The 112,920-nt window shown below is 67.4% G+C and carries 103 protein-coding genes and 1 tRNA gene (2 of these 104 running past the window's edge); 54 read left to right on the top strand and 50 right to left on the bottom strand.

From position 1 onward, the window contains the following. Together SOM47_RS07320 and grxC are read right to left on the bottom strand one after the other, a co-directional pair. Positions 1-199: the 5' portion of a carboxymuconolactone decarboxylase family protein gene (locus SOM47_RS07320; protein ID WP_042614805.1), read on the bottom strand. It extends 191 nt beyond the left edge of the window; the window shows 199 of its 390 coding nt (coding positions 1-199); its start codon is at positions 197-199; its stop codon lies off the left edge, out of view. After that, complete coding sequence (gene grxC / locus SOM47_RS07315; protein ID WP_101098858.1) at positions 196-492, bottom strand: glutaredoxin 3; 297 nt, start codon at positions 490-492, stop codon at positions 196-198. The genes SOM47_RS07320 and grxC overlap by 4 nt, the downstream gene beginning before the upstream one ends. Positions 493-633: 141 nt before the next feature. On the opposite strand from grxC, the gene SOM47_RS07310 reads away from it, so the two are divergent. From SOM47_RS07310 to lpxH, 8 genes are all read left to right on the top strand, one after another. Then, positions 634-2,274 (top strand): M48 family metalloprotease, encoded by a 1,641-nt coding sequence (locus tag SOM47_RS07310; protein ID WP_320505210.1) that lies wholly within the window; start codon positions 634-636, stop codon positions 2,272-2,274. Between the two features lie 123 nt (positions 2,275-2,397). Further along, positions 2,398-3,087 carry a phosphate regulon transcriptional regulator PhoB gene (gene phoB / locus SOM47_RS07305; RefSeq protein WP_042614802.1) on the top strand — a complete coding sequence of 230 codons (690 nt, stop codon included), beginning with the start codon at positions 2,398-2,400 and terminating at the stop codon, positions 3,085-3,087. Between the two features lie 14 nt (positions 3,088-3,101). Continuing rightward, the gene (phoR, locus tag SOM47_RS07300; RefSeq protein WP_192084545.1) at positions 3,102-4,430 is read left to right on the top strand and encodes a phosphate regulon sensor histidine kinase PhoR; all 1,329 of its coding nucleotides are present in this window, start codon (positions 3,102-3,104) and stop codon (positions 4,428-4,430) included. Positions 4,431-4,434: 4 nt separating this feature from the next. After that, positions 4,435-6,522 carry a polyphosphate kinase 1 gene (gene ppk1, locus SOM47_RS07295; RefSeq protein WP_042614800.1) on the top strand — a complete coding sequence of 696 codons (2,088 nt, stop codon included), beginning with the start codon at positions 4,435-4,437 and terminating at the stop codon, positions 6,520-6,522. A gap of 70 nt (positions 6,523-6,592) precedes the next feature. Further along, positions 6,593-8,116: an exopolyphosphatase gene (gene ppx / locus SOM47_RS07290; protein WP_042614799.1), complete on the top strand. Its 1,524-nt coding sequence runs from the start codon at positions 6,593-6,595 to the stop codon at positions 8,114-8,116. Positions 8,117-8,725: 609 nt separating this feature from the next. Then, positions 8,726-9,871 carry a glycosyltransferase family 4 protein gene (locus tag SOM47_RS07285; RefSeq protein ID WP_320505209.1) on the top strand — a complete coding sequence of 382 codons (1,146 nt, stop codon included), beginning with the start codon at positions 8,726-8,728 and terminating at the stop codon, positions 9,869-9,871. Beyond that, on the top strand, positions 9,852-10,391 hold the full coding sequence (locus SOM47_RS07280; RefSeq protein ID WP_320505208.1) for a phosphatase PAP2 family protein: 540 nt from the start codon (positions 9,852-9,854) through the stop codon (positions 10,389-10,391). The genes SOM47_RS07285 and SOM47_RS07280 overlap by 20 nt, the downstream gene beginning before the upstream one ends. A gap of 44 nt (positions 10,392-10,435) precedes the next feature. Beyond that, positions 10,436-11,173 carry a UDP-2,3-diacylglucosamine diphosphatase gene (gene lpxH / locus SOM47_RS07275; RefSeq protein ID WP_320505207.1) on the top strand — a complete coding sequence of 246 codons (738 nt, stop codon included), beginning with the start codon at positions 10,436-10,438 and terminating at the stop codon, positions 11,171-11,173. Positions 11,174-11,182: 9 nt separating this feature from the next. On the opposite strand, the gene SOM47_RS07270 is transcribed toward lpxH, so the two are convergent. After that, positions 11,183-12,295 carry a M12 family metallo-peptidase gene (locus tag SOM47_RS07270; protein ID WP_320505206.1) on the bottom strand — a complete coding sequence of 371 codons (1,113 nt, stop codon included), beginning with the start codon at positions 12,293-12,295 and terminating at the stop codon, positions 11,183-11,185. Between the two features lie 226 nt (positions 12,296-12,521). Next, a complete protein-coding gene (locus SOM47_RS07265) occupies positions 12,522-13,757 on the bottom strand; it encodes a M12 family metallo-peptidase (protein ID WP_320505205.1) in 1,236 nt (411 codons plus the stop codon). Positions 13,758-14,049: 292 nt separating this feature from the next. On the opposite strand from SOM47_RS07265, the gene SOM47_RS07260 reads away from it, so the two are divergent. Next, positions 14,050-15,531 carry a T6SS phospholipase effector Tle1-like catalytic domain-containing protein gene (locus SOM47_RS07260; protein WP_320505204.1) on the top strand — a complete coding sequence of 494 codons (1,482 nt, stop codon included), beginning with the start codon at positions 14,050-14,052 and terminating at the stop codon, positions 15,529-15,531. A 6-nt stretch (positions 15,532-15,537) separates the two neighbouring features. Here SOM47_RS07260 and SOM47_RS07255 read toward each other — a convergent pair whose 3' ends face one another. From SOM47_RS07255 to SOM47_RS07225, 7 genes are all read right to left on the bottom strand, one after another. Further along, positions 15,538-16,392, bottom strand: a complete 855-nt coding sequence (locus SOM47_RS07255) for a ferritin-like domain-containing protein (RefSeq protein ID WP_320505203.1) — start codon at positions 16,390-16,392, stop codon at positions 15,538-15,540. A 2-nt stretch (positions 16,393-16,394) separates the two neighbouring features. Further along, positions 16,395-17,861 carry an amidophosphoribosyltransferase gene (gene purF, locus SOM47_RS07250; RefSeq protein ID WP_042615489.1) on the bottom strand — a complete coding sequence of 489 codons (1,467 nt, stop codon included), beginning with the start codon at positions 17,859-17,861 and terminating at the stop codon, positions 16,395-16,397. Between the two features lie 69 nt (positions 17,862-17,930). After that, complete coding sequence (locus SOM47_RS07245; protein ID WP_320505202.1) at positions 17,931-18,692, bottom strand: CvpA family protein; 762 nt, start codon at positions 18,690-18,692, stop codon at positions 17,931-17,933. A gap of 40 nt (positions 18,693-18,732) precedes the next feature. Continuing rightward, positions 18,733-19,752 (bottom strand): SPOR domain-containing protein, encoded by a 1,020-nt coding sequence (locus SOM47_RS07240; RefSeq protein ID WP_042615491.1) that lies wholly within the window; start codon positions 19,750-19,752, stop codon positions 18,733-18,735. Between the two features lie 80 nt (positions 19,753-19,832). After that, positions 19,833-21,116 (bottom strand): bifunctional tetrahydrofolate synthase/dihydrofolate synthase, encoded by a 1,284-nt coding sequence (gene folC, locus SOM47_RS07235; protein ID WP_042615492.1) that lies wholly within the window; start codon positions 21,114-21,116, stop codon positions 19,833-19,835. 23 nt (positions 21,117-21,139) lie between these two features. Next, complete coding sequence (locus SOM47_RS07230; RefSeq protein WP_042615493.1) at positions 21,140-21,781, bottom strand: histidine phosphatase family protein; 642 nt, start codon at positions 21,779-21,781, stop codon at positions 21,140-21,142. Positions 21,782-21,927: 146 nt separating this feature from the next. Beyond that, positions 21,928-24,090 carry a S46 family peptidase gene (locus SOM47_RS07225; RefSeq protein WP_320505201.1) on the bottom strand — a complete coding sequence of 721 codons (2,163 nt, stop codon included), beginning with the start codon at positions 24,088-24,090 and terminating at the stop codon, positions 21,928-21,930. 688 nt (positions 24,091-24,778) lie between these two features. On the opposite strand from SOM47_RS07225, the gene SOM47_RS07220 reads away from it, so the two are divergent. Then, on the top strand, positions 24,779-25,045 hold the full coding sequence (locus tag SOM47_RS07220) for a DksA/TraR family C4-type zinc finger protein (RefSeq protein ID WP_320505200.1): 267 nt from the start codon (positions 24,779-24,781) through the stop codon (positions 25,043-25,045). Between the two features lie 343 nt (positions 25,046-25,388). On the opposite strand, the gene SOM47_RS07215 is transcribed toward SOM47_RS07220, so the two are convergent. After that, positions 25,389-25,970 carry a mechanosensitive ion channel family protein gene (locus tag SOM47_RS07215; RefSeq protein ID WP_042615092.1) on the bottom strand — a complete coding sequence of 194 codons (582 nt, stop codon included), beginning with the start codon at positions 25,968-25,970 and terminating at the stop codon, positions 25,389-25,391. Between the two features lie 36 nt (positions 25,971-26,006). Then, the gene (locus SOM47_RS07210; protein ID WP_320505199.1) at positions 26,007-26,195 is read right to left on the bottom strand and encodes a hypothetical protein; all 189 of its coding nucleotides are present in this window, start codon (positions 26,193-26,195) and stop codon (positions 26,007-26,009) included. 127 nt (positions 26,196-26,322) lie between these two features. Here SOM47_RS07210 and SOM47_RS07205 point away from each other — a divergent pair, with 127 nt between their 5' ends. Genes SOM47_RS07205 through SOM47_RS07195 form a run of 3 tightly spaced genes read left to right on the top strand, consistent with a single transcriptional unit; the run spans position 26,323 to position 28,369 of the window. Beyond that, positions 26,323-26,898 (top strand): RNA polymerase sigma factor, encoded by a 576-nt coding sequence (locus SOM47_RS07205; protein WP_320505198.1) that lies wholly within the window; start codon positions 26,323-26,325, stop codon positions 26,896-26,898. Continuing rightward, the gene (locus SOM47_RS07200; protein ID WP_414715775.1) at positions 26,895-27,452 is read left to right on the top strand and encodes a hypothetical protein; all 558 of its coding nucleotides are present in this window, start codon (positions 26,895-26,897) and stop codon (positions 27,450-27,452) included. Before SOM47_RS07205 ends, SOM47_RS07200 begins: the two co-directional genes overlap by 4 nt. 26 nt (positions 27,453-27,478) lie before the next feature. Further along, positions 27,479-28,369, top strand: a complete 891-nt coding sequence (locus SOM47_RS07195; RefSeq protein ID WP_320505197.1) for a DUF4097 family beta strand repeat-containing protein — start codon at positions 27,479-27,481, stop codon at positions 28,367-28,369. A 63-nt stretch (positions 28,370-28,432) separates the two neighbouring features. Here the strand turns inward: SOM47_RS07195 and SOM47_RS07190 are convergent, their stop codons facing one another. The 3 genes from SOM47_RS07190 to SOM47_RS07180 form a co-directional block, all read right to left on the bottom strand. Continuing rightward, positions 28,433-28,612: a hypothetical protein gene (locus SOM47_RS07190; protein WP_042615088.1), complete on the bottom strand. Its 180-nt coding sequence runs from the start codon at positions 28,610-28,612 to the stop codon at positions 28,433-28,435. A gap of 11 nt (positions 28,613-28,623) precedes the next feature. Beyond that, a complete protein-coding gene (locus SOM47_RS07185) occupies positions 28,624-28,917 on the bottom strand; it encodes a YkgJ family cysteine cluster protein (RefSeq protein WP_080335250.1) in 294 nt (97 codons plus the stop codon). A gap of 242 nt (positions 28,918-29,159) precedes the next feature. Further along, positions 29,160-30,521, bottom strand: a complete 1,362-nt coding sequence (locus tag SOM47_RS07180) for an Hsp70 family protein (RefSeq protein WP_320505196.1) — start codon at positions 30,519-30,521, stop codon at positions 29,160-29,162. Between the two features lie 123 nt (positions 30,522-30,644). Here SOM47_RS07180 and SOM47_RS07175 point away from each other — a divergent pair, with 123 nt between their 5' ends. Continuing rightward, positions 30,645-30,980, top strand: a complete 336-nt coding sequence (locus SOM47_RS07175; protein ID WP_042615086.1) for a zinc ribbon domain-containing protein YjdM — start codon at positions 30,645-30,647, stop codon at positions 30,978-30,980. A gap of 4 nt (positions 30,981-30,984) precedes the next feature. Here the strand turns inward: SOM47_RS07175 and SOM47_RS07170 are convergent, their stop codons facing one another. Further along, on the bottom strand, positions 30,985-32,142 hold the full coding sequence (locus SOM47_RS07170) for a tetratricopeptide repeat protein (RefSeq protein WP_320505195.1): 1,158 nt from the start codon (positions 32,140-32,142) through the stop codon (positions 30,985-30,987). A gap of 231 nt (positions 32,143-32,373) precedes the next feature. Between SOM47_RS07170 and SOM47_RS07165 the strand changes: the two genes are divergently transcribed. The 4 genes from SOM47_RS07165 (at position 32,374) to SOM47_RS07150 (ending at position 35,210) form a co-directional block, all read left to right on the top strand. Beyond that, positions 32,374-32,976 carry an HD domain-containing protein gene (locus SOM47_RS07165; RefSeq protein WP_320505318.1) on the top strand — a complete coding sequence of 201 codons (603 nt, stop codon included), beginning with the start codon at positions 32,374-32,376 and terminating at the stop codon, positions 32,974-32,976. A 43-nt stretch (positions 32,977-33,019) separates the two neighbouring features. Beyond that, positions 33,020-33,190 (top strand): oxidoreductase-like domain-containing protein, encoded by a 171-nt coding sequence (locus SOM47_RS07160; protein ID WP_192083205.1) that lies wholly within the window; start codon positions 33,020-33,022, stop codon positions 33,188-33,190. Next, the gene (locus tag SOM47_RS07155; protein WP_320505194.1) at positions 33,187-33,804 is read left to right on the top strand and encodes a DUF998 domain-containing protein; all 618 of its coding nucleotides are present in this window, start codon (positions 33,187-33,189) and stop codon (positions 33,802-33,804) included. Before SOM47_RS07160 ends, SOM47_RS07155 begins: the two co-directional genes overlap by 4 nt. An 80-nt stretch (positions 33,805-33,884) precedes the next feature. Next, positions 33,885-35,210, top strand: a complete 1,326-nt coding sequence (locus tag SOM47_RS07150; RefSeq protein ID WP_414715774.1) for a virulence factor family protein — start codon at positions 33,885-33,887, stop codon at positions 35,208-35,210. On the opposite strand, the gene mprF is transcribed toward SOM47_RS07150, so the two are convergent. Continuing rightward, complete coding sequence (gene mprF, locus SOM47_RS07145) at positions 35,207-37,765, bottom strand: bifunctional lysylphosphatidylglycerol flippase/synthetase MprF (protein ID WP_320505193.1); 2,559 nt, start codon at positions 37,763-37,765, stop codon at positions 35,207-35,209. The two genes, SOM47_RS07150 and mprF, sit on opposite strands and share 4 nt — an antisense overlap. Positions 37,766-37,948: 183 nt before the next feature. On the opposite strand from mprF, the gene SOM47_RS07140 reads away from it, so the two are divergent. After that, positions 37,949-38,296, top strand: coding sequence for a RidA family protein (locus SOM47_RS07140; protein ID WP_042615079.1), 348 nt, complete (start codon positions 37,949-37,951; stop codon positions 38,294-38,296). 551 nt (positions 38,297-38,847) lie between these two features. Here the strand turns inward: SOM47_RS07140 and rnfB are convergent. The 5 genes from rnfB to gloA2 all read right to left on the bottom strand — a co-directional run bounded on the left by rnfB (position 38,848) and on the right by gloA2 (position 43,106). Then, on the bottom strand, positions 38,848-39,291 hold the full coding sequence (gene rnfB / locus SOM47_RS07135; protein ID WP_320505192.1) for an Rnf electron transport complex subunit RnfB: 444 nt from the start codon (positions 39,289-39,291) through the stop codon (positions 38,848-38,850). Between the two features lie 25 nt (positions 39,292-39,316). Continuing rightward, complete coding sequence (locus SOM47_RS07130; RefSeq protein ID WP_320505191.1) at positions 39,317-39,910, bottom strand: HAD family hydrolase; 594 nt, start codon at positions 39,908-39,910, stop codon at positions 39,317-39,319. A gap of 28 nt (positions 39,911-39,938) precedes the next feature. Beyond that, positions 39,939-42,023: a methionine--tRNA ligase gene (gene metG, locus SOM47_RS07125; RefSeq protein WP_320505190.1), complete on the bottom strand. Its 2,085-nt coding sequence runs from the start codon at positions 42,021-42,023 to the stop codon at positions 39,939-39,941. Positions 42,024-42,120: 97 nt separating this feature from the next. Next, a complete protein-coding gene (locus tag SOM47_RS07120; protein ID WP_042612224.1) occupies positions 42,121-42,564 on the bottom strand; it encodes a DUF2147 domain-containing protein in 444 nt (147 codons plus the stop codon). Between the two features lie 146 nt (positions 42,565-42,710). Further along, a complete protein-coding gene (gene gloA2, locus SOM47_RS07115) occupies positions 42,711-43,106 on the bottom strand; it encodes an SMU1112c/YaeR family gloxylase I-like metalloprotein (RefSeq protein WP_320505189.1) in 396 nt (131 codons plus the stop codon). 146 nt (positions 43,107-43,252) lie between these two features. Between gloA2 and SOM47_RS07110 the strand changes: the two genes are divergently transcribed. Further along, positions 43,253-44,836, top strand: coding sequence for a hypothetical protein (locus SOM47_RS07110; RefSeq protein ID WP_320505188.1), 1,584 nt, complete (start codon positions 43,253-43,255; stop codon positions 44,834-44,836). A gap of 51 nt (positions 44,837-44,887) precedes the next feature. Here the strand turns inward: SOM47_RS07110 and SOM47_RS07105 are convergent, their stop codons facing one another. From SOM47_RS07105 to SOM47_RS07095, 3 genes are all read right to left on the bottom strand, one after another. Further along, the gene (locus tag SOM47_RS07105) at positions 44,888-46,783 is read right to left on the bottom strand and encodes a DUF885 domain-containing protein (RefSeq protein WP_320505187.1); all 1,896 of its coding nucleotides are present in this window, start codon (positions 46,781-46,783) and stop codon (positions 44,888-44,890) included. 95 nt (positions 46,784-46,878) lie between these two features. Further along, positions 46,879-47,652: a queuosine precursor transporter gene (locus tag SOM47_RS07100; protein WP_320505186.1), complete on the bottom strand. Its 774-nt coding sequence runs from the start codon at positions 47,650-47,652 to the stop codon at positions 46,879-46,881. After that, positions 47,652-48,332: a DUF502 domain-containing protein gene (locus tag SOM47_RS07095; RefSeq protein ID WP_042612229.1), complete on the bottom strand. Its 681-nt coding sequence runs from the start codon at positions 48,330-48,332 to the stop codon at positions 47,652-47,654. The genes SOM47_RS07100 and SOM47_RS07095 overlap by 1 nt, the downstream gene beginning before the upstream one ends. A gap of 87 nt (positions 48,333-48,419) precedes the next feature. On the opposite strand from SOM47_RS07095, the gene SOM47_RS07090 reads away from it, so the two are divergent. Beyond that, positions 48,420-49,733 (top strand): hypothetical protein, encoded by a 1,314-nt coding sequence (locus SOM47_RS07090; protein ID WP_320505185.1) that lies wholly within the window; start codon positions 48,420-48,422, stop codon positions 49,731-49,733. A 19-nt stretch (positions 49,734-49,752) separates the two neighbouring features. Here SOM47_RS07090 and SOM47_RS07085 read toward each other — a convergent pair whose 3' ends face one another. From SOM47_RS07085 to trxA, 4 genes are all read right to left on the bottom strand, one after another. Continuing rightward, a complete protein-coding gene (locus SOM47_RS07085; RefSeq protein ID WP_320505184.1) occupies positions 49,753-50,412 on the bottom strand; it encodes a dioxygenase family protein in 660 nt (219 codons plus the stop codon). A gap of 125 nt (positions 50,413-50,537) precedes the next feature. Next, positions 50,538-51,008, bottom strand: a complete 471-nt coding sequence (locus SOM47_RS07080) for a DUF4442 domain-containing protein (RefSeq protein ID WP_320505183.1) — start codon at positions 51,006-51,008, stop codon at positions 50,538-50,540. A 79-nt stretch (positions 51,009-51,087) separates the two neighbouring features. After that, positions 51,088-52,722, bottom strand: coding sequence for a CHASE2 domain-containing protein (locus SOM47_RS07075; protein ID WP_320505182.1), 1,635 nt, complete (start codon positions 52,720-52,722; stop codon positions 51,088-51,090). Positions 52,723-52,890: 168 nt separating this feature from the next. Continuing rightward, positions 52,891-53,742, bottom strand: coding sequence for a thioredoxin (trxA, locus tag SOM47_RS07070; RefSeq protein ID WP_320505181.1), 852 nt, complete (start codon positions 53,740-53,742; stop codon positions 52,891-52,893). Between the two features lie 116 nt (positions 53,743-53,858). Here trxA and SOM47_RS07065 point away from each other — a divergent pair, with 116 nt between their 5' ends. The 12 genes from SOM47_RS07065 (at position 53,859) to SOM47_RS07010 (ending at position 62,888) form a co-directional block, all read left to right on the top strand. Beyond that, complete coding sequence (locus tag SOM47_RS07065; RefSeq protein ID WP_320505180.1) at positions 53,859-54,473, top strand: DUF998 domain-containing protein; 615 nt, start codon at positions 53,859-53,861, stop codon at positions 54,471-54,473. A 99-nt stretch (positions 54,474-54,572) separates the two neighbouring features. Then, positions 54,573-57,212, top strand: coding sequence for a leucine--tRNA ligase (gene leuS, locus SOM47_RS07060; protein ID WP_042612234.1), 2,640 nt, complete (start codon positions 54,573-54,575; stop codon positions 57,210-57,212). 167 nt (positions 57,213-57,379) lie between these two features. Next, positions 57,380-58,030 (top strand): LPS-assembly lipoprotein LptE, encoded by a 651-nt coding sequence (locus tag SOM47_RS07055; RefSeq protein WP_320505179.1) that lies wholly within the window; start codon positions 57,380-57,382, stop codon positions 58,028-58,030. A 12-nt stretch (positions 58,031-58,042) separates the two neighbouring features. Beyond that, positions 58,043-59,083, top strand: coding sequence for a DNA polymerase III subunit delta (holA, locus tag SOM47_RS07050; RefSeq protein WP_320505178.1), 1,041 nt, complete (start codon positions 58,043-58,045; stop codon positions 59,081-59,083). 9 nt (positions 59,084-59,092) lie between these two features. Next, a complete protein-coding gene (gene nadD, locus SOM47_RS07045) occupies positions 59,093-59,749 on the top strand; it encodes a nicotinate-nucleotide adenylyltransferase (protein ID WP_320505177.1) in 657 nt (218 codons plus the stop codon). A 67-nt stretch (positions 59,750-59,816) separates the two neighbouring features. After that, positions 59,817-60,242 (top strand): ribosome silencing factor, encoded by a 426-nt coding sequence (rsfS, locus tag SOM47_RS07040; RefSeq protein ID WP_042612238.1) that lies wholly within the window; start codon positions 59,817-59,819, stop codon positions 60,240-60,242. A 72-nt stretch (positions 60,243-60,314) separates the two neighbouring features. Continuing rightward, the gene (gene rlmH, locus SOM47_RS07035; RefSeq protein ID WP_057508755.1) at positions 60,315-60,785 is read left to right on the top strand and encodes a 23S rRNA (pseudouridine(1915)-N(3))-methyltransferase RlmH; all 471 of its coding nucleotides are present in this window, start codon (positions 60,315-60,317) and stop codon (positions 60,783-60,785) included. A 22-nt stretch (positions 60,786-60,807) separates the two neighbouring features. Then, positions 60,808-60,884, top strand: a tRNA-Asn gene (locus tag SOM47_RS07030). A gap of 231 nt (positions 60,885-61,115) precedes the next feature. Further along, positions 61,116-61,397, top strand: a complete 282-nt coding sequence (locus SOM47_RS07025) for a type II toxin-antitoxin system RelE/ParE family toxin (RefSeq protein WP_320505176.1) — start codon at positions 61,116-61,118, stop codon at positions 61,395-61,397. Between the two features lie 13 nt (positions 61,398-61,410). Next, positions 61,411-61,707, top strand: a complete 297-nt coding sequence (locus SOM47_RS07020) for a HigA family addiction module antitoxin (RefSeq protein WP_320505175.1) — start codon at positions 61,411-61,413, stop codon at positions 61,705-61,707. A 60-nt stretch (positions 61,708-61,767) separates the two neighbouring features. Then, positions 61,768-62,523 carry a bestrophin-like domain gene (locus SOM47_RS07015; protein ID WP_320505174.1) on the top strand — a complete coding sequence of 252 codons (756 nt, stop codon included), beginning with the start codon at positions 61,768-61,770 and terminating at the stop codon, positions 62,521-62,523. 92 nt (positions 62,524-62,615) lie between these two features. Continuing rightward, positions 62,616-62,888, top strand: a complete 273-nt coding sequence (locus SOM47_RS07010) for a hypothetical protein (protein WP_320505173.1) — start codon at positions 62,616-62,618, stop codon at positions 62,886-62,888. Between the two features lie 82 nt (positions 62,889-62,970). Here the strand turns inward: SOM47_RS07010 and SOM47_RS07005 are convergent, their stop codons facing one another. The 3 genes from SOM47_RS07005 to SOM47_RS06995 form a co-directional block, all read right to left on the bottom strand. After that, positions 62,971-65,784 carry a TonB-dependent receptor domain-containing protein gene (locus tag SOM47_RS07005; RefSeq protein ID WP_192083225.1) on the bottom strand — a complete coding sequence of 938 codons (2,814 nt, stop codon included), beginning with the start codon at positions 65,782-65,784 and terminating at the stop codon, positions 62,971-62,973. Between the two features lie 183 nt (positions 65,785-65,967). Beyond that, positions 65,968-66,627 carry an energy transducer TonB gene (locus SOM47_RS07000; RefSeq protein ID WP_320505172.1) on the bottom strand — a complete coding sequence of 220 codons (660 nt, stop codon included), beginning with the start codon at positions 66,625-66,627 and terminating at the stop codon, positions 65,968-65,970. Between the two features lie 234 nt (positions 66,628-66,861). Next, positions 66,862-67,599, bottom strand: coding sequence for an SIMPL domain-containing protein (locus SOM47_RS06995; RefSeq protein WP_320505171.1), 738 nt, complete (start codon positions 67,597-67,599; stop codon positions 66,862-66,864). Between the two features lie 129 nt (positions 67,600-67,728). Between SOM47_RS06995 and SOM47_RS06990 the strand changes: the two genes are divergently transcribed. From SOM47_RS06990 to tldD, 4 genes are all read left to right on the top strand, one after another. Beyond that, positions 67,729-68,337 (top strand): Maf-like protein, encoded by a 609-nt coding sequence (locus tag SOM47_RS06990; RefSeq protein ID WP_192083227.1) that lies wholly within the window; start codon positions 67,729-67,731, stop codon positions 68,335-68,337. Beyond that, complete coding sequence (rng, locus tag SOM47_RS06985; RefSeq protein WP_320505170.1) at positions 68,330-69,817, top strand: ribonuclease G; 1,488 nt, start codon at positions 68,330-68,332, stop codon at positions 69,815-69,817. Before SOM47_RS06990 ends, rng begins: the two co-directional genes overlap by 8 nt. 30 nt (positions 69,818-69,847) lie before the next feature. Continuing rightward, entirely contained in the window at positions 69,848-73,741 is a 3,894-nt protein-coding gene (locus SOM47_RS06980) for a YhdP family protein (protein ID WP_320505169.1), read from the top strand. A gap of 68 nt (positions 73,742-73,809) precedes the next feature. Next, positions 73,810-75,255: a metalloprotease TldD gene (gene tldD / locus SOM47_RS06975; RefSeq protein WP_320505168.1), complete on the top strand. Its 1,446-nt coding sequence runs from the start codon at positions 73,810-73,812 to the stop codon at positions 75,253-75,255. 146 nt (positions 75,256-75,401) lie between these two features. Here tldD and yjgA read toward each other — a convergent pair whose 3' ends face one another. Beyond that, a complete protein-coding gene (gene yjgA / locus SOM47_RS06970) occupies positions 75,402-75,998 on the bottom strand; it encodes a ribosome biogenesis factor YjgA (protein WP_042612247.1) in 597 nt (198 codons plus the stop codon). A 68-nt stretch (positions 75,999-76,066) separates the two neighbouring features. Here yjgA and pmbA point away from each other — a divergent pair, with 68 nt between their 5' ends. Both pmbA and SOM47_RS06960 read left to right on the top strand, forming a co-directional pair. Further along, positions 76,067-77,440 (top strand): metalloprotease PmbA, encoded by a 1,374-nt coding sequence (gene pmbA / locus SOM47_RS06965; protein ID WP_042612248.1) that lies wholly within the window; start codon positions 76,067-76,069, stop codon positions 77,438-77,440. Between the two features lie 85 nt (positions 77,441-77,525). After that, positions 77,526-77,909 carry a DUF4870 domain-containing protein gene (locus SOM47_RS06960; protein WP_042612249.1) on the top strand — a complete coding sequence of 128 codons (384 nt, stop codon included), beginning with the start codon at positions 77,526-77,528 and terminating at the stop codon, positions 77,907-77,909. Between the two features lie 140 nt (positions 77,910-78,049). On the opposite strand, the gene SOM47_RS06955 is transcribed toward SOM47_RS06960, so the two are convergent. After that, a complete protein-coding gene (locus tag SOM47_RS06955) occupies positions 78,050-78,703 on the bottom strand; it encodes an isochorismatase family protein (protein ID WP_320505167.1) in 654 nt (217 codons plus the stop codon). Between the two features lie 159 nt (positions 78,704-78,862). Here SOM47_RS06955 and SOM47_RS06950 point away from each other — a divergent pair, with 159 nt between their 5' ends. Beyond that, entirely contained in the window at positions 78,863-79,756 is an 894-nt protein-coding gene (locus SOM47_RS06950) for a LysR family transcriptional regulator (protein ID WP_042612283.1), read from the top strand. On the opposite strand, the gene SOM47_RS06945 is transcribed toward SOM47_RS06950, so the two are convergent. The 3 genes from SOM47_RS06945 to SOM47_RS06935 all read right to left on the bottom strand — a co-directional run bounded on the left by SOM47_RS06945 (position 79,753) and on the right by SOM47_RS06935 (position 83,767). Then, on the bottom strand, positions 79,753-81,177 hold the full coding sequence (locus SOM47_RS06945; protein ID WP_320505166.1) for a PepSY-associated TM helix domain-containing protein: 1,425 nt from the start codon (positions 81,175-81,177) through the stop codon (positions 79,753-79,755). The genes SOM47_RS06950 and SOM47_RS06945 overlap by 4 nt on opposite strands. Position 81,178: 1 nt before the next feature. Next, positions 81,179-83,218 carry a TonB-dependent receptor gene (locus tag SOM47_RS06940; protein ID WP_320505165.1) on the bottom strand — a complete coding sequence of 680 codons (2,040 nt, stop codon included), beginning with the start codon at positions 83,216-83,218 and terminating at the stop codon, positions 81,179-81,181. A gap of 138 nt (positions 83,219-83,356) precedes the next feature. Further along, the gene (locus tag SOM47_RS06935; protein ID WP_192083232.1) at positions 83,357-83,767 is read right to left on the bottom strand and encodes a hypothetical protein; all 411 of its coding nucleotides are present in this window, start codon (positions 83,765-83,767) and stop codon (positions 83,357-83,359) included. 275 nt (positions 83,768-84,042) lie between these two features. On the opposite strand from SOM47_RS06935, the gene SOM47_RS06930 reads away from it, so the two are divergent. Then, on the top strand, positions 84,043-84,384 hold the full coding sequence (locus tag SOM47_RS06930) for a hypothetical protein (RefSeq protein ID WP_320505164.1): 342 nt from the start codon (positions 84,043-84,045) through the stop codon (positions 84,382-84,384). A 26-nt stretch (positions 84,385-84,410) separates the two neighbouring features. On the opposite strand, the gene SOM47_RS06925 is transcribed toward SOM47_RS06930, so the two are convergent. Genes SOM47_RS06925 through SOM47_RS06915 form a run of 3 tightly spaced genes read right to left on the bottom strand, consistent with a single transcriptional unit; the run spans position 84,411 to position 87,297 of the window. Next, positions 84,411-85,769, bottom strand: a complete 1,359-nt coding sequence (locus SOM47_RS06925; protein ID WP_052811747.1) for an ATP-binding protein — start codon at positions 85,767-85,769, stop codon at positions 84,411-84,413. Continuing rightward, positions 85,756-86,469, bottom strand: a complete 714-nt coding sequence (locus SOM47_RS06920; protein ID WP_042612255.1) for a response regulator transcription factor — start codon at positions 86,467-86,469, stop codon at positions 85,756-85,758. The genes SOM47_RS06925 and SOM47_RS06920 overlap by 14 nt, the downstream gene beginning before the upstream one ends. Before the next feature lie 27 nt (positions 86,470-86,496). Further along, positions 86,497-87,297 carry a MipA/OmpV family protein gene (locus SOM47_RS06915; protein ID WP_042612256.1) on the bottom strand — a complete coding sequence of 267 codons (801 nt, stop codon included), beginning with the start codon at positions 87,295-87,297 and terminating at the stop codon, positions 86,497-86,499. Positions 87,298-87,543: 246 nt separating this feature from the next. Here SOM47_RS06915 and SOM47_RS06910 point away from each other — a divergent pair, with 246 nt between their 5' ends. From SOM47_RS06910 to SOM47_RS06900, 3 genes are read left to right on the top strand one after another with little or no spacing between them, the layout of a single operon-like run. Next, positions 87,544-88,176 (top strand): TetR/AcrR family transcriptional regulator C-terminal domain-containing protein, encoded by a 633-nt coding sequence (locus SOM47_RS06910; protein ID WP_042612257.1) that lies wholly within the window; start codon positions 87,544-87,546, stop codon positions 88,174-88,176. Between the two features lie 47 nt (positions 88,177-88,223). Continuing rightward, positions 88,224-89,321, top strand: a complete 1,098-nt coding sequence (locus SOM47_RS06905; protein WP_042612258.1) for an efflux RND transporter periplasmic adaptor subunit — start codon at positions 88,224-88,226, stop codon at positions 89,319-89,321. Continuing rightward, positions 89,318-92,383, top strand: a complete 3,066-nt coding sequence (locus SOM47_RS06900; RefSeq protein WP_192083234.1) for an efflux RND transporter permease subunit — start codon at positions 89,318-89,320, stop codon at positions 92,381-92,383. Before SOM47_RS06905 ends, SOM47_RS06900 begins: the two co-directional genes overlap by 4 nt. A gap of 106 nt (positions 92,384-92,489) precedes the next feature. Here SOM47_RS06900 and SOM47_RS06895 read toward each other — a convergent pair whose 3' ends face one another. Continuing rightward, on the bottom strand, positions 92,490-93,548 hold the full coding sequence (locus SOM47_RS06895; protein ID WP_320505163.1) for a LacI family DNA-binding transcriptional regulator: 1,059 nt from the start codon (positions 93,546-93,548) through the stop codon (positions 92,490-92,492). 195 nt (positions 93,549-93,743) lie between these two features. Here SOM47_RS06895 and SOM47_RS06890 point away from each other — a divergent pair, with 195 nt between their 5' ends. Beyond that, positions 93,744-96,164 carry a membrane-bound PQQ-dependent dehydrogenase, glucose/quinate/shikimate family gene (locus SOM47_RS06890; protein WP_320505162.1) on the top strand — a complete coding sequence of 807 codons (2,421 nt, stop codon included), beginning with the start codon at positions 93,744-93,746 and terminating at the stop codon, positions 96,162-96,164. Positions 96,165-96,349: 185 nt separating this feature from the next. Here SOM47_RS06890 and SOM47_RS06885 read toward each other — a convergent pair whose 3' ends face one another. Next, on the bottom strand, positions 96,350-97,246 hold the full coding sequence (locus SOM47_RS06885) for an NAD(P)/FAD-dependent oxidoreductase (protein ID WP_320505161.1): 897 nt from the start codon (positions 97,244-97,246) through the stop codon (positions 96,350-96,352). Then, positions 97,243-97,689, bottom strand: a complete 447-nt coding sequence (locus SOM47_RS06880; protein ID WP_042612263.1) for an Rrf2 family transcriptional regulator — start codon at positions 97,687-97,689, stop codon at positions 97,243-97,245. The genes SOM47_RS06885 and SOM47_RS06880 overlap by 4 nt, the downstream gene beginning before the upstream one ends. 53 nt (positions 97,690-97,742) lie before the next feature. Here SOM47_RS06880 and SOM47_RS06875 point away from each other — a divergent pair, with 53 nt between their 5' ends. Next, positions 97,743-98,408, top strand: coding sequence for a class I SAM-dependent methyltransferase (locus SOM47_RS06875; RefSeq protein ID WP_042612264.1), 666 nt, complete (start codon positions 97,743-97,745; stop codon positions 98,406-98,408). Between the two features lie 17 nt (positions 98,409-98,425). Here the strand turns inward: SOM47_RS06875 and SOM47_RS06870 are convergent, their stop codons facing one another. After that, positions 98,426-98,815 carry an OsmC family protein gene (locus SOM47_RS06870; protein WP_192083245.1) on the bottom strand — a complete coding sequence of 130 codons (390 nt, stop codon included), beginning with the start codon at positions 98,813-98,815 and terminating at the stop codon, positions 98,426-98,428. 156 nt (positions 98,816-98,971) lie between these two features. Here SOM47_RS06870 and SOM47_RS06865 point away from each other — a divergent pair, with 156 nt between their 5' ends. Beyond that, entirely contained in the window at positions 98,972-101,017 is a 2,046-nt protein-coding gene (locus SOM47_RS06865) for a TonB-dependent receptor (protein ID WP_320505160.1), read from the top strand. Between the two features lie 143 nt (positions 101,018-101,160). On the opposite strand, the gene SOM47_RS06860 is transcribed toward SOM47_RS06865, so the two are convergent. The 4 genes from SOM47_RS06860 to SOM47_RS06845 form a co-directional block, all read right to left on the bottom strand. Beyond that, positions 101,161-102,039, bottom strand: a complete 879-nt coding sequence (locus tag SOM47_RS06860; RefSeq protein ID WP_320505159.1) for a polyprenyl synthetase family protein — start codon at positions 102,037-102,039, stop codon at positions 101,161-101,163. Then, positions 102,029-102,289, bottom strand: a complete 261-nt coding sequence (locus SOM47_RS06855; RefSeq protein WP_042612267.1) for an exodeoxyribonuclease VII small subunit — start codon at positions 102,287-102,289, stop codon at positions 102,029-102,031. The genes SOM47_RS06860 and SOM47_RS06855 overlap by 11 nt, the downstream gene beginning before the upstream one ends. A gap of 36 nt (positions 102,290-102,325) precedes the next feature. Beyond that, complete coding sequence (tilS, locus tag SOM47_RS06850; protein WP_320505158.1) at positions 102,326-103,612, bottom strand: tRNA lysidine(34) synthetase TilS; 1,287 nt, start codon at positions 103,610-103,612, stop codon at positions 102,326-102,328. Positions 103,613-103,681: 69 nt separating this feature from the next. After that, positions 103,682-105,388, bottom strand: coding sequence for an alkaline phosphatase (locus tag SOM47_RS06845; protein WP_320505157.1), 1,707 nt, complete (start codon positions 105,386-105,388; stop codon positions 103,682-103,684). A 151-nt stretch (positions 105,389-105,539) separates the two neighbouring features. Between SOM47_RS06845 and SOM47_RS06840 the strand changes: the two genes are divergently transcribed. From SOM47_RS06840 to SOM47_RS06810, 7 genes are all read left to right on the top strand, one after another. Further along, a complete protein-coding gene (locus tag SOM47_RS06840; RefSeq protein WP_192083250.1) occupies positions 105,540-106,871 on the top strand; it encodes a dicarboxylate/amino acid:cation symporter in 1,332 nt (443 codons plus the stop codon). A gap of 294 nt (positions 106,872-107,165) precedes the next feature. Continuing rightward, the gene (locus SOM47_RS06835) at positions 107,166-107,693 is read left to right on the top strand and encodes a FapA family amyloid fibril periplasmic chaperone (protein WP_052811751.1); all 528 of its coding nucleotides are present in this window, start codon (positions 107,166-107,168) and stop codon (positions 107,691-107,693) included. Beyond that, positions 107,690-108,310 carry a FapB/FapC family functional amyloid domain-containing protein gene (locus SOM47_RS06830; protein ID WP_320505156.1) on the top strand — a complete coding sequence of 207 codons (621 nt, stop codon included), beginning with the start codon at positions 107,690-107,692 and terminating at the stop codon, positions 108,308-108,310. The genes SOM47_RS06835 and SOM47_RS06830 overlap by 4 nt, the downstream gene beginning before the upstream one ends. Before the next feature lie 42 nt (positions 108,311-108,352). Next, positions 108,353-109,864, top strand: a complete 1,512-nt coding sequence (locus SOM47_RS06825; protein ID WP_191770359.1) for a FapB/FapC family functional amyloid domain-containing protein — start codon at positions 108,353-108,355, stop codon at positions 109,862-109,864. A 141-nt stretch (positions 109,865-110,005) separates the two neighbouring features. Next, positions 110,006-110,710, top strand: a complete 705-nt coding sequence (locus tag SOM47_RS06820) for a C39 family peptidase (RefSeq protein ID WP_320505155.1) — start codon at positions 110,006-110,008, stop codon at positions 110,708-110,710. A gap of 12 nt (positions 110,711-110,722) precedes the next feature. Beyond that, positions 110,723-111,496 (top strand): hypothetical protein, encoded by a 774-nt coding sequence (locus SOM47_RS06815; RefSeq protein WP_320505154.1) that lies wholly within the window; start codon positions 110,723-110,725, stop codon positions 111,494-111,496. A 42-nt stretch (positions 111,497-111,538) separates the two neighbouring features. Next, positions 111,539-112,861, top strand: a complete 1,323-nt coding sequence (locus tag SOM47_RS06810; protein ID WP_320505153.1) for a transporter — start codon at positions 111,539-111,541, stop codon at positions 112,859-112,861. A gap of 40 nt (positions 112,862-112,901) precedes the next feature. Here SOM47_RS06810 and SOM47_RS06805 read toward each other — a convergent pair whose 3' ends face one another. Continuing rightward, positions 112,902-112,920 carry the 3' portion of a sigma-54 interaction domain-containing protein gene (locus tag SOM47_RS06805; RefSeq protein WP_320505152.1) on the bottom strand. Its footprint extends 1,319 nt past the window's final position, so only the last 19 of its 1,338 coding nucleotides appear in the window; the start codon falls outside the window, past its right edge — the gene reads right to left on this strand; it ends in the stop codon at positions 112,902-112,904.

Here is a 112,920-nt window from a genome sequence, read left to right as displayed (position 1 = left end):
AGCGCAGCACGAGAGAGGCCACCAGACCCAGCAACTCCTTGGTCTTCACATCCAGCGCGCCGGCCTGGTAGGTCTGCGTGTCCAGCGCGAAGAAACGGCGCACAACCTGGTTCGGTTCAGCCAGGATGCGCTCGTTCATCTTCTTGCGGTACGCATTGAACTCGGCCAGGCGGTCACCGCCCTCGTCCGCTGCGCTCATGCTGCGCCCTGCCCGGCCAGCAGCGGCTCCAGCTTGCCTTCACGGTGCAGGGCCATCATGTCATCGTAGCCGCCAACGTGAACGTCACCGACGAAGATCTGCGGCACGCTGGTGCGGCGGGTCTTGGCCATCATCTTCTCGCGCTCGGCGGCATCCAGGTCGATACGCACCTCGGTCCACTGCTGGCCCTTGCTCTTGAGGAAATTCTTGGCTGCCACGCAGTACGGGCAGACAGCGGTGGAATAAATGGTGATGGCGGGGGCGCCACCAGCAGGCTGTTCAAGTTGGCTCACGGGAAACTCCACGACGGTTCGACTGTCTGTATATGGTAGCGGCCTGATGGAAAATCCACGCCATGGCCGCAACACTGTGGATTAACGATAGGTTTCCCCCTGGCCTGCCACGCTGGGGGACGCTGCCCGAGGACCGACCGCTTGCGACCGCTGCTGCTCTCCGCTGCCCTGACCCTCGCGTTGGCCGTGCCGCTGGCCCAGGCCCAGGATTCGCTGCCCGACATCGGATCGTCGGCCGGTGAACTGCTGACCCCTGCCCGCCAGGCCGAGTACGGCGGCATGATGCTGCGCGAACTGCGCAACTACGGCTACCTGCTGGATGACCCGCTCACCACCGAGTGGCTGCAGACCATGGGCACCCGGCTGGGTTCCAACAGTGCGCAGCCGCGCCAGCAGTACACCTTCTTCATGATGAAGGACCGGCAGATCAATGCCTTCGCCACGCTGGGCGGCTACATCGGCGTCAATGCCGGGCTGGTGCTCACTGCCGAACGCGAAGACGAAGTGGCCGCGGTGCTGTCCCATGAAATCGCCCACGTCACCCAGCAGCATGTGCTGCGCGGCGTGGAACGCGCCCAGCGCGACCAGATCCCGATCCTGCTGGGCATGCTGGCGGCGGTCATCGCTTCCCAGCAGGCCGGGGGCAACTCGGCCGGCAATGCGACCATGGCCAGCATCGCCTCGGGCATGGGGCTGATGCAGCAGCGGCAGATCGATTACACCCGCTCCAATGAATCCGAAGCCGACCGCCTGGGCATCCGCACGCTGGCCCGCAGCGGCTACGACGTGGACGCCATGGCCGGCTTCTTCGAGCGCATGAGCGCCTCGATGCGCGGCAACGACGGCGGTTACAACGTGCCGGACTTCCTGCGCACCCATCCGGTGAACACCACCCGCATCAGCGAGGCCAAGCTGCGCGCCGAGCAGATGAAAAAGGACACGGTGGTGTTGACCACCGAGGTGCCCGGTGGCGTGCGCACCGAACGGGTGAACCCAAGCGATCCCGGCCTGTCCGATCCGATCACCCGCCGCAACAACCTGCTGCTGCCGCCGGGCATGCAGGTGTCGGTGGGCCAGCTCAGCCGCGGTTCCAGCGGTGATTTCGACTGGGCCCGCGAGCGCCTGCGGGTGCTCAGTGCGGTGACCCCGTCCGAGTTGACCCGCGAATACCAGGGCCTGGCCCGGCAGAAGGGCGGGCTGACCCCGGCCCAGCGCTACGGCCAGGCGCTGGCCCAGCTGACCACCGGTACCGGCGGTGCGGCCGGCGCCGCGCGCGCCCTGGCCGAGCTGAACGACGCTGATCCCGGCAACCTGTGGGTGGCACTGGCACTGGGCGAGGCCGAATCGCGTTCCGGCCAGGCCGCCAAGGCCAACGAACGCTTCGAGGCGCTGCTGCGCCAGCACCCGGGCAGCCGTCCGGTGGCGCTGACCTTCGCGCAGATCCTCAACGAACAAGGCGGCCAGGCCGCCGGCCAGCGCGCGCAGGCCATGCTGCGGCCGCTGCTGTCACAAAGCGGCAACGATCCGGTCTTCCAGCAGCGCTTTGCCCGCGCCAGTGAACTGGCCGGCGATGCGCACCGTGCCAGCGAAGCCTACGCCGAAGCGGCCTACCTCAACGGCCGTCCGGAACAGTCGCTGATGCAGCTGCAGGCGCTGAAGCGCCAGCCCAACCTGGATTACGTTACCCGCGCGCGGGTCGATGCGCGCATCGAGACCATCACCCCCACCGTGCTGGAAATGCGCCGCCAGGGGGTCAACGACCCGGAACTGGAGCGCCGCTGACGGTTGCAATGCGGGGGCCGCCGACCGCTGGTCGTTACAGCAGGGCCGGTGGCGTCACAAACATGTCATCAAATCGTAGTCTACTGACGTCACTCCCGATCTGATGAGCAACTTGGTGGCCTCGTGCAGAAACGCATCCTGATCGTCGACGACGAACCCGCGATCCGCGAAATGGTGGCCTTTGCCCTGCGCAAGGGCGACTACGAGCCGATCCACGCCGGCGACGCACGCGAAGCACAGACGGCCATCGCCGATCGCGTGCCCGACCTGATCCTGCTGGACTGGATGCTGCCGGGCACCAGTGGCCTGGACCTGGCCCGCCGTTGGCGCAAAGAGGCGCTGACCCGCGAAGTGCCGATCATCATGCTGACCGCGCGCGGCGAGGAAAACGACCGCGTCGGCGGGCTGGAAGCCGGCGTGGACGATTACGTGGTCAAGCCGTTCTCCGCCCGCGAGCTGCTTGCACGCATCCGCGCGGTGATGCGCCGGGCCCGCGACGACGACGAAGATGGCAGCGTGGCGGTCGGTTCGGTGCGCATCGACGGCGCCGCCCACCGCGTGTTCGCCAACGACCAGCCGGTGCCGATCGGCCCGACAGAATACCGCCTGCTGCACTTCTTCATGACCCACCCCGAGCGCGTGTACACGCGGGCGCAGTTGCTGGATCACGTCTGGGGCGGCAGTGTGTACGTGGAAGAGCGCACCATCGACGTGCACATCCGCCGACTGCGCAAGACGCTGGAACCGTTCGCCGCCGAAAACATGGTGCAGACCGTGCGCGGTGCCGGCTACCGCTTCTCCACTTCCACCTGATCACTGGTACCGCAATGCCGCGTCACATCCGTTCTGCCTGGTTCAAGACCCTGGCCACCCTGACCACGGTGCTGTTGTTGTCCGGGCTGGCGGGTTGGGCGCTCGGTGATGCGTGGATGGGACTGGCGATCGCCGCCATCGGCGCGCTGGCTTGGCACTACTGGCGGCTGCGCCGGGTACTCGGCCGGCTGACCGCGCGCCAGCGCTGGGAGATCGCCGACGGCGCCGGCGTCTGGAACGAACTGGACCGCGTGGTATCGCGCAACCAGCACGAGATGCGCGTGCGCAAGCGCCGCCTGCTGGACATGCTGCGCAGCTACCGTGCCGCAGCCGCCGCGCTGCCCGATGCGGTGGTGGTGCTGGATCGCAACAGCCAGCGCGTGCAGTGGTTCAACGAAGCTGCCACCACACTGCTCGGCCTGCACCATCCCGGTGACCTGGGCCAGGCGCTGGTGCAGCGCCTGCAGCCGATGCCGCTGGCCCACTGGCTGGCCGGTGGACGCAACGCCGAACCGATCCTGGACGTGCCCTCGCCGGTCGATCCGGCGATCCGCCTCAACCTGCGCCTGATCCCCTATTCGGCTGATCACTGGCTGCTGATCGCGCGTGATGTCAGCAAGCTGCTGCGGCTGGAACAGGTGCGCCGCGACTTCGTGGCCAACGTATCGCACGAACTGCGCACGCCGCTGACCGTGGTGCACGGTTACCTGGACATGATGGACCCGGAGGACTTCCCCGGCACCGGCCCGATGCTGGAGGAAATGCGCAAGCAGAGCCAGCGCATGGCCCAGCTGGTGGAAGACCTGTTGACCCTGTCGCGGCTGGAATCGCAGGAAGCCGGCGATGCCGAAGTGGTCGCCATGCTGCCGATGCTGGCCACGTTGCGCCGCGAAGCCGAAGCCCACAGCCAGGGCCGCCACCAGATCACCGTGGAAGACCACGCCGGGGTGGACCTGCTGGGGTCGATCAAGGAACTGCACAGCGCATTTTCCAACCTGGTCACCAACGCGGTGCGCTACACCCCGGCCGACGGCCAGGTGCGGGTGACCTTCAGCCGCGAAGGCGACGGCGTGGTTCTGGCCGTGCGCGATACCGGCTATGGCATCCCGGCCAACCACCTGCCGCGACTGACCGAACGCTTCTACCGCGTGTCCAGCAGCCGCTCGCGCGAGAGCGGTGGCACCGGCCTGGGCCTGTCCATCGTCAAGCACATCCTTGGCCTGCACCACGCCCGCCTGGAGATCCAGAGCGAGGTCGGCAAGGGCTCCACGTTCTCCTGCCATTTCGATGCGTCGCATGTCCGCGCGCGCGATATGGCCGCCTCCCTCCATGCCGAAGATTGACGCCATGAGCAGCCCAGGATCCCTCCCCGTCGTGCCGCAGCCGGACTCCGATTCACTGCGGGATCCGGCGCTGTACATCAACCGCGAACTCTCCCAGCTGGATTTCAACTTCCGCGTTCTGGCGCAGGCGCTGGACCCGCAGGTACCGCTGCTGGAGCGCCTGCGCTTCATGTGCATTTCCTGCACCAACCTGGACGAGTTCTTCGAAATCCGCGCCGCGGCGGTGCGCCACGCGCAGGAGTTCGGGCTGCCGCCGGCGCCGGACGGCATGAGCCCGCAGGCGATCCTGACCGCCATCCATGACCGTGCCGCAGAATTGGTGGACCAGCAGTACCGCTGCTGGAACGAAGTGCTGCGCCCGGCACTGCAGGACGCCGGCATCGGCGTGCTCGGCCGCCATTCCTGGAACCACCGCCAGAAGCGCTGGCTGCGCGCTTACTTCCGCAACGAGATCATGCCGGTGCTGTCGCCGCTTGGGCTGGACCCGGTGCATCCGTTCCCGAAGATCCTCAACAAATCACTGAACATCGTGGTGGTGCTGAAGGGCGTGGATGCGTTCGGCCGCAGTGGCCACCTGGCGATCGTGCGCGCACCGCGCTCACTGCCGCGCATCATCGAACTGCCCGAATCGCTGGGTGAAGGCCGCAACTTCGTGTTCCTGTCCTCGATGCTGTCGGCGTTCGTCGACGAGCTGTTCCCGGGCATGGAAGTGGAAGGCGCCTACCAGTTCCGCGTCACCCGCAATTCCGAACTGGTGGTGGACGAGGAAGAAGTCGAGAACCTCGCGCTGGCGCTGCGCGACGAGCTGGTGGACCGTGGTTACCGGCCGGCGGTGCGGCTGGAGATCGCCCAGGACACCCCGCGCGACATCGTGCGCACGCTGCTGCAGAACTTCGGCCTGACCGAAAACGCGGTGTATTACATCGATGGACCGGTCAACCTCAACCGCGTCATCCAGTTGTACGACGTGGTGCCGCGGCCGGACCTGAAGTACCCGCCGATGACCCCGCGCACGCTACGCGATGGCGACGGCATCTTCGAAACGGTGGCCCGCCAGGACGTGCTGCTGCACCACCCCTTCGATGCCTTCACCGCGGTGCTGGATGTCATCAAGCAGGCGGCGATCGATCCGAACGTACTGGCGATCAAGCAGACCCTGTACCGCACCGGCAAGGATTCGCTGATCGTGGAGGCGCTGATCCAGGCCGCCCGCAACGGCAAGGACGTGACCGTGGTGGTGGAGCTGCGTGCGCGCTTCGATGAAGAGGCCAACCTGGGCCTGGCCGACCGCCTGCAGGAGGCCGGCGTGCAGGTGGTGTACGGCGTGGTGGGCTTCAAGACCCACGCCAAGATGCTGCTGATCGTGCGCCGCGAAGGCCGCAAGCTGCGCCGCTACGTGCATTTGGGCACCGGCAATTACCACAGCGGCACCGCGCGCGCGTACACCGACATCAGCCTGATCACCGCCGATGCGGACATCGGCAACGACGTGCACCTGCTGTTCCAGCAGCTGTCCGGTCTGGCATCCAAGGCCAAGCTGAAGCACCTGCTGCAATCCCCGTTCACGCTGCACACCGGGGTGCTCAAGCGCATCGAGCGCGAGAAGGCGATCGCCGAATCCGGACGGCCGGCGCGCATCATCGCCAAGATGAACGCGCTCAACGAACCGCAGGTGGTGCGCGCGTTGTATGCCGCCTCGCAGGCCGGGGTGCAGATCGACCTGATCGTGCGCGGCGCCTGCACGCTGCGCCCCGGTGTGCCGGGCGTGTCGGACAACATCCGCGTGCGCTCCATCGTCGGCCGCTTCCTGGAACACAGCCGGGTCTACTGGTTCGGCAACGCCGGTGCACCGGAACTGTACTGCGCCAGCGCGGACTGGCTGGAACGCAACCTGCTGCGGCGCGTGGAGACGGCCTTCCCGATCCTCGACCCGGCGCTGGCACGACGGGTGTACCGCGAGGTGCTGCAGAACTATCTGGATGACAACCTCAACGCCTGGGAACTGCAGGCCGACGGCCGCTACGTGAAGCTGGCACCGGCGCACGACGAAGCTCCGCATTCGGCGCAGATGGGCCTGATGCAGGGCCTGTGAGCGCCGCTGGTCCGGCAACGTGAAGAAGGCGCGGTGACGAGCGGCACCCGCCTTCGGCTACCATTCGAACATGCCGCACACATCGACTTCCCCGACCCTGCAAGATGGCGACCTGCTGGCCGCCATCGACATCGGCTCCAACAGTTTCCACATGGTCATCGCCCGCTACACGCTGGGGCAGCTGCGGGTGGTCGACCGCCTGCGCGAGACCGTGCGCATGGCCGACGGCCTGGATGGCAAAGGCGGCCTATCCAGCGAGGCGCGACAGCGCGCGCTGGAATGCCTGGCCCGCTTCGGCCAGCGCATCCGCGATGTGCCCTCGCACCGCGTGCGCGCCCTGGCTACCAACACTGTCCGCCAGCTGCGCTCGCCGCAGGCGTTCCTGATGCCGGCCGAAACCGCGCTGGGGCATGCCATCGAAGTGGTCAGCGGCCGCGAAGAGGCGCGCCTGATCTACCTGGGCGTGGCGCACGCGCAGCCGCCCAAGGCCGACCAGCGCCGGCTGGTGATCGACATCGGCGGTGGCTCCACCGAGTTCATCATCGGCTCGGGCATGCAGACCCTGGAACGCGAAAGCCTGCAGGCCGGTTGCATCGCCAGCACGCGGCGGTTCTTCCCGGGCGGCAAGCTCAGCCGCAAGCGTTGGAAGGATGCGCTGGCTGAAATCGGCCGCGAATTCCAGCCATTCGCCAGCAAGTACCGGGCGCTCGGCTGGGACGAGGCGCTGGGGTCTTCGGGCACCCACAAGGCGATCAGCGAGATCTGCGCGGCGATGAAGCTGAGCAAGGGCGCGATTACCGCCGAGGCGCTGCCGCAGCTGCGCGATGAACTGCTGAAGGCCAAGAAGATCGATGACATCGTGCTGCCCGGACTGGGCAGCGACCGCCGGCCGATCATCGCCGGTGGCGTACTGGTGCTGGAAGCCGCCTTCCAGGCGCTGGGCCTGCAGAAGCTGCTGGTCAGCAAGGCGGCCATGCGCGAAGGCATCCTGTATGACATCGTCGGCCGCGCCGGCGAGAATGATCCACGCGATGTGTCGGTGCATACGTTGACAGTGCGCTATGACATCGACGTGGCGCAGGCTGATCGCGTGCAGAGCACGGCCCTTTCGCTGTTCGACCAGGTCCGGGACAGCTGGAAGCTTGAGGCCGATGATGCCCGCATGCTGTCCTGGGCCGCGCGCCTGCATGAGATGGGCCTGATGATCGCGCACAGCGGTTACCACACCCACGGCAGCTACCTGCTGGAAAACTCGGACATCGCCGGGTTCTCCCGGCAGGAACAGCAGATGCTGGCCGCGCTGGTTCGCACGCACCGCCGCAACGTGCCCAAGAGCGCATTCGAGGCGCTCCCCGAGCGCCTGGTAGTGCCGGCGCGCCGGTTGGCCGCGTTGCTTCGCCTGGCCGTGCTGGTCAACCGCGCGCACGAATCCACGCCGCTGCCGGTACTGGAAATCACCGCGGAGGACGACCGGCTATCGTTGATCGTGCCGCAGAGTTTCATCGATCCACGGCCGCTGCTGCGTGCCGACCTGATCGGCGAAGTGGACGGCATGACCGGCCTGGGGCTGCAGTTCAAACCGTTCGTGGCCTGAGCCAGGAGCGCGGGCAACGGCAATGGCAACAGCTGCAGGGCTGCTTGCTGGTGGGGCGGGGTGGCTGTGCAGGACACGCCGTGAATCCGTCCATGGAGGCTCGCTTTTCGCATCCATGCGAAAAGACGGTCCTGCACAGCCACCCCGCCCCGCCCTCGACAGGTCCATGGCGGCCATGGAACCTTCGGTAGCGCCGACCCATGGTCGGCGGAATGTTCCCGCCAACGGCCCGCTGCGCTCGCCGACCATGGGTCGGCGCTACCGATGACAGTAGCCCATCTGGGGGAGGAAGCCCCTGAGTCAGGGGCGGCCGCGAAGCGGCGGGGTGTGGGTGCTGGTGAGACGGGGCCTGCGGTTTGCGAAGCAAAGCGTGGGAGCGGCAGCGCGAATGCGATGACGCGGACCCGCGCCATGGATGGCGCGAAACGAGGCCCGCAGGAGCGGCTTTTGCCGTCCCCCGCACAGTCCCACCGCCCGGCCCGCCCCAGATGCAGCTCCAAAGCCACCCGCGAGGGGGTCCCACCCGTTCGCCCGGTAACGCGACGGTCGCAATCCGGTCATGCCCGGGACATGCCCAACGACGAGCATGCGCACAAACGGGAGAGCCCCATGCGCTACGCGATCGTCACCGAGACCTATCCTCCGGAAGTGAACGGCGTGGCCCTGACCGTGCAGGGGTTGGAGATGGGCCTGCGCAACGCCGGGCACGAGGTCGACCTGGTGCGACCGCGCCAGCACGCCGACTGCGACGCCGAGCTGCTCGACGGCACGCTGCTGGTTCCCGGTGCCGCCCTGCCGCGTTATCCCGGCCTGCGCTTCGGCCTGCCCGCGCCTGTCCGGCTCGGCCGCCAGTGGCAGGCCCGACGTCCCGATGCGGTCTACATCGCAACCGAAGGCCCGCTGGGCTGGTCCGCCCTGCGCTGCGCGCGCCGGCTCGGCATCCCGGTCGCCACCGGCTTCCATACCCGCTTCGACGAATACCTGCCTGACTACGGCGTTGCATGGCTGCAGGCCGCCGCGCTGCGCTGGATGCGCCGCTTCCACAACCAGGCCGATGCCACCCTGGTGCCCACCCGGGAACTGCAGGATTTCCTCGCCGGCGAAGGCTTCGAACGGGTCCGCCTGCTGGCCCGCGCGGTGGACAGCCAACAGTTCGATCCGGCCAAGCGCGATCCGGCGCTGCGCGAAGAATGGGGTATCGAGGGGAATGGTTTTGCCGCGATCTACGTCGGGCGCATCGCCGCGGAAAAGAACCTGGGTCTTGCGGTGAAAGCCTTCCGCCGGCTGCAGCAGCAGCGCCCCAAAGCCCGCTTCGTGCTGGTCGGCGATGGACCGGCCCGCGAAAAACTGGCCCACGACAATCCTGATTTCCTGTTCTGCGGCGTGCAGCGCGGCGAAGCGCTGTCGCGCCATTTCGCCAGTGGCGACCTGTTCCTGTTTCCCAGCCGCAGCGAGACGTTCGGCAACGTGACCCTTGAAGCCATGGCCAGTGGACTGGCCACGGTGGCCTTCGATTACGGCGCCGCGCGCGAATACCTGCGCGATGGCGAGAATGGCGCGGCGGTGGATACCGACGACCAGTTCGTCGAAGCCGCGCTGCGCTTTGCCGGCGATGACACACTGCGCGCCAGCCTTGGCCAGCAGGCGGCGCGGGACATGAAGCGCCTGCATCCGCAGCAGGTGGTGGCCGAATTCGATGCCCTGCTGTCCGAACTTGCCCACGCCCGGAGGCTGCATGCGCACCACGCCGCTTGACCTGTTGATCGGCCGCGAAACCCGCTGGTGCCGCCGTGCCAACCTGTACTGCCGCCGCCGTCGCATGCGCTCGCTGTTCGCGGTGATCAGCCGGCTGGGTGATGGCGTGTTCTGGTACGTGCTGATGGGGGCGCTGGTGTTGCTGGATGGCATGGAAGGGCTGCGCGCCAGTACCCACATGGCCGCCACCGGCTTGGCCGCGCTGTTGCTGTACAAGGGGCTCAAGCGCTGGACCCGGCGCCCGCGGCCCTACAAGGCCGATCTGCGCATCCGCGCCTGGGTGGCCCCGCTGGACGAGTTCAGCTTCCCCTCCGGCCACACCCTGCATGCGGTCTCGTTCACTGCTGTCGCCCTGTTCTATTACCCGTGGCTGGCGCCGCTGCTGGTGCCGTTCACGCTGGGCGTGGCGGCATCGCGCGTGGTGCTGGGCCTGCATTACCCCAGCGATGTACTGGCCGCCACCGGTATCGCGCTGCTGCTGGCGTGGGCCAGCCTGGGATGGCTGCCGTTGGGCGCGTGATCCCCATCCCCACACGCATCGGAGGTCTTGCCTACAATAGGCGCATGACCACGCTGTTCATTTCCGATCTGCACCTGGACGCGAGCCGTCCGGCCATCACCGATCTCTTCCTTGCCTTCCTGCGCAGCGAAGCGCTTGAGGCGGACGCGCTGTACATCCTGGGCGATCTGTTCGAAGCCTGGATCGGTGACGACACGCCTTCACCGGCGGCCGATGCGGTGGCAGCGGCGCTGAAGGAGGTGTCCGATGCCGGCGTGCCGGTGTACTTCATCCGCGGCAACCGCGACTTCCTGCTGGGCGAGCAGTATGCCGCCCGCGCCAGCATGCGCATCCTGCCCGACCCCAGTGTGATCGACCTGTATGGCACGCCGGTGCTGCTGCAGCATGGCGACCTGCTGTGTACCGATGACCTGCCTTACCAGCAGTTCCGCGCGCAGACCCGCGACCCGGCGTTCCAGGCCCAGTTCCTGGCCCAGCCGCTGGCCGCGCGCATCGCGTTCGCGCAGAAGGCACGCGATGCCAGCCAGAGCCGCCAGTCGGAAATGAAGCAGGGAGATCGTGCACAGTTCGAAACTGTCACCGATGTGGCACCGGCCGAGGTGGATGCGACCTTTGTCCGCTTCGGCGTGGACACGATGATCCACGGCCATACCCATCGCCCCGCTGTGCATTCGCTGATGGCAGGCGACCAGACACGCACCCGGATCGTGCTGGGCGACTGGTATGAGCAGGGTTCGGTGCTGCGGGTCACCCCCGAGGGGATGTCGCTGCAGGCACTATGATGCCTCTGCTCAGCGGAAACCGGCGATCTTCGCGCGGGTGAGTTCCAGCACACGGCGGTTATCCGCTTCATGGCGGTTACCGGTGGCTTGGCCTTCGTACGACAGGTCCGGGCTGGACCAGTACGGAATGCGCCGGCAGCCGGTCGGGCAGTCGTAGGACATCACCGTCCGCCACCCGAGCGCACGCGGCGGCTGGTACCAGTACCCATGGCCGAAGGCGAACGGGACCCCCGCCGGATCGCGCTTGATGTCGTGCCGGGCGCCTGCCAGGTGGCCGATTTCATGGGCAAGGACATAGCCTCCCGTGGCGCACTGCTCCAGCACGGCAATGAACGCGTGGTCGGCGTCGGCCCCGATCTGATCGGCGAGTCCGCAGGCAAACGCACGGTTCATCAGCAGCACCACGACATCGGCCGCGTGCTGGTCGCGCAGCGCGTGCACCTCGTCCATGTAGCCGTCGCCAGGCGAGCGCAGGCGCCTCACGTCCTGCTCCATGTTGCCGCTCTCCACATAGGGCGTGACCACATACCCCGCCAGCTCCACGTCCATGTCCACGCCGCTGCGCTGGTAGGTGAGGTTGGATTCGGCGATGGACAGTTCGGCCAGTGCCCGCAGGTCGCCGGGGTAGCCGGCCACCGCCTCGGCCGTGGCTACCACGAGCAGCCGGATCCTGCTGGTCGGCGCAGTGCCTGCCGGGGCGGCGGCGGCTGCCTTCTGCGGCCCCACCGGGATGTCACCCGGAGGATGCATCGGCAGTTGGCGGGTGGCCAGCGGCAGGGTCTGGTGCCGGCCACCGCCGACCGGAACGATGCGCCACAGGTCTTCGCCCAAATGCACGACCGCGGTGATTCCAGCAGGGGATCGCACCAGGCTGAGCTCGCCCGCGGCAGCCTGTCCGGTGGCGTCCCAGCTGCCGCTCCATGCCACATCGCCGGTAGGCAGCGCGCGGGACTGTTCGCGTCGCACGGCGACCGGCCGCCCCTCGATCTGGAGCGTCAGCGCCGGTGTCCCGGCATGCAGCGCGGAAGCCTCGACGTCCTGCAGTTCCAGCATCGGGGGAGCGGCAGAGGCCGAGGAGCCACCGGCCAGCAGCAGTCCGGACAAAAGAAGGTAGTGGACCATGATGATCTCCAGGAAGCATTCCGACGATCCAGCGCCCCACACCAGGCGCTGCAGACGTCGGCTTGCGTGGAAGCATTACGCGTCGATGAAGGCGCCGCTTCCATCAGGAAACGTCTTCCTTGGACCCTCTGTGGAACCGAACCGAATGTCATCCGGGCGCTGCTGCGCGCCACGCCCGGAGGCGTGACGCTGGGATACCCCGCCCTGCACCGAAGTCAACGCACGCTCAACGGAAGCCGGCGACCACGTACTTGCGCTGCGCCAGCACCCGCTGGTTGTCCGCCGTGGCCGCATCACCGGTGCGGGCGCCGCCGTAGGTGATGTTCGGGTTGGACCAGGTATTGATGCGCGTACAGCCACCTGGGCAGTCGTAGGACATGATGGTGCGGAAACGCTCGCCGCTGCCCAGGCTGAACTGGTAGCCGTGTCCGTAGGGATACGGCGAGCCGGAGGCGTTGGCACGGTCATGGTTGGCGCCCAGCACGTGGCCGACTTCGTGGGCGAAGGAATAATTGCCGGTGGCGCAGCGCCAGCCGACAACGGCGAAGGCATGCGAGGCCGGCGCGTTGAGATAGCCCACGCCACATGCATCCTTGCCGTCGGTCAGCATCACTACGACATCGGCCCGGGCAGCATCGCGCAGGGCGTGCACTTCATCCAGCTGGCCGTCGCCCGGGTTCTGCAGCCGCCCCAGGTCCTCCCCCATGCGCCCATCAGGGAAGCCGGTCGTGCGGTAGTCGGCAAGCTCCATGCGGATGTTGGTCCAGCCATTCCTGAACCCCTCGTTGGATTCGGCCACGGCCAGTTCGGCCTTCGCCCTCATGTTGCCGCCGTAGGCGTTGATGGCCCCCTGGGTGGCAATGACCAGCACCCGGATCGTCGCCCAGCCGCCCGGATCTCCGCCACGGACCTGCGCGTCCGGCGCGTCCGGCGGCGGCGCCGGCAGCGACGGCATTCCCAGCGGATGCAGCGGCGGCAACCCGCGCTCGTCCACCTTGACCAGCGCGTGTCCCCCGTCACCCACCGGACGCACGTCATAGCGCTGCTGGCGGTGTCGGATGGTCCCGGTAACGCTGCCGTCGACCGCGCGCACCAGGATCACCGATGCAGGCGCCGCAGCCCCTTGCGCAGACACGGCGAGCGGCGCGGCAGCATCCTCCTCGGCGCCATACCAGACCACGCTGCCATCGGCCGTCGCTTCTTCGCGGAGGCGGCGAACCTGCAGCACCCGCTCGCCCAGCGGCAGCTCCAGCCGATCACCGGACAGTGCGGCAACGTTCATGCGCAGCGCCTGCACGACATCCGTGCTGGGATCGGCCTGCAGGCGGGCCCACTCGGCGTCTGTGCCGGCATGTAGGGCAGGCCCTGCAGCAGGTTCGAACAAGGGCGATGCAGCGGCACCTCCGCTCACCAGCAGGGCCAGCGCGGTCGCGAGCGGCGTGTAATTCGAATAACGGGACATGGTCTGTTCTCCAAAGCGGATTCCCCTGTAACCGACGCCTCATCAATGGGCCGCAGATCGACATGGCGCCAGATGCGTAGCCGTCACGGCCGAGCCGGTGTACCGATTCCATGGCAACGGCGAACCGTGATGTCCGTGGCGGCATTCCACGTGGGCAGGCAACCGAACCGATGTCCGCCAGCAACGTGACCGGTGTGGCAATACAGACGTGTCCCCGTGGTCGGCACCACCGGCCTGCCCGGGTTCCCTTGCACCCGGCCCCGCGCTACTGTCCGTGCACGGGAGGGTGGTCATGAGCACAGTGCGAGGGGACGGCAGCGCACGCGATAGCGGCCTGCTACGGGTTGGCCTGTTCTTCGACGGCACGCGCAACAACGCACTGAACCTGGCGCGCGGGCGCGGTCCCGGCGGCGGCCGCCCCGCTACGCCGCAGGCGTTGGCGCCGGTATGGCAGGCCGACGACGCCTCGCCCTACCACAGCCGCATCACCAGCAGCTTCAACAATGGGCTGACCAACGTAGCGCGGCTGCATGCGCTGTACCCCGACGGTCGCGTGGCAGGCACGGCCACGCCATCGGTGGCGATCTATACCGAAGGCACCGGCACCCGCGAAGGCCAGGCTGATGACCTGATCGGACTGGCCTTCGGCGTGGGCGCCAGCGGTGTCCGCGCGAAGATCAACCGCGCCCTGCAGGCCCAGCTTCCCGCTGCGCTGGCACAGCTGGCACGGCACTGGCAGCAGCCGCTGCGGGCCATCCGGGTGGACCTTTTCGGGTTCTCGCGCGGTGCCGCGGCGGCACGTGATGTCGCCAACCAGATCGCGGCCTGGGATTCAACGCATTGGCAGGGACTGTTGCGCGAAGCCGGCCTGCGCGTGGATCCGGCATTCGCGCTGCCCCGCCCGGTGATCGGCTTCATCGGCCTGTTCGATACCGTAGTGGCGATCAGGGGCGGCCGTGCCGATGAAGCGCCACGCCTGCATCTGCCTGCGGAGATTGCCGGCAAGGTGCTGCAGCTGAGCGCGCGCGACGAACATCGCGAGCACTTCGCCCTGACCACGGTGGCGCCGGACCACGAAGAAATCAGGCTGCCCGGCGTACACGCCAACATCGGTGGCGGCTACGACCAGACGGAAGAAGGGCCCAAGCTGCTCACCCGCCCACGCAGCCAGCAGGTGCGGCGGCACGGGCTGGATGACTTCGCCCTTCCCCCTGCAGACTGGCTGCATCGCACCGAAAGCCACCAGCGCGCGCTGGCCGAAGCCGTCCGCTGGCAGCAGCAGCTGGGGCTGGGCGCCGATGCGGTATGGGTGGACACGTGGCATCAGTGGGTACGTCAACGCCAGGCAGGCAGCCGCAGCGCGCTGCCCGCGCCGACCTTGTTCGTGTATTCGGCGGTGGTACTGAAGCGCCCGATCGACTGGCGTTACCAGCTGATCGCGCTGCGCCTGATGCATGCGCGTGCCGCGGCGGCGGGCGTGCGCTGGACGGACGCACCCGATGCCTCCATCGACAGCGCATTGCCGACAGACCTGCGCGACATCGCTACGGCATTGATGGCCGGCACGGCGCTGGAGCCGGCGCAGGAACGACTGTTGAAACAGCGTTACCTGATGCAGTCGGCACACTGGAATTTCGACGCGCTGGGTGACACCGCACTCACCTACGCCGCCGATGCCGGGGTCAGCGAGCTGCCGTATCGACCCGGCCCCGGACTGTTCTACATCAACCGCCCCACCGCCGATGGCCAGCGCGTCGTACTGCGCAACGCCTGAGGCCCGCTATCCGGCGCGCTCGGCCTGTTCCATCAGTTCGGCCAGTTCGTCGGCATCGAAACCGGCCAGCAGGCGCGCTTCGATGTTGAACGGACCGTGCAGGTAACCGCCGGCGTAGTCGGCCAGCAGTTCCTTGAAGCGGGCACGCGGTTCCACGCCGGCCCGGTCGCAGTACCAGCGGTACCAGCGGGTACCGGCTGCCACGTGGGCGACTTCTTCGCGCAGGATGATCTCAAGCACGTCGGCGGTCTGCTCGTCGCCGCAGCCACGCAGTTTGGCGATCAGCCCCGGAGTGACATCCAGGCCACGCGCTTCAAGCACGCGCGGCACCAGGGCCATGCGCGCCAATCCGTCGTGGGCGGTCTTCTCGCACATCTCCCACAGCCCGTTGTGGGCGGGGAAATCGGCATAGTCATGGCCGTGCGCCTGCAGCCGTTCGCGCAACATCAGGAAATGCCGCGATTCGTCGTCAGCGCAACTGACCCAGTCAGCGTAGAAGGCCGACGGCAGACCCCGGAAGCGGTAGACCGCATCCCACGCCAGGTCGATCGCGTTGAGTTCGATATGCGCGATGGCATGGATGAAACGTGCGCGCCCTTCCGCGCCGCCCAGCTTTCGCCGTGGCACATCGCGCGGGTGCACCTGCTGCAGGGTGGCCGGACGCCCGGGCATGCGGATCGGCGCCGGCGCCGGCGGATCGGCCGGCAGCTTCAGCCGACCGGCACGGAAGGCCGCAGCATGGGCCTGGGTCAGCGCGACCTTGCGCAGCGGGTCGGCCTCGGCCAGGCACTGCTGCGCGGCGCGCAGCAGGTCACCGGCGACGTCGGAAGCATCGACGTCGCATGGGGCCGTGGCGCTCACGATCAGGCGCGGCGCTTGTGCTTGGCGTCGTCCGAACGCAGTTGCTGGATGCGCTCGAAGTAGCCCGGCTCGATGCCGGTCGGGTAATGCCCGTTGAAGCACGAGGAATCGAAGTTCTGCAGTGCCGGGTTGCCTTCGCGCACCGCCGCTTCCATGTCTTCGATGTCCTGGTAGATCAGCCAGTCGCAACCCAGGTGCGCTTCGATTTCTTCCACGCTGCGGTTGTGCGCGACCAGCTCTTCGGCGGCCGGCATGTCGATGCCGTAGATGTTCGGGTAACGCACCGGCGGGGCGGCGCTGGCCAGGTAGACCTTGCGGGCGCCGGCGTCGCGCGCCATCTGCACGATCTGCTGGCTGGTGGTGCCGCGCACGATCGAGTCATCCACCAGCAGCACCACCCGGTTGCGGAACTCCAGGTGGATCGGGTTGAGCTTGCGGCGCACGGATTTCACCCGCTCGCCCTGCCCCGGCATGATGAAGGTACGGCCGATGTAACGGTTCTTGATGAAGCCTTCGCGGTACTTCACCCCGAGCGTGTTGGAGATCTCCAGCGCGGCATCGCGCGAGGTGTCCGGGATCGGGATGATGGTGTCGATGTCGTGGTCCGGGCGCAGCCGCAGGATCTTCTCGCCCAGCTTGATGCCCATGCGCATGCGCGCCTTGTGCACCGACACGTTGTCGATCATCGAATCGGGGCGCGCGAAATACACGTACTCGAAGATGCACGGGGTGTGTTCGGCCGGCTCGGAGCAGATTTCCGAGAACAGTTCGCCGCGCGCGGTGATCACCAGCGCTTCGCCCGGCTGCACGTCGCGGATGCGCTGGAAGCCCAGCACGTCCAGCGCGGCCGATTCGGAGGCCACGATGTATTCATCGCCTTCGGCGTGGCTGCGCTTGCCCAGCACCAGCGGGCGGATGCCATGCGGATCGCGGAAGGCGACCAGGCCCAGGCCCAGCACCACGCTGACCACCGCATAGCCCCCCTTGCAACGGCGGTGCACGTGCGAAACCGCACGGATCGCCGCTTCCGGGCTGAGCTGCTTCTGTGCATCCAGTTCGTAGGCGAAGATGTTCAGCAGCACTTCGCTGTCCGAATCGGTGTTGACGTTGCGGCGGTCCTGTTCGAACACCTGGCGACGCAGGTCTTCGGTGTTGATCAGGTTGCCGTTGTGCGCCAGCGCGATGCCATAGGGCGAGTTGACGTAGAACGGCTGCGCCTCGTCCATGCCTTCGGAACCGGCGGTGGGATAGCGCACGTGGGCAATGCCGACGCGCCCTTCCAGGGTGGACATGGTGCGCGCATCGAACACGTCGCGGACCAGGCCGTTGGCCTTCTGCACGCGCAGGCGGGTGCCGTCGACGGTGGCGATGCCCGCCGCGTCCTGGCCACGATGCTGGAGGACGGTCAGGCCGTCATAGAGCTGCCCGGCCACGTTCTGGTTGCCGACGATTCCGACGATGCCACACATGTTGCGTAATCTCCGCTGGGCTGCGCCCATCTACAGGGATGTTGGCCGTGCCTGGCCGGGGGAGCCGCCTTACGGGACAGCGGCAGGATCTGGACGCTCGGGCGCCGACTCGATGTTCGCGGGCAGTGCCGGGGCGTTCGCGGACTCGCTCGCCGCGCCCCTGGCCGGGTCCACGTTACGCGGCCATCCGCGTCCCGCCACCACCTCGCCGAGGACACCATTATCGCCTGTCGCGGTCGGCTTTCCCAACAGGCTTTCAGCAAATGGGGACGAACCGCTGGACGGCAAGGGCAAGCCAGCCGGTACCAGCCCATCCAGCGACGATGGCAGGCCCTTGGGCACCATCCGCTCGAGGTTCTGCATCGGCCATGAAACATCCGGCAGCTGGGCATCCATCCACCCCACCACCGGCTGCAGCGCCGCACGCAGGTAGGACTGCTGCCAGGCCGGTTCGGCGGTGAGCGGGGTGAAGGTGGCCATCAGCAGCAGCACCGCGCTGATGAAGCCGCCACGCACCAGGCCCAATGCGCCGCCCAGCATGCGGTCGGCGCCGCCCAGCAGCGCCATGCGCAGCCCGGCGCGGACCAGCATGCCCAGCACGGTGACCGCGATCAGCACGGCGAGGAACACCGTCACATAGCCGCCCACCAGATGGCCGTTGCCCGGCTGTGCCGGCGCTGACCACAGGTGTGCGACGTCATTGCCGAACAGGAAGGCCGCCCAGCCGGCCAGCAGCCAGGACAGCGTGCCGACCACGATGCCAACGAAGCCCCGCACGAACCCCAGCAGGGTCGAGATGGCGATCACGCAGGCCAGCACGATGTCGATCATGCGGGCGGGTTTCCTTGGGCGTCCTGGCCGGGAATGGGCATCAGGGGTGCGGTCTGACCATGCCGGCCACGCCGACCCGGGCGGCGACCTGCGCCTTCAGCTGGTCGGCCTCGGCACGGTTGGCGACCGGCCCGACACGGACCCGGCTGAGCACGCCTTTGTCAGTGCGGACCTGATCGACGAAGGCGCTGAAGCCGGCCGCGCGCGCTTTATCGCGCAGGGCGTTGGCATCGGCGGCCTGGCCGAACGCGCCCAGCTGCACGGCGAACCCCACGCCGCTGGCGGCCGGGGCCGCTGGCGCCTTCACCTCAGGCTTCACTTCCGGCTTGGCCACCGGCGCAGGCGTTGCCGGCTTTGCGGCGACCGCCTTGGTGTCCGGCGCAGGGGTCGGGGTCGGCTTCGGTTCGGGCTTGGGTGCCGGCGCGGCAGCCGCTGCGGAGGGCGTGGTTTCCGGTAGCGCCTGGGTCTGCACCGGGTTGCCGCCCAGCGGCGTGGTGGTGGCGGCCGGCGCCTGCGCGGTCGCGGCGGCGCCGTCACCGTTGGCATCCAGGGTGACTACTTCGGCACGCACGTCGCTGCGGATCTTCACGGCCTGCAGCCGGGCCGATTCGGCCTGTGCGCGGTCAACGAAGGGGCCGACGCGGACACGCCACGCTTGCTTGCCGTTGATCGTGGCGGTCTCGCTGAAACCGGGCAGCTGCGCGCCCTTCAGGTGGGCGATCACCGCATCGGCATCGGCCTTGCTCGCATAGGCACCGAAGCTGACCGCGAAATTGCCGGCGGCCACGGCCGGACCGGTATCCACCGTGGCGGCGGCAGTGGCGGCAGCTTCCTGCAGCGGCGCGGCGCCGCGCAGGCCACTGTCACCTCCCGCGGGAGCGGCCAATGGCAACTCGCGTGTTTCGAACTGGGCATTGGCCGGCGCACCGGGCACTTCCAGCGGCACGCTGTCGGCGGTGCTGTTGCGGGCAGGGCCGGTCACCAGCATCGGCAGGAAGATCACGGCAAGGGCCACCAGGACGATGGCACCGATCAGACGCTGTTTCAGGGACGTATCCACGGATGGCAGGCAACAGGTGGGAACTGCCGATGATTATACGGTCCTGCCGTGATGCAGCGTCGGCAACGGCTGAACGCGGCTCAGGTGGCGGTCTGCAGCCAAGCCAGCGCTTGGGCGGCGGTATGGAAGGAACCGAACACCAGTACGCGGTCTCCCTGCACTGCCTGCGCCAGCACCTGGGCCAGCGCGTGGGCCACCGTATCGGCCTGTGAAGCATCCGCGGCAACGGTTCCGGCGAGTCGGGCCGCCAGCGCGGCGGCGTCCTGGCCGCGCGGGCCTTCCAGCCCGGCCAGCGTCCATTCGCTCACGGCCTCGCCCAGCGCCTGCACCACGCCGGCCGCATCCTTGTCCTGCAGGCCGGCATACACCGCCAGGGTGCGCCCGCTGACAGGTTCGGCCTGCAGCGCGCGGGCCAGCGCGGCGGCCGCCTGTGGGTTGTGGCCCACGTCGACCAGCACCTTGATCCCATCACGCTCGACGCGCTGCAGCCGGCCGTCGATGCGCGCGGCGGCGATGCCTTCGGCGTAGGCGGCGCGTGGCAGCGAACAGCCGGGCGGCAGCTCCAGCGAACGCAGCGCGGCAATGGCCGCACCGGCATTGGCCAGCTGCACCGGGCCGGCCAGCGAAGGCATCGGCAACTCAAGCCGCACGGCGACATCGCGCCAGGCCCAGGTCTGCGCGTCCAGTGCTTCGTTGAAATAATCGCTGCCGGCGCGGATCGCATTGGCACCGATCAGATAGGCCCGCCGCAGCACGCTGGACGGCGGATCGATCTCGCCCAGCACGGCCGGCTTCCAGCCACGCAGGATGCCGGCCTTTTCGGTGCCGATGCTTTCGCGGTCAGCGCCCAGCCAGTCGGCGTGGTCGATGTCCACGGTGGTGATGACGGCCACGTCGGCGTCGATGAGGTTCACCGCATCCAGGCGCCCCCCCAGCCCGACTTCCAGCACCGCCAGGTCCAGTCCGGCCTGCGCGAACAGGTAGAAGGCCGCCAGCGTGCCGTATTCAAAGTAGGTCAGCGTGGTATCGCCACGCGCGGCTTCGACCGCGCTGAAGGCCGCCACCAGTGCCTCGTCGCTGGCTTCTTCGCCATTGATGCGCACGCGTTCGTTGTAGCGCAGCAGGTGCGGCGAGGTATAGGCGCCGACCTTCCAGCCGGCGGCACGCGCGATCGCTTCGACGAAGGCCACCGTGGAGCCCTTGCCGTTGGTACCGCCCACCGTGATGGTGCGCTGCGCAGGGGCACCCAGCTGCAGGGCGGTGGCAACGGTGCGCACGCGCTCCAGTCCCATGTCGATGGTGGCCGGGTGCTGGCGCTCGATGAAAACGAGCCAGTCGCTGAGCGTAGTGGGCAGTGCAGTCACGGTGGGACGTCCAATCGATTAGGTTACAGGGCGCGGTGCTTGGCTTCGCCGAAGAACGGCGTGTGGTGGGCGCAGTCGTTCATGCGCACCACTTCGAGTTGTTCGATGTCTGGACCTTCCAGCAGGTTCAGCGTGGTCGGCGCCTGGCGGAAGCTCCACAGGCGGCTGATCGGCAGGCCGAGGATCCGGCACAGGATGACCCGGTTCACCGCATCGTGGGCCACGACCAGCAGGGTGTCGTCCTCGCCGAGGCCTTCGGCGGCACGCGTCAGGCCACGCCAGCTGCGGTCCAGCACCAGGCGCAGCGATTCGCCGCCCGGCATCAGCACGGTGTCCGGTTCTTCGCGCCAGGCGCGCAGCCGTGACGGGTCTTTTTCATGGATCTCGCTGGCCAACAGGCCCTCCCACTCACCGTGGGCGATTTCCTGCAGCTCCGGTTCGGTCAGCAGCATGTCGGCGCGGGCGCCGAGTGCCAGCTGCGCGGTGCGCTGCGCGCGTGACAGCGGCGAGGCCACCGCACGGGTGATGTCCACGGACTTCAATCGTTCGCCAAGCGCCTGCGCCTGGGATTCGCCGATCGGCGACAACGGGATATCGATCTGGCCCTGGTAACGGCCTTCGGCGTTCCACGGCGTTTCGCCGTGACGGGCAAGCAGGATGCGCATGCGGGGTACGGGTCCTTGGGGGGAGGAGATCCGGCGTTTCGTTCACGTCCTGTGAAACCACGCCGGAGCGCCATCATACCTGCTCCGCCTGAAGCCCCGCCGTGGGAAAACAGGGCGGATCCCGTGGGAATCCGCCCCGTGACCGCTTACTTCGCCAGGTTCAGTTCTTTCAGCAGCTGCGGCGCCGGCGCCACCTCCTGCATGATCCACTGCATGTAGCGGCTGTCCACGGCGATCATGCGGGTCATGACCGGATCAAACACCCAGTTGGAACTGACCGATTCCCAGTTGCCATCGAAGGCCAGGCCGACCAGCTTGCCGTGCGCGTCCAGCACCGGCGAGCCGGAGTTGCCGCCGGTGATGTCCAGGTTGGACAGGAAATTGACCGGCACCGAACCGACGCGCTTGTCTTCCAGGCCGCCATACCGCTTTGCCTTGACCGCATCGAGCAGCGCCTTCGGCGAATCGAACGGGTCTTCGCCGGTTTCCTTCGCCACGATGCCTTCCAGCGTGGTGAACGGGGTGTAGTTCACCCCGTCCTTGCCGTAGCCCATGACGTTGCCGAAGGTGATGCGCAGCGACAGGTTGGCGTCGGGATAGACGAATCCGCCCTGGCTCTTCTTGTAGTCCGCCACGGCCTGCAGGTAGAGCGGGCGCGCGCTGAGCGACTCACCTTCGCGGATCTTCTTCTGCTCTTCCTGCTTCAGCAGCGCCGGCATCATCGCCACCGCGTACTGGATGGCCGGATCGGTGCTCGCTTCGAATGCGGCGCGGTCGGCGGTGAGCCACTTCAGGCGCTCATCCAGGCTGCCCAGCCGGGTGGCACCCAGCTTGTTGACCAGTGCCTTGACCGCGTTGGCATCGCTGCCGCCCAGCCACTGGTTCAGCACCGCATTGTCGCGCTGCGCGGCCGGCAGGGCCACGTACTGGTCCAGCCAGTACTGCTGCAGCTGCTGGTCCATCTTCGCCACGTAGCGGCGGTCCATCTGGCGCACGCCGCCTTCGATGGTCGGCAGGTCACGCTGCTGGTAACCGACCTCGCGCTCGGCGTCTGGCTTGCTGCGCTCAATCGCGGTGCGGTACAGGGTGATCGCCGAACCGACGGCAGAGGTGTTGTTGAACTGGTTGACGAACAGGTCACGCTCGCGCGTGCTGCGGCCGGTTTCCAGGTGCTTGAGCAACTGCGCATGCGCGGCCAGCGCTGGCTTGCCAGCGGTGCCCTGCTGCTTCAACCAGGCCAGCACCTGCGCCTCTTCGGCCTGCTTCTGGCCGGCCGCGTCGATACGCTTGAAGCCTTCCAGCTGGCCGGCGTAGTTCTTGGCGACGTTGTTCATGCTGGCCGCGGTGGCGGCGTACTTCACCTTGACGTCGGCGTCGGCCTTGCCGGCATCTTCGATCAGCTTCAGCACGGCGTTGTAGTGACGGGCGATGGTCGGATAGGTCCAGTCGGCGGTTTCGTTGAATTCGCCAGCCAGTGCGTAGCGGTTGGTGCGGCCCGGGTAGCCGGCCACCATCACGAAGTCATCGGCACCCAGCGGCTGGTCGGCGAACTTCAGGAAGTGCTTGGGCTGGTACGGCACGTTGTCGGCCGAGAACGCCGCTGGCTTGCCGTCCTTGCCCACGTAGGCGCGGTAGAAGGAGAAGTCACCGGTATGGCGCGGCCACATCCAGTTGTCGATGTCGCCGCCGAACTTGCCGACGCTGCCCGGGGGGGCGTAGACCAGCCGCACGTCCTTGATTTCCAGGTTGCGGAACAGCCGGTAGGTGTTGCCACCGGAGAAGCTGTACAGGCGGCAGCGGAAGCCGGCGTCGGCCTCGCAGGCGGCCACCTGCGACTTGTCGAACGCATCCAGTGCGCGGGTGCGGGCCAGCGGATCCTTGCCGGCCGCGGCGATGGCAGCCTTGGCCTGGGCGGTCACATCGGTGATCTGGTCGAGCACGTACACGCGGGCGTTCGGGCCGGCGCTGAGTTCGTCGCCGGTCTTCGGGGCGTTGAAGCCGTCCTTGATCAGGTTCTTTTCGGCGGTCGAATTCAGCTGGATGGCGCCGTAGGCGCAGTGGTGGTTGGTGACCACCAGGCCCTGCGGGGAGACGAAGCTGGCGGTGCAGCCGCCGAGGGCGACCACCGCGCCCATCGGGTCACCGGTCAGGTCGGCCAGCTGTTCGGCGGACAGCTTCAGGCCGGCCTTCTGCAAAGGGCCGGCGATTTCCGGCAACTGCTGGGGCACCCACATGCCTTCTGCGGCATGGGCGACCTGGGCCAGGCCAAGGCTGGCGACGATGGAGAAAGCAAGCAGGTTCGAGCGCATGAAGCGGCCCTTGGGTAATGGAACCGTCGATTCTAGCCCGCCTTCGACTGGTCCATGGCGGCCTCCGGTAGCGCCGCCCCATGGTCGGAGGCCTGCGTGCCGGGCGGGCCTCAGAGTCAAAAGCGGGCTGCGTGCTGGCGGGACGGGGTGGCTGTGCAGGACACGCCGCAAGTACGTCCCTGTAGGCTCGCTTTTCGCATCCATGCGAAAAGACGGTCCTGCACAGCCACCCCGCCCCGCCTTCGACAGGTCCATGGTGGCCATGGGACCTGCGGTAGCGCCGACCCATGGTCGGCGGATTCTGGAGGAATGGGGTCTGATGGATTCCGCCGACCCATGGTCGGCGCTACCAGACCGCCACCCTAGGGGCCGTCGCAAGCGACGTTGGCAGCGGCTCCTGCCGCTGCCTTCGGCGCTACCGTTTTTTTTGCTTTTTTTTACGCGGGTGGGAGCCACCGGAACCTGTCGGGGGTCGGGCGGGGAGGCTGTGCGGGGCCTTGAGCGGCAGGAGCCGCGAAGAGCTACATGGACGTACTTGCGCGTGCCCCGCATAGCCTCCCCGCCCGACCCAACCCAGCTCCAGCTTCAAAGCACCCGCGAGGGGGTCTCACCCGTTCGCCACACCCAACGGGTGCTTCACCCGTGCGGGATTAGGCTGGATACCCATATCCCCCGTGGAGGAAGCCCCATGGCCACCGGATGGGCACAGGACGGCGCCGTGCAGGACCAGATCGACGCCACCGTCGACGATGCCATCGCCCGCGCCCGCAGCCAGCTCAAGCAGGGCCCCGGCCTGGAACACTGCGAAGAATGTGGCGCCCCGATCCCTCTGGCACGCCGCCAGGCCGTGCCCGGCGTCCGCCTGTGCGTGTCCTGCCAGCAGGCCCACGACGAAGACGAAAACGCCCAGTCCGGCTACAACCGCCGCGGCAGCAAGGACAGCCAGCTACGCTGAACCAGCAGCGTCCTCCCAAAGCTCGCGGACGCACCCCGCCGACACATGGTGAGCCGATTCGAGGCGGAAAGAGTGGGAGACAGATGGGGTCAGAGTCCTTTCGCTACGCGAAAGGACTCTGACCCCTGCCTTTGTATTTTTATTACGCGGGCGGCGGCCCCAGGAACCTGTCAGAGGGTCGGGCGGTGGGGCTGGGCGGGGGCGTTGAGCGCCATGGATGGCGCGAAACGAGGCCCGCATGGACGCAGCTTTTGCCGTCCCCCGACCAGCCCCACCGCCCGGCCCACGCCAGTTGCAGCAATAGAAGCCACCCGCGAGGGGGTCCCACCCGTTCGACAACCCCTCAACCGTCGCCCTGGATCCCACCCGGCGCCGTGGAAGGATCCCGCCACCGCCGCACGGTGCGCTGGAAGAACAGGTTGTTCGGCAGCTGCAACACCGTGCCTTCGTGTCCCTCGCCGGTTTCCTGCAGCGTGGTGTAGATCAGGTTCACGTCGATCACCCGGCCCTTCAGCCCCGGCTTCTCGCCGTTCTCCAGCACCTCGATGTAATCGTGCAGGCGGAACGGCCGCGTGGTGAAGATCAGCAGCGTGCAGAAGATGTTCGACAGCACGCTCCAGGCCGCGAAGAACGCCACCGCGCCCACCGCCGCAAAGCCGGTGAAGGCTGTCCACAGCACCGTTCCGGACGTGCCCAGGATGCGCAGGATCACCAGCAGCGCACCGAAGTAGATGACGAAGGTCGTGATCCGGCGCGCGCCCATCACCATTTCCGGCGGAAGGGTGTAATGCGCAGCGAAGCGGCGGATCAACCGTCGCAGCACCAGCTTCAGCAGCCACGCGGCCAGCAGCGTGGCCAGTACCAGCAGGACCATCTCTGCTTGTTCCAGCCAGGCATGGGCCCACGGCGGCAGGTACTTTTCCATCGAACAGACATCCGGTAACGCAGGGGGAGGTCGATGTTACCTGCGCCCGGCCCGGGGATCGACCATCGCCATGGCGCCGGGCAGGTCGGCACAGGCCGCCACTACGCCGTGCTGCAGCAGGCAGGCGCGGTTGCCCTGCAGGCGCACCTGCAGTTGCAGGGGATTGCCCTGCAGCAGGCCGCAGACGAGGATGGCAAGCAGGCCGCTGGCGGCGGGGGTGGACATGGGCCTTCTCCGTGGCCGGGGTGGCCGCTGGGTACCTGGCTTGGATGCAGGCGGGGACCGAAAGGTTTAACGCCACCTCCCGCTCAGCCGCTTTAAACCTTTTCCGCGGGCGCCGCATCCAAGGGTCATGCTCGACACGCTCACGCCCGCACTTGATACAGACCGGCCTGGCTACGACGAACCGGCGGTGGTGCGGGCTGCCGCCGCGGGCGATGTGGCCGCCTACGAGCAGCTGTACCGGCGGTATGCGCCGCGCCTGTTCGCGGTGGTGTGGCGGTTGTGCGGCGGCCAGCAGGCACGTGCCGAAGACGCGCTGCAGGAAGCGTTCCTGCAGGCTTGGAAAGCGCTGCCGGCCTTCCGGATGGACAGCAGCATCGCCACCTGGCTGCATCGGCTGGCGGTCAACGCCGCGTTGATGGAGCTGCGCGCACGCAGCAACCAGGCCCACGACAGCCTGGACGATGCGGACCTGGACCTGCCGGAAATGCACGTGCATGACCGTTGCGCCGGGACCGAGCGCGACCTGGAAAGGGGGCTGGCCACCTTGCCGCCGCGCGCGCGCGCCGTGCTGGTACTGCATGACATCGAAGGCTGGAAACACAGTGAGATCGCCGAACAGCTGCAGATGGCGGTCGGCAGTTCGAAGGCACAGTTGCATCGAGCATGCGGCCTGCTGCGCGCGCGCCTGGGAGACATGACATGACCCACGAAGACCCCCGTATGACCGACGACACCGACCACACCGACGATGCGCTGCAGCAGCGCCTGCGCGCGCTGCCAAGGGAGCTGGCGCCGCCAGGTGACGGTTGGGCACGGTTGCAGGCTGCGCTGCCGCCGCGGCCGGCGATCGTCGCCGCCCCGCTGCGCACGCTGGGCCACGGCCGCTCCGCACGGCGCCGCCTGCGCTGGGCAGTGCCAGCCGGCGCGGCATTGGCCGCCAGCGTTGCCTTGTACTGGGTGGCGCCGATGACGAGGCAGCTGCCATCGCAGACGCCGGCTGCGCCCAGCGTGCTGCAGCAGCAGGCCAGCGCGATGAGCGCCGATTACCAGCAGGCCATCGCAGCGCTGCCACGGGTCGATGCGCCTGAGTGGCGCCCGGCGCTGCGCGAGCTGGACGACAGTGCCCACCAGATCCATGCCGCGCTGGCGCAGAGCCCGCGTTCGCGCCACCTGCTTGAACAGCTTCAGCGCACCTATGCGCTGCGGCTTGAACTGACCCGGCAGGCGGCAACGTCCGCTACCGGCCTGCCCAGCTGATCCGATCCAACAGGAGAATCATGACCATGAACGCTTGTTTCCTACGCCGCCCGCTGCTTTTCGCCGCGTTGGCGCTGCTGTCCCTGCCGGCGTGGGCGGACACCCGCGTCGATGAGCGCCATGCCATCGCCAGTGGCGGGCGGGTCGAATTGAGCAACATCGCCGGCAAGGTGGTCGTACGCGGCTGGGACCGCAGTGATGTGCAGCTCACCGGCACGCTGGCCGAGGGATTGACCCTGAAGCAGGAAAAAAGCGCCAACCGGGTGCGTTGGGAAGTGCAGTACCCGCGGCGCAGCAACAGTGGCGGCGCCACGCTGGAACTGCGCGTGCCGCGTGCGGTGGAGCTGCAGCTGGGTACGGTGAGCGCCGGCCTGGACATCAGTGCGATCGACGTCAAGCGCCTGCAGGCAAACACGGTCAGCGGTGACCTGCGCGCTGCCGGTCGCAGCGGCGAGAGCACACTCAACACCGTCAGCGGTGATATTGACGCGCAGGTGCAGACCCCCCGCATGGACGCGCGGACGGTGAGTGGCAGCATCCGGGCCGCTGGTGGGTTGTCCGGCGAAATCGGCGCCACCTCGGTGTCGGGCCGGGTTGGCGTGGAGGCCGGGCGCACCCAGCGCATGGTGGTGGAAACCGTATCGGGCACGGTCGAGCTTTCCGCGGCGGCCTTGGCACCGGGCGGGCGGATCAGTGTGGAATCGGTCAGTGCGCCGATCTCCCTGCACCTGCCGCGCAACGTGTCCGCGCAGCTGTCGGTCAACAGTTTCAGTGGCTCCATCCAGAGCGACGCCGGCAAGGTGGAACGGCCGCGTTACGGGCCTGGCAGCTCGCTGGATACCCGGTTGGGCAATGGCGATGGGGACATCAGCCTGGAATCGCATTCCGGTGGCGTGCGGGTGCGGCTGGATCGCTGACCCGTTGGCAGGGGCCAGCCTTGGCCGGCCGCGGCGGTGATGCCGCCGCGGTCGCCGACGCGGTCAGCTGGCTTTCTTCAGCGACCAGGTGTTGCCGAGGACTTCGATCTTGCCGCCAGCCTTGCGGAACGCGGCCAGGTCGGCGGCGATGCTGTTGCTGCTGGGCGTGGAGGATGAACCGCCCTTGCGCTCGTTGCGGATGGTGTTGCTGGCCTTCGCGGGGGTCTTTGCCTTGCGGGGCATGGGTGCTCCTGTCAGGTGGAAGGGTGGGGAGGGGTCCAGGCAAGTGCCTGGTGCTGGTAATCCTGCCGTTCACGCTGGCAGTCATCGCCGCCCATCTCGAACTGGCGACAGATGGCGGGGCGCTGCGTATAGATGGAACAACGCAGGTGATACGGGTCGATGGCTGCGCACCAGCCTTCTTCGTTCTGCGCCATGCGGCGACCGCCGTGGCCGTCGCTTTCAACGAACCAGATGGGGACGTCATCGCCCGGCATCAACCACACCGGCATACGGCAGCACACCGCGTCACAGCGACGACAGTCGATGGAGGAGGGGGTCTGCTCAGGTTGTAAGGCCTCGTGGGCCTTCGTAATGCCCAAGGATGGTCTCGATCGCGGCTCGGAGCGGGTGCGTGGTCATGGCAGCGCCAAGGAAAGCATGGCCACAGGGCCCGCAGGGGGCGGCTGCGCACTGGAGAGCGCGGCGTGCGCCACAAGGGCGCACGTCAGCGGTAAGCGCAGGTGAATGTCAAGCCGGTCGAGTTTAACGCGGATCGTGCGGAGATATGTTAATGCGAACCCGCTGCGGCCAGCGCGAGGCCCTGCACGACGCCGAAGGAGGCGTCGCCATGCACCTGCCGCGCCTCCGGGAAGGCGTCTGCGGCGGCCTGCCGCAGGTAGCCGGCGCGGGACATGCCGCCGGTCATGAACACCGCATCCGGTGCCTGGTCGATGTCCTGGCGGACCTGGTCGAGCAGCTCGCGCAGCTGGCCAAGGTAGCCGTGCGCGGCCTGCCCCAGGCCCTCGGCGGAGGTTTCCGCCTGCAGGTCCTTTTCGATGAACGGCAGCGGACTGGCATGCGCGGCAGCGCCACTCAGGCTGATCTTGGCGCGTTCCACCTCACGGTACAGGCGTGCGGTGTTGCCGGTGTCCTGCAGCGCCTGCAGCCGGCTGCCATAGGGGTCTTCGACGTGGTCGTAGCTGTGCTGGCGGAAGTCGCGTTGGCGGGTCATGTCCTGCACCATCGCCGCTTCCACGTAGTGGTGGGTCGGCACCCGGGTGATGCCACGGCCGAACAGCGGCATGTAGGCGGCCAGGCTGAGCGCCAGATCGATATCGGTACCGCCGCGGGCGATGCCCCAGGCGCGGTGGATGCGCGGCGGCTCGCCCCCGCCCACGCGGGCATGGGCGATGTCGGTGGTGCCGCCGCCGATGTCCACGATGATCGCCTCGTGCGGCTGCCCACTGGTGGCGTGGTAGTGCATGGCGGCAGCGGCGGGCTCTTCCATGAAGGCCACTTCGTCGAAACCGGCGCCCAGCGCGGCTTCGCGCAGGATCGCCAGCGCCTGGTCGTTGCCGGCATCGCCGATGGAACTGCGGAACTGCACCGGCCTGCCCAACAGGGCTTCGCGCACCGGTGTGCCCAGCTGCGCGCTGGCGGTGAGCCGGATGTGTTCCAGGATGTGGGTGGCGATCCCGGTGATGGTCTGGCGAGCGCGCGGATGCAGGTTGTAGCCGAGCATCGATTTCGGGCTCTGCACCAGGTTGCCTTCGTTCTCCTCGAAGTACGCTTCCAGCGCGTCATCGCCATACACCGCGTTCTGCAGCAGCTGGCTGGAACTGCGCGGCTCGGCCATGCGCTTTTCCATCCACTGGCGGCGCAGCGACAGCAGTGCTTCGCGGCGCAGGGCTTCGGGCGGGCGGGCCTGGCCGTTGGCACGTGCCTGGGCGGCGGCCGCTTCGATCAGCGCCTGCAGCTCATGTTCCTGGCCGGGTTCCAGCTTGAACTCACCGGGGTCCTGCATGATGCCGGGGAAGTACACCGAGGTGCGGAACTGGTCGGCGTCGCCGAAACGGATCGGCTGTACCTGGCCATCGCGGACGATGGCTGCGGCGGAGTTGCTGGTGCCGAAGTCGATGCCCAGGCGCATGGTGGGATTCCGCTGTTTCGAGGGCCGCGCACTGTAGCGCGCTGGCCGGCCCAGCGGTAGGGCCGGTCCGCCAGGGCGGGCGGTTACAATGGCCGCTGTCGAACTACAGCCAGGTTTTGCCCGATGTCCGCCACCCCCGCCTGCCCGCAATGCACGCTTGAAAACACCTATGCCGACGGCGCCCTGATGATCTGCGCCGACTGCGGCTTCGAGTGGACCGCCGAGGAAGGTGTCGGTTCCGGCGTGGTGGTACGGGACAGCAATGGCAACGTGCTGGCTGCCGGTGACACGGTCACGGTGATCAAGGACCTGAAGGTCAAGGGCTCGTCGATCCCGCTCAAGCAGGGCACGGTGATCCGCAACATCCGCCTGGTGGAAGACGATGCCGAGCATATCGAAGGCAACTCGGACAAGATCAAGGGCCTGGTGCTGAAGACCTGCTTCCTCAAGAAGGCCTGATGCCTCAGCGGCCCAGCCGGGCGCTGGCCTGCTGCCGCCGCCAGCGCTGCAGGCTGTCCAGCTTGTCCTGGTAACGTGACTCCAGGGCTGCACCGCCCAACGCCTGTGCGCGCGCCAGTTCGTCATTGGCGCGCTCCAGCTGGCCGGCCATCAGGTAGGCACGGGCGAGCGCGAAGTGGAACTGGTGTGCGCTGTCGTACAGACGCAGCGCACGCCGGTAAAAGGTGATGGCTGCATTGGCATCACCGGCGCGTTCGGCCTGGGTGCCGAGCACATACTGGAAGAACGGATCACTCTGCCGCACGCTGCGCAGGCGGGCCTGCAGGCGTGCCGCTTCGCTGGTTTCGCCCAGCCGCAACAAGAGGTTGCTCGCATTGGCCAGGCTGGCGGGGTTGCGCGGTGCGATGCGCAGCGCATCGGCGTAATGCTGCCGCGCAAGTGCCAGGTTGCCCTGGCGGGTTTCCAGGACGCCAAGGTTGTTCAGCGCCGAAGGGAAGTCGCTTGCCTGGCCCAACGCGGCGCCGTACCACGCACGCGCGCCTGCCACGTCACCGGCCTCCATCCGTTCGGCACCGCGGTTGTTGTAGAAGTGGGCAAGCGCCCGCGCATCACTGATCGGCCGCGGGCCGTCGCGGTCGTACAGCACGTTGCGGTCCAGGTCGACGGTGCCGCGGCGGCCGTTGAATTCGATGCCCGCGTTGACGTGACCGACGTTGTAGAGCACGCCGGCATCCTGGTACCACGACACCACCTGCGCCACTTCCTGCACCTGCGCCTGGATGCCGATATGGCGCGCCAGGGTGACGAACAGCAGGGTGAAGGACAGGCAGTTGGCGCGACGATGCAGCCATGTCTCTTCGATGGTGTAGGTCGCCCCGGCGTCGTACTGCAGGTCCATGCCATCGCGGTCGAAGATCATTTCCGCCAGTCGAAGCAACTGTGGTCCGCGGCCGCCGCCGGGATCGATGACGCGGGCCTGCAGCAGCGCGGACAGTGCTGGCGGGATGGCCGTCACTTCAGCCGGGGAGGGGGGCGGTACCGTCGGTGGCACGGCCTGCAACTGGGCGGAAGGGATCTCCACCCTTGGCTGGGCCATCGCCGGAGCGGCGGCCAGCGCGACCAGGGCAAGCATCACCACGGCGTGCAACGACAGGCGGCTCATCGCCATTCTCCGCAGGCGCGGCACGCGCCATTGGGCCGAGCATAGACCGGCCCATGCCCGCCGCCGCACCGCTGGTCGGACACATGCCGGTCATCCACAGCGGGTGTGGACCATGCGCGGAGAAAGCTGTGCATAAGTGGCGATGACGCTGTCGTTGCAGGGCGTGTGAAAGGGTGGTGAAAGATTGTCCAGTGCTTGCGTCGTGGCCGCCCGCTGGCACATCCTGAGCGGATGGAATTCCAGCCGATCATCCTGCCCGCCGGGCAGTGGGACGCCCTGCAGGCCAGCTATGCCGCACCCCCGCGGGCCTACCACCACTTCGGCCACGTGCGCGCCTTGCTTCAGCACGCGCAGTGGGCCGCTGCGCAGGCGCGGTGGCAACAGCCGCGCGAGGTCTACCTGGCCGTGCTGTACCACGATGCGATCTATGAAAGCGGGCGCAAGGACAACGAGGCGCGTTCGGCTGAGCTCGCTGCCGAAGCGATCGCACAGTGGCTGCCCGAACAGGACATCGACGTGGCGCGGGTGCGCGAACTGATCCTGCTGACCGCGCGCCACGGCAGCCTGCAGCCCGGCGACGTCGACAACGAGGCGGCGCTGTTCCTGGACTGCGACATGGCCATCCTCGGCGCGCCCGAAGCGGTGTTTGACGCCTACGACCGCGGCGTGGCCGAAGAGTACGCCGGCAGCGTGCCTGCGTTCCTGTACCGCGCCGGCCGTCGCCGCTTCCTGCGCAACCTGGCGCGGCAGCCACGCATCTACCTCAGCGATCTGTTCCACCAGCATTTCGACGCACCGGCACGGGCCAACCTGCTGCGGGTGGCCGGGCCCTGAGAGCGGCCGCTACACTGGCGGCCTGTCCTGTTGGCCTGATTGCGTGACTGATCCCGATCCCCGTCCGATACCGCCGGAAGCGCCCGGTCCGAATGAATGCTGCGGCAGTGGCTGCCCGTTGTGCGTGCTCGACCTGTACAGCGAAGCGCTGCAGAACTACCGGCAGGCGCTGGCGGCGTGGTTGCTGCGGCATCCGGAGGCAGGCGCGCCATGAACCGTGCACGCGACCCTCGCTGTGCCAGTGGCATTGCGATGGTGGCGTTGCTGCTGTTCGTGGCGACCGCCCTGTGGACCCAGTTCGCGCGCGCTGACCTTGACTGGGTCAACGCTACCCTGAGCCTGTATCTGCACGGACCCTGGGGGCTTGCGCTGCGCACGGCGTACTGCCTGCTGGCAGGGGCCATCGTGGTACTCGGGCTTTCCATGTACCGGCACCTGCGCGGTCCGCGCCGCAGTGGCGCAGCAGCGCTGCTGTTCGTGTGTGCCGGGCTGGGCCTGGCAGGCGTTGCGGTGGGGGACAGTTGGCTGCCCGAGCGGGCCCCGCTTGCGTGGCCGCTGGTGCACGGCCTTTCGGCGATGACCGCATTCCTGTGCGCCAGCGTGGCGATGCTGCTGCAGTCCTGGTACCTGCGCCGCGAACCCGGTTGGAGGCGCGCGGCGGCGGTGCTGTGGTGGTGGGCGTGGCTGGCCTTCGTGCTGTTGTGGCTGCACGTGCTGTGGCGTGGACCGCCGCGCGGGGCAGGGCAGAAACTGGTGATCGCGGTGATCGTCGGCTGGCTGCTGTGGTTGGCGTGGTCCAGCTGGCGCCACGCGCGCACCCCACGCTGAGCGGACGCCCATTCCGGCACACCCCCTTGGCGGCTGCCGGGCGTATCGTGGGCGCAGGTCAGGTCCCGGTGGAGTGGTGCATGCGGTTCAGTGGAAGATGCGCGCGCGCGCTGATGGCGTGGTGCGTGCTGGTGCCATGCGTAGCGGCTGGAGTGCCCGCGCAGCAGGCCAGCCATGGACGGTTCCAGCAGGTGCCGCTGGCACAGCCGCATGGCACGGTGCAGCGCGTGGTGCTGTGGTTCCACGCGGCCGGCAAAGCCGACGCCGCGCAGCGCGAACGCGATGCGCTGCGTGATGCCGGCGCGCTGGTGGTAGCGGTGGACCTGGGACAACTGAATAACGCGCTGCAGCGCGAAGGCAGTGGCCCGTGCGCGTTCGGTGCGGGCGACGTGGAGAATTTCTCGCGCTGGCTGCAGGCGTGGCTGCACCTGCCCGGTTATCGCCTGCCGCTGCTGGCCGGTGACGGCGAGGGCGCCCGGTTCGCCTATGTGCTGGCGGCGCAGGCGGGCGACGGGGTATTGGCAGGCCTGCTGACCACCGGCTTCCAGCCGGGTGTGGCACCGCAGCGGATGGCGTGCGGCGCCGGTATCGTCGATGGCACCCTCAAGCCCGTGCCGCTTGCGCTGCCCTGGCTGGCCGCCGATACCGGCGCGCAGTCGCGTGCCTTCCAGCAGACAATCGCTTCGGCACGCACCTTCCGCCGTACCGCTGGCGGCGATGCGCTGCCTGGCCTGCTGGCCGCGGCGCGGGTGCTGGGGGAAGCACCCGGCGTCAACGTGGCGCCTGCCCCGAAGGACCTCGATGGTCTGCCCGTGGTCGAGGTGCCTGCGACCGTCCCCGGCGATACGGTTGCCATCTTCGTCTCAGGCGACGGCGGCTGGGCGGGGCTGGACAAGGACGTTGCCGCAGCGTTGGCCGCGCAGGGCGTGTCGGTGGTCGGAGTGGACTCACTGCGCTACTTCTGGAGCGCCCGCACGCCGGCCGGCTTTGCCGCCGACCTGACCCGCATCGCCGACTATTACCGGCAGCGCTGGCAGCGCCCGAAACTGCTGTTGATCGGCTTTTCCCAAGGCGCCGATGTACTGCCGGCCAGCATCAACCGGCTGGCGCCGGCGCTGCGCGCGCAGGTGGAGCTGATCGCGCTGCTGTCGGTGGGGCGCACTGCGGACTTCGAGTTCCACGTCAGCAACTGGTTGGGCAGCAACGACGATGGCCTGCCGATCGCACCGGAGATCGCGCGCCTGCCCGCCGACAGGACCCTGTGTGTTTACGGGCAGAAGGACGCCGACGCCCTGTGCCCGGACCTGCCACCGGGCGTGCGCGTGCTGCCGTTGCCTGGCGACCACCATTTCAATGGTGACCACGACCGCCTCGCCCGGGAGATCCTCAATGCCGCTGCACGCTAGTGGCGGGGCTCGAGTGAGATCAGGCGGGTGGCATCGAGCAGCGCCGCCGGCAGGTGCACGCCACCGGGTGCAGCCAGGTAGCGCGGCCGCCACTGCGGGGCGAACTTGGATTTGAACCGACGCAGTCCGCTGAAACCATAGAAGCGCTCGCCGTGGCGTGCCACCAGCGTTGCCACGCGTGACCAGCGACCGGCCAGGCGATGGTTGGCCAGCCCGGACAGCGGTGCCATGCCCAGCGAGAATCGGATGTCGCCGCGCTCGCGTGCCCACAGGAACAGTTCGATGAACAGGAAGTCCATCGTGCCCTTCGGCGCATCGGGCAGGTGCCGCATCAGGTCGACCGACAGTTCGTGCCCTGCCGGTGCGTGCCACAGGTTGGCGAAGGCCACGATGCGGCCCTCCGCTTCCACCAGCGCCACCGGGAAACGTGCCAGATAAACGGGGTCGAAGCTGCCCAGCGAAAAGCCTTTTTCTTCGCCGGCCTTGTCGTCCAGCCAGGCACTGGAAACCGCCGACAGTTCGGGCATCAGGGCCGGCACCTCGTCGGCTGCGGCCACGCGGAAGTTCAGTCCGCTGCGTTTGCCCCGGTTCCAGGCTTGCCGCAGGTCGGCTCGGTCGCGCCCTTCCAGGGTGAACTCCTGCAGCGGCACCATCGCCTCTTCGCCCAGTTTGACCAACCCCAGCCCCAGGTCGAGATAGGTCTGCCAGTAGGCTTCGCCGACCTGATAGAAGACCGGCCGCAGGCCAAGGCGATCCGCTTCTTCGCGGAAGCGCCAGATCAGCGTCCGGGCCACGTCCGGTGGCCCCACCGGGTCGCCCATCGCGATCAGCGAGCCGCCATGCCGCTGCATCATCACAAAGCCCAGCCCAGCCTCGTCGCGCAGCACGGCCTTGTCGGCGGTGAGCACCAGGCAGGCCTGGGTATCGCGTGCGGCCGCCAGTACGGGCGCCAGCGCCTGCAGGGTGGCCTCGTCGGCCGCCGGCAGCGGGCCGCGGGTGCTGTGCAGCAACCGGCCGATGCCGAAGATCGCCACGGCCATCGCCACCACCAGCAGCGCGCGCAAGGCACGTGGTGCGTTGCCGGACAGCGCGAACTGCCACCACAGTTCGTTCTGGTATTCCACATGGCTGTAGACGAAGAACAACAGCCACACCACCGCCACCAGCACCAGGCCCAGGTTGCGCAGCCACGGCCACGACCATGCCTGGTCCAGCAGCGCGCCTTCGCGGTAGAACTCGCGGCGCGCGGTCCACAGCGCTACGGCCACCAGCAGCGCGGCTACCGCGATCAGCACCTGCCCACCGCGCAGCCAGATCGGCAGCGGCGCGGCGATGCAGATCACCAGCGCCAGCACCCAGGCGGCGTGGCTGCGGCGTGACAGGCCTTGGCCGATCAGCAGCAGCACCACGCCGGCCAGGCTGCCGAGCAGGTGCGAGGTTTCCAGCAGCGGCAGCGAGGCCGTGTGCAGGTGCCGATGCGGCGCCGGCAGCGTGCCGTCCACGATCAGCGCGGCGCCGACACTGAACACCGCCAGCGCCACGATGTGCGGCAGCCACGGGCGCAGCGCGTTCCAGCCAGCGCGGGTGGCACCGGCGCTGGCACGCAGCGGGCGGCGCAGCGCCGGCGCGGTGGCCAGCAGCGTGGCCAGCAGCAGCGGCAGCACGTAGTAGGTAACGCGGTAGACCAGTGCGGCGGCCAGCACCGCACCGGGTGCCACCTGCGGCAGCAGCTTCAGCAGGCTCCATTCGAACACGCCCAGTCCGGCCGGCACGGTGGAGACCAGCCCGGCCAGCACCGCCACCAGGTACATGCCGACGAAGCCGGGCAGGCCGGTGGGCGTGGAATCGGGCAGCAGCACGTACAGCGCGGCAGCGGCGAGCACCAGTTCGACCACGCTGAGCGCGGTCACCGCCAGCATGGTGCGACGATCGGGCAGCCACAGTGCATGGCCGAACACGGAGAACGTGCGGCCTTCGTGGCCCACTGCCAGGATGGCCCCGGCATAGCCCAGCCATAGCGCCGCGCCGACCGTCTGCAAGGCGCCGACCTGCAGCGGCAATGCAAGGGCGGCTGCGGCCGGTTCCAGGCACAACGCGGCGCCAAGCAGTACCCAGGCGCCGAACACGAAGCCCAGTGTGCTCATCAGCACCACCTGGCCGATCTGCGCCAGGTCCAGCCCCGCGCTGCGATAACCGCGCAATCGCACGGCGCCACCGGTAAGCGCAGCGAAGCCGACCGTCTGCCCCAGCGCATGGGCGAGGAAGGCGGTGATGCCGATCCGTGCCGGATGCACGTGCACGCCGCTGCGGCGCAGCCCGATCGCATCGAAGCCGACCAGGCACGCGTAACTGGCCAGCCCCAGCAGCACGGCGAGCAGCAGTTGCCCTGTGCCGAGATCACGGAACGCCTGGCGTACCGCGCGGTAGCCATGTTCGTCGAAGGCGCCGGCCAGTCCGTGCAGCGCCACTGCCAGCACCAGCAGCGGAAACACCACGGTCAGCAGCCGCTTGACGCGTTGGCGGGCCGGAGAGGCGAGCGGGGCGGATTCAGTCATGGAAGGAAAGTGGACCCGCACGGGCGATGGGCGCGTCAACGGCGCGAAGCTGCGCATCGTGCGCCCGTGCCGGGGGTTTGGCTAGAGGCGGGCGGTTGCGCTGTTGCACTGCCGTTGGCCATCACCACAAGGCGGTCGCGGTGGGCCAGAATGGGGCTTGTCCACAGAAAGAGGAGCACGCCCGTGTTGGAGCGTTTCGATGTTGGTCCGCGCATGTCCGAGATGACCATCCACAACAAGGTCGCCTACCTGTCGGGGCAGATTCCCGAGGACACCAGCCAGGACATCACCGGGCAGACCCGGCAGGTGCTGGAAGAGATCGACAAGCTGCTGGTGCTGGCGGCCAGTGACAAGCAGCACGTGCTGCGGGCGGAGATTTTCCTGGCCGACATGGCCGACTTCGATGGCATGAATGCGGCGTGGGACGAATGGGTGGTGGCGGGCATGACGCCGGCGCGTGCGACGGTGGAAGCCAAGCTGGCGCATGCAGAGTGGAAGGTCGAGATCGTGGTGACCGCCGCGGTTCCTTGATCGGGTTTTGATGTGTTGCCGGGCTGCGCCCGGCACCTGCTCTTCAAGCAACGGCAACGGCAACGGCAAGAGCCTGCAGGGCTGTTGCGTTGGCGGGGCGGGGTGGGTTCGTGGGAATCGCCGCAAGTACGCCCATGTAGGCTCGCCATCCGCATCCATGCGGATGAGCGTTCCCACGAACCCACCCCGCCCCACCTTCGACAGGTCCATGGGGGCCATGGGCCCTTCGGTAGCGCCGACCCATGGTCGGCGGAGGGTGGGAGGAATGGGGTCTGATGGTTCACGCCGACCATGGGTATCCCGGTCGTCCTGACCGGCACCCTGCGGGCCGTCGCAAGCGACGTTGGCAGCGGCTCCTGCCGCTGCCTTCGGCGCTACCGCTTTTCTCTCTTTTTTTACGCGGGTGGCGGCCACCGGAACCTGTCAGGGGCCGGGCGGGGAGGCTATGCGGGGCCTTGAGCGGCAGGAGCCGCGAAGAGCTACATGGACGTACTTGCGCGTGCCCCGCATAGCCTCCCCGCCCGGGCCACCCCCATCCCCAGTTCCAGCTTTCAAGCCACCCGCGAGGGGGGCTCACCCGTTCGACCCACCAGATCGATGCAGTCCACCGGACACGGCGGGATACACAACTCACACCCCGTGCAAAGATCGGCAATCACCGTGTGCATGTACTTGGCCCCGCCGACGATCGCATCCACCGGGCAGGCCTGGATGCACTTGGTGCAGCCTATGCAGTCGGCTTCCACGATCACCGCCACCTGCGCTGGCTTGTGCTCGCCGCGGCTGCGGTCATACGGCCGCGCCGGCACGCCCAGCACGTGCGCCAACGCGCGCGCACCGGCATCACCGCCCGGTGGGCAGCGCTCCACGCCGGCTTCGCGGCGGGCCATCGCCGCGGCGTAGGGGCGGCAGCCGTCGAACCCGCACTGGCCGCATTGGGTCTGCGGCAACAGGCGGTCCAGCCGCTCCACCAGCGGGGGAGGCATCAGGCTCATGCGGGGCGATGGCGGCGCAGGGGAATCATCGTTCCAGTGGTTTTCCGCGATACCAGCGGTCGTGGGCGAGGGCGAGCATCGGCGCGTCCTCGCAACTGTCACCGTAAGCATGGATGCGCGTGTAACGGGATAGATCGAAGCGCTGCCGGATGTGCTGAGCCTTGCGGGGGCCGCAGTCACCGCCGGCATAACGGCCGGTCAAACGGCCCTCGCGGTTTTCCAGTTGGTTGCAGATCAACTGAAGTCCCAACTGGTCGCACCAGGGCCGCAGGTACAGATCAAGCGACGCCGACACGATGGCTACGGTGTGCCCCTGCGCCTGGTGCCAGCGGATCTGCTCAAGCATTTCCGGGCGCATCATCTCCGGCAACGCATCGCGTGCGTAGCCGGCGGCCAGCAGCGCGATGTCATCGGCGTGGCGGCCACTGAACACCAGCGCGGTGACGCGGGCGCGGATGCGCTCGGCGCTGATCAGCCGCAGGCGGAAAGCGCCCAGCCAGGGCCCCACCAACCACCAGGCGCGCGCCCGTTGTTCGGGTGTAGCCACCCGCCGCAGGAAGCGGCGGTAGCTGTCGGCCGTGGTGACGGTATGGTCGAAGTCGAACAGCGCCAGCTCCATCGCACCCTCCGGCGTGGCCAGTTGCAGGTCAGCGGACCGGCATGCCTGGCAGCGCGGCACTGTCGGCATCCAGCAGTGCCAGGGCACCGCCGTCGAAACCGGCCGACAGGATCATCCCTTCGCTCAGGCCGAAGCGCATCTTGCGCGGCGCCAGGTTGGCGATGAACACCACGCTGCGGCCGACCAGCTTTTCCGGTTCGCCGTAACTGGCGCGGATACCGGAAAAGATCTGCCGGGTGCCCAGCTCGCCGGCATCCAGTTCAAAGCGCAGCAGCTTGTCCGAGCCCTCCACGAATTCGCAGGCCAGCACCTTGCCGATGCGCAGGTCCAGTTTGGCGAAGTCGTCGATGCCGATGTATGCCGGCGCGGCGTCGCCCTGCGCCGCGCTCATGGCAGCAGCAGGCTTGGCTTCGGCCTTGGCGGCAGGTGCGGCAGCGGCAACAGGGGCAGCGGCGATCGGCTGCAGGGTGTCCTTGGAGGCGTCGGTCATGGCGTCGATTTTCTTCGGGTCGATTCGGGTGAACAGCGCAACGTAGTCGTTGATGCGATGCGCCAGCAGCGGCTGCGCCAGTGCGGTCCAGTCGCTGACCGGTGCGGCCAGGAAGGCTTCGGCCTGCGCCGAGGTGGCAGGCAACACCGGCTTGAGCGCGGTGACCAGCACCCGGAACAGGTTCAGGCCCTGGGTGCACACCGACTGCAGCTGCGCATCGGCGCCTTCCTGCTTGGCGATCACCCACGGCTTTACGTCGTCGATGTAGCGGTTGGCTTCGTCGGCCAGCGCCATCGTCTGGCGGATGGCGGCGGCCGGATCGTTGCGCTCGTAGGCTTCGCGGATCGGCGCGAGGGCCTCGACGAAACGCTGGTACTGCGCCGGGTCGGGCAGCTGCGCGGCCAGCTGGCCATCGAAGCGTTTGCTGATGAAGCCGGCGCAGCGGCTGGCCAGGTTGACGAACTTGCCCACCAGGTCGGCGTTGACGCGGGCGATGAAGTCGCCCAGGTTCAGGTCGAGATCGTCCACCCCGCCGGAGGATTTGGCGGCGTAGTAGTAACGCAGCGCTTCCGGTTCCAGCCCGGCATCCAGGAACGTCCGCGCCATCACGAAGGTGCCGCGTGACTTGCTCATCTTCGCCCCGTCCACGGTCAGGTAGCCGTTGACGTGCAGTCGGGTTGGCGCGCGGTGGCCGGTGGCATGCAGCACCGCCGGCCAGAACAGGCCGTGGAAATTGACGATGTCCTTGCCGATGAAGTGGTGCAGTTCGGTGGAGGTGCCGGCGCGCAGGTGCGATTCGAAATCCACGCCGGTCTTCGCGCACAGCGTCTGGAAGCTGGACAGGTAGCCGATCGGTGCATCCAGCCACACATACAGGAATTTGCCCGGGTGGCCGGGGATCTCGAAGCCGAAGTACGGCGCATCGCGCGAGATGTCCCACGCGCGCAGGCCGCCATCGGCGTTCATCCATTCCATCAGCTTGGCCTTGACCCCGGGCAGGGCGACATCGCCGCCCAGCCAGTCGCGCAGGAAGCCTTCGAACTTGCCCACTTCGAAGAAGAAATGCTCCGAATCGCGCACTTCCGGGGTCGCCCCGGAGATCACCGATTTCGGCTCCTTCAGGTCGGTCGGGCTGTAGGTGGCGCCGCAGACTTCGCAGTTGTCGCCGTACTGGTCGGCGCTGCCACAGTTCGGGCAGATGCCCTTGATGTAGCGGTCCGGCAGGAACATGCCCTTGGCCGGGTCGTAGAACTGCGCGACCGAGCGGCGGCTGACGTGGCCTTCCGCTTCCAGCTTCAAATAGAACGATTCGGTCAGCGCCTTGTTGGCAGTCGAGTTGGTCGAATCGTAGTGGTCGAAGTCGACCCCGAAGGCGGCGAAATCGCGCTCGTGGCCGGCCTGGATGCCGGCGATGAACACTTCCGGGGTCAGTCCGGCCTTTTCGGCGGCCAGCATGATCGGGGTGCCATGGGTGTCGTCGGCACAGACGAACCAGGTGGTCCCGCCGCTCATTCGCCGCGCACGCACCCAGATATCAGCCTGGATGTAGCCCACCAGGTGGCCCAGGTGCAGCGGGCCGTTGGCGTAGGGCAGGGCGGTGGTGACGAGCGCGGTACGGGTCATGGTCACGGCGTGCAGCGAGGGGAATCCCGGATTATCGCACAAGGGGGTCGGATGGCCTTCCAGAAAAGGGCGATCCGACCTCCGTGACCGCCTGCGCTTACTCGCGCTGCCAGGTCTGGGCGCGGCAGATGAACGCCACGCAGCCGGACACGTCCAGGCGGGTGCCACCGGGCTGCAGTTTCATCTTGGATTTGTAGGTCTTGCCGTTGGCCGGGTCCAGGATGGTGCCGCCGGACCAGCTGGCGGTGCCGTCGGACTTCAGGTTCCAGAGGATGGTCATGCCACGCACGGGCTTGTCCTTGTTGGTGCCGCTGCAGTCGCTGCAGACCGGGTTCGGCCCCTTGTCCGATTGCAGGATGTCGACCACCTTCCCGCTCAGCGTGCCGTTGCCCGCCTGGGTGATCTCCACGATCGACTTCACCTTGCCGGTCTTGTCATCGATGGTCTTCCAGCGGCCCACCGCCGAATCGGCGGCGTTCGCTGAAAGCGCGGCCACGCACAGCGGCAGCGCCAGCAGCAGGGTCTTGAAGGTCTTGCGCATGGTCCCCTCCCAGGGCTTTGGTTCAACGCCGGCGCGGGTGCCGGCCTGTGCCGACTGTATACCCATCCGGGTAGGTATGGTGCAAGGGCCCGGTGGTGACGGCCGCTGGCCGCCAACCCGCAGATGCTGACGGCCAGCGCCCGTCACTACCGGGTCTCGTACAGCTCCAGCGGCAGGTCATCCGGATCGGCGAAGAAGGTGAAGCGGCGGCCGGTGTACTCGTCCACGCGGATCGGCTCGCACTTCACGCCGTGCCGGGCGAGGTGCGCGATGAACGGTTCCAGCGCCTCCAGCCGGAAGGCCAGATGGCGCAGCCCCTGCGCCTCGGGCCGGCTGGGGCGCGGCGGCGGGTTGGGGAAGGAGAACAGCTCCAGCTGGCTGCCATCGGGCAAGGCCAGGTCGAGTTTCCAGGAGTCGCGTGCGGCCCGGTGATGCTCGGCCAGTACCACCAGGCCCAGCACATCGACATAGAACGTGCGCGAACGCGCATAGTCGGCGCAGATCAGCGCGACGTGGTGAATGCCTTGCAGGCCGTGGGACATGGGGCGTGCACCTGGGAAGGCTGGCCATGATCTCAGATCAGGCCTCTGGACGCAGCCGCCACCCCGTTGCCAGAAGGACGAAAAGCGAAAGCCGCTGGACGCTGGGGGAGGCAGCCTAGGGTCTCCTCCGATCGCAGAGAACCGTTATGACCGCCATTACCGATGACCCGGTGAGATACACGTCGTTTCTTTCGGTCAAACTGGCGGCCAAGCCGCCTGTAAAGAATGCGCTGCCGTCCATGCTGGCGGTCAGCAATCCACCGTCCGAACAACGCGCTTTGCTCCAGAAGCGCACGCTGGAGCCAGCGCCGGCTGTACCCGGTTCGCCACATGCATCGGCTGCGCCATCGGCGAATGCAGCGGCGGATGCCGGTGACTGGAAGGACTTCGTCAGTCATCTACAGCAACAGGGCACGGTGCCCGGCGCAGGACGCGCGGATCCTGACCAGGGCGTCATGAGGACGTCGAACGTCAAGGTGAAGCAGATGCTGGCGTATCTTGGCAATCAACCGTCGGCAACGCGTGCCGGTGTCGACCCGTTGGTTCGCCCAGCGCCCGCGACAGTGGCTGCGGGAGCTGGCTCGGCTCCGGTCTCGCCAGCGACCGGCGTGTCGACCCATGCAGCAGCCGATGCCGGTGACTGGAAGGACTACGTCGGTCATCTGCAGCAACAGGGCAAGGTACCTGGCGCGGGACGCGCCGATCCTGACCAGGGCGTGGTGAGGCCGTCCACCATCAGAGTGACGCAGATGCTCGCGTATTTTCGCAACCAGCCGCCAGCAACGCCTGCTGATATGGCGAAGGTGGTGAGCCCGCCAGCGCCGGCGGCGGCCATGGATGTTGCAGCGGCCGCGGAGCCGGCAACCGTGCCATCGATGTCGCTGCTGCAGGATGACGAACCGGTGTCCGCCGATGATCCGTGGAACGTGACCGAGCCTCTGGAGCAGATGGAGCAGATGGAGCAGATGGAGCACCAGCACCGTGCCGCCGGAATAGGGGCCGGGGTGATCGACCCGCAGCCGCTGGAAGAAGATCGCACCATGGACGGAGAACCCGGCGTGCTGGCTGACGCGCAGCGTCCGCGCGGCACTGAGCTTCCGATGATCCACGAGGAGCACGACGAGGATCCGTTCCACCCGTCCGAACTGTTCGGGACGATGCCGCGCACAGAACTGGACAGGCTTCGCAGGGAAGCGATGCTGCGCGGAAACGCAGCGCTTGAAGAGGAGGATGCCGAGCAGGTGATGAGTCCGCAGGGGCGCCGGGGAACCGTGAGATTTGACGAGATCGAAACCAGCCGGCTGCTTGAGGTTGACGCCGAGTCGGGCGAGTCGGTATCAGTGACAGACGCGTTCTTCCTGACCAAAGAGCACGATGGGAAATGGGGGCGGAGTCAGTCCAAGCAGTCGATATCGCCGGAGCGGGTCAGCGACAACGCAGGCACCGGCCCACGCCTGGCCGCGTTCGCACCGCCGCGCGTCCCGACTACTGCCGATGAGAGCGGCTTCGTCGTACATTCTGCGTTCCACGAAGATCGGTATGACCAGCCGGCCCACGCCGAGATCGGTGAAACCTTCTGGGCCGACCTCGGTCGGGACGACGAGCCGGCCGAGCCAGGCGTAGGCGAGGCGTTCCTTCAGCTGCAGCAGCTGCAAGAGCTGCATCGCAAGTTGGAAGCCGCCCTGCGCCACAACCAGCAATTGAAAGAGGAGGTCGGCGTCTACTTCTGACCTTTGGCCTGTGCCGGATCCCGTGCCCTGCGGCAGCGGGATCCGGCCCCATCAGCGGCCGGGTTGCGCCTGCCAGCGGCTCATCCGCTGTTCCAGGATGTCCAGCGGCATGGAGCCGTCCTTCAACAGCTCTGCATGGAAGGCGCGCAGGTCGAAGGCGCCGCCCTGCGCCTGCCGGGCGCGGTCGCGCAGCTCCACGATCTTCGCCTCGCCCAGTACGTTGGACAGCGCTTGTCCGGGCTGGGCCATCATCCGTTCCACTTCGGCGTTGGCATCGTCGACGGCCATGCCGGTGTTCTGTTCCAGATACTCCACCGCGCGCTTCTTGTTCCAGCCCTGTGCGTGGATCCCGGTATCGGCCACCACCCGTGCCGCGCGGGTCAGCGCCGCGTGCAGGTAGCCGATGTGGTCGTAAGGATCGGCGTAAAGACCCAGCGGCTCGCCCAGCGATTCGGCATACAGGCCCCAGCCTTCAACGAAGGCCAGATCGCCGCCCAGACGACGGAAACGTGGCAGCTTTTCGATTTCCTGCTGCAGTCCCAGCTGCGCGTGATGGCCCGGCACGGCTTCATGCAGGTACAGCATGGGCACGCTCCAGCGCTTGCGTGCGGGCAGGTTGCTGGTGTTCACCGACAGCACCGCGGGGCGGCTGCCATTGACGCCGGGCTGGTAGGACGCCGCAGCCGAGGAAGCGGCGCGCTCGGCTTCGACTGGCTGGATCTCCAGCGCGGCCTTGGGCAGGGTCTGCAGCACGCTGGGTAGTTTCGCGGCCACCTGTTGCTGCACCTGCCGGTAGCGGCCCAGCAGCGCATTGGCATCGCTGTACTGGAACTGCCTGTCGCTGCGCATGCGCTGCAGCAGCTTGGCTTCGCTGCCGCGCAGCTTGTTGTCCTTCATCACCGCGGCGATCTGTGCATGCAGGGCCTGTGCCCGCTGTTCGCCCCAGGCATGCAGCTGAGCCGGGTCCTGGGCGGTGGCGGTGGCTTGGCGCAGCGTGCCGGCATACCACGCCGCGCCATTGGGCAATGCGCCCAGGCCCGCGGTTTCGCGCGTGGCCGGCAGGTATTCGGTGGCGATGAAACCACGCAGCGCGCGGTAAGCGGGCATGATGCGGTACTCGATCATGCGCTTGTAATCGGCGCTGATGCGGGTTTTCTCTTCGGCCGGGATGGTGTCCGGCATGGTCCGGATCGGCGTCCAGAAGATGCTTTCTTCGGCAGTCGGCTTGATCACCGCATCCAGCTGCGGCAGCACTTTTTCCATCAGGTCGCGCGGCTGCACCACACCGGCGGCCATGCCCTGCCGCATGTTCGCGGTGGCCTGTTCGAACAGGGCCGGGATGCCCAGCGAACGCTTTGACCAGTCGTCGTAGTCCTTGACCGTATTGAACGGCTGCGCCCCCGCGCCGGCGCCGAGGATGGCCATGATGCTGCCCAGGTTGTAGTACTGGCTGATCGGCAGCATCCACGAGGGGTACTGCTCGGCCGCCAGCGATGCCCTGGCGTCGCGGACGAAGATCTCATAGCTCAGCAGATCCTGCCCCTGCAGGCCGCTGCTGCCGATCTTTTCCACCTTGCCCAGCCATTGCGTAGTGAAGTCATGCGACTGCTGGCGCCAGGCCGCAGACAGGATATTCGGTAGCTCGCCGTTGTAACGCGCGTCCCCCTGGAACGTGGCCTGCAGGGGATTGAGCCGCATCGAGGCGTCCCAGTACTCGTCGTACAGGCGCTCCAGCTGGGTCGCCTTGCTGGCCGGTGCAGCCGCGGCCTGCCGGCTGGCCGCAGCGGCCGGGCGTGCACGCGGCCTGGCCTTGGGCTTGGTCGCCTGGCGGGTCTGCGCCGCCGCAGGGCGGGTGGCTTTCTTCTTGGCGGCTTCGGCCGGCGGCGCGGCGCTGAACAGCATCAACGAGGCAAGTGCGACTGCCAGGGCGCGGGCAAGCTGGGGCATCGGACATTTCCGTGGAACACAGACCGTGGAGCTTGCACGATCTAGACGCATACGGCCAGCATCGAGCGCGCAGTCAGGAAACGCCGCGTTGTCGCTCAGTCAGCTGCCGCGTCGGCCCGTAGCTGTTGTGCCCGGTCCGCACCCAGGTATTGCGTGATCGCATGCCGCATCAGGTACAGCAAGGGAATGAGGGCAATGGCGAAGCCCATTTTGTAAACGTAATTGACACTGCTGACTGCCAGGAACAGCGAGGTCGGCCACTGTTGCGGCCCCAGCACGAAGGCGATCCAGATCACCACGAAGCTGTCGATCAGCTGTGACACGGCCGTTGATCCGGTGGCCCGCAGCCAGACATGGCGTTCGCCGGTCACGCGACGGATGCGGTGGAACACCGCTACATCGATCAGCTGGCCCACCATGAAAGCGACCAGTGAGCCGGCGATGGTCCACATACCCTGGCCGAAAACCACGGCAAACGCCGCCTGGTAGTCCGGCACGCCCTGCGCGCTCATCGAGCCGACCCACCAGCCGGCCGGTGCCAGCGAGATCGCCGCGTAGGCGAACAGGAAGCCGTAGCAGATCAGGACCGCCGCCAGCCACGAAATGAAGCGCACGCCGCGCTTGCCGAAGAACTCGTTGATGGTGTCGGTCATGACGAACACCACCGGCCACAGCAACGTGCCGGCGGTGAAGCTGAGCGAGCCGGTCTGGCCGAACAGGTTCCAGTCCAGCGGTGCGATGCCGAAGGTGTCTTCCAGCGCGAAGATCTTCACCCCGATCAGCTCGGCCAGCACCGCGTTGGCGCAGAAGAACGCGGCCAGCGCGATGAACAGCAGGACCGCACGGTCGTGCAGCGGCCGCGCGCTCATCAGCCGCGTTCGCCGGCGCGGGTGAACGGCACGGTTTCCGGCGCGACGGCACCGCCGGAGATGATGAAGCTCATCGCCTGGTCCACGGTCCAGTCGGTCGGCGTCAGCAGTTCCACCGGCACGATCTCCAGGTAACCGGAGGTCGGATTGGGCGTGGTCGGCACGTACACCGCGGCTAGCTCGCGGCCGGTGCCCTGTTCGCGGATGACCCGGGTGACCAGGCCCACCGCCTTCATGTCACGGTGCGGGAAGTCGATCAGCACCACGCGCTGGGTGGTGCCCGGCTCGGTCTGCAGCATGTCCAGCAGCTTCTTGGCACTGTCATAGATGATGCTGGCCAGCGGAATTCGTTTGATCACCGCGCCGACCCAGCGCAGCAGGCGCTGGCCGACCACCCGGCGGCTCAGCACGCCCACGGCCAGGATCACCAGCAGGGTGGCCAGCAGCGCCACCACGTTCTGGATCCATTCGACGTGGACCCAGCCCAGGTAGTGCGGGAACCGTGTGGCGATGGGTTCGGACATCGCCACCACCAGCGGACTGGAGATGCCGGACAGCAGCACGAAGACGAACTTCACCACGACCCAGGTCAGCCAGATCGGCAGCAGGGTCAGCAGGCCGGTCAGGAACAGCCGCTGCAGGGAAGGGCGGGGGGTGAGAGTGGGAGCTGGGAGTGACATCGGCGCATTGTAGCGGTCGCGTGCCGCCGGTTAGGCTCTGCTGTGTCATAGGACGTGGCAGGGAGGTGGGTTGCGATGGTGTCGAGGATGGCAAAGGGGGTGAAGTGGTCGGTGGTCAGCGTGCTGGGCGTGCTGGCGGCGGCGGTGCTGCTGTGGTGTGCATCGCATTTCTGGCCGATGCCCGACAACCAGCGCCGCGCGTTGGCGCTGATGCGCACGCAGGTCCCGGTCGAAGGCCGCAACGGCTATGCGTTGTTGTGGATGCTGGACTTCGATGGCATGGACGACCGCTCCCGCGCGTCGGCGATGGCGGTGGACGCCGCGCGCTGGCAGGTTGATCCGGACCTGGCCGGCGGCGTGCGGATGAGTGCCGAAGGCGATCATCCACGCGCGGCCTATCCACAAGGACGCCACTGCAGCGGGCCCACCGGCACCTGTCTGCAGCAGGTGCGCACCGATCCGCAGCGTTTCGCCCAGGCCCACGCCGGGCATGCAGGCCTGCACGCGCGCGTGGCGCAGGCGGCGGCATCCGGGCACTTCACAAGCCCATGGGACAGCCAGGTCGCCGCGATCATGCTCCCGTTCCCGGCGTTGAATGGAATGACCGATCCGGTCACCGCGCACGCATTGGCCCATGTCCAGGGCGATACCGCCGGTGCCTTGCAGGGTCTGTGCAGCGGCCTCCTCGCTGGCCGCCGTCTGCTGTCCGGCAGCGATACACTGCTTGCCAGCAGTGTCGGCATGGCCATGGTGGAACTCAATGGTGGCGTGCTGGGCGAGGTGCTGGCCGAACTGCCGCGCGACGCCTCGCTTCCCGCTGCCTGCAGCGCGGCGCTGCGGCCGATGACGGCGGCCGAAACCAGCCTGTGCCGACCGCTGCAGGGCGAGATGCGCTACGCCGACATGGCGATGCATTACTCTGCGCGATCGCCGGGTTCAGTGCTTGTGCTGGATCCCGAGCGCTCCCTTGCGCGCATCGCCACGGCGCATGCATGGGCGTGCGACCCCGCACAGCAGCAGCGATTGGGCGAGGACAGGCAGATCGAGACGCCCACGCCGGCCACGCGCGGCTTTGACTGCGTAGCCAACCTGGCAGGTTGCGCGATGAGTGATATCCCCGCGCAGCTTTACCTGCGCTATGCCGACCGCAGCCAGGACGCCGCCGCGATGGTGCGGCTGCTGGCGGCGCAGCAGTGGCTGCGCACGCGGTCGGATTCACCCGCCGATGCGCTGGCCAGGCTGCCGGTGGCGCTACGTTCGGCAACCCGCGCTCCCCATGCGGATGCCGAGGGGCGCTGGCTTCAAGTCGCGCGGCGTGACACCTCGCGCTCGCCCGACGACCGCCTGCTGAGGGTGCCGCTGCGCTGGGATCCAGAACCCTCACGGCAAGCTGCGAAGTGAGGCGGACCCTGCGCAGGTGTCAGCCTGTGGCGAGCACCACCGTCCACTCTGCTTCCAACGGTTTATCCTCCCCCACGCTGCGCGGCAGCAGGGTGACGGTCTCGCGATCTTCGGCAGACAGCGCCTGGTAGAGCAGGTCGCTGTCATTGAGTGGCTCGCCACTGAAATAGATCTGCGTCACCAGGCGATCATGCTGGCCGCGGATGTCGAAGTGGATGTGCCGCGTGCGAAACTGATCCGGGCCGGTCCCGATGGGATACGCTCCGGGGACGATGGTCAGGAAGCGGAACCTCCCCTCCGCGTCGGTTTCCTGTCGACCAAACCCCTGGAACGCAGGGTCAAGCGGCGCAGCCTCGTTGGCGTCGGTGGCATGCGCGTAGCGCCCGTGGGTGTTGGCCTGCCACATCTCGATCCAGGCGCCTGCCACCGGCTGGCCCAGGGTGTCGACGACGCGTCCACGCAGGTCGATCCGGGTGCCCTGCGCAACGCCCGGCTGTCCATCGACGCGGGTAAGGTCCGCGTCCTCGTCCAGCGGTCGCTGGATGGGATAGTACGGACCCATGATGTCCTCCACGGTGATCCGGCGTTGCTGCTGCGCGGCGGCGGTGGTGGTGAACAGGGCGGTGGCCGCCCACCCGGCGGCCTGCAGGGCGTGGCGTCTGCTGATCGTTGCTGACATTTCGTTTCTCCGATGAAGATCGGCGCACCGCATGTGCGCCGCACTTCATCATCGATATGCCGCGATGCGGTGCCGTGTGCTCCATCTCGGTATAAGCACAAGCGTTCGATTCGGCGGTACTCGCCTCAATCGACAATTGCGCCGCCGCGCGCCTGCGGCTTGAGCCGGATGTAGACCTGCTTGCGCACGCGTGCGATCACCTCTCCGGAAGCATCCAGTACGTCGTTGCTGTACCAGCGCAGTTGCTTGCTGCCATCGGCAGCGGCCGAGCGGATTTCCGCGAGCATTGCGTCATCGATGCGGAAGGTCGCACGTACCGTCCCGCGGCCGGGTTTCAGGAATTCGATCTCGCCGGCGCGATCCCAGACGTAGTAGTCGCGGCCCAGGTTGTTCATCAGCCCCAGCATCCAGAACGGATCGGTCATCGCGAACAGGCTGCCGCCGAAATGGGTGCCGACATAGTTCCGGTTCCACGGACGCATGCGCAGTTCGACGACGATGTTGCGGTAATCCGGCGACACCCGGGTTACGTGGATGCCGGCGAACAGGAAGGGCGGCCACAGATTGATGCCGTGGCGGAACAGGCTGGCTTTCATGGTGGACCGGCGCCGAAGTGGGGAGGCCAGTGTAACCATGCGGGTGCGTATGGAAAAGTCTGATGGGGAGGGCGGGGTTTCAGCCCTCATCCAGTACATAGCCGTCGCGGCCATTCGCCTTGGCCCGATGCAGTGCGGCGCCTGCGCCGGCCACGAACGCCTGCACGGACAGTTCCGGGTCCGGCACCCGGCAGAATGCGCCGATGCTGAGGGTCACCTTCGAGGCGGCCGGATCGGTCGCGGCAGAGGCAAGCCGACGTACATCGCCGATCAGGTCTTCGGCCACCTGGCGGGCACCGCCCGGCGCGGTATCGGGAAGGATCATCGCCAACGTATCGCCGCCAAGGCGGGCAGCAGTGTCGCGTGGCCGGCGGGCATGGGCGGCCACTACGCGGGCTGCCGCGACCAGCATCTGCTCGCCGGCCTGATGATCGGGCCGGAGGAAGTTGCCCATGCCGTGCTGAACCTCGATCAGCACGACGGTGAGCGGACTGCGCGCGCGTTGCCCGGCCTCGTGCTCCTGCTGCAGGGCGTGGTCGAAGCGCTGTCGTTTCCCCAGGCCGGTGAGCGGGTCCAGCCCGGCCCGTCGACGCCAGCCGGCGATCGACCACGCGGCGACTGCCACGATGCAGGCAAGCGCCACGACCCACGCGGCCGCGGGCGCCCACCACAGGTTGCCGGACCGCAACAATCCCAGTGCAAGCAGCAAGGGCAGGACCAGCCCGACCGCCACGCCCACCACGGTTGCGGTGCGTCCGCCACAGACCCCAAGCACGCACAGCGCCACCACCAGCGCACTGATGCCGTCCTGCCAGGGCCCTGCCATGACCTGCAGCGTGCGAGACTGCAGCAGCATCGAGGCCACGTGGGCCTGGAATTCGGTTGCGCTGATCCCGGATCCACGGGCGCCTGGGGGCCGCAGTCGCGGCGCGATGGCGGCGGCAGGTCCCACCAGAATGCGCCGGCCGTGCAGCAGGGAAGGCGCTATCCGGCCTTCCAGCACCTCGACATAGGACAGCTGTGGTACGCCCGGTGGGCCGGCGTAGCGAAGGCGGACGTAGTCGTCGCCGACCCATTGGAAAGGCGCGGCGTGCTGTTGCCGAACCGGCAGGCCCTTCTTGCGCTCGGGCAGGTCGGCAAGTGCGACGCCCAGCGCTGGCCAATGGGCTGATCCGATGCCGGCATGCAGGAAAATACCGCGTGCCACCCCATCGGCGTCGACGTGCACCTCTGCGTGGCCCAGCGCGGCCGCATTGGCGGTCATCCGTGCAATGGGTAGCCGTTCTTCGGCCAACCGGCCGTCGCGGGCCGGTACCGCCAGCACCGGCAACACCACCTGGCCGTTGCGCGCGATCGCCGCCGCCAGGGCGGCGTCGGCGCCCGCATGACGGTCAGGTTCGGACAACGGCAGGTCCAGCAGCACCCGCTTGCTGCCGGCCTGGGTCAGCCGGTCCAACAGGCGCGCGTGCACGCTGCGGGGCCAGGGCCACGGGCCGATCTGCTGCAGGCTTGCCTCATCGATGGCGACGATCAGCAGGCTGGGGTCGGCTGGGTAGCTCCAGCGGGCGACGTAGTGATCGAAGATCGCCTCGTCCACTGCGCCCAGCCATCGGCCATGGCTGGCGGCAGCAGCGGCCAGCCCGGCAGGCAGCGCCAGCAGCAGCCGATAGCGCCAGGCCAGCGGCTGCCGCTTCATCGCCGCCGCCAGCCGCATGGGGTTACCCCTTCAGCAATCACGCGATCCTCCCCCGGGAAAGATCGGTGGAGCGATGCCCTCGGCCGGCTGGCCGGGTTTCATTCCCCCGAATGAACCGTGACGTCTAGGACGCCACCGGATCAGTATCGCGTGCCGGCCGCAGGCCGGTTCTGAACGTATTTACCTTCAGAACAGCAGCGCGGCCATCTTCCGCCGGTACTGGCTGACCAGCGCCGGGTCGGTGATCACGTTGAAGGCATCGATCAGCGCTTTGCGAGGCAGGCCGTCATCGAAACTGCGATCCACCCGCAGCATCTCCAGGAACTGCTCCAGTGCGGCCGCGTCTTCGCCTGCCAGCAGCAACTGCACGCCGCGCAGGTGGCGGGCGGCGAGGTCGCCGCCATCGGCTGCGATGCGCGCTTCCAGGGCTTCCGGGGCCGGCGCATCCTTCAGCGCCGAAGCGAACGAAAGGCGGGCGCGGGCGCGCACGGCGCGGTCATCGGTGGCCAGGTTGGCCGGCAGTCCATCGATCAGGGTGCGGGCTTCGTCCACCCCGCCGATCTGCAGCAGGGCGACGGCCAGGTCCAGACGCAGCTCGTCCTTGCCCGGTTCGGCCGCGATCTGCGCGCGAAGCACGTCGACCTGCGCCTGCGCATCCAGCGGCTCCGGCTCGGCTTCGGCCAACGGCTCGGCCGGGGCGATGCCGTGCTGGGCCAGGAACTCACGCAACTGGCCTTCGGTCACTGCGCCGGGGAAACCATCCACCAGCTGGCCGCCCTTGACCAGGAACACGGTCGGCACCGAACGGATCTGGAACGCCGCGGCGATCTGCTGTTCCTTGTCCACGTCCACCTTGGCCAGCTGGAAGGCACCGTTGTATTCACCGGCCAGCTTTTCCAGCAGCGGTCCGAGGGTCTTGCAGGGCTCGCACCAGGCCGCCCAGAAATCGACCAGTACCGGCGTCTGCAGGGACTTCTGCAGCACTTCGGCTTCGAAGGTTTCGGTGACAGCGTCGAATACGTTCGGCAGTTCGCTCATGGAAACTCTGGATCTACGGCGGGAGATCGATTCTATGGTGGCGGACGCTTGCGGCTTCAACCCACCGCCGGTTCGATGTTCCACAATAGGGTCCCCGATTTCCCGAGTGCCGCTCCATGCCGACCCTGCTTCCGCGCCGTCTCGAGAACCTGCTCGGTCCCGCCGCGGCGGTGGGGTGGGTGCTGTCCGTGGCCGGTTTCGGCGTTGCGCTGGACGGCTTCGAGCAGGGGCGCCATCCCGTGGCGCTGCTTGGGGCGGGCGGCATCGCCCATGCACTCGGCTTCAACCTGCTGGGTTGGGTGCTGCCGGGCCTGCTCGCCACGGCGATGGCGCTGTGCCTGCTGGCGCGCCTGCCGGCCGGCAGCAGCTGGCTGCTGCGGGTGGCCGGCCAGCTGCTGGTGCTGGCCGGACTGGCCTTCGTCGGCATGGGCCTGTTCCCGTTGGACGTGCAGGACCTGGACGGCCCGGCCAGCCAGGCGCATGCCAGCGCATGGATGGTGTGGGCACTGGCGTTCATTGCCGGCACGCTGATGCTGGGCGTCGGCAGCTGGCGCAGATCGCCGCCGTTGGCGCGGCTGGCGCTGGGCTGCGGGCTGGTCGCGGCGGTCACCGCTTTCGCCCTGCAGGGGCTGGTGCCGGCACCGCTGGCGCAGCGGCTTACCTTTGCGGCGTGGGCGTCATGGCTGCTGCTGGGGCTGCGCCTGCTGGGCCCGGCCGAGACCCGCCGGTAAGCCGCCGGGAGCGGTCGGGGGGCCGCCTGTCGGCCGGATTGGAGGCTTTTGCCGCACTGCGGTACCCTGTGCCGCTTTGCCGCCGCACTTGTGTGTTCCATGACCAGCGTCGAACCCAACGCCTACGACCCGCAGCAGGTTGAATCCGCCGCCCAGCAGTTCTGGGACGGTACCCGTGCCTTCGAAGTCAACGAGACCTCGGACAAGCCGAAGTACTTCTGCCTGTCGATGCTTCCGTACCCGTCGGGCGCGCTGCACATGGGCCATGTGCGCAACTACACCATCGGTGACGTGATCAGCCGCTACAAGCGGATGACCGGGCACAACGTGCTGCAGCCGATGGGCTGGGACGCGTTCGGCCTGCCCGCCGAAAATGCCGCGATCAAGAACAAGACCGCGCCGGCCAAGTGGACCTACAAGAACATCGACCACATGCGCAGCCAGCTCAAGTCGCTGGGCTACGCCATCGACTGGTCGCGCGAGTTCGCCACCTGCAACCCGGACTATTACGTCCACGAGCAGCGCATGTTCACCCGCCTGATGCGCAAGGGCCTGGCCTATCGCCGCAATGCGGTGGTCAACTGGGATCCGATCGACCAGACCGTGCTGGCCAACGAGCAGGTCATCGACGGCCGCGGCTGGCGCTCCGGTGCACTGGTGGAAAAGCGCGAGATCCCGCAGTGGTTCCTGCGCATCACCGATTACGCCCAGGAGCTGCTGGACGGACTGGACGAACTGGATGGCTGGCCGGAATCGGTCAAGACCATGCAGCGCAACTGGATCGGCCGCTCGGAAGGGCTGGAGATCCAGTTCGCCGTACGTGATGCCGAGGGCAACACGCTGGACCCGCTGCGCGTGTTCACTACCCGCCCGGACACGGTGATGGGCGTGACCTTCGTGTCCATCGCCGGCGAACATCCGCTGGCGCTGCATGCGGCCAGGAACAACCCGCAGCTGGCTGAACTGCTGGCTGGGCTGAAGCAGGGCGGGGTGTCCGAGGCGGAACTGGAAACCCAGGAAAAGCGCGGCATGGATACCGGCCTGAAGGCCATCCATCCAGTGACCGGCGAGCAGGTGCCGGTGTGGGTGGCCAACTTCGTGCTGATGGGCTACGGCACCGGCGCGGTGATGGCCGTGCCGGGCCATGACCAGCGCGACAACGAATTCGCCAACAAGTATGGCCTGCCGATCCGCCAGGTCATCGCACTGAAATCGCTGCGCAAGGACGAAACCGCGTACGACGCCAGCCGTTGGCAGGACTGGTACAGCGACAAGAGCCGCGAAAGCGAGCTGGTCAATTCCGGCGAGTTCGATGGCCTGGATTTCCAGGGCGCCTTCGAAGCCCTGGCCGAACGCTTCGAGCGCAAGGCCCAGGGCCAGCGCCGCGTGAACTACCGCCTGCGCGACTGGGGTGTCAGCCGCCAGCGTTACTGGGGCTGCCCGATTCCGGTGATCTACTGCGACAAGTGCGGCGCGGTGCCGGTGCCGGAAGAGCAGCTGCCGGTGGTATTGCCGGAAAACGTGGCCTTCTCGGGCACCGGTTCGCCGATCAAGACCGATCCGGAATGGCGCAGGACCACCTGTCCGGACTGCGGCGGCGCGGCCGAGCGCGAGACCGACACCTTCGATACCTTCATGGAATCGAGCTGGTACTACGCCCGCTACACGTCCCCGGGTGCCCGCGATGCGGTGGACAAGCGCGGCAACTACTGGCTGCCGGTGGACCAGTACATCGGTGGCATCGAGCACGCGATCCTGCACCTGATGTACTTCCGCTTCTATCACAAGCTGCTGCGTGACGCGCGGATGGTGGACAGCAACGAGCCGGCGCGCAACCTGCTGTGCCAGGGCATGGTGATTGCCGAAACCTACTACCGCGCCAACCCGGACGGGTCCAAGGACTGGATCAACCCGGCCGACGTGGACGTGCAGCGCGACGAGCGTGGCCGCATCACCGGCGCCACCCTGGTGGCCGACGGCCAGCCGGTCGTGGTCGGCGGCACGGAGAAGATGTCCAAGTCGAAGAACAACGGGGTGGACCCGCAGACCATGGTCGGCAAGTACGGCGCCGACACCGTGCGCCTGTTCTCGATGTTCGCCGCACCGCCGGAACAGTCGCTGGAGTGGAACGAAGCCGGCGTGGACGGCATGGCGCGCTTCCTGCGCCGGTTGTGGGCGCAGGTGCACAAGCATGCCGCCGACGGTGCGGCCCCGGCGCTGGACGTGTCCGCGCTGGACGCCGGCCAGAAGACGCTGCGCCGCAAGACCCATGAAACCATCGGCAAGGTCGGCGACGACTATGGCCGCCGCCACAGCTTCAACACCGCCATTGCCGCGGTGATGGAACTGATGAATGCACTGGCCAAGTTCGATGACGCCACGCCGCAGGGCCGGGCGGTGCGCCACGAAGCCCTGCAGGCGATCGTGCTGATGCTCAACCCGATCACCCCGCATGCCAGCCATGCGCTGTGGCAGGTGCTGGGCCATGGCCAGACGCTGCTGGAAGACCAGCTCTTCCCGCAGGCCGACCCAGCTGCCCTGGTACGCGATGCACTGACCCTGGCGGTGCAGGTCAACGGCAAGCTGCGCGGCACGATCGAGGTCGCCGCCGACGCGGCGCGCGAGCAGATCGAAGCCCTGGCGGTGGCCGAACCGAACGCCGCCAAGTTCATGGAGGGCCTGACCGTGCGCAAGATCATCATCGTGCCCGGCAAGATCGTGAACATCGTCGTCGGCTGACCCCGGTCGCGCCGGCTGACGCCAAGCGCCGGTGGGTGACACCCAGCCCTGGTGGGTGACGACCGTTGGTCGTCACCGCCTTCCCGGGCCCCGATGATCAACCGTCATTCACGCCTCATCGGGCAGGCTGTATTGCCGCAGCCGCCCGGCTACTACAGACTGTGTCCATGACCCGAATCCTGCTTGTCCTTCTCTTCGCCCTCGGCCTGGCCGGTTGCGGCTTCCACATGCGCAACAAGCTGATGCTGCCGGCCGACACGGCAGCAGTGAAGGTGGTCTCCACCGCGCCCTACAGCGAGCTGGCCAAGCTGCTGCGACGCAGCCTGCGGGCGTCCGGGGCGACCTTGGCCGATGACGACTCGACCGCGCCGGCCGCGCAGCTGCAGGTGCTGTCCGAGCGCTGGGGTGACCTGCCGATCGCCATCGACGCACAGGGTCGTGCGCAGGAATACAGCCTGCGCTACGCGGTCATCTTCATCTTCCGCCGCGAAGACGGCAGCGAACTGGTGCCGCAGCAGGTGATCGAGCTGTCGCGCGATTACGTGTCCCCGCCGACCGACGCCACCGGTACCACCACCGAGCGCGAGATCCTGGCCGATGAGCTGCGCCGTGAGATGTCGGCCTCGATCATCCGCCGCATCGACAGCGTGGTGCGCAATGAACTGCGCGAAGGCCGCAGCATCTCGGCCCCGGTCGAGGCGGTCGACGGCCAGGTGATTCCGGCAGGCCCGGCGCCGGCCGGCGTCCCCGCGATCAAGACCACCATCCCGACCGCCAAGCCTGTCCCCGAACCGGCCGCCCCGCCGGTGCAGGACTGAGCCGGTACCCGGATGGAACTGCGCCCGGAGCAGTTGGCCAGCGCTGCTGGCGGGCAGCCGCTGGCGCCCGTCTATCTGGTTGCCGGGCCTGAAACCCTGCGCGTTCTGGAAGCGGCCGATGCGGTGCGGGCAAAAGCCCGCGCCGAGGGCATCAGCGAGCGCGAAGTATTCGATGCCGATGGGCGCGATTTCGACTGGGGGCGGCTGCAGGCGGGCTTCAACGCGCCCAGCCTGTTCAGTGCGCGGCGCCTGATCGAAGTGCGGTTGCCCAACGGCAAGCCGGGCAAGGAAGGCGCCGAAGTCATCAGTGACTTCTGCGCCTCGCCGCCACCGGACGTGGTGCTGTTGATCACCGCCAACGAATGGAGCAAGTCGCACCAGGGCAAGTGGGCCGACGCCGTAGGCCGTACCGGCGTGATGTCGGTAGCGTGGGCGATCAAGCCGCACGAGCTGCCTGAGTGGATCGAGCGCCGCCTGCGTGGCAAGGGCCTGCGTGCCGATCCACAAGCGGTGCAGCGGCTGGCCGAGCGGGTGGAAGGCAACCTGCTGGCGGCCGCGCAGGAAATCGACAAGCTGGCCCTGCTGGTCGAATCCGGCCAGGTGCTGGACGTGGACAAAATGGACGCGCTGGTCGCCGATGCGGCCCGCTATGACGTGTTCCGGCTGGTGGAATCGACTTTCTCCGGCCAGCCCACCGCAGTGCTGCGGATGGTGGCCGGGCTGCGCGCCGAAGGCGAGGCGGTGGCCGCCCTGATGCCGATCGTCATCCGCGAACTGCTGGCTGGTGCTGCGTTGGCCCAGGTGCAGGCGCGGGGCGGCAACCTGGCCGCGGAAATGAAATCACGCGGCATCTGGGAGTCCCGCCAGGCGCCGTACAAGCGCGCGCTGCAGCGGCACCCGGAAGCCAAGCGCTGGGAGCGCTTCGTTGCCGAAGCCGGTCTGGTGGACCGCATTGCCAAAGGGCGCGCCGACGGCGATCCGTGGCTGGCGCTGGAACGCCTGCTGGTGGCGGTGTCCGAAGCACGCGCGGTACGCCTGCTGGCGCGCGCCTGAGCGCTGGCCATGGGCCTTCGCATCTATTACGGCGGCACGTTCGACCCGGTGCACAACGGGCATCTTGCCATTGCCCGTGCCGCACGCGATGCCTTGAACCTGCCGATACGGCTGCTGCCGGCGGCCGACCCGCCGCACCGTCCGGCACCCGGCGCCAGCGCCGAGCAACGTTGCCGGATGCTGCAGCTGGCGCTTGCCGATGAAACCGGGTTACTGCTGGACCGCCACGAACTGGAGCGTGCCGCCCGCCATCCGCAACGTCCGTCCTACACCGTGGATACCCTGACCGAACTGCGCCAGGCGTTCGGCGCGGATACGCCGCTGGCGTGGCTGGTGGGGGCGGACAGCCTGATGTCGCTCGCCACCTGGCATCGCTGGCAGGACCTGTTCGGGCTGGCACATTTCATCGTCGCCGAGCGCCCCGGCAGCAGCTTGCCGCAGGTGGTGGAGGGCGTGCTGGGCCAGGCACTGCACGGCCGCTGGACCGACCAGCCGCAGGACCTCGAGGGTGCAGCGGCAGGACGTGTGCTGCGCCTGCATCAGCCGCTGCGCAGCGAGTCGGCCAGCGAGGTCCGCGCCCGCATCGCCGCCGGCGGGCCCTGGCAGCCCCTGGTGCCACCGGCGGTGGTTGATTACATCGCCGGACAGCGGCTTTATGGCTGCTGACCTCGGTGAATGCCTCCCGCGCCGGTCCCACGTATAATCCCCCCTACGTTTATCGAGTCGACCCGCTTTGAGCAACCAGCCCCAACCCCAGACCATCAAGGTCGAACTGCCCAATCCGCCGCCCTCCGTGGAGCAGCTGTTGGCCTGCGTGACCGACGCCACCGAAGAGCTGAAAGCCAAGGACGTGGTCACCATCGACGTGCGCGGCAAGTCCAGCGTCGCCGACTACTTCGTGATCGCCTCGGGCACCTCGTCGCGTCACGTGAAGTCCATCGCCGAGGAAGTGGTCCGCTTCGCCAAGAAGCTGGACATGATGCCGTTGGGCGTTGAAGGCGAGCGCGAAGCCGAGTGGGTGCTGGTCGACCTGGGCGATGTCGTGGTCCACGTCATGCTGCCGCGCGTGCGCGAACTGTATGCGCTGGAGCGCCTGTGGACGGTGGGTGACCAGCGTCGCCAGCACGAAGAAGAAGAAGGCCAGGACGACGAGGTCTGATCGACCGACCTGCTGCCCGTGGTGTACCCCCGACGGCGCCGATGGCGCCGTTGGGCGTTATGAGGATGCCTGATGAAAGCGCGACTGATCGCCACCGGTGAACGCGCCCCCAGCTGGGTGGCGCAGGGCTTTGCCGAATACCAGAAGCGGCTCTCGCACTGGCTGCCGTTCGAGCTGGTGGAGATCGAGCCGGGCCTGCGTGGCAAGGGCCGCGATGCGCGCCGTGCGACCGATGACGAAGGCAAGCGGGTGATTGCCGCGCTGCCGAAGAATGCCTACGTGGTGGCGCTGGACGTTCCCGGCCGGCAGCTCAGCTCGGAACAGTTGGCGCAGCGGCTGGAGCACTGGCGCGGGCAGGGCAGGGACCTGGCGTTCCTGATCGGTGGGCCGGAAGGGCATTCGTCGGAGGTGTCGGCACTGGCGGATGAAAAATGGTCGATCGGCCCATTGACCCTGCCGCACATGCTGGTGCGCCTGGTCGTCGCCGAACAGCTGTATCGCGCCGCGGCGATGTTGGCCAACCACCCCTACCATCGCGCGTGAAGAGTCGTTATACTGGTCGTCTGCCCGAATAGCTCAGCCGGTTAGAGCACTTGACTGTTAATCAGGGGGTCGTTGGTTCGAGTCCAACTTCGGGCGCCATTTTGAAAACCCGCATCGCGAGATGCGGGTTTTTTTTGTTCCCGCGCATGGAGGACGATTGGTTTTCCTGATCAGTTGGCGCAACGCATTGGATGACCTATCTCCGCAGATCACCGACGCCACAGAGCGCGTTCCGCCTGACGGAATAGTGAGCCGATCCCCGCTTCTGAATGATGATGCTTGACGGTAGTATCGTGTAACGTTAGTATTTTGGCGAGGCACGGACAGGCCATGTCCATCCAGTCGTTCCAGTGCATGGATACCGCCAGCTTCTTCGACGGCTGCAGGGTCAAGAGGTTCGAATCGTTTGAACGCGTTGCGATGCGAAAACTCGCGATGTTGGACGCAGCGAAAGTGCTGCAGGATCTGCGGATCCCGCCGGGTAATCGCCTTGAAGCGCTGGCCGGGGACCGACGAGGGCAGCACAGCATCCGCATAAATGACCAGTTCCGTGTCTGCTTCATCTGGTTGGACGTAGGCCCGGCTGCCGTTGAAATCTGCGACTACCACTGACCGAGGTAACGTCATGCGCTCCGTTTCCTATCCCCACCCGGGTGAGATCCTCCAGGACGAGTTCCTGGAGCCGCTGGATGTCACCCAGTATCGGCTGGCAAAGGCCATCGGCGTGCCGCAGACGCGCATCAGCGAAATCATCGCGGGACGTCGCGCGATTACCGCCGATACGGCGTTGCGGCTGGCGAGGTTCTTCGGCACATCCGAGTACTTCTGGATCAACCTGCAGTTCGGCTACGACGCCGCCGAGACGCGCATCAGGCTGGCCGATGTGCTGGAGCAGATACGACCCTACGAAAAGGCCGCCTGAACATCGCTTACGACGACCCACTCTGGCATGCTGCGCCCATCCCTTGGCCGGAGCGTCACGATGGGCGAGATCATGACAGCGGTGATCGCCTTTGCCTGCCTAAGCGCGGCATCGATCGGCATGATGTTCGTGTATCCGCGCTTGTCAGCGCGGCACCGCGATGACGAGACCAATACCGTGCTGCGCCTGGTCGCCAACATCTTCGTGGTGATGACCTCGCTGGTGTTCGGCCTGCTGATCAATTCGTCGAAGAATACCTTTGAAACCATCGATTCGAACGTGCACGGTTTTTCGACCAGCCTGATCATGTTCGACCGCTCGCTGCGCACGTATGGCGTGGAAGCCGAAGAAACCCGACGGCGGCTCAGGGAATACATCGAGACCGCCATCGCCCATCCTGCGCGTAGCGAAGATGCTCTCATCCATCACCATGACCCGGCGGCCAACGCGCTGGACCAGGTCGGCGGCGCGCTGGACCGCATCGCACCGTCGGATCGTTTCCATGAGGGCTTGCTGGCCGATGCGCGGCAGCAGTACCAGACCTTGGTGCGCCAGCGCTGGAGCATTGTCGAGCAATCCGAAGCCAGCGTGCCGCGGTTGATCATCTGGATGCTGATGGCATGGTTGACGCTGATCTATGGAAGTTTCGGCTATCGTGCCCCGCACAACCCGATGGTGGTCGGCATGTTTCTTGTATCGGCCGCTTTGATCGCGACCTCGGTGTATTTCGTGCTGGACATGAGCGTGCCGTTCCATGGGCCGATCCAGGTGTCCGCCGCGCCGTTGCACCATGCGCTGGCCGAAATCCAGCCCTGAAGCAATGCAGCGCGCAGCCTTGCCCCGGTAGCGCCGAGCCACGCTCGGCGGTAGGCTTCAGCGGCCAGCATCGGCATCAGGAGCAGTAAGTCATGGAGAAACAACAAGCCGCCGCCATCGCAGAGGCGGTGCTCGACGCCCACCTGCAGGCACAGCAGTACCGTTCCGCGGCATTGACGGCGGCCTCGCGCCAGCGGGCCCGAAATCGGGATATCGCCTGGTTCGGCCTTGCCGGCCTGGTCGTGGGCATGCCGCTTGCCTGGCTGCTTGGTGCCGCGCCCGGCCACGGCGCGCTGCTGGGCGTGGGGGCAGGGTGCGTGCTGGGATGCATCGCGCGCGTTCTCCGATCCACGCGTCGCCGTTAGTCATACTGCGGGCCGATGCGCGCGCCCAGAAAAAAGCCCGGGCACGAGGCCCGGGCTTGGTCACATCACGCAGTGAAATGGATCAGTTGAACGTGTACTTCGCGCCCACCGTGAAGTAGCGGCCGATGGCGCCGCTGAAGTGCAGTGGGTTGTAGTTGATGCCACCGTAAGTGGCCGGATCCAGCGGTGCGGTGCGGTCGAACACGTTGGCCACCGAACCGAAGATCTCCAATCCATCCATCGCCTTCCAGTTGGCCGACAGATCGAAGGTGGTGAACGAAGCGACCTCGCAGTTGCCGGGGGCCGGGCTGCCATCGGCGCGGAAGTTCAGGCAGTCGTCTTCCTTGGTGCCGCCGGTTTCGGCCAGGTTGTCCATCGAACTGATGTAGTTGACGATGCCGCTGACCGACCAGTCGTGGTAGTTCCAGGTGGCGCCGAAATTGATGCGGTCCTTCGGCGTGCCGATGCAGTTGGTGACATCGCAGTTGCCGTGGGTGCCGGCGTATTCGTGGGTGGTGTCACCCTCGGTACGCTCGAACTTGCTGGTATGGCTCCACTGCAGGTCCAGCCGCAGGTCGCCGGCCGTGCCCAGCGGGATGTCCTGGCGGATATCGGTATCGATACCCTCCACCTTCGACGCACTGGCATTCACGTAATTCGTGTTGATGGCCAGGATCGAGCCGGTGCCCGGCACGCCGTTGAGCAGGTCGGTATCGCGCAGCACGTTGCCCGATGCGATGGCATCGGCCGTCGAACCCTGCGCGATTTCATTGCTGCGCTTGATACGCCAGGCGTCCACCGTGATCGACGTGGTGCGGGTCGGCTGCAGCACGATGCCCAGCGAGTAGCTCTTGGACTCTTCGGCTTCCAGCAGCGGGTTGGGGCGGGTGATGATCGCCACCGGCTGCTGGCCGCAATCGTCCTGGGTACCACCCGGGGCCGGTGTGCCGCCCGGGCAGCGGACCGGATCAAGCGCATTGGAGAACGCGGCCAGGCCACCGTCGCCGTTTTCGGCCGGGTTCGGTGCACGGAAACCTTCGGCATACGTACCGCGCACGGCGATCCAGTCGATGGGGGTCCACTTGAAGCCCACCTTCGGGGTCACCGAATCATCGCCGCTTTCGTATTTGTCATAGCGCGCGGCGGCGGTCAGTTCCAACGACTCCAGCACCGGCGCGGCCAGCTCGGCATACGCGGCGTAGACGTTCTGGGTACCGTCATAGGAGGAGAAGCCCAGGCCGATGATGTCGCCGGTATCGGTGTACGTCTGCGGCGACAGGCTGTTGGTGGTACGACGCCATTCGGTGCCCAGCGCCAGGCCCAGCGGGCCGCCAGCCAGGTCCATCAGCGAACGGTTCACCTTGAAGTCGAACATGTCCAGGCTGCTCTTGGCGGTGGCCTGGATGGTCGGGGAAATGTAGTCGTACAGGCTCTGCGGATTGCCTTCCGCGCCGGCACCGATGTTCCATGTGCCGGCCGGGCAGGCCAGGTCGCCCAGCACGCACTGCACGGCGCTGTAACGCAGGAAGCCGTCGCGCTTGTTGACCAGGTTGGTGGACGAATGCAGGTAGCCGGTGTCGTAGCTCCATTCGCCCCAGGTGCCCTTTACCCCGGCCAGGAAGCGGATGAACTCGTTGTCGTTGTTGGTCTTGCGCGGGCCGACGTCGAAGGCGTTGTAGCGCACGCGCACCGGTTCGCCGTACGGGTTGTCGGGATGCCCGACCGCCAGCACGGTGGCGCCGGGGCCGCTGTTGGCGTTGACCGGGCCACCGGGATAACCCCACGCCCCGGACACGTTGGAGGGGGTGTTGTTGAAGGTGGTTTCCTTCTTGGAGTAGCCCATTTCCACGTAGGCTTCGGCGCTGTCGTTGAAGGCGAAGGTCGCACGTCCGAATACGTTGACGTACTTCTCTTCCGGGCTCAGGTCACGATAGTCGGCCATGTCCCACAGGCAGCCGCCGCCTGGATCCTGCGGGGCGACACTGGAAAGGCCAGAACACCCGGGCAATGATTCCAGCAGGCCGGTGGTCGGGTTGAAGATGCTGCCGGTCGGCGAGTTGCCGCCGCCGCTGCCGTTGCCGGTGATCGCGCCACCAAGGAACTGGCTGCCGCCGGCGCTGTAGCCCCAGCGACGCAGGTCGCCGGTGCCGATCCAGTCGCGGTTGCGGCGGTCGCTTACGCGGATGCCATCGGACTTGCCCACGTCGATGCTGGCAAAGGCGTTCCAGCCATCTTCGGACAGATTGCCGGTACCGGCGGTCAGAGTGGCCTTGCGCGCATCGCCGTCACTGTCGCCGGACAAGCCATAGGAGCCGCGCAGGATCACGCCTTCGAAGTCACTGCGCAGGATGATGTTCACCACGCCGGCGATGGCGTCCGAACCATAGGTCGCCGACGCGCCGTCCTTCAGGACTTCCACGCGCTCCACGGCATCCAGCGGGATGGTGCTGAGGTCTGTGAAGACCTTCTGTCCGTCATCGGCCAGGCCATAGGTGGCCATGCGCCGTCCGTTCAACAGCACCAGAGTGGAACCAGCGCCCAGGCCGCGCAGCGAAATGCCGGCGCCGCCGCCGGCGAAGCCGTTGCCGAAGGTCTTGGGGATGGAGCCGGAGCCGTCCGAAGTCAGGGTCTGCAGGTATTCGGCGACCGTGGTCTTGCCGGTACGGTCGATCTCCTGGCGGGTGACCACCTGTACCGGCGAGGGGGTTTCGGTATTGGTGCGCGGGATGTTGGAGCCGGTGACGGTGATCCGGTCCAGGTTGGTGGCGGGGTCCTGCGCGAAGGCCGTGGTGGATCCGGCGGCCGCGATCAGCAGGGCGCTGCCAGCAAGGACGTGGGTGATGGACGTGGCAAGCGACGTGCGGCGGCTGGCACGTGGAAGGGTCGGGTATTTCACAGCTCTCTCCTGACTGGGAATACGTAGTGGCGTGTCCTACCGCAGGCCCCCTTGCCCCGCGATGTCGCCAATCTAGGTTTCTTTCAGGTGACGCAAGAGTGAAATTTTGCTTAATCGGGACCGCTTTGTGACGTGCGTCAGGAAGCAGGACAGGGGGTGACATCCGTCACCCCCTGTCGCGCCTTACTCTGGCAAGGAGAACTCGATCGGCACCAGGCCCACCGAGGACGTGGCCACGCCGTCCTGCATGGACGGTTCGAATCGCCACTGGCGCAGTACCTGCTGGCGCGCAGCAAGGTCCAGCGCACGCGAACCGCTGCTGCGTTCGATGGAAACCGCAGTGGGGCGGCCCTCGGCACTGACTTCCACCCGCAGCAGGACGGTGCCCTGCTCACGGCCACGCAGCGCGGCGATCGGGTACGTCGGCGGCGGGGCGGAGCGGTACCGCAGCTGTGCGCCAGGGCCGCTGCGGGTAGGCGTAGCGGTCTGCAGGGGCACGCTCGGAACGGGGGCGGGCTGCGGTTCGGCGGCGGGCACGGCGTAGGCCGGGACCTGTTCGGTGACGGTGGTGGGGGCCGGCAGGGGCGTCGGCTGGGGTTTCACCACGGTCTGCGGCGGTGCGACCTGCTGGACGACTTCCGGCGGAACCGGCGTGGGAGGCAGTGGCTTGTCCGGGGTGATCCAGCGGATCTGCGGGGCGTCACGTTGCAGGGGGGCAGCCACGTAGGCGGCGGGGATGACCAGCAGCATGAAGGCCAGCACGTGCAGCGCGATGGCGGTGCTCCATGCAGCGATGCGGGCGGGGTCGAAGCGGAGCGGGACTACCGGGTACGTACGAACCATGGTTCACCTCCATGCAAGCCAGCAGGGGGACGTCATCGGGGCCGGTGGGTGCCGGTGGCTCAGCAATAGCGCGGGAAGCGCGGCCTGCCCAGCGGGGCAGGCGCGTTCGTTTTGTCAGCAGTCAGGTAAAGCGGGGGTGCTGCGTAGCGACGACCTTGGTCGTCACTCTCCGACAGCCGTGACGACCAACGGTCGTCACCCACCAAAAGCGGTCGTCGCCCGCCCCACGCCGGCTCAGCGGCCCAGTTCGAACACCACGTCCAGGTTCACCGATACGGTGGTTTCACCAGCGGCCACCGGGGTGCTGGCCATGTCGGCGGCCATCGGCGCGGCGGCTGCGCGCATCATCACCGGACGGAAGCCGCCGCCGCTGCTTTCGGAAATGCTGACGATGCGGCGCACCTGCAGGCCCAGCGACTTGGCGTAGGTCTGCGCACGGGTCTGTGCCTTCTTCAGCGCGGCCAGGCGGGCTTCGTCATACACCGGCTCCGGTTGGTCGATCTCGAAGCTGGGGCCGTTGATCTGGTTGGCGCCCTGTGCGGCCAGCGCGTCCAGCACCTTGCCCAGCTTGGCGATGTCACGCACCTTCAGGCTGACGGTGTTGCTGGCCTGGTAGCCGGTGATCTTCGGTGCCTCGTTTTCGGCGTAGCGATACTGCGGGCTCAGGTTCACTCCGCTCGTCTGCACGTCGCGCTCGGCGATGCCGGCGGCCTTGATCGCGGCCAGCACCGTGTCCATCTTCTGCGCGTTCTCGCGCATGGCGGTGTTGCCGTCCACGGCCTGGGTAACCACGCCGGCGGAAAGCGTGGCGATGTCCGGCACGCGGCTGGCTTCGGCGTTGGCCGATACGTTGAGCAGGGTGCCTTCCACCGGGGCGATGGCAGGTGCCGGTACGGCGGCTTGAGCGGTCACGGAAGCTCCCAGGGCGAGGGACAGGGCGAGCAGCAGGGGCGAGAGGACAGGGTGACGCATGGATATCTCCTTGAAGGCCATCGAGGTTGCTGGCGAGGGGATGAACGCGTTGTGAGCCGGAACGGGGTTGCGCATGACCGCAGCAGGTTGCCTGCGATTCAGGCCGTGCGCGCAGGGTATGCTGTGTCGATGCTCTATCTTGCCTCCCGCTCCCCCCGCCGCAGTGAATTGCTTGCCCGCCTTGGCCGTCCGTTCCAGACCCTGGACCTGGACGTGGCCGAAGTGCGCGCTGCTGGCGAAACGCCGCGCGATTACGTGCAGCGCGTAGCCGCCGACAAGGCCCGCGCCGGACTCGCCCACATGCTGGCCGCCGATCCCGAAGCGGTGGTGGTCGGGTCGGATACCGAAGTGGTGCTGGGTGAGCGCGTGTTCGGCAAACCGGCCGATGCCGAGGATGCCGCCGCCATGCTGGCCGCGCTGTCCGGCCGCACCCACCAGGTGATGACCGCCGTGGTGCTGGCTTCTGCCGGCGGCCTGTCGGTGGACCTGGTGGTGTCCGAGGTGACCTTCGCGGCGCTGGATGATGCCCGCATCGCCGCCTATGTAGCCACCGGCGAGCCGTTCGGCAAGGCCGGTGCATATGCCATCCAGGGAGAAGCAGAGCGCTTCATCACCCATCTGGCCGGGAGCTATTCCGGCGTGATGGGATTGCCGCTGTACCAGACCGACCGGCTGCTGGCCGGCGCGGGCTTGCCTTCCTACCCTGTTGCCGCCACGGAGGCTGCCGTACATGTCTGAAGAAATACTGGTCAACGTGACCCCCCGCGAAACCCGGGTGGCGGTGATCGAGAACGGCATGCTGCAGGAGCTGCACATCGAACGTGGCTGGCGCCGCGGGGTGGTTGGCAACATCTACAAGGGAAAAGTGCAGCGGGTGATGCCCGGCATGCAGGCCGCGTTCGTTGAAGTGGGGCTGGAGCGCGCCGCGTTCCTGCACGCCAACGACGTGGTGCGGCCGGCCCCGGTGGCCAGCCCGGACACCGATGGCACCACCTTGCCACCGCCCTCCAGCGTGCCCATCGTGGAGCTGCTGCGTGACGGCCAGGACATCGTGGTGCAGGTGGTCAAGGACCCGATCGGCACCAAGGGCGCGCGCCTGACCACCCAGATCAGCATCCCCTCGCGTTACATGGTGCTGCTGCCGCAGTCGAAGGTGGTCGGCGTTTCTGCGCGCATCGAAGACGAAGGCGAGCGCTCACGCCTGAAGGCGCTGGTCACCGAACTGTCGGCCCAGCACGGCGGCTACGGTTACATCGTGCGCACCAACGCCGAAGGCCAGCCGGCCGAGGCGATTGCCGAAGACGTGGCGTACCTGTCGCGGGTATGGAACGTGGTCGAGCGGCGTGGCCGCGAAGCCGCTTCGTGCAGCGTGATCTATGAAGACCTCAGCCTGCCGCTGCGTTCGGTGCGCGACCTGATCCGCAAGGACGTGGACAAGGTGAAGGTCGACTCCAAGGAAACCTTCGTGCAGCTGCAGGCCTTCGTGGCCAAGTACATGCCGGTGCTGGCCGAGAAGCTGGAGCTGTACGCCGGCGACCGTCCGATCTTCGACATGTTCGGCGTGGAGGACGAGATCGGTCGCGCGCTGGACAAGCAGGTGCCGCTGAAATCCGGCGGCTACCTGGTGATCGACCAGACCGAAGCGATGACCACCATCGACGTCAACACCGGTTCGTTCGTCGGCCAGCGCAACCTGGAAGAAACCGTTTACCGCACCAACCTGGAAGCGGCGCAGGCCGTTGCCAGGCAGCTGCGCCTGCGCAACCTCGGCGGCATCATCATCATCGATTTCATCGACATGGTGGACGCCGAGCACCGTCGCCAGGTGCTGCGCACGCTGGAAAAAGCACTGGCCCGCGACCATGCCAAGACCACTGTCTACGACTTCTCGCCGCTGGGTCTGGTGGAGATGACGCGCAAGCGCACCGTGGAAAGCCTGGAGCGCCAGCTGTCGGAAACCTGTCCGCAATGCAGTGGCCGTGGCAGCATCAAGACCACCGAGACGGTCACCTACGAAATCTTCCGCGAGATCACCCGTGCGGTGCGCCAGTTCGAAGCGGCGCGCCTGCTGGTGATCGCCTCGTCGAAGGTGGTGGCCCGCATAACCGACGAGGAATCCACGGCCGTTGCCGAACTGGAAGAATTCCTGGGCAAGAGCATCCGCTTCCAGGCGGACGACCAGTACCTGCAGGAACAATTCGATGTGGTCCTGCTCTGATCTTTACCGGCCGGTTGCCGGCCAGGGCCGATGAGCGCGCCGCCGCGCCTGCGACTGCGAAGGATCCGCCGTCTTGCCCTGTACGCGTCCGCCATCACTCTGGTGGCGGTGGCGTTGCTGGTCGGTACCTTCAGCCAGCTGCTGCCGCTGGCTGAGCGCCACCCGGAACAGATTGCCGCCTGGTTGACCGCACGTGCCGGCCAACCGGTGCGCTTCGATGACCTGAAAGCGCAGTGGACGCGGCGTGGTCCGCTGTTGCAGCTTGACGGCCTGCGTATCGGGGCCGGCGATGGCCTGCGCGTAGGCCAGGCCGAAGTGCAGGTGGCGATGTACGCCGGCCTGCTGCCAGGGCGTTCGTTGACCGAACTGCGCCTGCGGGGGCTGGCGCTGACCCTGCAGCGTGCCGACGATGGACGCTGGAGCGTGCGCGGCCTGCCGAGCCGGCCGGGCAGTGATCCGCTGGAGTCGCTGCGGCGTCTTGGCGAGCTGCAGGTCGAACGCGGCCGCCTGACGGTCGATGCACCGTCACTGGGGCTGCAGGCGACCCTGCCGCGGCTGGACGTGCGGCTGCGGGTCAACGGTGACCGCCTGCGCGTCGGCGTGCGGGCATGGGCCAATGAAGATGCACTGCCGTTGTCGGCGGTGCTGGACGTGGACCGCCGCCTTGGCAATGGCGAGGCCTGGCTGGGCGGGGATCCGGTGGACCTGCAGGCGTGGTCGTCGCTGCTGTCCGGCGCCGGCGTGCAGGTACTACAGGGCCGCGGCGAACTCAACGCGTGGGTCGCCCTGCGTGATTTCCGCCCGGTGATGGTCACCACTGATTCGGACCTGTCCGCGCTGCACCTGTCCGGCGCGCCCACGGCCCACGTGGCGCGGCCGACGCTGGAGGTGGAACGCCTGCAGATGCGCGCGCGCTGGCGTTACAGCGAAGGTGGCTGGCGCGCACAAGCGCCCCTGCTGCGGGTGCGTGCCGATGGCCGCGAACAGGTGCTGGACGGCCTGCTGGTCGGTGCCGGGCAGCACATGGCGCTGGTCGCCGACAACGTGGATGGCAATGTGTTGCTGCGCGGACTGGCACTGACCGATCGGGTCGATGCCGGTCTGCGTGACTGGCTGTACCGCGCCCACCCGCAGGTGCGCGTGCGTTCGCTGCAGGCCCGCGGCGAACGCAACGGTGCGCTGTGGGTGCAGGGCGATCTGGAAACGCTGGCGTTTTCCAGCGTGGACGGCGGGCCGGGACTGGCCGGCGTGGGTGGCCGCTTCCAGGGCGACGCCGAAGGTTTTTCACTGCAGTTGCAGCCGCAGCAGCAACTGCAGTTCGACTGGCCCAAGGGCTTCGGCGTGCGCCATGACGTGCGCCTGGCCGGTGAAGTGGTGGGCTGGCACGACGAAGCCGGTGGCTGGCGCATCGGCACCCCGGCGCTGCGCGTGCAGGGCACCGATTACGCGGCCGACCTGCGCGGCGGGTTGTGGTTCCAGGGCGACGGCACGCGGCCGTGGATGCAGCTGGCGGCGAAGATCGACGATGTGCCGATGACCGCCGCCAAGCGCTTCTGGATCCGTTCGAAGATGAGCGCCAACGCGCGCGATTGGCTGGATACCGCGCTGCAGTCCGGGCGCGTGCGCAACGGCATCGGGCTGGTCACCGGTGATCTGGATGACTGGCCGTTCGACCGCAACAACGGCCGTTTCGAGGCCACCGGGCATATCGAGGACGGCACCATCCGGTTCCAGAAGACCTGGCCGGACATGACCCAGGTGGATGCGGAGATCGCCTTCATCGGCCCGGGCTTCTCGCTCAAGGGCCGCGGCGACCTGGCCGGCGTCAACGTGGATGCGATGGAAGCCGGCATCGAAGATTTCGGCCAGACGCCGCTGTACGTGCGCGCGCAGAGCCGCAGCGAAGCCAGCCGGTTGTTGGCGATGCTGCGGCGCAGCCCGCTGCACGGCCAGTACGGCGACACCCTGGATGCACTCAGCGCCAGCGGTCCGGCCAACGTGGATTTCGACCTGCTGCAGCCGCTGCATCCCGGCCAGCCCGGGCACCTGCAGGGCAGCGTGGCACTGGACGGGGTGAAGCTGTCCGACAAGCGCTATGCGCTGGATTTCGAGGACGTGCGCGGCAGCGCGAAGTACGCCGGTGGCGGCTTCGGTGCCGACAACCTCAGCGTGCGCCACCTCGGCGCGCCGGGTACGTTGAGCCTGCGCGCCGGCGGCTTCGTGCGTGATCCGCAGCTGGCCTTCGAATCGGAGCTGGATGCCAACCTGGACGCCGGCACGCTGCTGGACCGCGCTCCGGAAATGGCGTGGCTGAAGCCCTATATCGAAGGCCGTTCGGACTGGAAAATCGGCGTGGACATGCCCAAGGCGGTGGCTGCGGCGCCGTCTGCGGGCGGCCAGGCAGCGCCGACTCCGCCGGCACGCCTGCACCTGCAGTCCAACCTGGTGGGCACTACGCTGAGCCTGCCGGCGCCCTTGGACAAGCCGGCCGCCGAGGCGCTGGATACCCGCGTGGCGGCGCAGCTGCCGATGGGCGATGGTCGCATCGACGTGGCCTTCGGCGAGCGCCTGGCACTGGCCGCGCGCACCCAGCAGGGCCAGACCGGGGTGCAGGTCACGCTGGGCAGCGCGCGGGTGGACCGCGACCCGCCGGCCAGCGGGCTGGCGGTCAATGGCCGCAGCGGCTCGCTGGATGCGCTGGAATGGATATCCCTGGCGCGTGGTTCGGCCGGCGATGGCAAGGACGCTGGCCCCCCCAGCGACCCGATGCCGCTGCGTTCGGTGGATGTGCAGGTGGCCCAGCTGCTGTTGATCGGCGGGGTGTTCGAACAGACCCGCCTGCAGCTGCGGCCGACCGCCCAGCACCTCGACGTACGCCTGGACGGGCCGTCGCTGGCCGGCCAGCTGCAGGTGCCCAACGCGAGCGGCGGCACCATCAGCGGCACCCTGCAGCGTGTGCATTGGAAGTCGCTGCCGGGCCCGGCGCAGCCGCGTCCGCGCGATGGCGCGCCGATCGTGATGCCCGATGGCCAGGTGATGGCCGCGCGTGTACAGGCCAGTGCCAACGACACGGATCCGGCCGCCATTCCGCCGCTGTCGCTGGACATTGCCGACCTGCAGTTCGGCAAGATCAACCTCGGCCAGGCGGTGGTGCGCACCCAGCCGGTCGCCAACGGGCTGCGCGTACAGCAGCTGGATTTCCGTTCGCCGAAACAGGCCATCGACGTGCGTGGCAACTGGCTGGGCAAGGGGCCTGCGGCGCGTACGGATCTCACCGCGCAGGTGCGCAGCGAAGACCTCGGCGACCTGCTGCGTGACCTGGATTACGGCGGCCAGCTGCGCGGCGGGCAGGGCAGCATCGACCTGCAGGCCGGCTGGGCCGGCGGTCCTTCGGACTTCCAGCTGGGCAACCTGCAGGGCAGCATGAAGGTCGATGCACGCAACGGCCAGCTGCTGGAACTGGAGCCGGGCGCCGGCCGCGTGCTCGGCCTGCTGAGCATCACCCAGCTGCCGCGCCGGCTGATGCTGGACTTCCGCGACTTCTTCTCCAAGGGCTTTGCGTTCAACCAGATCGCCGGCACGCTGGCCTTCGCCGATGGATCGGCCACCACCGACAAGGTGATGATCGAAGGTCCAGCCGCCAACATCCGCATCCGCGGCCGTACCGACCTGCGCGCGCAGCAGTTCGACCAGACCATTGATGTCAATCCACGCTCGGGCAACCTGCTGACGGTGGTGGGCGCAGTGGCCGGCGGCCCGGTGGGCGCCGCGCTCGGCGCAGCCACCAATGCGGTGCTGTCCAAGCCGCTGGGCGAAATCGGGGCCAAGACCTACCGCGTCACCGGCCCCTGGAAAGACCCGAAGGTGGAGGTGGTGGAACGCGATGCGTCCGTGCCGCCCCCGCCCAAGCCGACCGCGCGCTGAGCGCGCCGGCTTTCCCCCCAGCATGACGCGGCTTGCCATGGCCGCGTTTCGCCCCCAGATTGAACACCATGACCGATAACGCCCTCACCCTCGCCACCGACCGCCTGCTGCAGCCCGCCGGGCTGGACGCGGGCACCCTGGAAAACACCTTCGGCCACCTGCTGGGACCGGGCATCGACTTCGGTGACCTGTATTTCCAGCACGCCCGCCGCGAAAGCTGGAGCGTGGAAGACGGCATCGTCAAGGACGGTGCGCATTCCATCGAACAGGGCGTCGGCGTGCGCGCGATTTCCGGTGAGAAGACCGGCTTCGCCTACTCCGATGACATCCACCGCGATGCGCTGTCCAACGCCGCGCAATCGGCCCGCGCGATCTCCCGCGAGGGTGGGGCGCAGACCGGCAAGTCGCTGCTGCGCGGCGATGCCCGCGCCCTGTACCCGGCGCTGGATCCGGTGGACAGCATGGGCAACGAAGCCAAGGTGGAAGTGCTCAAGCGCCTGGACGCCTACCTGCGTGCCGCCGACCCGCGCGTGAAGCAGGTGATGGTGAGCCTGTCCGGCGGCGTGGACACCATCCTGATCGCCCGCAGCGACGGCGTGCTGGGTGCGGACATCCGCCCGCTGGTGCGCTTGAACGTGCAGGTGATCGTGGAGCAGAACGGCCGTCGCGAATCGGGCTATTCCGGCGGTGGTGGTCGCTATGACTACACCGAACTGTTCGCCAGCGGCCGTCCGGAAGCCTTCGCCCGCGAAGCGCTGCGGCAGGCGCTGGTGAACCTGGACGCGGTACCCGCACCGGCCGGCGTGATGCCGGTGGTGCTCGGCCCGGGCTGGCCGGGCGTGCTGCTGCACGAAGCGGTCGGCCATGGCCTGGAAGGCGACTTCAACCGCAAGGGCACCAGCGTGTATGCCGGTCGCCTGGGCGAGCGGGTGGCCTCGCCGGGGGTGACCATCGTCGATGACGGCACGCTGGAAGGCCTGCGCGGCTCGCTCAACATCGATGACGAAGGCCAGCGCACCCAGTGCACGACCCTGATCGAAGACGGCATCCTGGTCGGCTACATGCAGGACTCACTCAACGCGCGCCTGATGGGCATGGCACCGACCGGCAACGGCCGCCGCGAATCGTTCGCGCACCTGACCATGCCGCGCATGACCAATACCTACATGCGCGCCGGGCAGCATGACCCGGAAGAGATGATCCGCTCGGTCAAGAAGGGCCTGTACGCGGTGAACTTCGGTGGCGGCCAGGTCGACATCACCAGCGGCAAATACGTGTTTTCGGCCACCGAGGCCTACCTGATCGAAGACGGCCGCATCACCGCGCCGGTGAAGGGCGCCACGATCATCGGCAACGGGCCGGAAACCATGCAGAAGGTGCGCATGATCGGCAACGACCTGGCGCTGGACCAGGGCGTCGGCATCTGCGGCAAGGATGGCCAGAGCGTACCGGTCGGCGTGGGCCAGCCGTCGCTGCTGATCGATGGACTCACCGTAGGTGGCACCCAGGCGTGATGCCAGCGGTGCCCCTGCCCGGTGGCGCCGCGCGCTTCCCGGCGGTATCCCGGCCCGGTAGCGCCGAGCCATGCTCGGCGGCTTTCCCGGCAGTGCAGGCAGGTAGCGCCGAGCCATGCTCGGCGGCTTTCGCGGCAGTGCAGGCCTCAGTCCTGGCTGTCGTCCGCGTCGTCTTCCACCGCTTCGGCGTCTTCGCCGCTGTCGGCCACGATCAGCCCCAGCGCGGCCGGCAGCATCAGCGTACGCAGCACCTGGAAGATTTCCCGGTAGGCGCGCGGCGGCTTGTTCTTGGCTTTCTCGGCCTGGGCGTTGCGCACCAGCGTGCGCAGCTCCTGGCGATCGGCCTGCGGGTATTCGTCCAGCAGCTTGGACAACGCGGCGTCGCCATCGCTCATCAGCTTTTCGCGCCAGTCTTCGGCCCGGTGCATCATCGCCACTTCGCGGCGGCCGGTATCGCTGTTGGCGTCCAGCGCTTCGCGGATGGCATCCAGCGTGGACTCTTCCTCGCGGCGCATGTGCTTGGCCAGGAACGCCAGCTGCCGCTTGTGCGCGATGTGGGCGGTGATCCGCTTGCATTCGGCGATGTGCGGGAGCAGGTCTTCCGGCACCGGCAGGCGGGCCAGCTGTGCAGGAGTCAGCGAAACCAGCTTTTCGCCCAGCGCAAGCACGTCCAGCGCTTCGTTGCGCTTCTGTTTGCGGCTTTTATCGTGGAATTCACCGGTTTCTTCGTCGCGTCCGCGCATCGTCTTTCCTACTTTCGTAAATACGTCGCCCGGCGCAGTGCCGGGCCCAACCTGTACAGGATAAAGCATTGAACGTCATCGCCCCTGAAGCGGCCGCTGCCGCTGGCACCGAGGCCCGGCTGGAACAGCTGGCCGATATCTCCCAGCAGCTGCTGGACCACGCCCGCCGGCTGGGCGCCAGCCAGGCTGAAGTGTCCTGCAGCGAGGACCGCGGGTTGGACGTGAACGTGCGCCTGGGCGAGGTGGAGACGGTTGAATCCACCGCCGACCGGGGGATCGCGGTCACCGTCTACTTCGGCAAGCGCAAGGGCAGTGCCAGCACCGCCGACCTGCAGCCATCCAGCCTGGTGGCCACGGTGGAGCAGGCCTGCGCGATCGCCCGGCATACCGAAGACGATGCCGCCGCCGGGCTGGCCGACGCCGAGCTGATGGCCCGCGAATTCCCGGAACTGGACAGCTGGCACCCATGGGCGCTGCAGGCCGACCAGGCCATCGACCTGGCGCTGGCCTGTGAGGCGGCCGGCCGCGACAGCGATGCGCGCATCAGCAACACCGATGGCGCCTCGGCATCGACCGGGCAGAGCCTGTCGGTGTATGCCAACTCGCACGGCTTCTTCGGCCGCGAGCGCGGCACTCACCATTCAATCAGCGTGGCGCTGATTGCCGGCCACGGCGACGGCATGCAGCGCGATGGCTGGTACACCAGCGCGCTGGCGCGGGAGGATCTGGAGGACCCGGCCGCAGTGGGCCGCAGGGCCGCCGAGCGCACCATCGCCCGGCTGCAGCCGCGTTCGATGGCCACCAGCAGCATGCCGGTGCTGTTCGCCCCGGAAGTGGCGCGCAGCCTGGTCGGCCACCTGCTGTCGGCGATTTCGGGCGGCGCGCTGTACCGCCAGTCCAGCTTCCTGCTGGACAGCCTGGGCACTTCCCTGTTCCCGGCATGGATGCAGATCGACGAGCTGCCGCACCTGCGTCGTGGCCGCCGCTCGGCCGCCTTCGATGGCGACGGCGTGGCGACCCGGACCTCGGCGATCGTGCGCGATGGCGTGCTGCAGCGCTACATCCTGGGCAGTTATTCGGCGCGCAAGCTGGGCCTGCAGACCACCGCCAACGCCGGTGGCGTGCACAACCTGCAGGTGGCCGCCAGCGCACCGGGGCTGGACCTGCATGCCATCGCCCGCCAGATGGGCAACGGACTGCTGGTGACCGAGCTGATGGGGCAGGGCGTCAACGGCGTGACCGGCGATTACTCGCGTGGTGCCGGCGGCTTCCGCGTGGAGAACGGGGAAATCCTGTACCCGGTGGACGGCATTACCATCGCCGGCAACCTGCGCGACATGTTCCAGTCCATCGAGGCGATCGGCAGCGACGTGGACGTGCGTTCGCATATCGCCATCGGCTCGCTGTTGATCGGCAAAATGACGGTGGCCGGTAACGACTGACGTCGTTATTGGCGTACTCTTGCCGGGCTGCGACGGCCCACGGGGAGTGGGTCGCGCCGACCCTATACCTTAAAAGGAGTTTTCCGTGAGCGAATTCGACAACGTCACCGCCCCGCCGCCGCCGCCGTCCAGCGTGGAGCCGGCCCCGGCCGACCAGCGCACCATGGCACTGGCCGCGCACCTGCTGGGCATCTTCACCTGGTTCATCGGCGCGCTGGTGATCTGGCTGATCAACAAGGACGACGCCAGCAAGGCCTTCGTCACCGACCAGGCCAAGGAAGCGCTGAACTTCCAGATCACCATCGCCATCGCCATGGCGATCTGCGTGGTGCTGATGATCGTCTTCATCGGCGCGCTGCTGATGCCGGTGGTCGGCGTGTTGAACGTGGTGTTCTGCATCATCGCCGCAGTGAAGTCCAACAACGGCGAAGCCTACCGCTACCCGTTCACCCTGCGCCTGATCAAGTAATCACGGTGGGTGACGACCGTTGGTCGTCACGCTCTGAACAAAATGCCCGGCCATGCCGGGCATTTTTTTAGCAATGTAGCGCTGCGCGCTCGCCGAGCATGGCTCGGCGCTACCCGGTTCCCGGATCGGATCGTGGAGTATCAGCCTGCGTTCGGCGGCACCGGCGTGTTGAGCAGCTGCTGTTCCCACAGGTAGGCGATTCCGCTGCCGGTGGCGTGCTGCTTCAGCACTTCGGTCAGTTCGGCTGCGTGCTCGGTACGTGCCCAGTCGCGCTGCCATTCGGCGGCCAGTGCCATCCAGGTCATCATGTTGGCGCCGGCCGCGATCATGCGTTGGATCGCCACCTGGTGGGCCTCGACCGAAACCGCGCCGGAGGCATCGGTGATCACGGTGACATCCCAGCCTTCCCCCAGCGCCTGGATCACCGGCATCGCTACGCAGATCTCGGTCCACAGGCCGGCGATGATCAGCTGCTTGCGGCCGGTGGCCTTTACCGCGTCGACCACCTTCGGGTCTTCCCAGGTATTGATGAGGGTGCGGTCGATGACCTCCTGGCCGGGGAAAACATCGGTGATGTGCGGGAAGATCAGTCCACCGCGATCGGCGATCACGCTGGTCAGGATGGTCGGCACCTTGAAGGCCTTGGCCGCCTTGGCCAGCGCCGTCGCGTTGTTCACCACGGCATGCGGGTCGTGGCTGTTGAGGTTTGCCAGCTGGTAGGGCTGGTGGTCGATGAGGACCAGCACGGAATCTTCAGGGCGGAGCAGCGAGGAAAGGCCGTTGCGGAAGCTCATGGAGTGATCCTGTTGTCGAGGGGTGTGCAGCGAACCCGAACCTTGTCATCCCCCCGTCCGGGGCGGTAGAACCCTTTCCTGCCAAGCTGTGTCGCACAATGGGGAACGCGGGACGGGCCCGGCGTGTGTCAGGCTGGCGAGTGGATCCGGGAGGTCACGGTGGATATCGAAGAACTGCGCACGTTCGTGGAAGTGGCCAACGCAGGCGGCGTTTCGCCTGCCGCGCGCCGGTTGAATGTGTCCAAGTCGATCGTCAGCCGGCGGCTGGCCCGGCTGGAGGCGGAGCTGGGCGTACAGCTGCTGGCACGCACCACGCGCGGTGCGGCGCTGACCGAAGCCGGCGCGACGTTCCGCGACCACGCCGCCAAGGCCTGCGCGGAGATCGATGCGGCGCGCGATGCGATCCTGCCCAGTGGTGATCTGCGCGGGCGCCTGCGGGTTGCCGCTCCGCTGACTTTCGGACCGACCCACTTCGCTTCAGTGTTCGCCGAAATGGCGCGGCGTCATCCGCAATTGCATGTGCACGCGTCCTACAGCGACCGCTTCGCGGACCTGGTGGCGGAGGGTTTCGACTGCGCGATCCGCGTGGGTTACCTGCCCGATTCCAACCTGATCGCCCGCTGCGTGGGACCGCTGTACGGGAAGCTCGTCGCCAGTCCGGCGTATGTGGCGGCGCATGGCGCGCCGGAAACGCCGGACGAACTGTTGGCCCACGAGGCGTTGATGCAGGGCACCGAAGCCTGGCAGTTCCGCGATGGCGATGCCGTGGTGAGCGTGCATCCGCGTGGGCGTTTCAAGGCCGACAACGGTACCGCGCTGATTGCCGCGGCGGTGGCTGGCCTGGGCATCGCCTGGCTGCCCGATGGACTCACCCAGCCGTACCTGGACGCCGGCACGCTGGTGCCGGTGATGCCGCGCTATCCGCCGCCGGCAGCGGGAATCTATGTGATCCGTCCGCCGGGCCCGCACCCCTCGCTGAAGGTGCGGGCGCTGACCGAACTGCTGATTTCCTGCTTCGACGAAGGGCCGCAGGAAGCGGCGTTTCACCGCTAGCTGCTGCGCCAGCCGCGGGTCAGGATGAAATCGAGCACGCCGATGACCAGCAGCGACAGCCCCATCAGCGGGAACAGGATGCCGCCGATGCACAGCAGCGCGAACACGACCGCGACCGTGCGTTTCGCGTGCGGCAGGGGAGGGATGCCGATGCCACCGGCGGGACGGCGTTTCCACCACATCACCGCGCCGCTCACGCACAGCAGGAAGATTGCCGCGCAGGCCATCAGCAGCACCAGCCGGTTGAAGGTGCCGTATTGCTGGCCCAGGTGCACGTTGATGCCCCATTCCAGTCCCCGGCCCAGCGCGCCATAGTCGGCGTAGCCCATGTCCAGCAGGATGCGGCCACTGTACTGGTCCATGTGCACCACGCGTTGCAGGCTGACCTGCTCGGGATAGACCGATGCGGAGTACACCCCCATCGGGCCACGCGGCAGTGCCACGCTGAAACCGCGTGCCATGCCCAGCCCGTTGAAGCGCTCCAGCGCGGCATCGATGCCGATGGCTCCGGGCTGCGGCGAAAGATCCCCGGGCACCATGCCGCCGTGGCCTTCATGGCCCTCGTGCGCCTGCTGCGGTGGCGGCGCGGCGTGCCGTGCAGGGGCGTGGTGCGAGGTCGGCAGCCTTGCCTGCTCCATCGACCAGCTGGGGACGGTGGTATCGGCCAGGCGCTGGTCGGACATCGGCACGTCCACGCGCACGCCCGCCGGGTAACCAGAATTGTGGCCGTTTGCCCAGACGTTGACCTGCTTGCCCCAGACCAGTGACCACGGCATGCCGGTCAGGGCCAGGAACAGCAGCACCGCACCCACCCAAACGCCGGTCACCGCATGCAGGTCACGCCAGAACAGGCGCTGTGCAGGTCGCCCGCGCACGCGGGTGAGGCCGCCACGCTGCCCGCGCGGCCACCACAGGAAAACCCCGGTGATCACCAGCAGGATCGCCCAACCCGCGGCGATTTCGATCAACGCGCTGGCCCGGTTTCCGATCAGATCCAGGCTGTGCAGCCGGCGTACCACGCCGGAGAACGTGCCCTTGTCCGGCAGCGAGCCCAGCACGCGCGCGGTGCCGGGGGCGACGTAGTACACATCGCGCGCTCCATCGGCCTGCTGCACGCCGATTTCCACGCTGCCATCGGCGCGCTCGGGCAGGGTGTAACGGAACGTTCTTCCTGCTGCGATGGCTTCAACGGCGGCGATCTGGGCACTCGCTGATGTGGGCATGCCGTGCGCGGGTTCCACCACTTTCAGATCGTGGTGGATCCAGCGGTCGATCGGTTTCTGGTACAGATACGCCACGCCGGTCACCGCCAGCCATGCGATGAACGGCAGCACGAACAGGCCCGCATAGAAGTGCCACCGCCACACCGCGCGATGGAAGCGCCAGCGATCAGTCGGCCGTGGAGAAGGCGTGGTCTGCATGTCAGATATCCCGTGTCCAGCTCAGGTAGAGCGCGCGTCCATCACCGGGTGAATAACCGGAGGATCCGCTGTCATACCAGGCATACACATAGAAGTGGTCGGTCGCGTTCTTCAGCTGCAGGGCCACGCGGTTACGCTCATCCACATGGTAGGTCGCGCTCAGGTTGACCAGCACGTAGCCGCCATGACGGCCCAGCGCATTGGTGCGTTCCACGAAGTAATCGCCTTGCCCGTTGCCCCATGCGCTGAAGCTCCAGTCCGCACGCGGCGCGTACTCCACGCCGGCACTGGCCAGCCAGTTCGGCACGTTCTCGATCTGCCGGCCACGGGTCTGCGGCGCGCTGGGGTCGGCCACGGTGATGACCGCTTTCTGGCGCGAATACGAGCCCCAAGCCCGCCACTGGTCGTTGGGCTGCCAGCTCAACTGGGCATCCCAGCCGCGCCGCAGCGTCCGGCCGACATTGCCGACCTCATTGGCACCGATCGCGCCGTTGACGCCCAGGATGGTGGCCACTTCATCCGATGCGCGCTGCTCCCAGTACGCCACGCGGGTCTGCAGCCCCGGCAGCGGCGTCCACTTGAGCCCACTCTCCCAGCCTTCATTGCGTGAGGGCAGCACGTTGTTGGCCTGGATACGGTAGGCACCGTTGCCACTGCCGATCTGGAACGTGCGGCCCCAGTTGGCGTATGCCACGGTGCGGGCGCCCAGATCGTAGGACACACTCAACTTCGGCTGTTTGATCAGCCCGTAGTTGTAGGCCGGCGCATGGCTGCCATCGGCGCGGTTGTGGAACCCGCCGTCGATGTGGTCCACCCGGTAGGCCGGTACGATCTTGAGGGCTTCAACCGGCTTGACCACGGCCTGCACATACGCGCCCTGGGTATCCAGGTTGAAGCGCCAGTCACGCAGGGTGGTCTGGCGCTCGCGCGCCACGGTGCGGTAACGGGCGGCGAGATTGTCCTGCCACTGCGCGTCCACGCCGGCATCCAGCACCAGTTCGGCCAACGCCGTGGAAGGTCGCCAGGTGGTGTTGAGGATCACCCCGCGGTGCGTCTCGTCATTGAAGCGCTCCTGCTGTGCGCCGCCGGCGGTGAAGGTCACCCAGCGCTGGTTGCGGTAGTCATTCTGGTAGGCCTTGGCATTCCAGCTCCAGCCGTTGCCCAGCTGGCCATCGGCATGCAGTGCGGTCTGCACGGTCTGGCGTTCACTGCGGTCATCGCGGGCGTAATACGGGGATTGCGTTGGATTGGCCTGCACTTCGGCGTAGCTCAGGTAGCCGGCTTCCAGTGCGGTGTTCTTGTAGTAGCGGGTGCTCAGCCCCGCACGCCATTGGCCTTCTTCGTTGGTGTAGAACCACTTGCCGGCAAAGCTGCGCTGGTTGGATTCGGCATGGTCGCGCTCACCATCGGAGCCGCGCCAGCCGACGAAATAGTTCTGCGCCCACGCGCCCTTTTCGAATCCTTTGGCGATCTGGACATCGCGGGTGCCGAAGCTGCCGACGGTGAGGCTGGCCTGCCCGTCGTTGCCGCCTTGGCGGGTCAGCACATTCACATCGCCGGCGATGGCATGCAGGCCATAGCGGGCATCGTTGGTGCCGCGGACGATTTCCAGTGCGCTGATATCCTGCGGGAACACCGCATCCAGGTGCGGCATGCCGCCGGCATTGTCATTGCTGGGAATGCCGTCGATCAGCAGCTTGACCGCGTTGATGCGGCCTTCGCCGTTGAAGCCGCGGAAGGAGAAGCGACCGGCATCGGTGCCCATCTTGAACTGGGTCACCTGCACGCCGGGGGCGTTCATCAGCAGCTCCCAGCTGTGGTCGACTTTCTGCTGCTGCAGCAGGTCACCGCCGATGACATCCACCGAGGTGAACATCAGGCGCGCCGGCAGCTCCCGGTGCACCGTCGCGCGGGCCTGTACGGTGCCCAGCGTCAATGCGGTTCCATCCTGCGCGATTGCCGGCGTAGGCACGGTGGTCGCGCACGCCAGTGCCGCCAGGATCGCCGTTGGCAGCGGGTGCTTTGATTGAAGTTTTTTCATTGTCCACAACATCGAAATGCCGCGACCGGGTGCGGTCGAGACAGGCAGAAGATCCGGTGCGTCAGCCCGGTGGAAGAGGAATATAGGATTCAGTCACGCGTCGAAACGCAGCGTGCAGCCGCAGGCTGGGGAACTGAATCAGCAGACGATGGCGGGCGGACCGCGGGCGCCCAGCGTGCCCAGCGCAGGAGCGGGCCGGGTCGGGTGACGTGCCGTGATCGTGCAGAAGGCCGTGGGCCAGACGGTGAGCAACAACAGCAACGCCACCAGCAGGCTGATCATGCGCGCGGCGATCAGGCAGTAGTCGCACTCCATGCCCATCTCATGCTTGGCGTGGGGATCGGCGGAAGAGGGTGCTACGGATTCGCTCGACGCCGCGTGGGACGGCGCTTGCGGCGCCGTCATGTCGTGATGCATGGCGTGATGCATATCGTGCGCGCTGGCCGTGTGCGGGTTCGCGGCAGCGTCCATGGGCCCCGGGACAGCGATCGGCGCGGGTTGCTCCGCCAGCGCCCGGCTGATCAGCGGCGCCACCATCACCAAGGCCATGGCCAGGCATGCCCAAGCGTGGAGCCAGCGGTGGAAGAGGGGCGAGCGCACGTCCCGGATTCTAGGGGAAGCCGGCGGGATCAGGGCGTGAGGCAGCCGTTCAACTGCCCGCTGCGACGCTTTGTCACACCTCGGCCAAGGGTCACCCGTGCCGGGATGCTGCCAATTGGGCCGCTGTTGAATATAGTGAGGCCGGGGGCGCCCTGCGCAGGGGGATGGATCGCAAGGCCCGCGCCGAGACCCGTGGTTCGAACCGCTGACAGAAAGGATGCATCGTGAGCCCGGAAACCATCCTTGCAGGCGTCGCCGCCACAGTCGTCATTCTGGGGCTGATCGGATCGTTCTGGCCCAAGCGCAAGCCACCGCACATGGTGTTCAAATGTGGGCGTTGTAACACCGCCAGCCGACACAGCAATCGCACCATCGAGGCATGGCGTCGTGGAAAGACACGGTTCTTCTGTCCGCCCTGCCACCTGAAATGGCTGCAGTCGCAGCCCCTGCGTGAGCACGATACGTATGCCGGCCATGGACGCAGCGGCGGTTCGGGGTGCCTGGGCGTCTTTGTGGTGCTGGGCTTTCTGCCCGCCGGTGGCATGCTGGCGTGGGCCTTCGTATGAACAGGAAAAGCGCGTGAACGCAGTGGTCATTCCACTCCGCCGTTGGTTTCCACCACGAAACACGCGCCGGATGAGCCAGTGGCCGGCTCAAGCCTGATCGTCCACCCATGCGACAGGCAGATTTCCAGGCAGATGGACAGGCCCAGTCCCGCGCCGCGACTGTCGCGCGCAGTGCCGCGCCAGAAGCGTTTGAACAGGTGTGCGCGATCCGCTTCGGCGACGCCGCATCCCCGGTCGCACACGCTGAAGCCATCCGGCTGAAGTGCGATGGTGATGGTGCTGCCTGCCGGCGAATGATGCAGTGCGTTCTCCAGCAGGTTCTTGACCAGCACGAACACGGCCGAAGCGTCGGCTTCCACGACAGGGGTGGGCATGCTGGCCGGCAGCACCACCACGTGCACCGCGTGCTGCGCTGACAGCCGCGCCAGGTAGTCCACCGCGTCGGTGACCACTGCGCCCAGCTGGATGGGGGCGAAGGTGTAGTTGTGGCCCTCGCTGACTTCGGCCAGGTGCAGAAGTTGATGCACCTGGCGCGCCATCTGTTCGGTATCACGCAACAGCAGCGGTGTGTTGGGCGCGCCGCTGAGTTCGATCTCGGCCTGCAGCAGGGCAAGCGGGGTCTTCAGCTCGTGGGCGGCAGCGGCGAGGAAGTCCTGCTGCACGCGGAAGCCTTGTTGCAGGCGTTCCAATGCGGCGTTGAACGCCTCGATCAACGGCACCACTTCGGATGGCAGCCCGTCGCTGCGCAGGCGGGCGCCCAGGTTGCGTGGACCGACCCGCGCCGCCACGCGTGAGGCCTGCCGCAGCGGCCGCAGCATGCGGTTGACGGTGAGGGTGATCACCAGCGCGAAGGTCAGCAGGGCGAGGATGACCACCGCCGCGCCGGCACGAAGGTACAGCTTGTCTGCGTGGTTTTTCAGGGTGATCACCAACCGGTCGCTGCGTGCGATGTTTGCCACGTAAGCGCGTCCGGCATGGTCGATCCGGGCGCGGATCACCTGCAGCGTGATGTCGCCGCCGGGGTTGGCAACGGTCATCCGCGTTGCGCCGGCAGGCAAGGCCATCAATGCGTCCAGCGCCGGACTGGCACGGCTGCTGGCGACCGTGCGGCCCTGGGCGTCGGTGATCCAGTAGGCCGCGTCGCGGGGCATGGCGTCGTAAACGTTGCCGGCCTGTGGCGGCAGCACAACGTGCAGCTTGCCAGCGGCATCCAGCCGAAGGCCTGCGCGCACCTCATCGACTTCTTCCAGCAGCTCCTCGCGCACCGCGTCCTCCGGCGTGCTCGTCCTTACCCAGGCCGTGACCGCGACAGCGGCGGCCGCCGCGGCCAGCATTGCCAGCAGCGTGGCCAGCATCAGGCGTGCGCTGAGGCTACGCGGCAGCATCGGCTGCCCGCAGGGCAAAGCCCAGGTTGCGCACGTTCACCACACCCAGGCCCGATTCGATGGCCGCCAGCTTGCGCCGCAGCCGGTGCAGCGCCACGTCCAACGCATTCGGGGTCACCGCTTCACCGACACCCCACGCGGCCGCCTCCAACGTGCTGCGGCGGACCACCTGCCCACCGGCGTGCACCAGCGAGAGGATGATCTGCAGCTCCGCTGGCGCCAGGCTGATCTGCTCGTCGCCGCAGCGCATGCAGCCTTCGGCAGCCTTCACGTACAGGCCCTGGTGGGACACATCCAGCGCGCGCAGTTCCGATGGCCGGCGCATCAAGGCGCGCACGCGCGCGGTCAGTTCTTCAATGGCGAACGGCTTGGGCAGGTAATCATCGGCCCCGGCATCCAGCCCATCCACGCGATCGTGCAGGCCGTCGCGTGCGGTCAGCATGAGGCAGGGAATGCGGTTGCCGGCCGCCCGCATGCGGCGCACCAGGTCCAGCCCATCGCCATCGGGCAGGCCGCGATCGATCACCGCCGCTGCGTAACCGTTCCTTGCAATCGCATGCCACGCGGTTTCCACGCTGGGGTAGATATCCACTGCGATGCCCGCTGCCCCCAGCCCGCGCTCGACCAGGCTGGCCAGGCGCGGATGGTCTTCGATCAGCGCGATCCGGTTGGGCAGGGCGGCGAGGGGAGGCGGTGGCATGGCAGGCAGGTACCGGGAAGCGGGAGGTCAGAAGCTGCGGGTAATGCCGATCCGGAGGCCCGCCGAGCCGTCCGTATCGGGCTCGCTCAGGGGGCTTTCGGTGATTTCGTCGGGCAGGAACCGGTAGTCCACGCCGCCCATCACGCGCCACTTTTCACCCAGCGGATGCGAGAAGCCGACGCTGATCTGCGGTACCACCGCCGATCCCGGCTGGTAGCGGGCCACGCCGCGCGCGACCTCCTTCTCCAGCGTGCCATGGTAATAGTTGACCAGGCCGTCGGACATCCAGCGAACGCCGACCCCCGGGACGATGGTGGTACGGCCCCAGGTGAGAGCGTACGCATAATCGGCGGCGATTTCGTAGCCGCCGCTGGTATCGGTGACATCGGCCAGTGCGCTCAGCTTGAACTCGCCGGCACGGCTGCTCCAGCTGGCCGCCAACCCCGCATCCAGAGCGTCATCGCGGTCCTCCAGCAGATCCCGATCGACTCCGTTGCGTGCCAGCTCGCGTCGTCCGAGATCCTTGATGTCGAGGCCATCGAAGCGGCCGGCCAACACCGCATCCAGGGTGAATGATTCGCCCTTCACCAGGTGCACGCCACCACTCACCCCGCGCCAGAAGATCCGCTCGCCTTCGAAGGTGATCAGCGGCAACGGCCGCACGCGGGTGCCTTCGCCGGCATACGGGCTCTGCCTGGCCGCGGCAGCCACGCCGATCGACCAGCGGTCGTTGTCGACCTTGGCCAGCAGGTCGCCGGTGCTGGAGGAGTTCTGCGCGAGGGCCAACGCCGGCAGCAGGAAGGGAACGGACACGACGTACTTGAGCATCGGAAGGACTTCGCTGGGGAGAGTGCGGCGAGTCTTGCGGGGGCTGACTTACAGGCGACTTACCGGGGGTACCTGGGTGGTGGATGGTTCAGGCAGCGGCGCACGCGAACGGTAGCGCCGAGCCATGCTCGGCGAGCACGGCGGCAACAGCATGACGGCCAGCGGCCGTCACTACCGGGTCGGGCCTTGCGGCGGCCAACCTAACACTGTTAGATTCGCCCCCTAACAACGTTAGGTAGAATCGTTTTGCGCCAACCGATTGCCCGCGAACAGATCGTCGGGGCGGCCTTCCGGATACTCGACGAGGCCGGCCTGGAGGGCCTCACCCTGCGCAAGGTCGCCTGCTCGCTGGGGATCCGTGCGCCGTCGCTGTACTGGCATTTCAAGAGCAAGCAGGCGCTGATCGATGCCATGGCCGACGCGATGATCGCCGACGTGGCGCAGGCCATCCCGGACGGCCAATCCTGGCGCCAGACCCTGCTGCAGATCGCACGCGAGTTCCGCGTCGCGTTCAAGGCGCGGCGTGATGGCGCGCGGGTGTATGCCGGGACCTTCCTGGCCACCGAGAACGTGCTGCGCGTGGGCGAGGCCAGCATCGCCGCACTGGTGGGCGCCGGTGCATCGGCCTGCTTTGCCGCCACCACGGCGATGGACCTTGTGTACTACACGATGGGGTATGTCATCGAAGAACAGTCCTGGCCGGGCGACGGCAGCATGGAAGCGCTGGGCGAGGCGTTCATGGCGCTGGCCGAGCAGCGTTTCCCGCATTGCTGGGAAGCGCGAGAGGTCTGGCGCGAAGTCGATTTCGATACCCGTTTTGAACAGGGCCTGGGGCTGATGCTGGACGGCATCGAACTGCGGCTTGGCCGCAGCCCCTGACTCCCGCATTCCTTTTGAACCTGATGCCTCCACACGGAAAGCTACTCATGCGTGCACCCTTCTTGATCCTGCTGGTTTGCCTGCTCGCCGGCTGCGGTGGCAAGGACGAAGCGGCCGATGAAACCGCCGCCGACAGCTCCGCGCTTCCAGTATCGCTGGCCCCCGCGCAGCAGCAGGCGATGGCGCGCACGGTGCTGGTGTCCGGGCCGGTCACCGCCTACGAGGAAATGCAGCTTGGCGTGGAAATCAGCGGCCAGCGGGTCACCGCGCTGCCAGTTGACGTGGGCCAGTGGGTGAAGAAAGGCCAGGTGCTGCTGCAGCTGGACCATCGCACGCTGGACAGCGAACTGGCACAGGCCGATGCCTCGCTGCGGCAGGCGCAGGCTTCGCAGGAACTGGCACGGATGAACTACGAGCGCAGCGCCAAGCTGGCCGCCCAGCAGTTGATCAGCGCCAGCAGCCTGGATGAGCTGCGCGCCAACCGCATCAATGCTGAAGCGCAGACCGCCACCGCTCGCGCCGCGCGCGATGCAGCCAAGCTGCGGCGTGACTTCGCCGACCTGCGCGCACCGGCGGATGGCTTGATCTCCAAGCGGCTGGTGCAGCCCGGCCAGGTGGTATCGGCCGGCACCGAGCTGCTGCGCCTGATCCGCGATGGTCGCCTGGAATGGCGCGCCGAACTGCCGGAAAACCAGCTGGCCGACGTCGCCGTGGGCAATACCATCGAACTGCGCTACGCAGGCCAGGTGGTTACCGGCAACATCCGCGCGGTCACTCCTGGCGTGGATGCACAGACCCGGACCGGCACCCTGTACGCCGACCTGCCCACGCCCGGTCCGCTCAAGCCCGGCGTCTACGTGGAAGGCCGCATCGTCACCGGTGATGGGCAGGCGCTGACGATCCCGACAGCAGCGATCGTGCAGCGTGATGGCCACAACTACGTGTTCACCGTTACCGACAAGCATCAGGCCAGCCGCCATCGCGTCAGCACCGGCCAGGCCGTGCAGGGCCGTACCGCCATCCTGGAAGGCCTGAAGGCCGGCGACCAGGTGGTAGTGGACGGCGCGGGCTTCCTGGGTGAGGGCGACCGCGTGCGCGTGGTCACCACGCCGAAGGCCAGCGATGCGAAGGCGGCTGCGCAATGAATTTTTCCGCCTGGGCGATCAAGCGCCCGCTGCCCGCGCTGCTGATCTTCTTCGTGCTGTGCGTGGCTGGACTCTGGGGCTTCTACCAGCTACCGGTAGCGCGCTTCCCGGACATCGCCTTCCCGATGACCACCGTGACGGTGACCCAGCCTGGCGCCTCGCCGAGCCAGCTGGAAGCAGAGGTCACGCGCAAGGTCGAAGACTCCGTCGCCACCGTCAACAACGTAAAGCGCGTGATGTCCTCGGTCAGCGAGGGCGTCAGCACCACCACCATCGAGTTCCAGCTGGAAGCTGACCTCGCCACGGCGCTGGACGACACACGTGATGCGGTCACCCGCATCCGCACCGACCTGCCGCAGGACATCCAGGAGCCGGTGATCTCCAAGGTCGATATCGGCGGCTCGCTGATGACCTATGCGCTGGTTGCGCCGCACATGAGCAGCGACGAAGCCAGCTGGTTCGTCGACCGCGATATCGCGCGCGCCATGTACGGCGTACCCGGCGTGGCCCAGGTCACCCGGGTGGGCGGCGTGGAGCGCCAGGTACGCGTGGACCTGGACCCCAACGCGCTGATCGCCATGGGCATCACCGCCGGCGATGTATCCCAGCAGCTGGCGCGCATCCAGGTGGAGCGCGCGGGCGGCAAGGCCGAGATAGAAGGCGCCCAGCAGACCATCCGCACGCTGGGTACGGTAGGCGATGCGCAGGCACTGCGTGACTACTCCATCGCGCTGCCGGATGGCCGCGCGGTGCGTCTTTCCACGCTGGCCACGGTGACCGACGCGGCCGCCGACCCGACCGAAGCAGCGCTGCTGGACGGCAAGCAGGTCGTGGCGTTTTCGATGTCGCGTACGCGCGGCTCCAGCGAGGTCAAGGTGGAAGCCGGCGTGCATGCCGCGCTGGACAAGATCAAGGCGGACCATCCCGGCATTGATTTCCGGCTGGTCACCACCGCCATCGACGAAACCCACCGCTCCTACGATTCGTCGATGACGATGCTGTGGGAGGGGGCGCTGCTGGCCCTGCTGGTGGTGTGGCTGTTCCTGCGCGACTGGCGTGCCACCTGGGTGGCCGCGCTGGCGTTGCCGTTGTCGATCATTCCGACCTTTGCGGTGATGTACTTCTTCGGCTTCACGCTGAACATGATCACCCTGCTGGCGTTGTCGGTGGTGGTCGGCATCCTGGTCGACGATGCCATCGTGGAAATCGAGAACATCGTGCGCCACCTGCGCATGGGCAAGCCGCCACTGGAAGCCGCGCGCGAAGCCGCCGGTGAGATCGGCAATGCGGTCATCGCCACCTCGCTGACGCTGGCGGCAGTGTTCGTCCCGGTGGCGTTCATGCCCGGCATCGCCGGCAAGTTCTTCCGTGAGTTCGGCTGGACAGCCGCAACCGCGGTGCTGTTCTCGCTGCTGGTGGCGCGCCTTCTCACCCCGATGATGGCCGCCTACCTGCTCAAGCCACACGGCGAAGAGAAACCGGATTCGCGCCTGATGGTCTGGTACCTGGGCTGGGTGGATGCAGCGCTGCGCCACCGTGGCCGCACGCTGTGGCTGGCCACCGGCCTGTTTGTCGCCTCGTTGGGGCTGGTGCCGTTCATCCCGGCCACCTTCATCCCGCAGTCCGACCTGGGCCGCAGCAACCTCAACCTGGAACTGCCGCCCGGCACGCGCCTGCAGGACACCGTGGCGGTGGCCGAACGTGCCCGCGCGCTGCTCAAGGACATGCCGGAACTGAAGCAGGTCTACACCGCCGTGGGCAGCGTGCTGGACCTGGGTGACCCCGGTGCCACCGGCGTGGGCGAGCCGCGCAAGGCGACGCTGGTGCTGGACTGGGGACCGGCCGACGACCGCGACCGCGACCAGCGCGCACTCGAACGCGAGGCCCGGCACAAGCTGGCCAACCTGCCCGGCGTGCGCGTGAGCTACGTGAGTTCCGAACCGGGCAACCTGCTGCAGTTGGTGCTGTCCGGTGATGATCCGCAACGCCTGCAGGAGGCCTCCACCGCGCTGGAGCGCGACCTGCGCGGCATCCAGGGACTGGGCAGCGTGAGCTCCACCGCCTCGCTGCTGCGGCCGGAAGTGCAGATCGTTCCGGACTCGGCGCGCGCCGCCGATCTGGGCGTGGCAACGGCCGACATCGCCGAAGCCGCCCGCATCGCCACCGCAGGCGACTACGAACAGCGCCTGGCCAAGCTCAACCTGCCGGACCGCCAGGTGCCGATCCGCGTGGGCTTCGCCGAAGCGACGCTGGCCAACCCGGCGTTGATCAGCCAGTTGCGCGTGCCCGGGCGTGATGGCCCAGTGCCGCTGGCGGCGGTGGCCGATATCCAGCAGGGCAGTGGCCCGTCGCAGATCTCGCGCTACCAGCGCCAGCGCAATGTCACCCTCACCGCCGAACTCAACGGCCGTCCGCTGGGCGAGGTGATGGCCGAGGTGCAGGCATTGCCCGGGGTGAAGCAGTTGCCGCCGGGCGTGAGCTTCCTCAACACCGGCGATGCCGAAGTGTTCGTGGAGCTTTTCATCGGCTTCATGCTGGCCATGGCGGCGGGCCTGGTCTGCATCTACATGGTGCTGTTGCTGCTGTTCAACCATGCGCTGATGCCAGTCACCATCCTGGCGGCGGTGCCGCTGTGCGCCGGTGGTGCGTTCGGTGCGCTGCTGATCACCCAGAACATGCTGTCGCTGCCGGCGTTGATCGGCCTGCTGATGCTGATCGGCATCGCCACCAAGAACTCGATCCTGCTGGTGGACTACGCGGTGATCGCCGAGGACGAGCACGGCATGAGCCAGCACGATGCCCTGGTGGATGCCTGCCGCAAGCGTGCACAGCCGATCATCATGACCACGCTTGCGATGGGCGCGGGCATGATGCCCATCGCGCTGGGATTTGCGGGTGACTCCAGCTTCCGCGCGCCGATGGCGATCGCGGTGATCGGTGGCTTGATCACCTCCACGCTGCTCAGCCTGATCGTGATCCCGGCCGCATTCACGGTGGTGGATGATCTGGGTGAGTGGATGTCACGCAGGTTCCGGCGGAAGTCCTCGCATCCTGCCACCTAGCCCGGTAGCGCCGAGCCATGCTCGGCGGGAATCCGTCACCGTTCGGCCCGCTGCGCTCGCCGACCATGGGTCGGCGCTACCGATCTGCGTCCCACCGCGTAAACCGTCACCGCGCTGCCGGCGCCTTGCTCTGCATCTGTTGCGGAGTCTGCAGCAGCGTCCGGGTAGTCGCACGCAGCACCAGCGTGGACGGTACGCTTACGCGGCTGGCAGGCGGGTCATTGTCCAGCATTTCCACGCACTGGCGGCCCAGCAGGGTCATGTCCTGGACAAAGGTGGTAAGGCGGTTCTGCTGCCATGCCGCCATGGGAATGCCATCGCAGCCGATGACCTGGATGTCCTCGGGCACGCGCAACCCGGGCACGGTCCTGATGGCGTCCAGTGCGCCGATGGCCACCAGGTCGTTCACGCAGAACAGCCCGTCGGGCCGAGCCCCGGATGCCAGCAGCTGCACCATTGCGGCGTAACCTTCTTCATAGGTGAATCCGGCCACGGCACGCTGCGGTGTGGGCAGTCCGCGGGCGACAACGCGCTTGCTGAAGCCGCTTTCGCGTTCGCGCTGTGATGGGTTATCGCGCCCGGCCAGGTACGCCAGCTGCGTGCAGCCCCTGTCCACCAGCGCGTCCGCAGCATCCCGGCCGATGGTCCGGTTCGAGGTGGATACCACCCGTAGCGTGCCGAACTGCCGGGAGTTCACCGCCACCACCGGAATGCCAAGCTGATCGAGCCGGGCGGCGACCTTGGCCGAACGCACCGCCAGTACGCTGATGGCGCCATCGATCCGGTAGCGCGACAGGTCGTCGACGCGATCCCCCAGGTTCTCGTCGCTGCCGGCATCGACCAGTACCGCTTCCAGCCGACGTTCCTTCAGGGCGGTGGTGATGCCGTGGAGAATCCCTGCGTATACCGGATTGTAGAAGCCGCCCATGACTACCGCGACCAGGCCTGAGCGGCCTGTCTGCAGGATCGCGGGCAGCGCGTTGGGCCGATACTTGAGCTGGTCCGCTGCGGCCAGGACCTTTTCCCGCACCGGCAGGGACACGGACGCCCCGGGCGTGAAGACCCGGGAGACCGTGGACTGGGAAACGCCGGCCAACCGTGCCACGGACCAGGAAGAGACCTGCGGTCGCCGTTTTCCGTTCGATGTCGAGCCTGCAGGACACATGGGTGCACCGTTTGATGATTTGGTTTTCACTTTCGCGGGCGTAGTCTTGCATAGCTATGCAAACAAAGTTTCATCCCCCGAAGCGGCCCGCTGCGCCCGATGCGACGCCCGGCCTGCTCACCCGGTCTCCCCGGGGACCCGCCTGCACCGGTACCCAGGCGCCAGGCACGCGTCCCCCTCTCTCCCGGAACTGAAATGAACTCCTCGGAAAAACCCCTCGTTCGCGCAGGTCGGTGGCTGTTGTCGCTGGTCCTGGCCGTGTTCGGCCTGTGCATGGTCGGCGGCGGCATCTGGCTCATCGCGTTGGGCGGCAACTGGTACTACGCCATCGCCGGGCTGCTGAGCCTTGGCAGTGCCATCGGATTGGCGCGGCGACGGCCATCGGCCTCGCTCTGGTTCGGCGCCTTGTTCCTGCTCACACTGGCGTGGACCGTCTGGGAGGCCGGTTCACGCTACTGGGCCTGGGTGCCGCGCTTTGCGTTGGTGCTGGTGCTTGCCATCGGCTTCTCGCTGCTGCTGCCTACGCTGCATGCCCGCATGACCCGGCGCAGGGCAGGGGCGGTCACCGGTGTGCTGGTCGCCGCTTTCCTGGTTGCAACCGGGCTGGCCTTCGTACCGCAGGGTGTGACCGAAGCAGAGAATGTACCCGCCGTCGCAGGCAACGCATTCGAGGCCGCCACCGGGGCCGGCACGGACAGTGCGTTGCCGTCCACCGATTGGCCCGCCTACGGCGGCAACCAGGCCGCCATGCGCTATTCGCTGGCGAGCCAGATCACGCCTGGAAACGTGAAGAATCTCGCGGTGGCATGGACCGCGGAAGTCGGCGAGGTGCCGAGTGATTCGCGCTGGGGCGTGCAGAACACGCCGCTGAAAATCGGCGATTCTCTGTACGTCTGCGGCTACCTCAATACGGTGACCGCACTGGACGCTGCCACGGGCAAAGCGAAATGGACCTTCGACCCGGGCGTGACGTCCAAGGCAGTGCCCTACACCCCGGCCTGTCGTTCGCTGGCGTACTTCGCCGAACCGGCCACCGACACCGCGACCGCGGGTGCCACCTGCGCGAGCCGCATCATCGTCGGCACGCTGGATGCGCGCATCATCGAACTCGACGCGCGTGACGGCAAGCGCTGCGATTCCTTCGGCAGCAACGGCGAAGTGAAGCTCACCGAAGGCATGGGCGAGGTGTACCAGGGTTACGTGGCCATTACCTCTGCGCCTGCGGTAGTGCGCGATACGCTGATCGTCGGGCACACCACCATCGATGGGCAGCGCGCTTATGGTCCTTCCGGCGTCACCAAGGCCTACGATGTGCGCACCGGCAAGCTGAAGTGGGCATGGGACGCGGCAACCCCGATGGATACCGCGCCGCGCGTGGGCGAGGACGTGTACAAGCGCGGCTCGCCGGACGTGTGGACCTCCTTCACCGGCGACAACAAGCTGGGCCTTGTGTACCTGCCGGTCGCCAATGCATCGGGCGACTATTATTCCTCCGAGCGCACGCCGGAAGAACTGAAATACTCGCCCTCGTTGACCGCGCTCGACGTGGAAACCGGGCAGCCGCGCTGGACCTTCCAGAACACCCACGCCGATGTGTGGGACAACGATCCGGGTTCACCGCCGACCCTGTTCGACTATCCGCAGGCAGACGGCACGCGCATCCCGGCGGTGATCTTCCCGACCAAAAGTGGCGACGTCTACGTGTTGAATCGCGAGACCGGCAAGCCGCTGTTCCCGGTGGAAGAGCGACCGGTGCCGCAGGGTGGCTTCGAGCCGGCGGCGCGTTCAAAGACGCAACCGTTCTCGCTGTTCAACAGCCTGGCCAAGGGAGACATGACGCCGGAGAAGACCTGGGGCCTGACCCCGCTGGACCAGCTGGCCTGCCGCATCCAATACCACCAGGCGGATTATCGCGGGCAGTACACGCCGCCCAGCGTGGACAAGCCGATCATCAACTATCCCGGCTATAACGGTGGCTCGGACTGGGGTGGCGTGGCGCTTGATCCGGCACGCGGCCTGATCATCGCCAATTACAACGACATGCCCAACTACACCCGGCTGGTCAGCCGTGCAGAGGCGGACAAGCTGGGTTGGAAGGCCCCGCAGATCATCAACGATCCCGGCTACAAGGCGCATGGCGAAGGCGCAGGCGATCCGCAGGAAGGCCTGCCGGTTGCCGTGGATGTCAATGCGGGCTGGCAGATGAAGTTCACCGGCATGCTGTGCAAGGAGCCCCCGTACGGTGGCATCCGCGCGATCGATGTGCGCGACGGTCGTACCGTGTGGGATCGACCGCTGGGTACGGCCCGCAAGAACGGTCCCTTCGGCCTGCCCACGGGGCTGCCCATCGTCATCGGCACGCCGAACAACGGCGGCTCGGTGGTCACAAAGTCCGGCCTGGTCTTCATTGCGGCGGCAACCGATGACCTGATCCGTGCCATCGACATCACCACCGGCAAAACCGTCTGGTCTGCTCCGCTCCCTGCCGGTGGCCAGGCGATGCCGATGGTCTACGAGGCAGGGGGCAGGGAATACGTGGTGATCACGGCGACCGGCCACCACTTCATGCACACCCCACGCGGCAACTTCGTGGTGGCCTACGCATTGCCGCAGTAGCACGACGTAGGCGCGACAACTGCCGGCGCCCGATCCTCTTTTCCTGATGGAAAAGGGGTTCTGGCGCCGCGCAGCGGGGCGGCGCTCATTCTGCACGGCGGTCATTCACCGCCGACGTTTGCAGCAGTGGACGAGCGGCAAGGAGTGATGGGTTTTTAATGCAGGCCCACGAAGGACTCCAAACCTCACCCCGCCGTAGGCCACACCAGCGTCCGATGGATCTGCGCCCCCGCCCATGCGCCGTCCGCCACGGCCAGTGAAACCGAGTGCGGCATGCGCGCAACGTCGCCGCAGGCGAACACACCTTCAACGCTGGTCTCCTTGGCCTCACTGGTCTGCAGCTGGGTACCCATCGGCGTCTCCATCAGCGCACAGCCCAGGGTCTGCGCGATCGGCGTGGAAGGCGCGTTGAGCGAGGCGGTGAACAGCCCCGCAAAAGACAGCCGCCGCCCGTCCGCCAGCACCACATCGGCATGTCCTTCTATGCGTGCGATGGGCGTTTCTTCGATGCGTACTCCACGCGCAACAAGTTCCTCGCGCGCAGTCGCATCCAGTTCGATGGCCCCGTTGAGCAGGAACGTAACGTTGCCCCATTCGGGCAGCAACTGCGCCTGGTGGATCGACATCGGCACCGCGGCAATCACCCCGATCTCGCCCTGGTCCAGCTCATAACCATGGCAGTAGGGGCAGTGGAATACGCTCTTTCCCCAGCGCTCGCGGATGCCATCGATCGGCGGCAGCTCGTCCGATACGCCGGTGGCCAGCAGCAGGCGACGGGCGCTGAAGGTGCCGGATGCCGCAGTCGTCACACTGAAGGCATCTCGCGTCCCCGATGCATCCAGGGCCACGTCTTCCACCCAGGTGAGGGTGGGGTAGGCCTGCAGTTGCTGCCGTGCGCTGCGTGCGATCTCGGCGGGGTCGGCGCCGTCCTGGCTGAGGAAGCCGTGCGAATCGGCGGCCGCCTGGTTGCGTCGCTTGCCCGCGTCGATGATCAGCACGCGTCGCCTGGCACGTACCAGTTGCAGGGCCGCGGCCATGCCGGCGTAGCTGCCGCCGATGATGATGACGTCTTGGGTGTTCATGGATGCTTGCTCCGCAGATGGTGGGCGTGACGGCGTTTGAAGTCGGCGGCGAGATCGGCCAGTGACACCGCGGCAAAGCGCTCCAGCAGCAGCGCTTCGGCCTGGACGAAGGCATGGTCCAGGGCGGCGTTGACGGCCTGTTCGACCAGGCACTCGGGGTTTTCGTGGCGGTTGCCGATGGCGAACAAGGCCGGCTCACCGAGTGCCTCGTGCAGTTGGCGCAGGCTCACCTTGCTCAGGTCAGCCTTGATGCGCCAGCCGCCGGCGTGGCCGCGCACGGCGGCGACCAGCCCGGCTTCGCGCAGCAGGCCCATGGTGCGGCGGACCACCACCGGATGGGTGCCCAGGCAGGTCGCCAGCGCGTCGGAGGTCATTGGTCCGGGTTGCTCGGCCATGTGCAGCAGGGCATGCAGGACGGCGGAAAGTCGACTGTCGCGTTTCATGTAACTAATGATGTTACCTTTGGCGTGACAGGTCAAATCGACGAGGCAGGCACATGTTTTCCGATCCCCACGCCATTGCAGGCTATGCAGAAGGTGCGATGCAGAAGGTCCCGGGCCTGCTGGACATGCAGCGCATGGCGCGCCTGTTGCTGGAAGAACGCGTACCGGCAGATGGCACGGTGCTGGTGCTCGGTGCGGGCGGAGGGATGGAGTTGCGTTGCTTCGCGGAGGCGCAGCCCGGGTGGCATTTCCGCGGCATCGATCCGTCTATGCCGATGCTGGACATGGCGCGCCAGACGCTGGGGCCGTTGGCATCACGCGTGGCGTTCACCGAGGGCTACATCGACGATGCGCCTGATGAACCATGCGACGGCGCGGCCTGCCTGCTGACTCTGCATTTCCTGCCGGCCGGGCAGCGGCTGCACACGCTGAAGGAAGTACGGCGCCGGCTGAAACCGGGCGCGCCGCTGGTGGTGGCACATCACAGCTATGCGCAGGATGACGCACAGAAGCGCCGCTGGCTGCAGCGCTTTGCCGCGTTCTCAGCCTCGTCGGGCATCGCGCTGGACGTGGCGCACACCGTGGACAGCATGGCCCGCCTGCTGCCCGCGCTGTCACCGGAGCAGGACGTGGCCCTGCTGCATGAGGCCGGCTTCGGCACGGTGGAACTGTTCTACGCCGCCTTCAGTTTCAGGGGTTGGGTAGCCTACGCCGGGTAGTCCCCGCTTGCTGCCGGTCAACCGCGTTCGCTGGTGATGGTGGCGCCTTCGCGCATCGCGAGCGTCACCGGGGTGCGCTCCACCACGTCCAGCAGGCGCGCCCACTGGGCGTCGGTCACGCTGGCCGATGCGCGCAGCGTGCGATGCACCAGCAGCTTGCCTGCCGCGTCGCGCGTGGAGGTCAGCTCGGCATTGAACTCGCCCAGCTCCCAGCCCTTCTTTTCGGCATACATGCGCAGGGTAATGGCGGTGCACGCGGCCAACGCGGAAAGGTACAGGTCGAACGGGGCCATGCCCTGGTCCTGGCCTCCCAGTGCCGCGGGCTCATCGGCAAGCAGCGTGTGCTGGCCGCTGCTGATGCGATGGGCGAAGTTGCTGCCGGTGGAGGTGACGTGGACGTGGGCCATGCGGGTGCTCTCTGTGCGGAACGGCGGGCCTGCGATGGTAAGGCGGGGCAGCGGCCAGTACATCGCCCGGTGGGGGACTGGTCGAAATGTAATGTTATTCTGTAACATTGCCCCGCTCATGACCTTGTCCCCATCCGCATCAGGCGTTTCCACCCCATGAAGATCCAAGCTCTGGTCGCTGCCACGGCGGCCATCCTGTTCGCGCCCGAGTCGCGCGCGCAGTCCTCCAGCTCCGCCCTGACCCTGGGCAAGGTGGATGTGCACCAGCACACCGAGGGCCAGCTCACCGCGCACCAGGTGCTGACCTCGGTGGACGTGCTGGGCGCGGACCAGATCGAGGACAAGAACGTGTCGCACAGCTGGGAGCTGCTGGGGCAGATGCCCGGCATCCAGCTGACCGAAACCCGGCAGGGTGCGGAGTCGGGCAAGGTGAGCTTCCGCGCCTTCAACGGCGAGGGTTACCTCAATGCCATCAAGACCCTGATCGACGGTGTGCCCAGCAACGTCAACAGTGGCAACCAGCGCTTCATCGACATGTTGTTCCCGCTGGAAATCAGCTTCATCGAGGTGGTGCGCGGCACCAACGATCCGCGTTACGGGCTGCACAACATCGGTGGCAACGTGAACTTCGGTACCCGGCAGGGGGGCAACTATACCGATGCCCGGCTCGGCTATGGCAGCTACAACACGCGCGACGCGCAGTTGGCGGTTGGCCGCGAGCGCGATGGATTCGCGCAGAATTACTTCATCGGGACCCAGGCGTCTGATGGTTACCGGGACCACGACGCCTCCGAAAAATACGCGCTGGGTGGCAAGTGGTTCCATGGGAATCTTGAAGACGGCATGCGCATCGGTCTGACCGCGCGCGCCTATCGCCACATCGCCGATGAACCCGGTTTCATGACCGCCGACGAGCTGCGAAGCGACCGTCGGGGGTCGCAGCGGCGCAACCTCAATGACCGCGATGTGCGCGACATGCAGCAGGTGGGCGTACATCTGGACCTGAAGCTTGCCGAGAGCCTGTTCCTGGGCAGCAAGCTGTACTACAACCGCTATGAAGACGACCGTCGGGTGACCTTCAGCGACCTGCCTACCGGCAACGCGCCGCGCCAGCGCCGGGTGTGGGACGAGAAGCAGACCGGCATGCTCACCACGCTCACCTGGCATGCCAGGGACAGCCTTACCCTGGAAGGCGGGGTGAACTACGAACACCAGGACAACGGCTACCAGCGGCAACGCTTCAGCTACAGCGAGCCGACCGATTTCAACAGCGCGCCGGCGCGCATCCAGAATGATGACCGGCATACGTTCGACAACTGGGGCGCCTACGTACAGGCGATCTACCAGCCGATCGAGCCGCTGAAGATCGTGCCGGCGTACCGCGTGGACCGCTTCGATGGCGATACCCGGCTGCCCGGCGGCGTCACCGGCCCGCTGCAACGCTACGCCACGATTGAACAGCCGAAGCTGAGCGTGGTCTATGCGCTGGCGGAGGACACCAACGTGTATGCAAATTGGGGACGCACCTTCCAGGTACTGACCGGCTCCACCGCGCCTGCCTACCTGACGCCAGGGCAGGCGGCGATGCGTCCGTCGACCAATACCGGCATGGAGCTGGGCCTGAAATTCAGTCCGTTCGTGGGCAGCCAGGCACGCATCGCGGTGTGGCAGCAGGACGCGGCCAACGAGGTGTCGAACATGCCGGCCACCGGCACCACGGTGACGCTGGGCAAGACGCGTCGCCGCGGCGTGGATGCGCAGATCAGCACGCAGTGGGGCGACAACTGGACACTGTGGGCGTCGCATGCCTATCAGGAAGCTAAGATCACCCGGGATGATCGGGATGCGGCCCTTTCGCTGCAGGGCCGCGAAGTGGCCGCCACCCCGCGCTACATCAGCAACATCGGCGTCGATTACCAGGCCAGCGATGCGCTGCAGTTGGGCCTGCAGGCGCGTGCGCAGGGCGATTACTACCTGGAAGAACGCAACGTGGCGGGCAAGTTCGGCGGCTTCGCGGTGCTGGACCTGAGTGCGCGCTACCAGATCACTCCGGCGTGGAGCGTGGACCTGCAGGTGAAGAATGCCACCGGCCGGTCGTACGCGTATGCGTGGTATGACAGCTTCTTCTGGGAGCAGGCGCAGCCGATGTTTTCGCCTGCTGCAGGGCGTTCGGCGTATGTCGGGTTGAACGTGAAGTTGTGAGGGGTAGGAACGTGACGACCAACGGTCGTCACCCACCAACGGTCCTCACCCACCGAAGGCGGGGTAGCGCCGAGCCATGCTCGGCGAGCGCAGCGGAAGGCGAAAGCGTGACGACCAACGGTCGTCACCCACCAATGCGGTCGTCAGTGGTCGCGTTCTATGGCCAGGCGGCCGAGGGCGCGCAGGGCGTTGGCTTCTTCGCCGTAGGCGGCCAGGGCGTCGTGCATCACCGCGCTCAGTTCGTCCAGCTTGGCCTTGGCGCCGTCCATGCCCAGCAGGGCGGGGAAGGTGGATTTGTCCTGCGCGACGTCTTTGCCGGCGGTCTTGCCCAGCTGCTCCGAGCTGGCTTCCACGTCCAGGATGTCATCGCGTACCTGGAAAGCCAGGCCCAGCGCATCGGCGAAGCGATCCAGGCGCGCAAGATCCGCCGCCGGTGCGTGGCCGCACAACGCGCCCATCCGTACCGCGGCGCGGATCAGCGCACCGGTCTTCAGGGCATGCATGCGGGTCAGCGCGTCCAGCGACTGCAGCTGGCCGGTGGCATCGATATCCAGTGCCTGGCCGCCGCACATGCCGGCGGCGCCAGAGGCGTGAGCCAGCGCCTGCAGGCAGGCAACACGCAGCTCCGCAGGCAGCGCCGCTTCGGCCAGCAGGCTGAAGGCGCGGGTCTGCAGGGCATCACCGGCGAGGATGGCGGTGGCTTCGTCGAAGGCGATGTGGGTGGTCGGCTTGCCGCGGCGCAGGGCGTCGTCGTCCATCGCCGGCAGGTCGTCGTGCACCAGCGAATAGGCGTGGATCAGTTCCACCGCCATCGCCGGGGCGTCCAGCTGGTGCGGGTCGGTGCCGAACACTTCACCGGCCGCATGCACCAGCAGCGGACGCATGCGCTTGCCGCCGCCCAGCACCGAATGGCGCATGGCCTGGTGCAGCCGGCGCGGGGCGTCGGCGGGCGAGGGCAGGGCGGCGTCGAGCTGGCTTTCGATGCGATCGCGCAGGCGCGCGAAGCTCGCTTCAACCGTCATGGGACGGCGGGTCGAAAGGCTCGGCGTTTTCCGGCTGGGCCGGATCGGTGAGCAGGCGCACGCGCAGTTCGGCCTGTTCCAGCGCCTGCTGGCACTGGCGGTACAGGCCGACGCCGCGTTCGTAGGCGCTGAGCGAAGCTTCCAGGCTGAGCTCTCCGGTTTCCATCTGCTCTACGAGCTGCTCCAGCGACTCGAGCGACTGCTCGAACTGGGCTACCGGGGAGGCGTTTTCGGGGGTTTTCTTAGCCATGCGACAAGTGTGGACGGCCCGCGCGCAGGGGTCAATTCACCAACCGCCCGGACGCCAGTGCAGCTGGGCATCGTGCTGCTGCAGCCAGGCCTGCAACGGCGCGGACAGCACCACGTCGGCAGCGGCCTGCAGCTGGCCATTCGCGAACAGCAGTGGCAGCTGGCGGCGGCGCCACGGGGCCAGGTGTTCACGCTGCAGGCAGTCCTTCAGCGCGTGCTGGTGGCGGCGGCCGGGCAGCTGGATGCGTTCGCCCCCTTGCCGGCCCGTCACCTGCATCGGTGCCTCGAATGCCGCCGCGCCCTTCAACCGGAGTTGGCCGCCGTCGGGCAGCGCCAGCGGTGCGCGGCCATCCCACGTGGCGTGCCATCCGGCCGGCAGCTGCGGCAGCTCGGCCGGCAGCAGGTACCAATGGCCGCGCCACAGGCGGATGCTGTGCTGCTGCCAGCGCACCTGCGCATCGCGATCCGGCGCGGCAGCCAGCAGTTCGTGCTCCAGCTGGGATACCACCCGGCACGGCAGCGCGGGCACACCGTGGGCCAGCACCCAGCCCCGCAGCACGCGGGCACGGCGTTGCGGTGATACCTGCCGCAGCAGCTCCACCGACAGCACGCGCGATGCCACCTGCAGATGCTGCAGCAGCTCCTCGTCTTCTTCGTCCAGCATCCGCCGCGTCTCGCCACACAGCGCGGCACTGGCGGCCAATGCCTGGCCGGCATGCGGCCAGCGCTGGCGCAGCAGCGGCAGCACGTGCAGGCGCAGGAAATTGCGGTCCGGCCCGTCGTCGGCGTTGCTGGGGTCGTCGATCCACTGCAGTGCATGCTGCCGTGCGTAGGCCAGCAGCGCGCTGCGCGGAACCTCCAGCAGCGGCCGCCACAGCCGATGCGTGCCGAGTGCCGACTCGGCCGCCATCGCCGCCAACCCATCCACGCCGGACCCGCGCAGGGCACGCAGCAGGAAGGTTTCGGCCTGGTCATCCTGGTGCTGGGCCAGTGCCAGCGTCTCACCATCGCGCAGTTCGGCGGCGAACGCGGCACGTCGGGCCTGCCGCGCGGCGGCCTCCATTCCCATGCCGGCGCGCAGATCCACGCGGACGTGGTGGATATGCAGCGGTACGCCCAGTGCGTCGCACTGTTGCTGGCAGTGCAGCGCCCAGTCATCGGCCGCAGCCTGCAGCCCGTGATGCACATGCACAGCGCGCACGCCCACGCCCGCCGCCGCAGCCGAGCACTGCAGCCAGTGCAGCAGCACGGTCGAATCCAGCCCGCCGCTGTAGCCGACCAGCAGGGGGGTATCGACACGGGCGAGGGCAGGGAACAGGGGCATGGGCAGCACGAAAAAAGGCGACGACCAGTATGGTCGCCGCCATCGTATTGCTCCAGTCCCGCTGCGCGCTTACTGGGCGGGCGGGGAACGCTCGAACTTGGCCGGCGCCGGCAGTTCCACCGGAACGCCGTTGCCATCACAGGTGCCGGCCTGGCACAGGCGCTCACGCAGGCGGGGCGTGGCCTGCACGATCATGTGGTATATCGCGTTCTGTTCCAGCGTGCCGCGGATCGCCTTGCTGCCGGGGCCGCGCGCCCAGATGCCCACGTCCTCGCCACCGTGCGATTCACTCTTGCCCGGCACCAGCGCTTCCTGCATGTAATCGGGGTGCTCGGTATCCACCGCGGTCAGGTCCGGCCGGCCGGTGGCCGGATCGAAGCTGGACGGGTTATGCGGGTAGCGCTTGGCACCGGCCGGCTGCTGGTTGGTGGCGCCGGTGAAGCCGGGGCCGTTGGCGTAGCTCAACGTGGTGTAAGGCTGGCCGCCACCGTCGCGGGCCAGGTCCAGCGCGCCCAGGCCGTCTTCGCCGCCCTTGTCCTTCACCTTGCCCAGGATCGGGTTGCCGCGTGCCGGGTAGCCGACGAAGTTGAGGGTGTGGGAGTGGTCGGCGGTGACGATGATCAGGGTGTCGTCGTCGCGGGTCATTTCGGTGGCCACGCGCACCGCATCGGACATCGCCACGGTATCGGTCAGGGCACGGTAGGCATTGCCGCTGTGGTTGGCGTGGTCGATGCGCGCCCCTTCGATCATCAGCACGTAGCCCTGCTTTTCCTTGGACAGGTTGGCGATGGCGGTACGGGTCAGTTCGGCCAGGCTCGGCTCACCGCCGGCGTCGTTGGCACGTTCGTACTCGTACTGCATGTGGTCCGGCTCGAACAGGCCGAAGATGGCCGGCGCGTTGGCCGCTGCCTTCAGCTGGTCGGCGTTCCACACGTAGGCACCCTGCGGGTTGGCCTGCTGCCATTCGCTGACCAGGCTGCGCCCGTCCAGGCGCTGGCCGACCTTGTCGTCGTACTCGGGATCGCGCTCTCCCACCGTGGTGAACTCGCCGCGCCCGCCGCCCAGGATGACCTGCGGACCGCGGCCGAAGCGCGAGGTGGTCAGCAGCTGCTGGGCGATGTCCTTGCAGCCGGCGGCCTTGGCCTCTTCGGTCAGGTCGGTATCGTTTTCCCAGTTGCGTTCCGGCGAATGCGCGTAGGTGGCCGCCGGGGTGGCGTGGGTCAGCCGTGCGGTGGTGACGATGCCGGTGGCCATGCCGGCGCTGTCGGCCAGCTGCAGCCAGCTCAGCAGGCCCTTCTGCAGGCTGTCGGCGCAGTCCGGACGCTTGCCGGCGCTGACCCCGATGGCGCCCATGTGGGTCTTCACGCCGGTGGTGATGGCGGTCATGGTGCCGGCCGAATCCGGGGTCTGCGAGTCGACGTTGTAGGTCTTGCTGAATGCCGTGGCCGGGAAGTGCTCCCAGGACAGCAGGTTCTCCTCACCGGATGCGCCCTTGCGCTGGCCTTCGAAGATGCGCGCGGCGGCCACGGTGGTCAGGCTCATGCCATCACCAAGGAACAGGATCACGTTCTTGGCTTTGCCGTTCATGGCGCCATTGCCAGCGGCCTGGGCCGCGCCACTGCGGTACCACCACTGCGGGGTCTCGCCATCCGGGTGGGCCACCGTGGGTACGGTGATCGACAGGCCGGCCGGGCGGGATGCCGGCGGCGTGCTGGAACAGGCGCCCAGCAGCAGGGTAGCGGCGGTGGCGGCGAGCAGGGAGGTGGTACGGATCATGGACAGCGCGTCCTCACGAAACGAAACAGGTGTTCATTATGACCGGGTGGACAAGGCATGCCGATGACACGCTGATTTGTCCGCACGCTGGTCGTACGCCGGGCCCGCTTGGGCTAAGGTGCGAGCATTGTTCTCTCCCCCTGGAATTTCCATGAAGCTGGTCTCTGCCTGGCTGCGCATCCCGTTCTGGCAACGCGTGGTCGCAGGCTTCGTCCTTGGTGCCCTGGCCGGCTGGCTGATGGGGCCGGCGGCTGAAACCTGGTTCGGCCCGCTGGGCGAGCTGTACGTGACCCTGATCAAGATGATCGCGGTGCCGCTGGTGTTCTTCGCGGTCATCAATGCGATCTCTTCGCTGCACGGACAGAAATCGGTGGCCGCGCTCAGTGGCCGCACCTTCCTGTGGTTCGTCATCACCGCCGCGCTGGCCGTCGGCATCGGCCTGCTGGTGGGCACGGTGATGCAGCCCGGCACCGGTGGCCTGCAGCTGGCGATGGCCAACAACTACGTGCCGCGCGAAGTGCCCAGCGTGGTGCAGGTGCTGCTGGACGTGGTGCCGTCCAACGTGTTCTACGCGCTGAGTGGCATCGGCACGCGGGTCAATGCGGCCGGCGAAACCGTGTTGGCCGCGGGCCGCGGTTCGATCCTGCCGGTGATCTTCTTCGCCGGACTGGTGGGCTTTGCCATCGTCAAGCTGGGCGAGAAGGTCGGCCAGGCCCGCCAGCTGGTCGGGCAGATGAGCGAGATCATGATCCAGGTGACCCGCTTCGTGCTGGAAGTCACTCCGATCGGGACCTTCGGCCTGATCGCCGGGCTGGTGGGCAGTTACGGCTTCGAGAAGCTGCTGCCGCTGGGCAACTTCGTGCTGGCGCTATACATCGCCTGCGCGCTGCACATCGTGGTGGTGTACAGCGCGCTGCTGCTGTCGCATGGCCTGAACCCGCTGAAGTTCTTCCGCGGTGCCGCGCCGGGCATGCAGGTGGCCTTCGTCAGTTCGTCCAGCTTCGCGGCGATGCCGGTGGCGCTGCGTTCAATCACCCACAACCTGGGCGTCAACAAGGACTACGGGTCGTTCGCGGTGCCGCTGGGCGCCAGCATCAAGATGGATGGCTGCGGGGCGATCTACCCGGCGCTGTGCGCGGTGTTCATTTCGCAGTACAGCGGCGTGCCGATGTCGCCGGAGCAGTATCTGATCGTGCTGATCGCTTCGGTGCTGGGCAGCTTCGGCACCGCCGGCGTGCCGGGCACGGCGGTGGTGATGGCCACGGTGGTGCTGAGCGCAGCCGGGTTGCCGCTGGAGACCATCGGCTATCTGTATGCGATCGATCGCATCCTGGACATGATGCGCACGATGACCAACGTCACCGGCCAGATGCTGGTGCCGGTGCTGGTGGCCAAGGAGACCGGGCTGCTGGACCAGAGCGTGTACGACAACCCGTCGACCAACGTGGGTATCGATGACCCGGATCCCGCGCCGCGGGTGTGAGGGTACGCGTGATCGGATTGACGGCCAGCGGCCGTCACTACCGAGGCATTGCCGGTACCTGAAGCGGGGGCGTACGCGGTTGTGTCATGACCTGTAACAGGTCTGTTACACCCCGGCGCCGGGCAGGCGCAGCAGGCCTCTCTGCGGGTTCAGGCGCACGCTGCGCTCAACCGAGGTGTAACGGTCGGCATCCAGCTGGCCCCCTGTTGCCAGCCGGAATCCCTTTGTTTCAGGGCCCTGCGTACTTGGCACGAAAGCTGCGTCCTCCCTTCCCGTACGTAACGGGAGAGCGGCATGGACAGCAGCACGAAGCGCAGGATGTTCCTGGTGGCCAGCTTGGCCGCGCTGGCGGTATGCCCTGTGCTGGTGCATGCCTCCGGTGCCCGCCAGGGCGTCACCCAGAAGCCCGGCGAGATCGTCTTGCTGCGCGATGTGCACACACGCACCGCCTATCGGCCCGCCCCTCCGGGTGTGGCGCTGATCGCCGATCCGTCGCCGCAACGCGAAGTGGCTGCCGCCCTGGGTACCTCCAATGGCATGGCTGAACTCAGTGACGATGACTTCGCTGGCCTCGGTGCGGGCCAAGCGGTCCACACCCCGCATGCCGGCACCACCACCGTCGAACGGGTCACCAGCACCGCGCTGGGCGGGGCGGTGGGACGGCTCGGCAGTTCCAACGGCGGCATCATTTCCGGCAACCAGATCAGCGGGGCGATGAGCGGCCCGCTGGGCGCAGTCGGCAACACCACGCGCGGCATCGGCGATACGGTACGCGGCGCCCTGGCGCAGTTCCCGATGGGCGCCCCGGCAGGTGGCAAATGAAGACGCGCGCGCTGCTGCTCGTCGCCTTGCTGCTGCCGTCGCTGGCCCAGGCTGACGACTACGCCGGGATGCTCGGCTACCTCAACCAGTCGCGCATTGACGGCCGCGCGCTGGCCGGCGCCAGTGGTGCCATCGCGGTCAACCAGGTGGCCGGTGACATCAACACCCAGGCCAACCTGGTGGGCATGGCCCAAGGCAACCAGGCGCGGGTGGATATCGATGCGCGCAGCACCTCATCGCGCAACAGCGTGCTGCTGGACGGACCGCTGCACGCCAGCGCGCACCTCGATGGCCAGGCCCTGCAGGGCGCCAATGGCATCGCAACGATCAACCAGACCAGCGGCATCGCCAACGCCAGCATGAACGTGGTGCGCGCGACGCTGGCCCGGGAAGGAATACGCGAGTCCGACGATGAGGCCCTGGCCGAATCAAGCGTGACCGCGTCAGCAGGGGGGCAGGGCAGGGCCGGCAACGGCCTGGCCGCGGGCACCCGCAGCGTCGGCGTGGCAGCGTCGGCACTGCAGGGGTTCGACGGTGTCCTGCAACTCAATCAAATCGCGGGCGCAGGAAATGACACGGCCAACATCCTCGGTATGGCAGTGCACGGCAACCCGTGAGTGGTACCCACCCGTTACACCACTGATGAGAGAGAAGGCACCATGAAAGCGATCGTTAAAGGGACTGTACTCGCCATGGCCATCGCAGGCGTGGTCGCCACCGCACACGCGGCGGATGACCAGAACGCAAGCGCCACCATCAACCACAACCACAACGTCAATGAAAACTGGACGTTGAACGACACCCGCAACGTCACCCGCAACAACGTGACCAGCAACACTGACACCGATACGGACACGGTGAACGACACCCGCAACGTGGTGCGCAACACCACCCGCAACACCAATACCACCAACAACACCAGCACCACCGACAACACCGCCAACACCACCTCGAACGTGCGGTACTCCAGCACCACGACCAACACCAGCCGCTCCAACGTCGATTACTCCGACGTCGACCACACCCGCGACGTATCGGTCAACGAGACCAGCAACATCTCGGCCGACGAGCGCAAGGAAAAGAACAACCACGGCGTGGACGTCAACCTGGAGAAGGACCTGCGCCTGAGCTCGGACATCAATTTCTCGGGTGATCCGGAAATCACCGGCGACATCGACCTCGACTCCGCCGCCATCGCGGTCATCGACAACCGTCAGTCGATCAGCGCCAACGAAGCCTCCAACGAGATGCTGGACAACACCGCGTCGATCTCCGATGACGTGGCGTCCGGTGCATCGGGCAACCTGGGCTTCAACGTCGCCGCCGGTGACAACAACGCACAGGACAACGCCGCTTCGCTGTCTGCGGCCGATGCCTCCTTCAGCTTCGGCATGGCCGATGCGGAAGTGTTCGTCCACCAGGCGGTGGGCGGCAACACCACCCTCAACGAAGGCGTCACCAACGCCGCCGGCCTGGGTGGCAATGCGTTCTCCGGCGCGTCGGGCAACATCGGGGTGAACGTCGCTTCGGGCAACAACAACGCGCAGAAGAACGCGCTGGCCGCCTCGGTCGCTACCGCCGCGATGGCGCAGTCGAGCATCTCGTCCAACCAGGTATCCAGTGGCAACTCGGTGTCCAACGCCGGTTACGTGCAGCGCTTCAGTGACACCACTGAAGTCAGCCTGCGCGGTCGTGTGGCAGGTGCCACGCTGGCCTTCGGTGCAGGTACCTATGAAGGTACCGGCAACGCCTACCAGCAGGACAACTACTACCTCGACAGTTGGGATGGCGCGCTGCCGCACACCAGCGGTGACAGCACCGGCCACATCGACCTGGACAACGAAATCCAGAACGCCACCGACAACCCGTACCGTGACGGCGTGGGCGGCATCGCCTTCGACACGGACGAGGAAGGCACCAGCCAGTTCGTCGAACTGGGCGTGGCCGACCTCTATGCCAGCCTGAGTGGCACCGTGCGCACCTCGCGCTGGGTGGCGGTCAATGCGACCAACACCGCGGGCCTGTCCGGCAGCGCGTTCTCCAATGCGTCGGGCAACATCGGCGTGAACGTGGCCTCCGGCACCGGCAACCTGCAGGCCAACAGCCTGGCCCTTGCCGTGGCGCAGCCGTCGACCGGCGGTGGCACCCCGGGTGGCGGCGGCGGCGAGTAACACGTGGCGTGACCGCTTTCGCAGGCTTGCTGCGTTGAGCGCAACAAACCCGGTCATCCGCCAATGACCGGGCTCCCCGGGAGCCCCTGTCCCATCTCCCCCTTTGGGGCAGGGGCTCCTACCTTGGAAGGAGCCGTTGCAATGCGAGTTGCCTGGTCCACCTTGTTGTTGCCTTGCCTGATGCTGCTGGCGGGCACCACGCCGGTACGTGCCGGCGACGTGGCCTTCAGTGGCGTGCTGCCCAACGGCGGCCTGCTGCAGCAACGCGTGGAGAGCATGCAGGAACGGCGCTTCCGCCACCTGGTCCGCCAGCACACCGATTACAGCTGCGGCGCCGCCGCGCTGGCCACCATCCTCAAGTACGCCTATCACCTGGACGCCGACGAGGCCACGGTGATCGAGGGGATGATGAACGTGTCCGACCAGACCCTGGTGCGCGACCGTGGTTTTTCGTTGCTGGACATCAAACGTTACGTTGAATCGATGGGCATGCGTGGGCGCGGTTACCGCGTCGACGAAGCCCGCCTGCGCAACCTGCGCGTTCCTGGCCTGGTGCTGATGGACGTGCGTGGTTTTCGCCATTTCGTGGTCATGAAACAAGTCCGCGGCGACTTCGTCGAAGTGGCTGATCCGATCCTCGGCAACCGCAGCGTGCCGCTGGCGGAGTTCCTGGAGGCCTGGCCATCACGCGCGGTCTTCATCGTGATCGGCAGTGATTTCGATCGCAACACCGTGCTGCTGCAACCCAGCGAACGGCCCAGTGCACGCGCGCTGTATGCGCGCCAGGGCCCCATCACCGATGCCGAACTGGTCGACTTCGGCTTCAGCCACGCCGACCTGTTCTGAAGGAGTTCCACCATGAACATGCGCCTGATCGTCATTGCCAGCGCCCTGGCCGTCCTGTTGCCCACTGCGCTGCACGCGCAGGAAAAGCGCAGCGGCAAGGGACTGACCGAAATCCCCGATCCCGAACTCAACCTGATGCGTGGGCGTTACACCGTAGGCGGCAACAACGTCGCCTGGTTCGGCGTGACCATGGCATCGCAGTGGCAGGCATCCAGCGGCGCGGCGATGGAAGGCGCGCTGAAACTCGGCATGGACTTCCGCCAGGGCGGTACGCCGAAGGTGAGTTTCACCCCGACCGTGAGCGTCACCGCGGCCGACGCGCCGCTGCCGCAGACGGCCGCCGACACCGCCAGCGCGGCCGTTGCCAGCGTGGACAGCAGCGGGTTGGCGAATGTGTCCGGCCTGGTGCAGAGCGTGCAGGTCGCCGGCGATGAGAACAGTGCGCGCAACGTCACTTCGCTGACCATCCGTGATGGCGAGGTACCCGCCGTCGCCGACAGCGGCGCGCGCAGCGCGACCGCACAGCAGGGCGGCGCCAGCGCCACCGCGTCCTTCGACAACAACCAGGCCCGGCTGGAACTGCAGCTGGAAGGCGTGGGCGCGGTGCAGCAATGGATCCGCAGCGGCAGCGTCGGGCAGACCATCGCGCTGGGCGGCAATGCACAACAGGTCAGCAACCGCCTGCAGATCGAACTGGTCAGGCAGAGCATCGCGAGCAATACCCCGTTGACCCAGAACATCGCCCAGGCGATGGCGCTGACACGCGGGATCGGGCCGGGCCAGTAACCGCGGCGCGGCAAGGGGGATGGCACTCAACGGACGAAGGACATGCACAGCAATCACCGCATCACCCCGCTGGCGCTGGCGGCGCTGGCCTGGATCGTGTTCGCCGACAACGCGCACGCCCAGCCGGCCACGGCGGCCGGCAACGAACAGGCCGATGTGCAGGCATTGATGGCCCAGCTGGAAACGCTGAAGGCCAATTACGCGCAGGAGGTGCGTCGCCTGCGCGAGCTGGACATGCAGGTGCAGGCCATGCAGGCGCGGCTGTCCGGCAAGGCCGGCGGCGTGGCGCAGCAGGGGCCATCGTTGCCACCCGAACCGGCACGCGCGCCCGCCACGGCGACCGCCGGCGCCGAAGGCGGCTACGCCAGCAGCGCAGCGGAAGCGCAGCAGGCCAAGCAGGCGGCGCGGCGCAGCGTGGACGATGTGAAACAGCAGCAGCAGGCGCTGTTCTCGCGACGTTTCACCGTTGAAAACAGCCTCACCTACGCGCGCTACGACCGCAAACAGCTCACCCTCAACGGCTTCCTCGCCCTGGATGCGATCTTCCTCGGCAACATCGGCATCGAGAACGTCGAATCCGATTCGCTGACCTACAACCTGGCCGCGCGCTGGGGTGTCAGCCCCAACCTGACCGTCAACATGGACGTGCCGTGGGTGGCACGCACGACGGTCTTCCAGAAGGGCGGTGCGGGCGGATCGGCGGCGGCGGTGGCCGAAGAGGAAACCAGCGGCAATGGCATCGGCGACGTAGCCCTGAGTGCCAACTACCGGCTGTTCGGCGAACGCGGCTGGAAACCGGAAACAGTGCTGACCGCAGGCGTAACCGCGCCCACCGGACGCGAGCCCTATGGCGTGGACTGGACCGTGCTGGAGCGCGATGACGATGATTACATCCGCTTCGCCGTGCCAAAGGAGCAGCCCACCGGTAACGGGGTGTGGCAGGCCAACGTGGGCCTGTCGATCGTCAAGACCGCCGACCCGGCTATCCTGTTCGCCAATGCGGGCTACATCCATTCCTTCGAAGCCAGCTTCGACGATCTCGACGGCAACCCGGACACGGTCAATCCCGGTGACGTGAAGCTCGGCGGCTCCTACTACTTCGGTGCCGGCGTGGCGTTCGCGTTCAACGAGCGCACCAGCCTGAGCATCTCCTTCAGTGACAAACTGAGCGCACGTGCGTCCACCCGTTATCGCAACGGGCAGTGGATGAAGGTGATCGGCAGTGATGCCAACGCGGCGACCTTCAACCTGGGCGTCACCTATGCGCTGAACCAGAAGACCACGCTGGTGAGCCTGCTCGGCATTGGACTGACGCCGGACGCACCGGACTTCACCCTGGCATTCAAGGTGCCGTACATGCTGTAAGTCCGCGCGGGGCGTCGAGGCGACTCGACGCCGGCAGGGCTCAGCGCAGCGCCGGCAGT

The sequence above is a fragment of the Stenotrophomonas sp. CFBP8980 genome, assembly GCF_034046095.1.
Taxonomy (GTDB): Bacteria; Pseudomonadota; Gammaproteobacteria; order Xanthomonadales; family Xanthomonadaceae; genus Stenotrophomonas; species Stenotrophomonas lacuserhaii.
Note: the sequence above shows the minus strand (reverse complement) of the source record. Positions and strands in the feature narration are given on the sequence as shown.

Bases quoted from the DNA above. Each gene is read 5' to 3' on its own strand.
- phoR (WP_192084545.1), top strand. From the start codon at position 3,102: ATGCCGCGTCACATCCGTTCTGCCTGGTTCAAGACCCTGGCCACCCTG.
- ppk1 (WP_042614800.1), top strand. From the start codon at position 4,435: ATGAGCAGCCCAGGATCCCTCCCCGTCGTGCCGCAGCCGGACTCCGAT.
- ppx (WP_042614799.1), top strand. From the start codon at position 6,593: ATGCCGCACACATCGACTTCCCCGACCCTGCAAGATGGCGACCTGCTG.
- SOM47_RS07285 (WP_320505209.1), top strand. From the start codon at position 8,726: ATGCGCTACGCGATCGTCACCGAGACCTATCCTCCGGAAGTGAACGGC.
- SOM47_RS07280 (WP_320505208.1), top strand. From the start codon at position 9,852: ATGCGCACCACGCCGCTTGACCTGTTGATCGGCCGCGAAACCCGCTGG.
- lpxH (WP_320505207.1), top strand. From the start codon at position 10,436: ATGACCACGCTGTTCATTTCCGATCTGCACCTGGACGCGAGCCGTCCG.
- SOM47_RS07270 (WP_320505206.1), bottom strand. From the start codon at position 12,295: ATGGTCCACTACCTTCTTTTGTCCGGACTGCTGCTGGCCGGTGGCTCC.
- SOM47_RS07265 (WP_320505205.1), bottom strand. From the start codon at position 13,757: ATGTCCCGTTATTCGAATTACACGCCGCTCGCGACCGCGCTGGCCCTG.
- SOM47_RS07260 (WP_320505204.1), top strand. From the start codon at position 14,050: ATGAGCACAGTGCGAGGGGACGGCAGCGCACGCGATAGCGGCCTGCTA.
- purF (WP_042615489.1), bottom strand. From the start codon at position 17,861: ATGTGTGGCATCGTCGGAATCGTCGGCAACCAGAACGTGGCCGGGCAG.
- SOM47_RS07245 (WP_320505202.1), bottom strand. From the start codon at position 18,692: ATGATCGACATCGTGCTGGCCTGCGTGATCGCCATCTCGACCCTGCTG.
- SOM47_RS07230 (WP_042615493.1), bottom strand. From the start codon at position 21,781: ATGCGCATCCTGCTTGCCCGTCACGGCGAAACGCCGTGGAACGCCGAA.
- SOM47_RS07225 (WP_320505201.1), bottom strand. From the start codon at position 24,090: ATGCGCTCGAACCTGCTTGCTTTCTCCATCGTCGCCAGCCTTGGCCTG.
- SOM47_RS07220 (WP_320505200.1), top strand. From the start codon at position 24,779: ATGGCCACCGGATGGGCACAGGACGGCGCCGTGCAGGACCAGATCGAC.
- SOM47_RS07215 (WP_042615092.1), bottom strand. From the start codon at position 25,970: ATGGAAAAGTACCTGCCGCCGTGGGCCCATGCCTGGCTGGAACAAGCA.
- SOM47_RS07210 (WP_320505199.1), bottom strand. From the start codon at position 26,195: ATGTCCACCCCCGCCGCCAGCGGCCTGCTTGCCATCCTCGTCTGCGGC.
- SOM47_RS07205 (WP_320505198.1), top strand. From the start codon at position 26,323: ATGCTCGACACGCTCACGCCCGCACTTGATACAGACCGGCCTGGCTAC.
- SOM47_RS07200 (WP_414715775.1), top strand. From the start codon at position 26,895: ATGACCCACGAAGACCCCCGTATGACCGACGACACCGACCACACCGAC.
- SOM47_RS07195 (WP_320505197.1), top strand. From the start codon at position 27,479: ATGAACGCTTGTTTCCTACGCCGCCCGCTGCTTTTCGCCGCGTTGGCG.
- SOM47_RS07190 (WP_042615088.1), bottom strand. From the start codon at position 28,612: ATGCCCCGCAAGGCAAAGACCCCCGCGAAGGCCAGCAACACCATCCGC.
- SOM47_RS07180 (WP_320505196.1), bottom strand. From the start codon at position 30,521: ATGCGCCTGGGCATCGACTTCGGCACCAGCAACTCCGCCGCAGCCATC.
- SOM47_RS07175 (WP_042615086.1), top strand. From the start codon at position 30,645: ATGTCCGCCACCCCCGCCTGCCCGCAATGCACGCTTGAAAACACCTAT.
- SOM47_RS07170 (WP_320505195.1), bottom strand. From the start codon at position 32,142: ATGAGCCGCCTGTCGTTGCACGCCGTGGTGATGCTTGCCCTGGTCGCG.
- SOM47_RS07165 (WP_320505318.1), top strand. From the start codon at position 32,374: ATGGAATTCCAGCCGATCATCCTGCCCGCCGGGCAGTGGGACGCCCTG.
- SOM47_RS07155 (WP_320505194.1), top strand. From the start codon at position 33,187: ATGAACCGTGCACGCGACCCTCGCTGTGCCAGTGGCATTGCGATGGTG.
- SOM47_RS07150 (WP_414715774.1), top strand. From the start codon at position 33,885: ATGCGGTTCAGTGGAAGATGCGCGCGCGCGCTGATGGCGTGGTGCGTG.
- mprF (WP_320505193.1), bottom strand. From the start codon at position 37,765: ATGACTGAATCCGCCCCGCTCGCCTCTCCGGCCCGCCAACGCGTCAAG.
- rnfB (WP_320505192.1), bottom strand. From the start codon at position 39,291: ATGAGCCTGATGCCTCCCCCGCTGGTGGAGCGGCTGGACCGCCTGTTG.
- SOM47_RS07130 (WP_320505191.1), bottom strand. From the start codon at position 39,910: ATGGAGCTGGCGCTGTTCGACTTCGACCATACCGTCACCACGGCCGAC.
- metG (WP_320505190.1), bottom strand. From the start codon at position 42,023: ATGACCCGTACCGCGCTCGTCACCACCGCCCTGCCCTACGCCAACGGC.
- SOM47_RS07120 (WP_042612224.1), bottom strand. From the start codon at position 42,564: ATGCGCAAGACCTTCAAGACCCTGCTGCTGGCGCTGCCGCTGTGCGTG.
- gloA2 (WP_320505189.1), bottom strand. From the start codon at position 43,106: ATGTCCCACGGCCTGCAAGGCATTCACCACGTCGCGCTGATCTGCGCC.
- SOM47_RS07110 (WP_320505188.1), top strand. From the start codon at position 43,253: ATGACCGCCATTACCGATGACCCGGTGAGATACACGTCGTTTCTTTCG.
- SOM47_RS07105 (WP_320505187.1), bottom strand. From the start codon at position 46,783: ATGCCCCAGCTTGCCCGCGCCCTGGCAGTCGCACTTGCCTCGTTGATG.
- SOM47_RS07100 (WP_320505186.1), bottom strand. From the start codon at position 47,652: ATGAGCGCGCGGCCGCTGCACGACCGTGCGGTCCTGCTGTTCATCGCG.
- SOM47_RS07095 (WP_042612229.1), bottom strand. From the start codon at position 48,332: ATGTCACTCCCAGCTCCCACTCTCACCCCCCGCCCTTCCCTGCAGCGG.
- SOM47_RS07090 (WP_320505185.1), top strand. From the start codon at position 48,420: ATGGCAAAGGGGGTGAAGTGGTCGGTGGTCAGCGTGCTGGGCGTGCTG.
- SOM47_RS07085 (WP_320505184.1), bottom strand. From the start codon at position 50,412: ATGTCAGCAACGATCAGCAGACGCCACGCCCTGCAGGCCGCCGGGTGG.
- SOM47_RS07080 (WP_320505183.1), bottom strand. From the start codon at position 51,008: ATGAAAGCCAGCCTGTTCCGCCACGGCATCAATCTGTGGCCGCCCTTC.
- SOM47_RS07075 (WP_320505182.1), bottom strand. From the start codon at position 52,722: ATGCGGCTGGCGGCGGCGATGAAGCGGCAGCCGCTGGCCTGGCGCTAT.
- trxA (WP_320505181.1), bottom strand. From the start codon at position 53,742: ATGAGCGAACTGCCGAACGTATTCGACGCTGTCACCGAAACCTTCGAA.
- SOM47_RS07065 (WP_320505180.1), top strand. From the start codon at position 53,859: ATGCCGACCCTGCTTCCGCGCCGTCTCGAGAACCTGCTCGGTCCCGCC.
- leuS (WP_042612234.1), top strand. From the start codon at position 54,573: ATGACCAGCGTCGAACCCAACGCCTACGACCCGCAGCAGGTTGAATCC.
- SOM47_RS07055 (WP_320505179.1), top strand. From the start codon at position 57,380: ATGACCCGAATCCTGCTTGTCCTTCTCTTCGCCCTCGGCCTGGCCGGT.
- holA (WP_320505178.1), top strand. From the start codon at position 58,043: ATGGAACTGCGCCCGGAGCAGTTGGCCAGCGCTGCTGGCGGGCAGCCG.
- nadD (WP_320505177.1), top strand. From the start codon at position 59,093: ATGGGCCTTCGCATCTATTACGGCGGCACGTTCGACCCGGTGCACAAC.
- rlmH (WP_057508755.1), top strand. From the start codon at position 60,315: ATGAAAGCGCGACTGATCGCCACCGGTGAACGCGCCCCCAGCTGGGTG.
- SOM47_RS07025 (WP_320505176.1), top strand. From the start codon at position 61,116: ATGTCCATCCAGTCGTTCCAGTGCATGGATACCGCCAGCTTCTTCGAC.
- SOM47_RS07020 (WP_320505175.1), top strand. From the start codon at position 61,411: ATGCGCTCCGTTTCCTATCCCCACCCGGGTGAGATCCTCCAGGACGAG.
- SOM47_RS07015 (WP_320505174.1), top strand. From the start codon at position 61,768: ATGGGCGAGATCATGACAGCGGTGATCGCCTTTGCCTGCCTAAGCGCG.
- SOM47_RS07010 (WP_320505173.1), top strand. From the start codon at position 62,616: ATGGAGAAACAACAAGCCGCCGCCATCGCAGAGGCGGTGCTCGACGCC.
- SOM47_RS07000 (WP_320505172.1), bottom strand. From the start codon at position 66,627: ATGGTTCGTACGTACCCGGTAGTCCCGCTCCGCTTCGACCCCGCCCGC.
- SOM47_RS06995 (WP_320505171.1), bottom strand. From the start codon at position 67,599: ATGCGTCACCCTGTCCTCTCGCCCCTGCTGCTCGCCCTGTCCCTCGCC.
- SOM47_RS06990 (WP_192083227.1), top strand. From the start codon at position 67,729: ATGCTCTATCTTGCCTCCCGCTCCCCCCGCCGCAGTGAATTGCTTGCC.
- rng (WP_320505170.1), top strand. From the start codon at position 68,330: ATGTCTGAAGAAATACTGGTCAACGTGACCCCCCGCGAAACCCGGGTG.
- SOM47_RS06980 (WP_320505169.1), top strand. From the start codon at position 69,848: ATGAGCGCGCCGCCGCGCCTGCGACTGCGAAGGATCCGCCGTCTTGCC.
- tldD (WP_320505168.1), top strand. From the start codon at position 73,810: ATGACCGATAACGCCCTCACCCTCGCCACCGACCGCCTGCTGCAGCCC.
- yjgA (WP_042612247.1), bottom strand. From the start codon at position 75,998: ATGCGCGGACGCGACGAAGAAACCGGTGAATTCCACGATAAAAGCCGC.
- SOM47_RS06955 (WP_320505167.1), bottom strand. From the start codon at position 78,703: ATGAGCTTCCGCAACGGCCTTTCCTCGCTGCTCCGCCCTGAAGATTCC.
- SOM47_RS06945 (WP_320505166.1), bottom strand. From the start codon at position 81,177: ATGCAGACCACGCCTTCTCCACGGCCGACTGATCGCTGGCGCTTCCAT.
- SOM47_RS06940 (WP_320505165.1), bottom strand. From the start codon at position 83,218: ATGAAAAAACTTCAATCAAAGCACCCGCTGCCAACGGCGATCCTGGCG.
- SOM47_RS06935 (WP_192083232.1), bottom strand. From the start codon at position 83,767: ATGGCCTTGGTGATGGTGGCGCCGCTGATCAGCCGGGCGCTGGCGGAG.
- SOM47_RS06925 (WP_052811747.1), bottom strand. From the start codon at position 85,769: ATGCTGCCGCGTAGCCTCAGCGCACGCCTGATGCTGGCCACGCTGCTG.
- SOM47_RS06920 (WP_042612255.1), bottom strand. From the start codon at position 86,469: ATGCCACCGCCTCCCCTCGCCGCCCTGCCCAACCGGATCGCGCTGATC.
- SOM47_RS06915 (WP_042612256.1), bottom strand. From the start codon at position 87,297: ATGCTCAAGTACGTCGTGTCCGTTCCCTTCCTGCTGCCGGCGTTGGCC.
- SOM47_RS06905 (WP_042612258.1), top strand. From the start codon at position 88,224: ATGCGTGCACCCTTCTTGATCCTGCTGGTTTGCCTGCTCGCCGGCTGC.
- SOM47_RS06900 (WP_192083234.1), top strand. From the start codon at position 89,318: ATGAATTTTTCCGCCTGGGCGATCAAGCGCCCGCTGCCCGCGCTGCTG.
- SOM47_RS06895 (WP_320505163.1), bottom strand. From the start codon at position 93,548: ATGTGTCCTGCAGGCTCGACATCGAACGGAAAACGGCGACCGCAGGTC.
- SOM47_RS06890 (WP_320505162.1), top strand. From the start codon at position 93,744: ATGAACTCCTCGGAAAAACCCCTCGTTCGCGCAGGTCGGTGGCTGTTG.
- SOM47_RS06885 (WP_320505161.1), bottom strand. From the start codon at position 97,246: ATGAACACCCAAGACGTCATCATCATCGGCGGCAGCTACGCCGGCATG.
- SOM47_RS06880 (WP_042612263.1), bottom strand. From the start codon at position 97,689: ATGAAACGCGACAGTCGACTTTCCGCCGTCCTGCATGCCCTGCTGCAC.
- SOM47_RS06875 (WP_042612264.1), top strand. From the start codon at position 97,743: ATGTTTTCCGATCCCCACGCCATTGCAGGCTATGCAGAAGGTGCGATG.
- SOM47_RS06870 (WP_192083245.1), bottom strand. From the start codon at position 98,815: ATGGCCCACGTCCACGTCACCTCCACCGGCAGCAACTTCGCCCATCGC.
- SOM47_RS06865 (WP_320505160.1), top strand. From the start codon at position 98,972: ATGAAGATCCAAGCTCTGGTCGCTGCCACGGCGGCCATCCTGTTCGCG.
- SOM47_RS06860 (WP_320505159.1), bottom strand. From the start codon at position 102,039: ATGACGGTTGAAGCGAGCTTCGCGCGCCTGCGCGATCGCATCGAAAGC.
- SOM47_RS06855 (WP_042612267.1), bottom strand. From the start codon at position 102,289: ATGGCTAAGAAAACCCCCGAAAACGCCTCCCCGGTAGCCCAGTTCGAG.
- tilS (WP_320505158.1), bottom strand. From the start codon at position 103,612: ATGCCCCTGTTCCCTGCCCTCGCCCGTGTCGATACCCCCCTGCTGGTC.
- SOM47_RS06845 (WP_320505157.1), bottom strand. From the start codon at position 105,388: ATGATCCGTACCACCTCCCTGCTCGCCGCCACCGCCGCTACCCTGCTG.
- SOM47_RS06840 (WP_192083250.1), top strand. From the start codon at position 105,540: ATGAAGCTGGTCTCTGCCTGGCTGCGCATCCCGTTCTGGCAACGCGTG.
- SOM47_RS06835 (WP_052811751.1), top strand. From the start codon at position 107,166: ATGGACAGCAGCACGAAGCGCAGGATGTTCCTGGTGGCCAGCTTGGCC.
- SOM47_RS06830 (WP_320505156.1), top strand. From the start codon at position 107,690: ATGAAGACGCGCGCGCTGCTGCTCGTCGCCTTGCTGCTGCCGTCGCTG.
- SOM47_RS06825 (WP_191770359.1), top strand. From the start codon at position 108,353: ATGAAAGCGATCGTTAAAGGGACTGTACTCGCCATGGCCATCGCAGGC.
- SOM47_RS06820 (WP_320505155.1), top strand. From the start codon at position 110,006: ATGCGAGTTGCCTGGTCCACCTTGTTGTTGCCTTGCCTGATGCTGCTG.
- SOM47_RS06815 (WP_320505154.1), top strand. From the start codon at position 110,723: ATGAACATGCGCCTGATCGTCATTGCCAGCGCCCTGGCCGTCCTGTTG.
- SOM47_RS06810 (WP_320505153.1), top strand. From the start codon at position 111,539: ATGCACAGCAATCACCGCATCACCCCGCTGGCGCTGGCGGCGCTGGCC.